At 70.2% G+C, this 115343-nt stretch carries 105 protein-coding genes, 7 tRNA genes and 1 pseudogene (1 of these 113 running past the window's edge); 27 read left to right on the forward strand and 86 right to left on the reverse strand.

Annotation, left to right across the window (positions count from 1 at the left end; translation table 11 throughout):
* Positions 1-171: 171 nt before the first annotated feature.
* The 24 genes from B7K22_RS00015 to B7K22_RS00130 all read right to left on the reverse strand — a co-directional run bounded on the left by B7K22_RS00015 (position 172) and on the right by B7K22_RS00130 (position 24807).
* Positions 172-573, reverse strand: a complete 402-nt coding sequence (locus B7K22_RS00015; protein WP_084037778.1) for a YrhK family protein — start codon at positions 571-573, stop codon at positions 172-174.
* Positions 573-1049, reverse strand: a complete 477-nt coding sequence (gene nusB / locus B7K22_RS00020) for a transcription antitermination factor NusB (RefSeq protein WP_084037779.1) — start codon at positions 1047-1049, stop codon at positions 573-575. The genes B7K22_RS00015 and nusB overlap by 1 nt, the downstream gene beginning before the upstream one ends.
* Positions 1049-1612: an elongation factor P gene (efp, locus tag B7K22_RS00025; RefSeq protein WP_084037780.1), complete on the reverse strand. Its 564-nt coding sequence runs from the start codon at positions 1610-1612 to the stop codon at positions 1049-1051. Before efp ends, nusB begins: the two co-directional genes overlap by 1 nt.
* Before the next feature lie 123 nt (positions 1613-1735).
* Positions 1736-2179, reverse strand: coding sequence for a type II 3-dehydroquinate dehydratase (locus tag B7K22_RS00030; RefSeq protein ID WP_200807336.1), 444 nt, complete (start codon positions 2177-2179; stop codon positions 1736-1738).
* A 5-nt stretch (positions 2180-2184) separates the two neighbouring features.
* On the reverse strand, positions 2185-3306 hold the full coding sequence (aroB, locus tag B7K22_RS00035; RefSeq protein WP_084037781.1) for a 3-dehydroquinate synthase: 1122 nt from the start codon (positions 3304-3306) through the stop codon (positions 2185-2187).
* The gene (locus tag B7K22_RS00040; RefSeq protein ID WP_084037782.1) at positions 3303-3827 is read right to left on the reverse strand and encodes a shikimate kinase; all 525 of its coding nucleotides are present in this window, start codon (positions 3825-3827) and stop codon (positions 3303-3305) included. Before B7K22_RS00040 ends, aroB begins: the two co-directional genes overlap by 4 nt.
* Positions 3827-5011: a chorismate synthase gene (gene aroC / locus B7K22_RS00045; RefSeq protein ID WP_084037783.1), complete on the reverse strand. Its 1185-nt coding sequence runs from the start codon at positions 5009-5011 to the stop codon at positions 3827-3829. Before aroC ends, B7K22_RS00040 begins: the two co-directional genes overlap by 1 nt.
* A gap of 88 nt (positions 5012-5099) precedes the next feature.
* Entirely contained in the window at positions 5100-5900 is an 801-nt protein-coding gene (locus tag B7K22_RS00050; protein ID WP_084037784.1) for a type II secretion system protein M, read from the reverse strand.
* A gap of 1 nt (position 5901) precedes the next feature.
* Positions 5902-6681, reverse strand: a complete 780-nt coding sequence (locus B7K22_RS00055) for a PilN domain-containing protein (protein ID WP_084037785.1) — start codon at positions 6679-6681, stop codon at positions 5902-5904.
* On the reverse strand, positions 6678-7730 hold the full coding sequence (gene pilM / locus B7K22_RS00060) for a type IV pilus assembly protein PilM (RefSeq protein WP_084037786.1): 1053 nt from the start codon (positions 7728-7730) through the stop codon (positions 6678-6680). The genes B7K22_RS00055 and pilM overlap by 4 nt, the downstream gene beginning before the upstream one ends.
* Positions 7731-7818: 88 nt before the next feature.
* Positions 7819-8631 carry an A24 family peptidase gene (locus B7K22_RS00065; RefSeq protein ID WP_084037787.1) on the reverse strand — a complete coding sequence of 271 codons (813 nt, stop codon included), beginning with the start codon at positions 8629-8631 and terminating at the stop codon, positions 7819-7821.
* Positions 8628-10238, reverse strand: a complete 1611-nt coding sequence (locus B7K22_RS00070) for a hypothetical protein (protein WP_234983238.1) — start codon at positions 10236-10238, stop codon at positions 8628-8630. Before B7K22_RS00070 ends, B7K22_RS00065 begins: the two co-directional genes overlap by 4 nt.
* A 5-nt stretch (positions 10239-10243) precedes the next feature.
* Positions 10244-10903 carry a hypothetical protein gene (locus B7K22_RS00075; protein ID WP_084037789.1) on the reverse strand — a complete coding sequence of 220 codons (660 nt, stop codon included), beginning with the start codon at positions 10901-10903 and terminating at the stop codon, positions 10244-10246.
* 14 nt (positions 10904-10917) lie between these two features.
* Positions 10918-12846, reverse strand: a complete 1929-nt coding sequence (locus tag B7K22_RS00080; RefSeq protein WP_084037790.1) for an Ig-like domain-containing protein — start codon at positions 12844-12846, stop codon at positions 10918-10920.
* Between the two features lie 169 nt (positions 12847-13015).
* Entirely contained in the window at positions 13016-13435 is a 420-nt protein-coding gene (locus B7K22_RS12430) for a prepilin-type N-terminal cleavage/methylation domain-containing protein (protein ID WP_084037791.1), read from the reverse strand.
* 202 nt (positions 13436-13637) lie between these two features.
* The gene (locus B7K22_RS00090) at positions 13638-14858 is read right to left on the reverse strand and encodes a type II secretion system F family protein (RefSeq protein WP_084037792.1); all 1221 of its coding nucleotides are present in this window, start codon (positions 14856-14858) and stop codon (positions 13638-13640) included.
* A gap of 3 nt (positions 14859-14861) precedes the next feature.
* On the reverse strand, positions 14862-16451 hold the full coding sequence (locus B7K22_RS00095; protein ID WP_304441535.1) for a type IV pilus twitching motility protein PilT: 1590 nt from the start codon (positions 16449-16451) through the stop codon (positions 14862-14864).
* A gap of 108 nt (positions 16452-16559) precedes the next feature.
* Positions 16560-18227 (reverse strand): GspE/PulE family protein, encoded by a 1668-nt coding sequence (locus B7K22_RS00100; protein ID WP_084037793.1) that lies wholly within the window; start codon positions 18225-18227, stop codon positions 16560-16562.
* A 99-nt stretch (positions 18228-18326) separates the two neighbouring features.
* A complete protein-coding gene (locus tag B7K22_RS00105) occupies positions 18327-19172 on the reverse strand; it encodes a shikimate dehydrogenase (RefSeq protein WP_144276170.1) in 846 nt (281 codons plus the stop codon).
* Positions 19173-19180: 8 nt separating this feature from the next.
* On the reverse strand, positions 19181-20332 hold the full coding sequence (gene mltG, locus B7K22_RS00110; protein ID WP_159448697.1) for an endolytic transglycosylase MltG: 1152 nt from the start codon (positions 20330-20332) through the stop codon (positions 19181-19183).
* Positions 20325-20780 (reverse strand): Holliday junction resolvase RuvX, encoded by a 456-nt coding sequence (ruvX, locus tag B7K22_RS00115; protein ID WP_234983239.1) that lies wholly within the window; start codon positions 20778-20780, stop codon positions 20325-20327. The genes mltG and ruvX overlap by 8 nt, the downstream gene beginning before the upstream one ends.
* A 39-nt stretch (positions 20781-20819) precedes the next feature.
* Complete coding sequence (gene alaS / locus B7K22_RS00120) at positions 20820-23486, reverse strand: alanine--tRNA ligase (protein WP_084037796.1); 2667 nt, start codon at positions 23484-23486, stop codon at positions 20820-20822.
* Between the two features lie 157 nt (positions 23487-23643).
* Positions 23644-24270, reverse strand: coding sequence for a 30S ribosomal protein S4 (rpsD, locus tag B7K22_RS00125; protein WP_084037797.1), 627 nt, complete (start codon positions 24268-24270; stop codon positions 23644-23646).
* A gap of 153 nt (positions 24271-24423) precedes the next feature.
* Positions 24424-24807, reverse strand: a complete 384-nt coding sequence (locus tag B7K22_RS00130; RefSeq protein WP_084037798.1) for a hypothetical protein — start codon at positions 24805-24807, stop codon at positions 24424-24426.
* A gap of 248 nt (positions 24808-25055) precedes the next feature.
* On the opposite strand from B7K22_RS00130, the gene B7K22_RS00135 reads away from it, so the two are divergent.
* Positions 25056-26741, forward strand: coding sequence for an HNH endonuclease signature motif containing protein (locus B7K22_RS00135; protein WP_084037799.1), 1686 nt, complete (start codon positions 25056-25058; stop codon positions 26739-26741).
* Positions 26742-26899: 158 nt separating this feature from the next.
* On the opposite strand, the gene B7K22_RS00140 is transcribed toward B7K22_RS00135, so the two are convergent.
* The 3 genes from B7K22_RS00140 to hisS form a co-directional block, all read right to left on the reverse strand.
* On the reverse strand, positions 26900-28228 hold the full coding sequence (locus tag B7K22_RS00140; protein WP_084037800.1) for a replication-associated recombination protein A: 1329 nt from the start codon (positions 28226-28228) through the stop codon (positions 26900-26902).
* A 125-nt stretch (positions 28229-28353) separates the two neighbouring features.
* Entirely contained in the window at positions 28354-30129 is a 1776-nt protein-coding gene (gene aspS, locus B7K22_RS00145) for an aspartate--tRNA ligase (protein WP_084037801.1), read from the reverse strand.
* 125 nt (positions 30130-30254) lie between these two features.
* Entirely contained in the window at positions 30255-31604 is a 1350-nt protein-coding gene (gene hisS / locus B7K22_RS00150) for a histidine--tRNA ligase (protein ID WP_084037802.1), read from the reverse strand.
* A 166-nt stretch (positions 31605-31770) separates the two neighbouring features.
* Between hisS and B7K22_RS00155 the strand changes: the two genes are divergently transcribed.
* Both B7K22_RS00155 and B7K22_RS00160 read left to right on the forward strand, forming a co-directional pair.
* Positions 31771-33132, forward strand: coding sequence for a DUF349 domain-containing protein (locus B7K22_RS00155; RefSeq protein WP_144276171.1), 1362 nt, complete (start codon positions 31771-31773; stop codon positions 33130-33132).
* A gap of 90 nt (positions 33133-33222) precedes the next feature.
* Positions 33223-33759, forward strand: coding sequence for a hypothetical protein (locus B7K22_RS00160; protein WP_084037804.1), 537 nt, complete (start codon positions 33223-33225; stop codon positions 33757-33759).
* 164 nt (positions 33760-33923) lie between these two features.
* On the opposite strand, the gene B7K22_RS00165 is transcribed toward B7K22_RS00160, so the two are convergent.
* From B7K22_RS00165 to B7K22_RS00255, 19 genes are all read right to left on the reverse strand, one after another.
* Positions 33924-36161, reverse strand: a complete 2238-nt coding sequence (locus tag B7K22_RS00165) for a bifunctional (p)ppGpp synthetase/guanosine-3',5'-bis(diphosphate) 3'-pyrophosphohydrolase (RefSeq protein WP_371327634.1) — start codon at positions 36159-36161, stop codon at positions 33924-33926.
* Between the two features lie 43 nt (positions 36162-36204).
* Complete coding sequence (gene secF / locus B7K22_RS00170) at positions 36205-37293, reverse strand: protein translocase subunit SecF (RefSeq protein ID WP_371327635.1); 1089 nt, start codon at positions 37291-37293, stop codon at positions 36205-36207.
* Positions 37290-39248 carry a protein translocase subunit SecD gene (secD, locus tag B7K22_RS00175; protein ID WP_159448698.1) on the reverse strand — a complete coding sequence of 653 codons (1959 nt, stop codon included), beginning with the start codon at positions 39246-39248 and terminating at the stop codon, positions 37290-37292. Before secD ends, secF begins: the two co-directional genes overlap by 4 nt.
* A gap of 78 nt (positions 39249-39326) precedes the next feature.
* Positions 39327-40409 carry a Holliday junction branch migration DNA helicase RuvB gene (ruvB, locus tag B7K22_RS00180; protein WP_084037807.1) on the reverse strand — a complete coding sequence of 361 codons (1083 nt, stop codon included), beginning with the start codon at positions 40407-40409 and terminating at the stop codon, positions 39327-39329.
* Entirely contained in the window at positions 40402-40992 is a 591-nt protein-coding gene (ruvA, locus tag B7K22_RS00185; RefSeq protein ID WP_084037808.1) for a Holliday junction branch migration protein RuvA, read from the reverse strand. The genes ruvB and ruvA overlap by 8 nt, the downstream gene beginning before the upstream one ends.
* A gap of 112 nt (positions 40993-41104) precedes the next feature.
* Positions 41105-41659, reverse strand: coding sequence for a crossover junction endodeoxyribonuclease RuvC (gene ruvC, locus B7K22_RS00190; RefSeq protein WP_084037809.1), 555 nt, complete (start codon positions 41657-41659; stop codon positions 41105-41107).
* Between the two features lie 13 nt (positions 41660-41672).
* A complete protein-coding gene (locus B7K22_RS00195; protein ID WP_084037810.1) occupies positions 41673-42431 on the reverse strand; it encodes a YebC/PmpR family DNA-binding transcriptional regulator in 759 nt (252 codons plus the stop codon).
* A gap of 75 nt (positions 42432-42506) precedes the next feature.
* On the reverse strand, positions 42507-42884 hold the full coding sequence (locus tag B7K22_RS00200; RefSeq protein ID WP_084037811.1) for a hypothetical protein: 378 nt from the start codon (positions 42882-42884) through the stop codon (positions 42507-42509).
* Positions 42881-43573, reverse strand: coding sequence for a hypothetical protein (locus B7K22_RS00205; protein ID WP_200807337.1), 693 nt, complete (start codon positions 43571-43573; stop codon positions 42881-42883). Before B7K22_RS00205 ends, B7K22_RS00200 begins: the two co-directional genes overlap by 4 nt.
* A 122-nt stretch (positions 43574-43695) precedes the next feature.
* A complete protein-coding gene (pdxT, locus tag B7K22_RS00210) occupies positions 43696-44280 on the reverse strand; it encodes a pyridoxal 5'-phosphate synthase glutaminase subunit PdxT (RefSeq protein ID WP_084037812.1) in 585 nt (194 codons plus the stop codon).
* Entirely contained in the window at positions 44277-44837 is a 561-nt protein-coding gene (locus tag B7K22_RS00215) for an NUDIX hydrolase (RefSeq protein ID WP_144276172.1), read from the reverse strand. Before B7K22_RS00215 ends, pdxT begins: the two co-directional genes overlap by 4 nt.
* The gene (gene pdxS / locus B7K22_RS00220) at positions 44827-45735 is read right to left on the reverse strand and encodes a pyridoxal 5'-phosphate synthase lyase subunit PdxS (protein ID WP_084037814.1); all 909 of its coding nucleotides are present in this window, start codon (positions 45733-45735) and stop codon (positions 44827-44829) included. Before pdxS ends, B7K22_RS00215 begins: the two co-directional genes overlap by 11 nt.
* Positions 45732-46883 (reverse strand): glycosyltransferase family 4 protein, encoded by a 1152-nt coding sequence (locus tag B7K22_RS00225; RefSeq protein WP_084037815.1) that lies wholly within the window; start codon positions 46881-46883, stop codon positions 45732-45734. Before B7K22_RS00225 ends, pdxS begins: the two co-directional genes overlap by 4 nt.
* Positions 46880-47809, reverse strand: a complete 930-nt coding sequence (locus tag B7K22_RS00230) for a phosphatidylinositol mannoside acyltransferase (RefSeq protein WP_084037816.1) — start codon at positions 47807-47809, stop codon at positions 46880-46882. The genes B7K22_RS00225 and B7K22_RS00230 overlap by 4 nt, the downstream gene beginning before the upstream one ends.
* Positions 47806-48606, reverse strand: a complete 801-nt coding sequence (gene pgsA, locus B7K22_RS00235; RefSeq protein ID WP_084037817.1) for a phosphatidylinositol phosphate synthase — start codon at positions 48604-48606, stop codon at positions 47806-47808. The genes B7K22_RS00230 and pgsA overlap by 4 nt, the downstream gene beginning before the upstream one ends.
* A complete protein-coding gene (locus B7K22_RS00240; RefSeq protein WP_084037818.1) occupies positions 48606-49157 on the reverse strand; it encodes an HIT domain-containing protein in 552 nt (183 codons plus the stop codon). Before B7K22_RS00240 ends, pgsA begins: the two co-directional genes overlap by 1 nt.
* Positions 49157-51148, reverse strand: coding sequence for a threonine--tRNA ligase (thrS, locus tag B7K22_RS00245; protein WP_084037819.1), 1992 nt, complete (start codon positions 51146-51148; stop codon positions 49157-49159). Before thrS ends, B7K22_RS00240 begins: the two co-directional genes overlap by 1 nt.
* Positions 51149-51234: 86 nt before the next feature.
* Entirely contained in the window at positions 51235-51453 is a 219-nt protein-coding gene (locus B7K22_RS00250) for a hypothetical protein (RefSeq protein ID WP_084037820.1), read from the reverse strand.
* Between the two features lie 198 nt (positions 51454-51651).
* Positions 51652-52851 (reverse strand): phosphotransferase, encoded by a 1200-nt coding sequence (locus tag B7K22_RS00255; protein ID WP_084037821.1) that lies wholly within the window; start codon positions 52849-52851, stop codon positions 51652-51654.
* A gap of 274 nt (positions 52852-53125) precedes the next feature.
* On the opposite strand from B7K22_RS00255, the gene B7K22_RS00260 reads away from it, so the two are divergent.
* Positions 53126-53788 (forward strand): ZIP family metal transporter, encoded by a 663-nt coding sequence (locus B7K22_RS00260; protein ID WP_234983240.1) that lies wholly within the window; start codon positions 53126-53128, stop codon positions 53786-53788.
* Positions 53789-53806: 18 nt separating this feature from the next.
* Here the strand turns inward: B7K22_RS00260 and B7K22_RS12385 are convergent, their stop codons facing one another.
* From B7K22_RS12385 to B7K22_RS00270, 3 genes and pseudogenes are all read right to left on the reverse strand, one after another.
* Positions 53807-54208: a TylF/MycF/NovP-related O-methyltransferase gene (locus B7K22_RS12385; RefSeq protein ID WP_144276173.1), complete on the reverse strand. Its 402-nt coding sequence runs from the start codon at positions 54206-54208 to the stop codon at positions 53807-53809.
* 35 nt (positions 54209-54243) lie between these two features.
* A pseudogene (locus B7K22_RS12445) lies at positions 54244-54561 on the reverse strand (TylF/MycF/NovP-related O-methyltransferase); the annotation flags it as partial.
* A gap of 70 nt (positions 54562-54631) precedes the next feature.
* Positions 54632-54703, reverse strand: a tRNA-Val gene (locus B7K22_RS00270).
* Between the two features lie 109 nt (positions 54704-54812).
* Here B7K22_RS00270 and B7K22_RS00275 point away from each other — a divergent pair.
* Together B7K22_RS00275 and B7K22_RS00280 are read left to right on the forward strand one after the other, a co-directional pair.
* Complete coding sequence (locus B7K22_RS00275) at positions 54813-56336, forward strand: HAMP domain-containing sensor histidine kinase (protein WP_084037824.1); 1524 nt, start codon at positions 54813-54815, stop codon at positions 56334-56336.
* Positions 56333-57013 carry a response regulator transcription factor gene (locus B7K22_RS00280; RefSeq protein ID WP_084037825.1) on the forward strand — a complete coding sequence of 227 codons (681 nt, stop codon included), beginning with the start codon at positions 56333-56335 and terminating at the stop codon, positions 57011-57013. Before B7K22_RS00275 ends, B7K22_RS00280 begins: the two co-directional genes overlap by 4 nt.
* A 22-nt stretch (positions 57014-57035) precedes the next feature.
* Here the strand turns inward: B7K22_RS00280 and B7K22_RS11755 are convergent, their stop codons facing one another.
* From B7K22_RS11755 to B7K22_RS00310, 5 genes are all read right to left on the reverse strand, one after another.
* Positions 57036-57533 (reverse strand): hypothetical protein, encoded by a 498-nt coding sequence (locus B7K22_RS11755; RefSeq protein WP_144276175.1) that lies wholly within the window; start codon positions 57531-57533, stop codon positions 57036-57038.
* A gap of 170 nt (positions 57534-57703) precedes the next feature.
* The gene (locus B7K22_RS11760) at positions 57704-58234 is read right to left on the reverse strand and encodes a hypothetical protein (protein WP_144276176.1); all 531 of its coding nucleotides are present in this window, start codon (positions 58232-58234) and stop codon (positions 57704-57706) included.
* Between the two features lie 178 nt (positions 58235-58412).
* A complete protein-coding gene (locus B7K22_RS00300; RefSeq protein ID WP_084037829.1) occupies positions 58413-58904 on the reverse strand; it encodes a hypothetical protein in 492 nt (163 codons plus the stop codon).
* Between the two features lie 107 nt (positions 58905-59011).
* Positions 59012-59878, reverse strand: a complete 867-nt coding sequence (locus tag B7K22_RS00305) for an aminotransferase class IV (RefSeq protein WP_084037830.1) — start codon at positions 59876-59878, stop codon at positions 59012-59014.
* A complete protein-coding gene (locus B7K22_RS00310; RefSeq protein WP_084037831.1) occupies positions 59875-60969 on the reverse strand; it encodes a chorismate-binding protein in 1095 nt (364 codons plus the stop codon). Before B7K22_RS00310 ends, B7K22_RS00305 begins: the two co-directional genes overlap by 4 nt.
* A 113-nt stretch (positions 60970-61082) precedes the next feature.
* On the opposite strand from B7K22_RS00310, the gene B7K22_RS00315 reads away from it, so the two are divergent.
* The 7 genes from B7K22_RS00315 (at position 61083) to B7K22_RS00345 (ending at position 62056) form a co-directional block, all read left to right on the forward strand.
* Positions 61083-61155: transfer RNA gene (locus tag B7K22_RS00315), tRNA-Gly, on the forward strand.
* 34 nt (positions 61156-61189) lie between these two features.
* Positions 61190-61260: transfer RNA gene (locus B7K22_RS00320), tRNA-Cys, on the forward strand.
* 1 nt (position 61261) lies between these two features.
* Positions 61262-61336 (forward strand) — tRNA-Val (locus tag B7K22_RS00325).
* A gap of 134 nt (positions 61337-61470) precedes the next feature.
* Positions 61471-61543: transfer RNA gene (locus tag B7K22_RS00330), tRNA-Gly, on the forward strand.
* Between the two features lie 33 nt (positions 61544-61576).
* Positions 61577-61647, forward strand: a tRNA-Cys gene (locus B7K22_RS00335).
* Between the two features lies 1 nt (position 61648).
* Positions 61649-61723, forward strand: a tRNA-Val gene (locus B7K22_RS00340).
* Positions 61724-61780: 57 nt separating this feature from the next.
* Entirely contained in the window at positions 61781-62056 is a 276-nt protein-coding gene (locus B7K22_RS00345) for a PLDc N-terminal domain-containing protein (protein WP_084037832.1), read from the forward strand.
* Here the strand turns inward: B7K22_RS00345 and B7K22_RS00350 are convergent.
* Positions 62053-62646: a DUF1684 domain-containing protein gene (locus B7K22_RS00350; protein ID WP_084037833.1), complete on the reverse strand. Its 594-nt coding sequence runs from the start codon at positions 62644-62646 to the stop codon at positions 62053-62055. The two genes, B7K22_RS00345 and B7K22_RS00350, sit on opposite strands and share 4 nt — an antisense overlap.
* A 109-nt stretch (positions 62647-62755) precedes the next feature.
* Here B7K22_RS00350 and treY point away from each other — a divergent pair, with 109 nt between their 5' ends.
* Complete coding sequence (gene treY, locus B7K22_RS00355; protein ID WP_084039596.1) at positions 62756-65269, forward strand: malto-oligosyltrehalose synthase; 2514 nt, start codon at positions 62756-62758, stop codon at positions 65267-65269.
* A complete protein-coding gene (treZ, locus tag B7K22_RS00360) occupies positions 65269-67011 on the forward strand; it encodes a malto-oligosyltrehalose trehalohydrolase (RefSeq protein WP_084037834.1) in 1743 nt (580 codons plus the stop codon). The genes treY and treZ overlap by 1 nt, the downstream gene beginning before the upstream one ends.
* A 150-nt stretch (positions 67012-67161) precedes the next feature.
* Here treZ and zapE read toward each other — a convergent pair whose 3' ends face one another.
* The 3 genes from zapE to gndA are packed head-to-tail and all read right to left on the reverse strand — an operon-like array spanning position 67162 to position 70866.
* Positions 67162-68157 carry a cell division protein ZapE gene (gene zapE, locus B7K22_RS00365; protein WP_084037835.1) on the reverse strand — a complete coding sequence of 332 codons (996 nt, stop codon included), beginning with the start codon at positions 68155-68157 and terminating at the stop codon, positions 67162-67164.
* Between the two features lie 22 nt (positions 68158-68179).
* Complete coding sequence (locus tag B7K22_RS00370; protein ID WP_084037836.1) at positions 68180-69394, reverse strand: carboxylate--amine ligase; 1215 nt, start codon at positions 69392-69394, stop codon at positions 68180-68182.
* A gap of 35 nt (positions 69395-69429) precedes the next feature.
* Positions 69430-70866: an NADP-dependent phosphogluconate dehydrogenase gene (gene gndA / locus B7K22_RS00375; protein WP_084037837.1), complete on the reverse strand. Its 1437-nt coding sequence runs from the start codon at positions 70864-70866 to the stop codon at positions 69430-69432.
* Positions 70867-70971: 105 nt separating this feature from the next.
* Between gndA and B7K22_RS00380 the strand changes: the two genes are divergently transcribed.
* Positions 70972-71532 (forward strand): DUF3000 domain-containing protein, encoded by a 561-nt coding sequence (locus B7K22_RS00380; RefSeq protein ID WP_084039597.1) that lies wholly within the window; start codon positions 70972-70974, stop codon positions 71530-71532.
* Positions 71529-72860, forward strand: coding sequence for an HRDC domain-containing protein (locus B7K22_RS00385; RefSeq protein WP_200807417.1), 1332 nt, complete (start codon positions 71529-71531; stop codon positions 72858-72860). Before B7K22_RS00380 ends, B7K22_RS00385 begins: the two co-directional genes overlap by 4 nt.
* 170 nt (positions 72861-73030) lie before the next feature.
* Here B7K22_RS00385 and dxs read toward each other — a convergent pair whose 3' ends face one another.
* From dxs to B7K22_RS12280, 4 genes are all read right to left on the reverse strand, one after another.
* Positions 73031-74887 (reverse strand): 1-deoxy-D-xylulose-5-phosphate synthase, encoded by a 1857-nt coding sequence (gene dxs, locus B7K22_RS00390; RefSeq protein ID WP_084037839.1) that lies wholly within the window; start codon positions 74885-74887, stop codon positions 73031-73033.
* A 90-nt stretch (positions 74888-74977) separates the two neighbouring features.
* Complete coding sequence (locus B7K22_RS00395) at positions 74978-77791, reverse strand: aconitate hydratase (RefSeq protein WP_084037840.1); 2814 nt, start codon at positions 77789-77791, stop codon at positions 74978-74980.
* A 112-nt stretch (positions 77792-77903) separates the two neighbouring features.
* Positions 77904-79103: a class I SAM-dependent RNA methyltransferase gene (locus tag B7K22_RS00400; RefSeq protein ID WP_084037841.1), complete on the reverse strand. Its 1200-nt coding sequence runs from the start codon at positions 79101-79103 to the stop codon at positions 77904-77906.
* Positions 79100-81001 (reverse strand): APC family permease, encoded by a 1902-nt coding sequence (locus tag B7K22_RS12280; protein WP_084037842.1) that lies wholly within the window; start codon positions 80999-81001, stop codon positions 79100-79102. The genes B7K22_RS00400 and B7K22_RS12280 overlap by 4 nt, the downstream gene beginning before the upstream one ends.
* A gap of 41 nt (positions 81002-81042) precedes the next feature.
* Between B7K22_RS12280 and B7K22_RS00410 the strand changes: the two genes are divergently transcribed.
* Positions 81043-81708 (forward strand): TrkA family potassium uptake protein, encoded by a 666-nt coding sequence (locus tag B7K22_RS00410; protein WP_234983241.1) that lies wholly within the window; start codon positions 81043-81045, stop codon positions 81706-81708.
* Positions 81705-82391 carry a TrkA family potassium uptake protein gene (locus tag B7K22_RS00415; protein ID WP_084037843.1) on the forward strand — a complete coding sequence of 229 codons (687 nt, stop codon included), beginning with the start codon at positions 81705-81707 and terminating at the stop codon, positions 82389-82391. The genes B7K22_RS00410 and B7K22_RS00415 overlap by 4 nt, the downstream gene beginning before the upstream one ends.
* Here B7K22_RS00415 and B7K22_RS00420 read toward each other — a convergent pair.
* The 5 genes from B7K22_RS00420 to B7K22_RS00440 form a co-directional block, all read right to left on the reverse strand.
* Positions 82309-83007: a DUF3159 domain-containing protein gene (locus B7K22_RS00420; RefSeq protein WP_084037844.1), complete on the reverse strand. Its 699-nt coding sequence runs from the start codon at positions 83005-83007 to the stop codon at positions 82309-82311. The two genes, B7K22_RS00415 and B7K22_RS00420, sit on opposite strands and share 83 nt — an antisense overlap.
* Positions 83008-83014: 7 nt before the next feature.
* Positions 83015-83290 (reverse strand): OB-fold nucleic acid binding domain-containing protein, encoded by a 276-nt coding sequence (locus B7K22_RS00425; RefSeq protein ID WP_084037845.1) that lies wholly within the window; start codon positions 83288-83290, stop codon positions 83015-83017.
* Positions 83287-83733 (reverse strand): dUTP diphosphatase, encoded by a 447-nt coding sequence (gene dut / locus B7K22_RS00430; RefSeq protein ID WP_234983242.1) that lies wholly within the window; start codon positions 83731-83733, stop codon positions 83287-83289. Before dut ends, B7K22_RS00425 begins: the two co-directional genes overlap by 4 nt.
* An 11-nt stretch (positions 83734-83744) precedes the next feature.
* On the reverse strand, positions 83745-84044 hold the full coding sequence (locus B7K22_RS00435) for a DUF4193 domain-containing protein (RefSeq protein WP_084037846.1): 300 nt from the start codon (positions 84042-84044) through the stop codon (positions 83745-83747).
* A gap of 108 nt (positions 84045-84152) precedes the next feature.
* The gene (locus B7K22_RS00440) at positions 84153-84977 is read right to left on the reverse strand and encodes an inositol monophosphatase family protein (RefSeq protein WP_084037847.1); all 825 of its coding nucleotides are present in this window, start codon (positions 84975-84977) and stop codon (positions 84153-84155) included.
* 120 nt (positions 84978-85097) lie between these two features.
* Here B7K22_RS00440 and sepH point away from each other — a divergent pair, with 120 nt between their 5' ends.
* Positions 85098-86141 carry a septation protein SepH gene (gene sepH, locus B7K22_RS00445; protein WP_084037848.1) on the forward strand — a complete coding sequence of 348 codons (1044 nt, stop codon included), beginning with the start codon at positions 85098-85100 and terminating at the stop codon, positions 86139-86141.
* Here the strand turns inward: sepH and B7K22_RS00450 are convergent.
* From B7K22_RS00450 to B7K22_RS00460, 3 genes are read right to left on the reverse strand one after another with little or no spacing between them, the layout of a single operon-like run.
* On the reverse strand, positions 86094-86717 hold the full coding sequence (locus B7K22_RS00450; protein ID WP_084037849.1) for an alpha/beta hydrolase: 624 nt from the start codon (positions 86715-86717) through the stop codon (positions 86094-86096). The genes sepH and B7K22_RS00450 overlap by 48 nt on opposite strands.
* Before the next feature lie 52 nt (positions 86718-86769).
* On the reverse strand, positions 86770-87936 hold the full coding sequence (locus B7K22_RS00455) for an alkaline phosphatase family protein (RefSeq protein ID WP_084037850.1): 1167 nt from the start codon (positions 87934-87936) through the stop codon (positions 86770-86772).
* Positions 87933-88496, reverse strand: coding sequence for a DUF5998 family protein (locus tag B7K22_RS00460; protein WP_084037851.1), 564 nt, complete (start codon positions 88494-88496; stop codon positions 87933-87935). The genes B7K22_RS00455 and B7K22_RS00460 overlap by 4 nt, the downstream gene beginning before the upstream one ends.
* Positions 88497-88624: 128 nt before the next feature.
* On the opposite strand from B7K22_RS00460, the gene B7K22_RS00465 reads away from it, so the two are divergent.
* On the forward strand, positions 88625-91069 hold the full coding sequence (locus B7K22_RS00465; protein ID WP_084037852.1) for a DNA topoisomerase (ATP-hydrolyzing) subunit A: 2445 nt from the start codon (positions 88625-88627) through the stop codon (positions 91067-91069).
* A 100-nt stretch (positions 91070-91169) separates the two neighbouring features.
* Here B7K22_RS00465 and B7K22_RS00470 read toward each other — a convergent pair whose 3' ends face one another.
* From B7K22_RS00470 to B7K22_RS00500, 7 genes are all read right to left on the reverse strand, one after another.
* Positions 91170-93845 (reverse strand): phosphoenolpyruvate carboxylase, encoded by a 2676-nt coding sequence (locus B7K22_RS00470; protein WP_371327636.1) that lies wholly within the window; start codon positions 93843-93845, stop codon positions 91170-91172.
* Between the two features lie 71 nt (positions 93846-93916).
* Positions 93917-95245, reverse strand: coding sequence for a threonine/serine exporter ThrE family protein (locus B7K22_RS00475; RefSeq protein ID WP_159448701.1), 1329 nt, complete (start codon positions 95243-95245; stop codon positions 93917-93919).
* Between the two features lie 58 nt (positions 95246-95303).
* Positions 95304-95687: a hypothetical protein gene (locus tag B7K22_RS00480; RefSeq protein WP_084037854.1), complete on the reverse strand. Its 384-nt coding sequence runs from the start codon at positions 95685-95687 to the stop codon at positions 95304-95306.
* 81 nt (positions 95688-95768) lie between these two features.
* Positions 95769-96437, reverse strand: coding sequence for a class F sortase (locus B7K22_RS00485; protein WP_084037855.1), 669 nt, complete (start codon positions 96435-96437; stop codon positions 95769-95771).
* Positions 96438-96533: 96 nt separating this feature from the next.
* A complete protein-coding gene (locus B7K22_RS00490; protein ID WP_084037856.1) occupies positions 96534-97295 on the reverse strand; it encodes a hypothetical protein in 762 nt (253 codons plus the stop codon).
* Between the two features lie 180 nt (positions 97296-97475).
* A complete protein-coding gene (locus tag B7K22_RS00495) occupies positions 97476-97910 on the reverse strand; it encodes a hypothetical protein (RefSeq protein ID WP_084037857.1) in 435 nt (144 codons plus the stop codon).
* A complete protein-coding gene (locus tag B7K22_RS00500) occupies positions 97907-100006 on the reverse strand; it encodes a type IIA DNA topoisomerase subunit B (protein ID WP_084037858.1) in 2100 nt (699 codons plus the stop codon). Before B7K22_RS00500 ends, B7K22_RS00495 begins: the two co-directional genes overlap by 4 nt.
* A 131-nt stretch (positions 100007-100137) precedes the next feature.
* Between B7K22_RS00500 and B7K22_RS00505 the strand changes: the two genes are divergently transcribed.
* The gene (locus B7K22_RS00505) at positions 100138-100968 is read left to right on the forward strand and encodes a tryptophan-rich sensory protein (RefSeq protein WP_084037859.1); all 831 of its coding nucleotides are present in this window, start codon (positions 100138-100140) and stop codon (positions 100966-100968) included.
* Here B7K22_RS00505 and B7K22_RS00510 read toward each other — a convergent pair whose 3' ends face one another.
* A complete protein-coding gene (locus tag B7K22_RS00510) occupies positions 100969-101463 on the reverse strand; it encodes a GNAT family N-acetyltransferase (protein ID WP_084037860.1) in 495 nt (164 codons plus the stop codon).
* Position 101464: 1 nt separating this feature from the next.
* A complete protein-coding gene (locus B7K22_RS00515) occupies positions 101465-101809 on the reverse strand; it encodes a hypothetical protein (RefSeq protein ID WP_084037861.1) in 345 nt (114 codons plus the stop codon).
* 87 nt (positions 101810-101896) lie between these two features.
* Between B7K22_RS00515 and B7K22_RS00520 the strand changes: the two genes are divergently transcribed.
* Positions 101897-102883, forward strand: a complete 987-nt coding sequence (locus B7K22_RS00520) for a DMT family transporter (RefSeq protein WP_084037862.1) — start codon at positions 101897-101899, stop codon at positions 102881-102883.
* An 85-nt stretch (positions 102884-102968) separates the two neighbouring features.
* Here B7K22_RS00520 and B7K22_RS00525 read toward each other — a convergent pair whose 3' ends face one another.
* Both B7K22_RS00525 and B7K22_RS11765 read right to left on the reverse strand, forming a co-directional pair.
* A complete protein-coding gene (locus B7K22_RS00525) occupies positions 102969-104285 on the reverse strand; it encodes an RNA polymerase sigma factor (RefSeq protein ID WP_084037863.1) in 1317 nt (438 codons plus the stop codon).
* 184 nt (positions 104286-104469) lie between these two features.
* Positions 104470-105510 carry a DUF4192 domain-containing protein gene (locus B7K22_RS11765; protein WP_159448702.1) on the reverse strand — a complete coding sequence of 347 codons (1041 nt, stop codon included), beginning with the start codon at positions 105508-105510 and terminating at the stop codon, positions 104470-104472.
* A gap of 252 nt (positions 105511-105762) precedes the next feature.
* On the opposite strand from B7K22_RS11765, the gene B7K22_RS11770 reads away from it, so the two are divergent.
* Complete coding sequence (locus tag B7K22_RS11770) at positions 105763-106839, forward strand: polyprenyl synthetase family protein (protein WP_159448703.1); 1077 nt, start codon at positions 105763-105765, stop codon at positions 106837-106839.
* Positions 106840-106848: 9 nt separating this feature from the next.
* Here B7K22_RS11770 and B7K22_RS00535 read toward each other — a convergent pair whose 3' ends face one another.
* Positions 106849-107199: an Rv2175c family DNA-binding protein gene (locus B7K22_RS00535; RefSeq protein WP_084037865.1), complete on the reverse strand. Its 351-nt coding sequence runs from the start codon at positions 107197-107199 to the stop codon at positions 106849-106851.
* 153 nt (positions 107200-107352) lie between these two features.
* Between B7K22_RS00535 and B7K22_RS12390 the strand changes: the two genes are divergently transcribed.
* Both B7K22_RS12390 and pknB read left to right on the forward strand, forming a co-directional pair.
* Complete coding sequence (locus tag B7K22_RS12390; protein WP_084037866.1) at positions 107353-108696, forward strand: lytic transglycosylase domain-containing protein; 1344 nt, start codon at positions 107353-107355, stop codon at positions 108694-108696.
* 60 nt (positions 108697-108756) lie between these two features.
* Complete coding sequence (gene pknB / locus B7K22_RS00545; protein WP_159448704.1) at positions 108757-110715, forward strand: Stk1 family PASTA domain-containing Ser/Thr kinase; 1959 nt, start codon at positions 108757-108759, stop codon at positions 110713-110715.
* 76 nt (positions 110716-110791) lie between these two features.
* Here pknB and B7K22_RS00550 read toward each other — a convergent pair whose 3' ends face one another.
* Genes B7K22_RS00550 through B7K22_RS00565 form a run of 4 tightly spaced genes read right to left on the reverse strand, consistent with a single transcriptional unit; the run spans position 110792 to position 115098 of the window.
* Positions 110792-112138: a class II 3-deoxy-7-phosphoheptulonate synthase gene (locus tag B7K22_RS00550; protein WP_084037868.1), complete on the reverse strand. Its 1347-nt coding sequence runs from the start codon at positions 112136-112138 to the stop codon at positions 110792-110794.
* A 3-nt stretch (positions 112139-112141) separates the two neighbouring features.
* A complete protein-coding gene (locus tag B7K22_RS00555) occupies positions 112142-113341 on the reverse strand; it encodes a pyrophosphate--fructose-6-phosphate 1-phosphotransferase (RefSeq protein WP_084037869.1) in 1200 nt (399 codons plus the stop codon).
* A gap of 55 nt (positions 113342-113396) precedes the next feature.
* Complete coding sequence (locus B7K22_RS00560) at positions 113397-114113, reverse strand: 1-acyl-sn-glycerol-3-phosphate acyltransferase (RefSeq protein WP_084037870.1); 717 nt, start codon at positions 114111-114113, stop codon at positions 113397-113399.
* A gap of 19 nt (positions 114114-114132) precedes the next feature.
* Complete coding sequence (locus B7K22_RS00565) at positions 114133-115098, reverse strand: ROK family glucokinase (RefSeq protein WP_084037871.1); 966 nt, start codon at positions 115096-115098, stop codon at positions 114133-114135.
* A gap of 46 nt (positions 115099-115144) precedes the next feature.
* Between B7K22_RS00565 and B7K22_RS00570 the strand changes: the two genes are divergently transcribed.
* Positions 115145-115343, forward strand: the beginning of a protein-coding gene (locus tag B7K22_RS00570) for a long-chain fatty acid--CoA ligase (RefSeq protein WP_234983243.1). Its footprint extends 1631 nt past the window's final position; the window shows 199 of its 1830 coding nt (coding positions 1-199); the start codon lies at positions 115145-115147; its stop codon lies off the right edge, out of view.

Genomic DNA, 115343 nt, shown 5'->3' on the forward strand with positions numbered 1-115343 from the left:
TCGCGCGGCCGCGAACGACTACTCACGCGCCAACCACTCCGGCACGAACCCCGCCACGCGCGCACCCATCCCAGCCGGCGCATCGGCCGTCACCCAGAACGGCACGCGCGTACTCACCACAGCAGTCGCATCGGCGGCGCGCGCCCCGCGCCCGCGAGCCACCCACAAGGGCTAGGAGTCCGCGTCGATGTCGGGTCGATACATGCGCGGGCGCGAGCGTGTGCGCAGACGGCGCATGGTGACACGGTGGGCGAGCTTGAGGAATGGCCGGATCAGCAGTTGCACGGATCCCACCAGGTACAGCACCAGTCCCAAGGTCTCCAGGTCCGTGAAGAAGTTCAGGATCGAACCCGCGACGAACCACAGTCCGATCCCGATGTCGTTGAGGATCCCGGCCGCCTCCCAGCGGCTCCACACGTCGACCTGCAGCCTTCCCAGCCGCAGGCTGAGGTCCCCGTGCGGTTCGGAGAACACTGCGTCGCTCTCGCCTGCCGCGACCGCGCGCTCGTCGCGCTGCTCACCCCCGCGGTCGTCACCCGCACCCGCGTGGTTCTGCTCGGGCGTCGACGACATCAGTCCTCCCGGGCGTCCTCCGCCTCGAGCGCGGCGGCCTCGTCGGCCGAGAAGGCAGGTTCGCCGCCCAGCGCCGGCGCCTCCCGCGCGATCCGCCCGAGCACGCCGTTGACGAACCGCGGCGAGTCGTCGGTGGACAGGTCGCGCGCGAGCTCGACGGCCTCGTCGATGGCGACGGCGACCGACACATCGGCGTTGAAGAGCAGCTCCCAGGCGCCGATGCGCAGGAGGTTCCGGTCGACCGCGGGCATGCGCTTCAGGGGCCAATCAGGCGAGGCGTCCGCGATCAGCGCATCCAGCTCACCCCACCGCGACACGACTCCGCGCACAACGTCCGCGGAGTAGTCAGGCAGCGGCGTCTCGCGCCCCGAGTCGACCAGCCGACGCTCCAGCACAGCAGACGCGTTCTCCCCGCGCTGCTCGGCCTCGAAGAGGACGTCGAGAGCGCGCTTGCGGGCCTTGGTGCGTGCGCCCACTAGTCGTTGACGCGGCCCAGGTAGTCGCCGGACTCGGTGTTGACCTTGACCTTGGTGCCCTGCTCGAGGAACAACGGCACCTGGATCTCCTTGCCGGTCTCGAGCGTGGCGGGCTTGGTGCCACCCGAGGAGCGGTCGCCCTGCAGGCCGGGCTCGGTGTAGGTGACCTCGAGGACCACGGAGGCGGGCAGCTCGAGGAAGATCGGGTTGCCGTTGTGAGAGCCGATGGTGGCGCTCTCGTTCTCGAGGAGGTAGTCCGTGGCGTTGCCCATGATCTCGGGGCTCACGGAGATCTGGTCGAAGGTGTCGGGGTCCATGAAGACGAATCCGGCGCCGTCGTTGTAGAGGTACTGCATCGAGCGGCGGTCGACGGTCTCGAAGTCCACCTTGGTGCCGGCATTGAAGGTCTTGTCGACGACCTTGCCCGACAGCACGTTCTTGAGCTTGGTGCGGACGAACGCGCCGCCCTTGCCGGGCTTGACGTGCTGGAACTCGATGACGGACCAGAGGTTGCCGTCGAGGTTGAGTACGGAGCCGTTCTTGATGTCGTTCGAGGTCGCCACGGGTGAAGTCCTTGTCAGTCAGAGAGTCAGCGTCAGTCCGCGCGCCGCGCGGAGGCCGTCGACAATTCTAGCGGACGGTGCCCGTCCGCTCAGTAGCGCCGATGCGCGGGCCGCCTGTCGCTCTCAGCTCGCCGTGGCGGCGATGGCCTCGAGGCCCAGGCGGTAGGAGTCGATGCCCAGCCCGGCGATGGTGCCGGTCGCGACGCCCGAGATGACGGACGTGTGGCGGAACTCCTCGCGCGCGTGCGGGTTGGTGAGGTGCACCTCGATGAGTCGGCGGCCAGCGGAGGTGACGAGCGCGCAGGCGTCGCGCAGCGCGTAGGAGTAGTGCGTGAAGGCCGCGGGGTTCAGCACGACGTCCCAGCCGTTGTCGACCGCCTCGTGCATCCAGGCGACCAGCTCGGCCTCATCGTCGCTCTGGCGCATGACGACCTCGAGGCCCAGGTCGCTCCCCCACTGCATGGCGTGCGCAGCGAGCTCATCGTACGACGTCGAACCGTACTTCTCGGGCTCGCGGGTGCCCAGGCGCGACAGGTTGGGACCGTTGGCGACGAGGACCGTTGACATGGCCGTCAGCCTAGCGCGACGGCGCCGCCCGGCTCGGGAGCCTTCGACACCGCGTCGTAGGCGCCCGTGAGCAGGGCGGGGTCTGGCCCCTCGAGCCTGACGGGGTTGCCGATGCCCTGGAGCACCACGAAGCGCAGCAGCGCGCCGCGGGTCTTCTTGTCGCGGCGCATCGCGGTGTGGAGCGCGTCCCATTTGTCGCTGCGGTAGGTCGTCGGCAGGCCCAGCGAGGTCAGCAGCTCTCGGTGCAGCGCCACGCCCGACTCGTCCAGCCGTCCCGCGAGGTGCGCGAGCTCGGCGGCGAACACCATGCCCACGGACACCGCGGCGCCGTGGCGCCACTGATAGCGCTCCGTGTACTCGATGGCATGCCCAAACGTGTGGCCGTAGTTCAGGATCTCCCGCAGGTGCGACTCCTTGAGGTCCTCCCCGACGACATCGGCCTTGACCTGCACCTTGCGGGCGATGAGCTCGGAGAGCACGGCCAAGGCGTCCTCGGTCAACGTCTCAGCACGGAGGGCCGATGCGTGCTCCCCTACCAGCTCGAGGATCCGCTGGTCCCGGATGAAGCCGCCCTTCACGACCTCGGCGAGGCCCGCGACGCGGTCGTTGGCGGGCAGGGTGCTGAGGAAGTCGAGGTCGCACCACACGGCGAGAGGCTCGTGGAACGCGCCCACGAGGTTTTTGCCCTCGCCGGTGTTGATGCCGGTCTTGCCGCCCACGGCGGCGTCCACCATCGCGAGCACGGTGGTCGGGAGGTGGATCACGCCCACCCCGCGCAGCCACGACGCGGCCACGAAGCCCGCCAGATCGGTGACCGCTCCCCCGCCCAGGCCGATCAACACGTCGGTGCGCGTGAACTCGGACTTGCCGAGCACCTGCCAGCAGAACGAGGCGACCTCGGCCGTCTTGCCGGCCTCCGCATCGGGCACCTCAGCCAGAACCGGCGTGCGGCCGGAAGCCTCGATGAGCGAGCGCAGGCGGTCGGCCTGCTCGCGCATCGGCGCCGAGTGGATCACCAGCACGCGCACCGCTGCCTCGGGGAGGGCGTCCACCGCGGCGGGCAGCAGCCCTGAGCCGATGGTCACGGTGTACGGCGCGGCGGTCCGCACCTCGACCTGCTTCGTCATCGTCGCGCCTCCAGCTCCTCGAGAGCCTCGGCCACCTGCTCGGGCGTGAGGTCGTCGGTCTTGACCGTCACCGTCGCGAGGGCCTCGTAGATGGGGCGCCGAGCGTCCATGAGCGCCTGCCACTGCTGGCGGGGATTGCCCACCAGCAGCGGTCGCGAGCGGTTGAAGCCCACTCGCGGTGCGGCCGCGGCGAGCGAGACGTCCAGGAAGGCCACGCACCCGCCGCCGTCGCTGTAGCTCCGCAGGGCACGCTGCGTGCCTTCGTCCAGGATCGAGCCGCCGCCGAGCGACAGGACACCGTCGTGCTCGGCCAGCGCGGTCGCGACCGCGGCCCGCTCGAGCGCACGGAAGGCGGACTCGCCATCGTCGATGAAGACGTCAGGGATCGACTTGCCCGCGCTCGCGGCGACGTCCTCGTCGGTGTCGCGCCACGCGGTCCTCCAGGACTCGGCGAGCCGCCGCCCGACCGAGGACTTGCCCGATCCAGGCGGGCCGATGAGGACGATGCGCGGGCCGGGCATCAGCGCAGGTGGTCCGGGATCGCGGCCTCGTAGGACGCGATGTTGCGCTTGACCTCGGCCACCGAGTCGCCGCCGAACTTCTCGAGCAGCGCATCGGCGAGCGTCAACGCGACCATGGCCTGGGCGACCACCGCTGCCGGAGCGACGGCGCACACGTCCGACCGCTGGTGGATGGCCTTCGCTGCCTCACCAGTCGAGGTGTCGATGGTGTCGAGCGCGCGCGGGACGGTGCTGATGGGCTTCATCGCGGCGGAGACGCGCAGGGGCTCGCCGTTGGTCATGCCGCCCTCGACGCCGCCCGCACGGTTGGTGCGGCGCGTGACGCCGCCGTCGACGTACTCGATCTCGTCGTGCGCCTGCGAGCCGCGCCTGCCCGCCGTGCGGAAGCCGTCGCCCAGCTCGACGCCCTTGATGGCCTGGATGCCCATGAGCGCGGCCGCGAGGCGTGCGTCCAGGCGGCGGTCGCCGTGGACGTGGCTGCCAAGACCCACCGGGAGGCCGTAGGCGACGACCTCGACCACGCCGCCCAGGGTGTCGCCGTCCTTCTGGCACTGGTCGATCTCGGCGATCATCGCCGCCGAGGTCTCCTGGTGGTAGCAGCGGATGGGGTCCTCGTCGAGGGCCGGGGTCGCGTCGGCGGGCGGCAGCGGCGCGTCGTCTGGCACCCGGATGGGGCCCACCTGAACGGTGTGCGAGACCAGGCGCACGCCCGCGGCCTGCTCGAGGAAGGCCTCGGCGACCGTCCCCAGCGCGACGCGGGCGGCCGTTTCCCGAGCCGATGCGCGCTCGAGCACGGGACGCGCATCGTCGAATCCGTACTTGGTCATGCCCACGAGGTCGGCGTGACCGGGGCGCGGCCGCGTGAGGGCGGCTGCGCGGGCGCCGGTGAGCTCGGACGGGTCCACGGGATCCGCGCTCATCACGGTCTCCCATTTGGGCCACTCGGTGTTGCCCACCTGGATGGCGACGGGCCCACCCTGGCTGACGCCATGCCGGACGCCGCCGAGCACCGTCACCTGGTCCTGCTCGAAGCTCATTCGAGCGCCGCGGCCATAGCCGAGCCGGCGGCGCGCCAGCGCGGCCTGGATCTCCCCGCTCGTGACCTCGACCCCTGCGGGCAGGCCTTCAAGGGTGCCGACGAGCGCCGGGCCGTGCGATTCTCCTGCGGTGAGCCATCTGAGCATGGGTGACATTGTTCCAGACCGGCCCTTCCTGCGGTGACACGCACGAGCGCCCCCGCGACGGGTGTCGCGGGGGCGCCGATGCGCTGGCTCAGTCGTCCTTGGGCGTCAGGGGGTTCTCCTCGGACCGTGGCAGCGGTGAGGGCTCCACTGAGGGCTCAGGAGAGGGCTCGGCGCCGGGCTCCGCGCCCGGGTCATCAGCCGCTTCCAGGGCGGCGATGTCCGACAGTACGAAGACCTGTCCTTCGAGCACCGCCACAGTCGGGTCATCGGTCGTGATCTCGGTGTCGTCACTCGTCGCGAGGTCCACCCCCGTCACGAGCAGGATGCGCTGCTCTCCAGTCTGGAGGGCATCGACCACCGAGAGCACGTCGCTGTAGCGACCCGCGAGTTCCATCGTGACGTTGATCGCGAAGAGACTCGGCCCTGCAGGCTCGGCCGGCGCGGCGGCTGCGGGAGTCGGCTCGGCTGCGGGCTGCTCGTCCGTGGCTCCTTCGGCGGGAGCCGGCGTGGCAGGCGCCTCGGGGACCGGCATCTCGACGGGCTCGGCCGTCTCGAACTCGAGGTTCGTCACGACCACGTCGTGCTCCTCGCTCACCTGCGCGATCAGCAGCTGAAGATCCGCGTAGCGCTGCGTCGTCGTGATCTGCTCCTGCAGCGCCGCGAGCTGTGCCTCGTACTCGGGCATGCGGGCGAACTCGGCTCGCAGATCTGCGACCTGCACGCGCGTCACGTCATTCTGCTGCTCCTGCGCCGCTGTCTCCTCGCGCGTCTCAGCGGCCGCGGCGAGGACCGGCGAGATCAGCAGGAACCATGCCGCGATCAGCAGCACGACGGCGACGAGAACGGTCGCCACGGTCCAGGTCTTGGCGGTGCCAACGGGTTGCTTCATGTCACTCACCGTCCTCAGTGTCAGCGGTCTCGCCTTCGGCTGCGTCCGTCACGTCAGCGGCCTGATCGGCGAACGTGCGGTGTGCGAGGGCATCGTCCGTGACCTGGATCGTCGCCGTCACGGTGTAGGCCGTCTCGCCCGTCTCGTCCTGGAGCTCCGCGCTCTGGATGTTCGCGTCCTCGAGACCGGGCACCGACTCGATCGCATCGATCCACTCCGAGGCAACCGGAAGGGTGGGGGACGTCGACTCGAAGGTCATGACCGCGACGCCGTCGCGGGTCAGCACATCCGCACCGTCGACCGGGTCCTCTCCTGCCCCGCTCACCTCGACCTCCACCGTGTCCATCGTGACGTCGTCCGGAAGGACCGCCGCGATCGCGTACACGTAGCTCTGCCAGTTGACCTCGGTCTCGAGGACGTAGGCCCTCGCCTCGGTGGTCTCATCGATGTCGTTGATCACCTGCACGACGGGCGCGTACTCGCGGCGCTCGGCCAGCAGCTGATCCGCGGTCGCGAGCGATTCGAGGTGCCTGATCTCCGCTTCGGCACGGACCAGGAAGGCGCCACCGAACGCGACCACGATGAGCACGAGGGTCGCAATGATTCCCCAGACCATGCGCCGCTGAGCTGCGGCGACCTCGCGGCGCTGGCCGACCTCGGGCGGCAGCAGGCTGACCTGAGGGAGCGCCGGCACCCCGAACTTGCCCCCCTTCGCCGGACTCATCGGCTGAGCGGGCGTCGCGCCCGGAGCCTGAATGTTGCTGTGCGCGACGGTTGTCATGCCGCCACCCCCATTCCCAGACCCATGGACATCGCCATGGTGGCCTCGCGGCCCTTGATGCCTTCGAGGCCTTGAATGCGCTTACTGATGGCCACACCCTCGAGCGGGTTGCCGAGCAGCGTCTGCGTGCGCGTCTCCGATGCGATCGCCTGACCGAGCCCGGGAACGGTGGAACCGCCTCCGGTCAGCACCACGTAGGCGACGGGCGCCTGCCGATTGTTCGACTGGTAGAAGCCGATGGAGTTGCGGATGCCCTCGACCAGATTGCGAGCCGCATCGTTGTACTGATCCGCCGAGATCTGGTTCTCGGGTGCGCTCGAGGCCTGGAGACCGCGGGTGATCACCTGGTGCTCGGCCTCAGCCTGCGAGACGGTCTTGGCGCGAGCGAGGATGTCAGCGAGACCCTGCGTGCCCACGGGCAGCGTGCGGACGAACCGGGGTGCGCCGTCGGTCGCCACGACGATGGTGGTGATGCGTGCGCCGATGTCGACCAGCGCGACGGTGCCGTGTCCGAGCTCGCCGCGCGCCATCGCCCTCAGCAGCGCGAACGCCGAGAGGTCGACGGACAGGGGCTTGAGGCCGGCCGCCTCGGCGGCATTCACGTTCGACATCACGGTCTCCCGAGCGGCCGCGACCACGAGCCCCTCGTACACGCTGCCGCTCGGACCCTCGAACTCCACGGTCGGGTAGAAGTCGAGCACTGCCTCGTCCACAGGGATTGGCAGCGAGTCCTCGACCTGGAACGGCAAGGACGAGCGGATGTCGGACATCGGCATCTTCGGCAGCTGCATGGTGCGCACGGTGACGCGCTGGTTGCCGATGCCGAGGATCACGTCCTTCGACGAGAATCCTCCTCTCGACCAGAGCGCCTTGATCGCCTGGGCGACCTCCGCCTGGTCGACGACCTCGCCGTCCTTGACGGCGCCGGCGGGGATGGGCACCTCCGCGTAGCGGACCAGCTCGGACCGTCCGCCCCCGGCCGTGACGACCTCCGCGGCTCGCAGCGCCTTCGCGCCGATGTCGAGCCCGATCGCTTGCTTCTTTGCCATGGCTACCGCCCCTCCTGAGAGCCGACCATCGTTGACACCGATGCTGGTGTGCTCATCGGCTTCCTCCATTCAGACCTTGACAGCTGCATCACGCCCACGTCCCCGTGTACGCGTCCCACACTGAGTCGCCGTACGCCACGCCCACCGCGGCACCCGCGATCATCCATGGGCCGAAGGGGATGCGTGTGCGCCGCCCCGACTTCGTGACCGCCATGATGATGATTCCTGCGAGCCCGCCGAGCAGGAAGGCAGAGAAGGCGCCGACCACGAGCGGACCCCACCCGAGCCAGCCCAGGGCGATGCCGATGACGCCGGCCAGCTTGACGTCCCCGAAGCCCATTCCACCGGGGTAGACGAGGGCGGCGACGAAGTAGAACGAGAACAGTGCGGCCCCGCCGATTACGGCACGCGCGAGGGGCCACCAGTCGCCCGAGAGCGCGCAGGCCACACCGAACAGCACGAGCAGCACGATGTAGGCGGGGAGGACCAGCACGTCAGGAAGGCGTTGCACGGACAGATCGATGCTCGTGAGCGCGACACCGAGGGCGGCGAGGTACGCGAACGCGACGAACTCGATGCCGAGCCCGAAGTGCCACAGCACGAGTACGAACAGCACGGACGTCGCGGCTTCGATGAGCGGATAGCGTGCGGAGATCGGCTCCCCGCAGTCTCGGCACTTCCCTCGCAGCAGCAGCCACGAGACCACGGGCACGTTGTCTCGCGCACGAACCGGGTGGCCGCACGCCGGGCACGCGCTGCGCGGGTGGGAGATCGATTCACCGCGCGGGACACGCCACGCGACCACGTTCAGGAAGGAGCCCACCACGAGCCCGAGGGCAGCGACCAGCGCGACGGTGAGCCACCAGAGGGCACCCGTCTGCTCGAGGTCGAGCTCGGTCATGGTGTCGCCGCCTCACGGCCGGTGGTCTCCTCGAAGCCGCTGAGCGCCGCCTCGACGGGATCAGCCGGCACATTCCACATCTGCGACTCGGAGTCGGAGCACGCCTCGACCACGACCGTGTTCCACAGCGGGTGGGACGTGGTGCGCGGCCCATCGGAGGACAGGCAGCGCCCGTTCGAGTCCACGAAGTGGTACGCGAGCGCGTCGTCGTCGTGGTACCCGTACCGCTTCCACGTGGTGGTGGTGCTCGTGCAGTTGATGTTGTTCGAGGGCGTCAGGAACCTGGGGAACCGCTCGTGCTTGTTGGCGTTCGTGCCCGTCTCGACCACGTGCGTGGTCGAGTCTGTGGTGATGAGGCAGTACGTGTTGCCGCCCGTGCGCACCGTGATCTGGGTGTTGACGTAGTCCTGGTCGTCCCCCGGCTCCGCGTAGTACCACTTGTGGTTCCAGTCGAACGTGTCGCCACCGCTCGGGTCCTGCTTGCACGGGTACGTGATGTTGTACGGCCTGTACAGATTCGCATCGGTCACGTCGAGGCAGCGCCCGAAGAGGCTCTGGTTCACGACCTGATCGGTCGCGTATGAGGCGTTGCCCTTGCCCACCGCCGCGTCCGGGCTCACGGACTTCCAGCCGGTGTTGCTGCCCACCGACACGTAGTCGCCATTGTCGACGTGGTTGTCCTGGTTGATGATGTAGGAGTCCACCGGGCTCGTGTTGGCGGAGTTCTGCCCTCGCCACGTGTGTGAACCGGTCCACGCGAAGCGCTGTCCGAGCGGGTCGTTCGATGCCGCTGTGCAGGGCTGGAGCGTCATGCGCGCCGGCGTGCCACCGGTGTGGCGGCCCGACAGGCACATGGGAACGGCTCCGTTCTCGTCCGTCGAGCTCAGGTGGATCATGTAGTCGTCTGCCCAGGTCCACGAGTTGAAGTCCGTGGGCTCGTCACAGGTGCCAGATGCGGCGCTGCGGTAACGGACGTTGGCGCCAGGCGCCGTCGACTCTGCCACCCAGCAGTACTGCGCACCGTCGTCGAAGATGCGACCGCCCGCGATCTTGCGAGTGGTGAGCTGGAAGGTGTAGTCGGCGCGAACGATGCGGTCCGCCTGATCCACGGTGACCGTGGCGTCGGGGTCGAAGCCCTCCGAGGTCAGGATCGCGTACCGCGGCACCTCGCGGAGACCCCCGGAAGCCCCGGCGATCGGGTAGCACGTGAGCTCGTTGTCGACGAGCCATTCGTCGGTCTGCCCCTCAGGGTCGGCCGCGTAGTACGCGACATCCACAACGAAGTTGGGGCCCGAGCCGTCACCCTCGACGCTGCCCGACACCGAACACGGCAGCTTGTGGATGTCGCCGATGCCTGTGTCCGTGCCGCCGCCGGTGTACGCGTTGCGGATCTGGAACGCGGCCGCGTCGAGTCCGGCCTGCGCCGCGGCGAGCGTCCTCACGTTCTTCTCCTGGAACAGTGTGGGACTCGTCTGGGTGAGCGTCACCCCGACGAGGATGATCGCGAGCGACGTGAGGATCAGCACGAGCATGAGGACGGACAGCATCGCGACGCCCTCGTCCTTCCCGTGCAGCCTCCGTCGGGCCGCGTTCAGGTGGTCAAGCATGCTCATCATGGCCTCTGCACTCCCCCGGCCAGGCACACCCGGTCTGCGCTGGCGTTCGTCTCGGAGTTGACCGACGTGTTGAGCGCGACGAAGGTGACGTCGAGCTGGCTCCCGCCGCCCTCGCGCGCCTCACCCATGCCCGCGTCGAGGTACACGTCAAGCCGCTGCTTGGTGTAGACCTTTCCGTCTGCGGTGGTTCCTGCGCTGTGGCGGATGAACGGCGCCTGCGCCGGGTCCGTCAGATCGTTTCGAAGGTTCGTCACCATGGTGGCCCAGCCGGTGACGGCATCCGGGTCCGCGGGGGGCCATGTGCGTCGCTGGAGTTCCATGGCGTCGGTCTCCAGGCGCCACTGAACGCACAGCTCCTCCGAGGTCGCGACCGTCGCCGGCACGAGGTACTCCACATAGACGTCGCCACCGGCGGTGCCGGGGGCGTTGATCTCGCTCGCGTAGCGCACCTCCTTGTCCAGGCGCTGGAACACGGTGCGGATGTCCGATGCGGAGTCGGAGGTCGCCTGCGCGCGAGCGGTGGTCTGGGACATGGAGACGACGGCGGCGAGGAACACCACCAGCACCGTCGTGAAGATCCCCATCGTCACCACGAGCTCGATCACCGAGAATCCCTCGTCGCCCTTGTCGCGCCACCGGCCCCGGAGCACGCTCATCCGCCGACTCGTCATCACGTCACCCTCACCGTCACGGTTCCCGGATCGTGCGAGCGCACCGATGGCGTGCCGGTGCTCTCAAGCCGATACGTGAACGTGCAGTTGCCGGTGCTCGTAGGCGCCGTGAACCGGACAGTCGTGTCATTGAGGCGCGCGACGGAGCCACAGGTAGGTGCGCCCAGGGCCACGACCCGCACATTCGTCGACGGAATGCCCTGGGACGCGAGGTTGATGTCCACAGTGCGGGTGCTCCACCAGTACGAGCGCTGCACCGAGATGCCGCTCCTGTTCGGGGCGAATGGTGCAACCGTGACGGTCAGCGTGCCAGGGTCACTGACAGTGCCACCGGGCGAGACGAGCTCGTACTCGAGCCGGTAGATGCCGACGTTGTTGTTGGTGGTCCGGAACTCGAGATCGTGGCCCAGGGCTGCGGGAACCGGGCTGCCGTCGATGCGCACGTGAGTGGACGATCCGCCGGTGACGCTGCGGATGCGGATGCGCACATCGTCCTCATTGCCCGTGAGCGTGCGCCAGTCGAGGTCGTGCCATGTCTGCGAGGAAGTTGCCGACAGGTCGAATTCCTCGTCCTCGACGATGAGCGCCGCCGCCTCGGTGATGATCGTGACCGTCGCCGGCTCCGCTGTGTTCGCGTACCGCGCGTTGTCAGCACCACCCGTGTTGTCATCGACCAGGTAGTACTGGAAGGTGGTCGTCTCGCCCACGCCGGCGGGGGCTTGGAATCGCACCGTGCCGTCAGGGTCCATGGTGACGCCCCGCGCGGCGAGCGCCGCGATGTCGGCGTTGCGCGCCGCGGTGATCTCGGGCGTGACCTCCTCCGTCTCGAAGTAGTCGACCGTGGGATCGAGGAACGGCACAATCGTCGTTTCACGGTCAGGCGAGAGGTTCGGCACTCCGGTGTCGTTGTCGAGCAGGAGATCGTTGAGTTCGGTCGTGGTGTTCGGCTCGACCGCGAGGTCATCGTCGACCGGTGACGGGAGGATGTGCACGAGCACCGTGGCCGGCACGGCCGAGATAAGGCCTGCAGCGTCACGCACGTGGTACGTGAAGCTCACCGTGCCGGAGACGTTGCCGGGCGGGTTGAAGTAGATGCCGTTGCTGGCCGAGCCCGTGCCGAGGGTGTAGGAGCCCACGTCGGGATTGGTGGTGTTGACGATGGGGCTTGAGGAGCCCACCTCGATCGCGTCGTTAGCGACGATGGCGTGGAAAGTAGTGGTGCCGCCCGCGAACACCGTGAACTCGTCGTCGTACGCGTATGGCAGCAGAGCCGTGTTCCAGATCGCGTCGGTGCTCGGGTCGATGAGAGTTGCCACGCGGTAGGACTCGGGACCGTCGCCCGTGTCCCAGCGCACGACAACGCGCACGCGGTACATCTCCGCGTCGTCACCGCTCGAGCGAGTGGCCGTACACGCTTGGCCGGTGGTAGGCGAGGTCTTGAGGCGGAAGCACACACCGATGAGCGTGTCGACCGTGTACTGCTGGTTGTCGACGGTGTGTGTGGTGCGGACCGGGACCCACTGGTCGGCTGCGGTGTGTCCCGGCGCGGGATCCCACGCCGCGGGAAAGCCCACGGGCTCGAGTGTCATGTCGGCCGTGTCCGACGGCTCCAGGGCCGTAGCCTCGTCCCACACGGCCCGCACGGCGGTCTGCGTGCGTCCTTGCAGGACGCCGCTCGTGCCCGTGTAGTCGCCGGCGGTGGCGGTGACGGAACGCGCGCGGTCGAGTGCCGTTCCCGCGAGGGATGCCGCGGCCTGCTGGCGCTGGAAGTCCGTCACGGAGCCGAGTCCGTTGACGAAGAGTCCTAGGGCCGCCATGGCGACGATGCCGAGGAGGAACAGGGCGACGACCATCTCGACGAGAGTGAAGCCGTCATCACCCGCGGGCGCGTCGGAGCGCGACACGTGGTGAGTGTCTGGCTGCTCCATGGTGAACGCTCCTCGGAGGACTGGGGTGGTGCCTGGCGATGCAGGTCTGCTGTCGGCGATCGCCACGCCGTGCGGTGAAACCGCTGCGGGTCGGTGGGAGAGGACCAGGGTCCTCTCCCACCGACCGTCGCGATGTCGGTTCGCTAGTCGAGCCGACTAGGTGCCTGGCTTAGCCCAGACCGCCGTCGGTGCTGTCGTAAACGATGCCGGCCTGTGCGTCGGCGCCGTCGGGGTTGGTGGCCGTCAGCGTGAATCCGCCGGCAACGGTCGCGTAGGCGATCGTCGTGTTGTCGTGCGAGACGGGAATCGGGTCGATGCCCACGATGGTCACGTCGCCGCCGACGCCTGCCTGCGTGACGTCAGCGTTCGCGGGGTAGGCCTGGTTGTCGACGAACGAGGTCTCGACGTTCGTCGCGATGTTGCGCAGGTCGGACTCGATGCCCGAGTCGATCGCACGCTCGCGCTGGTTGAGGAACACCGGGATCGCGATGGCCGCGAGGATGCCGATGATGATGATGACGACGAGGAGCTCGATCAGGGTGAAGCCCTGGTCCTTCTCCTTCATAGACTGCTGAATGCGAGCGATCATGCTCGTCCCCTCCAGTTTTCTCTTTCGATTGCAAATACCACGGCGTGGCATTCAGGTGCCGACCAGTGAAATCCCTCAGCTGGCCAGGGCGAACCCCATCTGGCACGATTTGTCGAGAGATTTCCGTTTCTCTCGATGACACTGTTCTAGTGCATCTGCCTGCGCTCACCTAGTGGCGTGTGACTATTTCCACTCATCTCGACTACTGAATCTGATCGTAGATCGAGAACATCGGCAAATACATCGTGATGACCATTCCGCCGACCACGATTCCGACGAACATGATCATGAGCGGCTCGATGAGGCTCGTCAGCTGCTCGGTGGTCGCTTCGACCTCCTGGTCGTAGAAGTCGGCGACCTTCTCGAGCATCGTGTCGAGCGCACCGGTATCCTCACCAACGGCCATCATCTGCGCGACCATCGGCGGGAAGACTGCGCTGCCGGCCATGTTCGACGTGATCGAGTGGCCCTTGCGCACGGCGTCCTGCAGATCCAGCGTCGCCTTCTCGACGACGACGTTGCCGCTCGCCTCACCCACGATGCTGAGAGCCTGCAGGATCGGCACGCCGGACTTGAGCATCGCGGCGAGGTTGCGCGAGAAGCGCGCGAGAGCGATCTTCTTGGCGAGGGGGCCGAAGACCGGCGCCTTGAGCTTGAGCGGATCCAGCTTTTCGCGAATAGAGCGATCGTTCTTGTGCCGGCTCCACCAGAACATGAAGATGCCGATCAGCACGATGATGGGGATGATGCCCACCTTGAGCAGGTCGGACAGCGTGATCATGATCTGCGTGGGGAGCGGGAGCTCCGCGCCCATCGACTCGAACATGCCAGCGAACACCGGGATGATGAACAGCAGCATGGCGGTGGCAGCGATGATCGCGATGACGAGCACGACGATGGGGTAGGACATCGCCGACTTCACCTTGGCGCGCAGCTTGACCTCATCCTCGAAGTTCTCAGCGAGCGCGACCAACGTGTCGTCGAGGAATCCTCCAACCTCACCGGCCTTGACCATGTTGATCATGAGCGGCGGGAACACCTTGGGGTGCTTGGCAAGTGCCGTTGACAGGGACCGGCCGACCTCGACGTCGTTGCGCACCTCGCCGAGGATCGACGCGAGAGCCTTGTTCTCGGTCTGATCGACCAGGATGATCAGCGCGCGCAGCAGCGACAGGCCCGAGTTGATCATGGTCGCGAGCTGGCGCGACATGACCGCGATGTCCTTGAGGCTGATCTTGTCGCTCAGGCCGGGGATCTTGATCTCGGCGTTGAGGCCCTTCGCCATGCCGTCCTCGACGGACAGCGGCGTGAGCCCCTTCGCGCGCAGCTGGGCGGCGACGGCCTGCGACGACGTGCCGTCGACCGTGTCCTTGATCTTCTTGCCGCTCGCGTCGACCGCGACGTAACTGAACGTGCTTGCCATGGCTTAGCCCTCTCGTCCGTGCCGACCGCACAGCCGGTTGAACTCTTCGTACGACTGGCACATCTCCACGGCGTCCTCGTACGCCACGACCGAGGACTTCACGAGATCCGCGAGGTGCTGGTCCATGGACTGCATGCCCAGGGCCGCTCCGGCCTGCAGGGCGGTGTAGATCTGGTGCGTCTTGCCCTCGCGGATGAGGTTCCTGATGGCCGGCGTCGCGACCATGACCTCGACCGCCACGGCACGGCCGCTGGTGTCCGAGCGCGGCAGCAGCGTCTGACACACGACCCCCTGGATCGCGGTCGCGAGCTGCACGCGCACCTGGCCCTGCTGCTCCGCCGGGAAGACGTCGATCACGCGGTCGATGGTCTGCGCGGCGTCCTGGGTGTGCAGCGTCGCGAAGACCAGGTGGCCCGTCTCGGCCGCGGTGAGCGCGACGGAGATGGTCTCGAGGTCACGCATCTCGCCGATGAGGATGATGTCGGGGTCCTGGCGCAGCACGTGCTTGAGCGCGCGCTGGAAGGACTTGGTGTCCGATCCCACCTCGCGCTGGTTGACGAGCGAGCGCTTGTGGCGGTGGAGGAACTCGATGGGGTCCTCGACGGTCATGATGTGTGCGCGGCGTGCACGGTTGGCGAGGTCGACAAGCGACGCCAGGGTGGTCGACTTGCCCGAGCCCGTGGGACCGGTGACGAGGACGAGGCCACGCGGCAGGGACGCGAAGTTGGCCACGACCTCGGGCACGCCGAGCGCCTCGAGCGGCTTGATCTCGTACGGGATGAGACGGAACGCCGCGCCCACCGACTCGCGCTGCTTGTACATGTTCACGCGGAAGCGGGCCTCGCCCACGAGCGCGTACGAGAAGTCGAGCTCGAGCTCCTCCTCGAACTTCTCTCGCTGCGCCTGCGTGAGGATCTGGTACAGCGCGCGCTGCAGGCCCTCCTTCTCGAGGCGAGGAAAGCCCTCGATCGGGCGGAGTCCACCGTCGACGCGGATCATGGGCGGCGCGCCCGTCGTCACGTGGAGGTCAGAGGCCTTCGCCTGCAGCATCGCGCGCAGCGCCATCGAGATGTCGAGGTCGCCCTCGTGCGCGTCCTGGCTCATGCCGATGCGCTTGTGCGCGGCGGGAGCCGCGGCACCGGCAGCCGTGGCGCCAGCTGCCGAAGAGGTCTGTGCCGGCGTCGCGCCTGCGACCGGCGAGGCGGCCTGCGGTGCGGCCGCCGGGCGGGCACCCGGCGCGAGAGGAGCGGCCTGCTGAGGCGCGCCGTACTGGGGTGCGAACTGCTGGGGAGCAGAGTGCTGCGCAGGCTGCGCCGGAGCGAAGTGACCCTGCGGAATCGGTGCGGCGGCCTGCTGTGCTGGTGCTGCCTGCTGCGGAACCGGCTGGGCAGCTGGCTGTGCCAGCGGCTGACGGACCGGCTGACCAGCTGCGGGCGCGCCTCCTGCGGGTCCCCCCGGACCAGGCTGAGCGGCACCGGGCTGCGCCACCGCGCCGGGCTGCGCGGCACGAGCCTGCGCGACGGACATCGCGGTCGTGCTCTGGAGGTGCGCGCCCTGCGGCGCGCCCATCGGCTCGGGCATGAAGCTGGTCATGAATCCTCCCCTGCGACGCGGACGGTCTCCCGCGCCGGCTGGTTGCTGCAGTCCCTATCGGCGCGAGCACGCTCGCGCTGAAGGCTGGTGGCGCCAGCGGCGCTCAGGTCACTTCGCCACACGGAAGAGCTCCTCCACCGACGTGGTGCCCTCGAGCACCTTCGCCCACCCATCCATGAGGAGGGTCTCCATGCCGTTGTCCTTCGCGGCGCGCGCGATCTCCGCGGAGGAGGCCCGGGCGACGGCGAGGCGCTCGATGTCCTCGTTCACCACCATGATCTCGTGGAGCGCGACACGGCCGCGGTAGCCGGTGTTCGAGCATCGCTGGCAGCCCTCGGGCCGGAACACGACGGGAGGCTCGGCGGACGAGTCCCACTCGATGCTCTCGGGGATCTCCTCACGCGTCAGCTGATGCTCGACGGCGCAGTGGGAGCACAGGCGGCGTGCGAGGCGCTGCGCGACTACGGCGTCGATCGCCGATCCGACGAGGAACGGCTCGATGTCCATCTCGATGAGTCGCGTGAGCGCGGACGGCGCGTCGTTGGTGTGCAGCGTCGACAGCACGAGGTGACCGGTGAGCGCCGCCTCGATGGCGATCTGCGCGGTCTCGTGGTCGCGGATCTCTCCGAGCAGCACCACGTCGGGGTCGGCACGGAGGATCGACCTCAGCGCGGCCGCGAAGGTGAGGCCGGCCTTGACGTTCACCTGCACCTGATTGATGCCGGGGATGCGGTACTCGACCGGGTCCTCGACGGTGATGACGTTGATCTCCGGCCGCGTGATCTGGTTGAGCGTCGCGTACAGCGTGGTCGACTTTCCGGAGCCGGTGGGCCCCGTGACCAGGATCATCCCGTACGGCTTGGTGAAGGTCTGGGAGTACGCCTCGTAGTTCTTCTCGCGAATGCCCAGGTCCTCGAGCGCGAGCGTCGCGGTCGAGTTGTCGAGGATACGCATCACGACCTTCTCGCCCCACACCGTGGGCAGCGTCGCGACGCGAAGGTCGATCTTGCGGCCCTGGTGGTTGACGGACAGACGACCGTCCTGCGGCTTGCGACGCTCGGCGATGTCGATGTCCGCCATGATCTTGAGTCGGCTCGTGACGCCGTTCGCGATCGCCTTGGGCGCATGCTGCATCTCGTGGAGCACGCCGTCGATGCGGTAGCGGACGCGCAGCTCCTTCTCGCCCGGCTCGATGTGGATGTCGGATGCGCGGTCCTGGATCGCCTGCGAGATGAGCAGGTTGACGAACCGGACGATCGGAGCATCGTCCTCCCCCACGGCGCCCTGGAGGGCGTCCTCGTCCACCGACACCTCGGTCTCGGACAGCTCCTCCTGGAGGTGGCCCAGCTCGGCATCGGAGCGGCAGTAGCGGTCGATCGCGCTCAGCACGTCGTCGTGGGTGGCGACCACCGGCACGACCTGCAGTCCGGTGATGGTGCGGAAGTCGTCGACCGCGACCACGTTCCCAGGGTTGGACATCGCCACCCGGATCGCGCCGTCGCCCAGGCCGATGGGCAGGGCGTTGTGCCGGCGGCACACCGCACCCGGGACGAGCGCCACCGCTGCGCGGTCGACGGGGTACTCGGCGAGCTCCACGAACTCCATGCCCACCTGGGAGGCGAGCGCGCGAACCAGCTGGCCCTCAGTGATGAGGCCGCGCTCGACGAGCGTGCGTCCCAGCGACGCGCCGCTCTCCGTCTGCTCGTCGATGGCGTCCATGAGCTGCTCTTCCGTCAGCACGCCATCTTCCAGCAGGATCGAACCCAGCTGCTTCACAACTTCCCCTCAACGCCATCGTGAACAAACCTGCCCAAATGGGCCTGACGGGGAACCTAGCAGTCATCTGAGAGAACTCACAGATAGGTGTGACTCACTTCACTGGGACGTCAGCGCGGTGTCCAGGACGTCGATGGGGACGGGCCTGCCCGTCATGAGTCGCACCTGCTCCGCGGCCTGATGCAGGAGCATGCGAGTACCAGGCACGAAGGTGCCGCCGGCCTCGCGCCATGCGGCGCCCAGAGGCGTCACCAGCGGGTCATACACGGCGTCGAGGAGCGCAGCCTCAGAAGTGACAGACCCGACCAAACCGGACGCGACCTCCGCACCGGCACGCGCAGGGACCGTCGAGACGACCGCCTGCGCATCGGCCATCATCGCGGGCGCCTCGTCGAACGACACGAACCGCGGCTCGATGCCCATCTTGGTCGCGGCGCGCAGCAGCCCGCCGGCCCGCCCGCGGTTGCGGACCGCCACGATGGGTCGCGTCACGCCGATGCGCCCGAGCGCCGCGAGGGCCGAGGTCGCCGTCGCTCCCCCGCCCAGCACGACCCCTCGTGTGGCGCGCGTCACACCGCCCTCGGCGAGCGCGGCGACCACGCCGTGGACGTCCGTGTTGGCGCCCACGAGCTGGAGGTGGTCGGTGACGGGCTGGACCACGATGGTGTTGATCGCGCCCACCAGCTTGGCCATGGGCTCGACGAAGTCCACCAGCGGCAGCGCTGTCACCTTGAGCGGCATGGTGAGCGAGAGCCCGGCCCACGAGGGATCGAGCTCGCGGACGAAGTCGGGCAGACCCGCTTCGTCCACGTCATAGGCCTGGTAGTCCCAGTCCAGCCCCAGGTGCGCGTACGCGGCCCGGTGGAGCGACGGCGACAGCGAGTGGGCGATGGGGTGGCCGAGCACGCCGGCCCGGCGCGAGCCCGTTCCTTCGACAGCGCTCACGCTGGAGCTCAGTCCGTGGCCTCTTCGGACTCCTCGGCCTGCGCCGCCTTCTCGCGCGCCCACTCCTGACCGATCGCGACGTTCCCCAGGTGCTCGTCGTACGTCTCCGCGTACAGCGTCTCTCCCGTGTCGGTGTTGACAGTCACGAAGAACAGGTAGTCGTGTTCGGCTGGCGACACGGCCGCCTTGATCGACGCCTCGCCGGGCGCGGCGATCGGCCCCGGCGGCAGGCCCGCGTACATGTACGTGTTGTACGGGCTGTCGATGGCGCGCTCCTCGTCCGACGTGTACACGCCTTCGGACGGGCTGATGTACTTCACCGTCGAGTCCATCTCGAGCTTCATGTCGATGTCGAGGCGGTTCTGGATGACGCCGGACACCATGGGGCGGTCGTCAGGGAGCCTCGCCTCGCGCTCGATGATCGACGCGATGGTGAGGATCTCCTGGCGGTCGCCCTCGGGGACGTCGTTGCGGTCGAGCACCGTGATGGTGGTCTCGACCATCTGCGCGAGGATGTCGGCCGGCTGCACGTCGGGGTTGAAGGTGTAGGTCGAGGGGAACAGCCAACCCTCGAGGTTGCCGTCGGCCTCCTCGGGGAGTCCCAGCGCGTCCGTGTTGGCCGCGACGGCCTCGACGTCCTCGAGCGTGGCGTTGGTGAGGTTGGCGATGGCCTGCAGGGTGGAGTCGACGGTCCGGCCCTCGATGATCGTGAGCGACAGCTCGTTGCGGCTCGCGGGATCGAGAAGCGCCTGCAGCGCGTACTCGGCCTTCATCTCGCGCTGCATGTAGTAGTAGCCGGGCGTGATGGAGGCGGCCTCGGGGTTGCTGCGGGCCTCGGCGATGAACGCGTCCGTGGAGGCGACAACGCCGGCGTCGTAGAGCGTCTGCGCGATGTCGGCGCCGGTGTCGCCCTGTTCGACGACCACCGTGATGAGGCCCTGGCCGGCACCCTCGTAGTCGGCCGCGACATCGGACTCGGGCGCCTCGAAGGACTGCACGAAGTTGTAGGCGATCGAACCGCCGATGGCCAGCAGCACCAGGGCGACCGATGCCGCGACCAGCGTCCAGCGCCGGCGCGTCGCACGACGCTTCTGTCGCTGCAGGCGACGCATGTCGAGCGACGTCGTCGTCGTCACCTCGGCCTCGAAAAGGTCAGTCATCATTCCCCTTGGGATCCGGCTCGTAGGTCACCCTATCGAGGTTCCCCTGTCGTTCAATGTCCAATGCGCTCTCCAGGATGACCACGGCTGCAGCCTGGTCGATGACCTGTCGCTGCTGCTTGGCCTTCCGCCCTGCCTGCCGCATGGCATGCTGCGCGGATGCGGTCGAGAATCGCTCGTCGACCAAACGAACAACCGCGTCGCATCGTTCCGACAGCTCCGCGGCGAAACGATGCGCCATCGCGGCGCTGTCGCCATCCTTCCCGGACAGTTTACGCGGCAGGCCCACGTAGATGCGGGAGGCGGCGCGTTCGGCGGCGATCTCCGCCACCGTGGCCACGTCTCCCTCGCCGCGCTGCACGGTCGTGACGGGGAAGGCCATCAGCCCGTCCGGGTCGGACGCCGCGACGCCGATGCGTACCGTGCCCACATCGACGCCCAGGCGCACTCCCCTGTCCAAGCCGTCTCCCTCGATCCTGCGCGACCCCTACGCCGAGGCGACGGCGTCGCGGACGGCGACCAGCGCATCGGCGATGCGCGCGGCGTCTTGACCGCCGCCCTGCGCGAGGTCGGGCTTGCCGCCGCCACCGCCGCCCAGCACGGCCGATGCCGCCTTGACGAGGTCGCCGGCACGCAGGCCCTTGTCGCGCGCCGGCTGATTGGTCGCGATCACGATCTGCGGGCGGCCACCCACTGCAGCCGCTGCGGCCACGACGACGGGGCCGCTGTCACCCAGGCGAGAGCGGACATCGGTCACGAGGGTGCGCAGGTCGTCGCCATCGGACGCGTTGACGGACTCGTGCGCCACGAGGCGCACGCCGTTCACCTCCGAAGCGGTCTGGACGAGCTGACCCGCGACCTGCTGCATGGCCTGCTGACGGTAGGACGCGAGCTGCTTCTCGGTCTCGCTGAGGCGAGACAGCAGCGCGCCGATGCGGTCGCTGAGCTCGTCGGGACGCGCCTTGAGCGTGGTCGTGAGCTCGCTGACGATCGCGCGCTCGGCCGCGAGCGACTGGAACGCGTCCGCGCCCACAAGCGCCTCGATGCGGCGAGCGCCCGAGCCCACGGAGCCCTCAGAGGTGACCGACAGCAGGCCGATCTGACCAGAGTTGCCCACGTGCGTGCCGGCGCACAGCTCGCGCGAGAACGGCCCGCCGATCTCCACGACGCGCACGCGGTCGCCGTACTTCTCGCCGAACAGCGCCATCGCGCCCAGGTCGCGCGCCTCGTCGAGGCTCATCACCTGCGTGCTGACGGGCAGCTCCTCGCGGATCGCGCGGTTCGCGATGCCCTCGATCTCCTGGCGAGCAGTGAGCGAGATGCCCTGGCGCCACGCGAAGTCCAGGCGCATGTAGCCGGGCTTGTTGAACGATCCGGCCTGCGTGGCGTCGTCGCCCAGCACCTCGTGCAGTGCCGAGTGGATGAGGTGGGTCGCGGAGTGGGCCTTGCTGGCGAGGCGGCGGTTCACGGCGTCGACCTCGGCGCTCACCTGGTCGCCCGCGGCGACCTCGCCCTCCTCGACCGTGACGGTGTGCACGATGACGTCCGCGACGGGGCGCTGCACGTCGATGACGTTCAGCGTCGCGTTGCCGGAGCGGATCTCGCCGGTGTCCGCATCCTGGCCGCCGGACTCTGGGTAGAACGGCGTCTCAGCGAGGATCACCTCGACGGTCTCGCCCGCGCGCGCGACAGGCACGCTGACGCCATCCTTGATGACCGCCGCAACGGTGGTGGCGACGGACAGCTCGTCGTAGCCGCGGAACGCCGTCGGGGTCCGCTCGCCCACCGCGTGGTAGACGCTGACGTCCGCGTGGCCGCCCTTCTTGGCCTTCGCATCGGCGCGGGCGCGCTCCTTCTGCTCCGTCATGAGAGCCCGGAAGCCCGCCTCGTCGACGGTGACGCCCTGCTCCGCCGCCATCTCGAGCGTCAGGTCGATGGGGAAGCCGGACTCGTCGTGGAGGCGGAACGCGGTCTCACCCGTGATCGCCTTCTTACCCTCGGCCTTGGTCTGGGCGACAGCGGCGTCGAGGATGGTCGTGCCCTTGGTGAGCGTGCGGCGGAACGCGTCCTCCTCCGCTCCCGCGATGCCCTGGACCTTGGCGATGGTCTCGCCCAGCTCAGGGTAGGACGCCTTCATCGCCTCATAGGAGGTGCCGATCAGGGTGGGCAGGCTCGGGTCCTCGACGCCCAGCAGGCGCATCGAGCGCACCGTGCGGCGCAGGAGGCGGCGCAGAACGTAGCCGCGACCCTCGTTGCCGGGCACGATCCCGTCGTGCATGAGCATCATCGCGCTGCGCACGTGGTCCGCGACCACGCGCATGCGGACGTCATCACCCTCGTCCGCCTTGTACTGCCGGCCGGAGAGCTCCTGCGCCTTGGCGATGACGGGGAACACCTCGTCGATCTCGTACATGTTGCCCACGCCCTGCTTGAGGTACGCGATGCGTTCGAGGCCGGCGCCGGTGTCGATGGCCTTCTGGTCCAGCTCCTTGATGAGCGGGTAGTCCTTGCCGGAGCCAGGGCCTCGCAGGAACTGGTCGAAGACGAGGTTCCAGATCTCAAGGTAGCGGTCGCCGCCAGGGTCAACGGTGCCGCCCACTGCCTCGGGGCCGAACTCGGGACCGCGGTCGTAGTGCCACTCCGCGCAGGGTCCGGCGGGACCGGGCTGGCCGGTGTCCCAGAAGTTCTCCTCGCGGGTCAGCTTGACGATGTGCTCTGCGGGGACGCCGATGTTGCGCAGCGCCGAGTGCGCCTCCTCGTCCTCGATCCACGTGGTCACCCACAGGCGCTCGGGGTCGAGGCCGTACTTGCCCTCGTCCTCCGACCCCGTCAGGAGGTCCCACGCGAAGTCGATCGCGCCCTCCTTGAAGTAGTCGCCAAAGGAGAAGTTGCCCAGCATCTGGAAGAACGTGCCGTGACGAGTGGTCTTGCCGACCTCCTCGATGTCCTTGGTGCGAATGCACTTCTGAACGCTCGCGATGCGCGGGTGGGGCGAGTCCTCCGTGCCGATGATGTACGGGATGAACGGCACCATGCCAGCGACCGTGAACAGCAGGCTCGGGTCGGGCGACACCAGGGATGCGCTGGGCTGGATGTGGTGATCCTTCGACGCGAAGTAGTCGATCCAGCGCTGTCGGATGTCAGCGGTGCGCATCCTGTCCTCCAAGGGAAATGGGCATGTCATGCCAAGTCTGCCAGCGCATCGGCGCTGCGTGGCGGCCGGCGAAGCCGAGCCTCAAGTATGACAAAGCCGCTGGGTCCGGCGTGGCCGGGACCCAGCGGCTTCGTATGTCTGTGGAGTACCTGCTCGCCTAGCGGGCGTAGTACTCGACGACCAGCTGGACGTCGCAGGTCACGGGGACCTCGGCGCGCTTGGGGCGACGGACCAGGGTGGTCGTCAGCTTCTCGAGCTTGACGTCCAGGTAGTCCGGAACCTCGGGGAGCACGTCGCGGTGCGCACCGGCGGCGGCGGCCATGTAGGGCTCCATGGTGACGGCCTTGGGCTTGACCTGGATGGTCTGGCCCGGCTTCACGCGGAACGAGGGGCGGTCGACGATCTGACCGTCCACGAGGATGTGGCGGTGCAGCACGGCCTGGCGCGCCTGCAGGATGGTGCGGGCGAAGCCCGAGCGCAGGACGAGAGCGTCGAGGCGCATCTCAAGCAGCTCGACGAACGCCTCACCGGTCAGGCCGGACTCCTTGCGGGCCTCGGCGAACACGCGGGTCATCTGCTTCTCGCGCAGACCGTACTGTGCGCGAAGACGCTGCTTCTCGCGCAGACGGACGGCGTAGTCGCTCTCCTTGCGGCGGGCCGTACGACCGTGCTCGCCGGGCGGGTAGGGACGCTTCTCGAAGTGCTTGACGGCCTTGGGCGTCAGGGCGAGGCCCAGGGCGCGCGACAGCCGCACCTGGCGGCGTGCCTTCTGAACTGAAGTCAATGTGTTTCCTTATGCCTGTACTCAAGGCGCGCCTCAGCGTGCCTGAATTCTTGAGATGTCGCGGCGACAGCAGCCAACCGTCCGCGAGGGCTGAACTATGTTACCAGGCCCACGCCGCTGCGTCTGTAGCGCTCTTGCGGCTGCAGCGCCGCTCTATTGCTGCACCGCCACCACGAGCGCGCATGCCGTCAGGATGACCAGGACAGGCGTCATGGTGAGGCGCTCCGGCCGAGAGCGGCTCATGGCGTTGGGAATGATGTTCAGGGCGAGGAGCGCGACGAGGACCCAGATGGCGACGGTCTCGAAGCCCTCTCCCAGCAGGTCCGTCAGGCCTGCGGCGTCGAGCACGATGACGGCCATGCACGCGTAGACCAGGATGGTCAGGGCCGACGCGACCCTCAGCTTCGCCGGCAGCGCGCCATCGTGCTGGCCTCCGAAGGCGAACCGGCCGAGGGGAGCGCCTGCCGCGAGGGCAGCTTGGAGAGCCGCGAGGGCGGTCAGGACGACGACGAAGGTGACGGCCGCTGCTGGAGCCACGGCGCCTCCCCTCTCTTTCGCCACGAACGCTCTCGCACACACTATCGGTCGCGCGTCGGGAGCGAGGGCAGTGGTGGCGCTCGACGTGCCGGCCGCTGTCATCCCTGGTCTCCGGGGCGTTCGAGCGATGTCAGACCTTGGTGGTGTGATGTTCTCATGGACAGGTCGCGCGGTGGTGGAGCCCGGTGGTGGGGGCCGATGCGGGTGTGCGCGGGGTGCGTGTCAGTGGTTGGTGGTGGGGTGGGGTCATGACGTTCTCGGACGCGGAGTGGGTGCAGCTGCACGAGCTGCTGAGTTCCGCTGCGGGTGAGGACATCTCTGGTCTGTCGAAGGCGGAGCTGCTTGAGGCGTTGGAGCATGTGGGCAGGGTGTCGCGGACGGTGGGGGCGTTGGAGGCGCGGTTCGCGGGCGAGGTGGCTCGGCGCACGGCCGATGACCTGCCCGGTGGGGGGCTCGCGCGCATCGAGGGTCATGGGGATGCGCCGGCGATGTTCTCGAAGGTTCAAGGCGGGTCCGTTCCCCGTGCGAAGCGGTCGGTGGAGGCCGGGGATGCGTTCACGCCCATCGAGGACGACAGCCCGGTGCCCGATGAGAGCCAGGAGCCTGCGCTGATCCCCGCCCCTGACGGCGGCCCGTCTGCGCCGGCTCGCAAGCGCACGCGTGCGAAGTATCCGCTCGTGGCCGGGGCGCAGCTGGTCGGCGACATCTCGGTGGAGGCCGCCGCCGCGATCGTGAACGGACTGAATGCTGTGGCTGGACGGGTATCGGCACAGGTGCTGGCCGAGCTTGAGACACGACTGGTGAACAAGGCGCGCACGCTCGACGTGAACGGCGTCAAGCGGGCGGTGGCGCGGGCGGTCGCGAGGATCGACCTCGACGAGCACGAGCGCCAAGAGAAGGCCGCACACGACAAGCGGTATCTGTGGTGGAAGCAGGACCACTCAGGCAAAGTGGTGATTCACGGTGAGCTCGACGCGGTCACGGCTGCGCCGATCTTGACGGTGCTGGAGCAGATGACGACCCTGCAGGTCCGTCAGCAGGCGCGGCCCGCCAAGCCACGCGCCATCGATCCCGTCACGGGTGCGATCACCGAGCCGTGCGGCTGCCAGGTGTCGCACATCTCGCACGACTGCGCCGGACCGGGTGCATGCCTGAGCGGTCACCGTGACGGCTGCACCGGTGAGGCTCTCGAGCGGCGCACGATCGGGCAGATCCGCGCCGACGTGCTGCACGACCTGGCCCGCCACATCCTGGGTTGCACCAAGCGTGGCGAGTCGGGGGTGCGGACCACCGTGATCGTGCGGATGACCCTGGAGAGCCTGCTGCGCGGCCAGGGACTAGCGTCCATCGACGGGATCACCACACCGGTGTCGGCGCGTCAGGCACGCCGCCTGGCAGGGGATGCCGGCTTCATCCCCGAGGTGCTTGCCGGTGACGGCACCGTGATGGACTTCGGGCGCACCAGACGCCTGTTCACTGCCAGCCAGCGGACCGCGATGATCGGCCGCGATGGTGGCTGCGCGAAATGCCACGCCCCTCCCGAGTACTGCGAAGCCCACCACATCGAGTTCTGGGAACGCGGCGGGATGACCGACCTCGCCAACGGCGTGATGCTGTGCACGAGATGTCATCACGATGTGCACAACCTCGGCTGGCAGATCGACGTGCACGGCAACCGTGTGTCCTTCGTGCCACCACCACACATCGATCCGAGCCGCACACCGCAGCCCGGCGGCAACGCAGTGTTCGACATCGACATGACCGCCCTCCACTCCCTCGACACCCAGCCGCCACCGGAGATCACCGCCGAAGACGAAGCGCTCGTGCGCCAATGGATCCGCGACGACCACGCACGACACGACCCCTACAACCCCTACGACCCACCCCCACCAGCAACAACCGCGGACCACCTGCTCGTCGCCCTCGAGGGATGAACGCTGGGCCCACTCGGTCATCGTCCAGCGAGCACCATGAGCCAGCACCCCGCACTCGGGTGTCAGCACCCGGCACCGGCGCCCGGCACCCGGCTTTCGGCGACAGCGTGACCACGCCACCACTCACAGCCAACCCGGCCCGCGCATCGGCGCCCAGCTCAGGACGTGCGGCCCAGCATCGCCCTGATGCGCGTCATGCGCTCGGTGACGGTGCGCTCGAAGCCGAACTCCGTGGGCGTGTAGTAACGGCTTCCCTGCAGAGCCTCCGGAAGGTACTCCTGCGAGGCGACGCCACCGGGCGCGTCGTGGGAGTAGCGATAGCCCTCTCCGTGTCCGATGCGCTCGGCGCCCGAGTAGTGCGCATCCCGGAGGTGGACGGGCACCACGCCCGCCTTGCCTTTGCGCACGTCCGCAATGGCTGCGTCGATCGCGACGTAGGAGCGGTTCGACTTGGGAGCGGTCGCCAGATACGTGGTCGCCTGCGCGAGCGGGATGCGTCCCTCCGGCATGCCGATGAAGCTCACGGCATCGGCCGCCGCCTGCGCGATCACCAGTCCCTGCGGGTCCGCCATGCCGATGTCCTCGCTCGCGAGGATCACGAGCCTGCGCGCGATGAACCTCGGGTCCTCCCCCGCCACCACCATCCGTGCCAGGTAGTGCAGGGCGGCGTCCACGTCGGACCCACGAACCGACTTGATGAACGCGCTGATGACGTCGTAGTGCTGGTCGCCCGACTTGTCGTACGCCACGAGCGCCGCGTCCATGGTCCGCTCGGTGAGCTCGGCAGTGATCTCTCCGCCAGCTCCGGCGGCATCCGCGACCGCCTCGAGCAGGGTGAGCGCCTTGCGGGCGTCCGCACCGGCCACGCGCAGGATGTGCGACCGCGCGTCCGGCGCGAGCGCCACCTCGCCGTCGAGGCCACGCGGGTCCGCCACCGCCCGATCGATGAGCGCTCCGAGGTCCTCAGACGCCAGCGGCTGCAGCGTGAGCAGCAGCGACCGCGACAGCAGCGGTCCCACCACGGAGAAGCTCGGATTCTCCGTCGTGGCGCCGATGAGCGTCACCCACCGGTTCTCGACCGCAGGCAGCAGCGCATCCTGCTGGGTGCGCGTGAAGCGATGGATCTCGTCGACGAACAGCACCGTCTCGCGCTCCCCGGTCGCGATGCGCCGGCGCGAGTCGTCGATGACCGCGCGAACGTCCTTGATGCCTGCGGTGACCGCCGAGAGCTCGACGAACCGGCGCGCCCCCGCGACGAGGTACGCCAGTGTGGTCTTGCCGGTGCCGGGCGGTCCCCACAGGATCACCGACGTTGCGGGCGCGTCCTCACCGACGAGCCGCCGCAGCGGCGACCCCTCCGTCAGCAGATGCGCCTGACCGACGACCTCGTCGAGCTCGCGCGGGCGCATGCGCACCGCGAGCGGGGCGTTCGGACCCGGCTCGGGCACGCCGGTGCCGGTGCGCTCGGTCGACTCGAACAGGTCCATGCCAGCCACTCTAGGCCGCTGCACCGACGGTGACCGCCCCTGCCCAGCCCGCCAGCGCATCGGCCGCGCTCGAGCAGCTCAGGCGCGGCGCAGCGTCCGTCGCGTGCCCTGACCGGTGCGTCGCGTCAGGCGTCGACCGTCTCCGCGTCCTCCTCTTCAGGCGTGAAGTCCACGCCCGCCTCGGCGCGCTGCTCGGCAGTGATGGGTGCGGGCGCAGCCGTGAGGGGGTCGTACCCGCCGCCGGACTTGGGGAACGCGATGACGTCGCGGATCGAGTCCGCGCGAGCCAGCAGCGCGACGATCCGATCCCAGCCGAAAGCGATGCCACCATGCGGCGGGGCGCCGAACGAGAACGCCTCCAGCAGGAAGCCGAACTTCTCCTGCGCCTCCTCCTCGCCGATGCCCATCACCTTGAAGACGCGCTCCTGCACGTCCTGACGGTGGATACGAATCGAGCCGCCGCCGATCTCGTTGCCGTTGCACACGATGTCGTAGGCGTACGCGAGCGCCTCGCCGGGCACGTGCTCGAAGGTGTCGAGGTACTCAGGCTTGGGGCTCGTGAACGCGTGATGCACGGCGGTCCAGGCGCCGGAGCCCACCGCGACATCGTCGTCGTCGGTGTCCACAGGCTTGAACAGCGGAGCGTCCACGACCCAGACGAACTCGAACCGGTCCTCGTCGATCAGTCCCACGCGCCGGCCGATCTCGAGGCGCGCGGCACCCAGCAGGGCGCGCGACGCGTCGGGCTTGCCGGCCGCGAAGAACACGCAGTCGCCAGGCGCCGCACCCACGGCCTCGGCCAGCCCTGCGCGCTCGGCGTCGGAGAGGTTCTTCGCGACCGGTCCGGCGAGCTCGCCGTCCTCCTGGACCAGCACGTAGGCGAGGCCGCGCGCACCGCGCTGCTTGGCCCAGTCCTGCCACGCGTCGAGCGTACGGCGCGGCTGGTCCGCGCCGCCGGGCATGACCACGGCGCCCACGTAGTCCGACTGGAAAACGCGGAACGGCGTGTCCTTGAAGTACTCCGTGAGCTCCGTCAGCTCGAGCCCGAACCGCAGGTCGGGCTTGTCAGAGCCGAACCTGGCCATCGCATCGGCGTACGTGATGCGCGGGATCGGGGTGGACACCTCGTAGCCGATGAGGCTCCAGAGCTCGCGCACGATCTCCTCGCCCAGGGCGATCACGTCGTCCTGGTCCACGAAGCTCATCTCGATGTCGAGCTGGGTGAACTCCGGCTGACGGTCGGCCCGGAAGTCCTCGTCGCGGTAGCAGCGGGCAATCTGGTAGTACCGCTCCATGCCGGCCACCATGAGCAGCTGCTTGAACAGCTGGGGCGACTGCGGCAGCGCGTACCACGAGCCCGGCGCCAGACGCGCTGGCACGAGGAAGTCGCGCGCCCCCTCAGGGGTCGAGCGCGTCAGCGTGGGCGTCTCGATCTCGAGGAACTCGTGACGGTCGAGCACGCGGCGCGCTGCCTGGTTGGCCTGGGAGCGCAGCACGATGTTCGCGCGCGGCTGCGGGCGGCGCAGGTCGATGTAGCGGTGCTTGAGGCGAGCCTCCTCGCCCACGGTCACGTGCTCGTCGACCGGCATCGGCAGGGGCGCGGACTCGTTGAGGATCGTCACGTCGGAGACGACGACCTCGATCTCGCCTGACGGCAGGTTGGGGTTGGACGATCCCTCGGGGCGCTCGCGCACCTCTCCCGTCACCTGGATGACGTACTCGTTCCGCAGGCTGTGGGCGACCTCCTCGCGGATCACGACCTGGGCGTAGCCGGAGGCGTCGCGCAGATCGATGAAGGCGACGCCGCCGTGATCGCGGCGTCGGCCGACCCAGCCTGCGAGGGTGACGGTGGTGCCGGCGTCGGCGGCGCGGAGGTTTCCTGCGAGGTGGGTGCGGAGCACGGTCGAGCCTTTCTGGGGCGCGCTAGACGGGCGCGCCGGATAGGGGTGTCGGGGTCAAGTCTAGCCGCGGGCCACTCCCCCGAAGGATGGCCACTGGCACGGCCGAGGGGCGCTGAGGACGTGCCTCAGTCGGCAGGGACGATGCGCGGGCTGAGGTCCTCTGCGGGCGGCTCCCAGGTGGCTGCGTCGGCTGGGACCTGGTCGCCCGAGCGGATGTCCTTGACCTCGTCGGAGGCGCCCTCTGAGCCGGGGAACCACACGAAGGGGATGCCGCGCCTGTCGGCGTGCTGGATCTGCTTGCCGAACTTCGCCGCCGTCGGAGCGACCTCCGTCGCGATGCCGCGACCGCGCAGCGCGTCCGCGATCGCCGTGGACGCAGCACGGGTCTCCTCATCCGTGACGGCCACGAGCACCGCCGTGGGCACCGCACGCGTCGCCTCCACCAGCCCGGCGCCCAGCATCCTGCTCACGAGCCGGCTCACGCCGATCGACATCCCGACCCCGGGGAACCCGCCGCCAGCGACGAGCGAGTCGTAGCGACCGCCCGAGCAGATGGAGCCCAGGTCCTCGTGTCCATCGAGGAACGTCTCGTAGACCGACCCGGTGTAGTAGTCGAGGCCGCGCGCGATCCGCAGGTCGGCGATGGCCGTGCCGGGGACCGCCGCGTTGACGCCCTGGACCAAGGCGACCAGCTGCGCGAGACCCTCGCGCAGCTGCGCCTCCGCGTCTGCGACGTCGGCAACGGTGGTGGTGGTCGCCCACAGGTCCTCGACCGCATTCACGAACGAGGCATCGGGCGCGCTGATGCGCGCGAGCTCGAGGATCGCGTCCGCGGCCGTCTCCGGCACCTGCTGCTCGACGAGCTCGGCGCGCACGCCGTCGGGGCCGATCTTGTCCAGCTTGTCGACGCTGCGCAGGGCACCGGCGATGTCGTCGATGCCGACGCCCCGATAGAAGCCCTCCACGAGCCGGCGGTTGTTGACCCGCATGGTCACGCCGGGCAGCGGCAGCGCCGCCAGCGCACGAGCCATGACCACGGCGACCTCGACGTCGAGGTGGGCGGGCAGGCTCTGCCGACCCACCACGTCGATGTCCGCCTGATAGAACTCGCGATAGCGGCCCTCCTGGGGGCGCTCCCCGCGCCACACCTTCTGAATCTGGAAGCGCTTGAACGGGAAGGCGAGCTCGTTCTGGAACTCCTCGACGTACCGCGCGAACGGCACGGTGAGGTCGAAGTGGAGGCCCAAGCGCGCATCGGCGTCGCCGTCGGCATTGAGCCGCGTGAGGGTGTAGATCTCCTTGGCCGCCTCCGACTTGCCGGCGAGGCGCTCGACGGTCTCGACCGCTCGCGTCTCGATCTCGGCGAAGCCGTGGAGCGTGAAGACCTCCTTCAGCGCATCGATGACGGCGGACTCGACCACGCGCTGCGCGGGGGTCCACTCGGGGTAGCCGGACAGGGGTCGGACGCGTGCCATGCGGCCATTGTTCCATCAGCGCTGGCAGGGCCGATGCAGTGCCGGTCACCCGCCGGGCTCGGTCGCTGAGTATTGTGGGGGGCGTTGCCCATGCCGGACCCTTGGAGGCCAGCCCTGGCGGGACGCCCCGGCATCGTCCCCCCGCCGTGAACGAGGTGCGCTCGAAATGTCCACTCCCCAGCCCAAGCCGATCCCGAAGCCTGCCCCTCCCAAGGGAGCGAGCCCCGCGGTCATCGCGGCGCATGCCACTCACCCCGTGAAGGTCCCGATCGCGGCCGATGTCTCCGAGGACGAGCTCAAGGCGGCAGCGCAGTTCGGCGCGGTCGCCGACGACACGGTGACCGTGACGGACGGCGACGCGACCCACGAGGTGGGACCGGCGACCGGAGACGATCCGCTCGCGCCCTACGTGAAGGCCTACTTCGAGCTGCGCGCGTCCGTCGAGCGCTTCCGTGCGCGCCTGGAGTCAGCGGAGCTGTCGCCCAAGGACATCGACGAGTCGCTCGCTTCGCTCACCGCTTCACTGTCCGAGCCCAAGGTGGTCGGCGACCTGCCGGCACTGCGCGAGCGCTTCGAGAAGGTCAGCGCCGAGGCGACCGAGGTGCGCGAGCGCATCCAGGAGGAGCGCCGTGCCGCCCGTGCAGAGGCGCTCGCCAAGCGCGAGGCCATCGTGACCAGCGCCGAGGAGATCGCCGCTCGCGACGAGTCCCAGGTGCACTGGAAGAACGACACGGCCACGCTGCGTGCGCTGCTCGACGACTGGAAGGAGGCGCAGCGTTCCCTCGCGCGCATCCCCAAGGAGCAGGAGAAGGCGCTGTGGAAGCGATTCACCACGGCCCGCTCCAGCTTCGAGAAGGCGCGCAAGCATCACTTCAGCGAGCTGGACAAGTCCAACGCCGGCGTCGCCACCCGCAAGGAGCAGCTCGTCGCGCAGGCCGAGAGGCTCGCCGAGACCACCGACTGGGATCGCGGCGCGCGAGGCTTCCGCGACCTCATGAACGAGTGGAAGAGCGCCGGTCGGGGCCGTCGCAGCGTCGACGACGCGCTGTGGAAGCGGTTCCAGACGGCGCAGGACTCGTTCTTCGAGGCTCGGCGGTCAGCGTCTGACGCGGAGGATGCGGCGCTCGCGGAGAACGTCGCTCCCAAGGAGGCCGCCGTGGTGGAGGCCGAGGCGCTGCTGCCGATCACGGATCTCAGTGCGGCCAAGCAGGCGCTGCGCGCCGCCCAGGACCGGTTCGAGGCGGCTGGCCGCGTGCCCCGCGGCGATGTCGCGCGCCTCAACAAGCGCATGAGCGCCGTGGAGCAGGCCGTGCGCGACGCCGAGGACAAGGAGTGGACCTCTCGCAACCCCGAGCTCGAGGCGCGGGCCACGGGCGCCGCTGCCCAGCTCCAGTCCGCCATCGCTGAGCTCGAGGACGACCTGGCCGCGGCCAAGTCCTCGGGCGACAAGCGCAAGGTCAAGGAGGCCGAGGAGGCGCTCAAGGCTCGGCGTTCGTGGCTCGAGCAGATCCAGGGCGTCGTCTCCTAGGAGGCATCCACAGCCCCACGGCCCGGCCTGCTGTCCACAGCGGCCGGGCCGCTTCGCGCACGGCGCGGTGTCGCGCGGCAGGCTGGTGCGATGCTGTTCGTCACCCCGCGCCAGGTGGGCCGGATCGAGTACGGGCGGATGGTCCGTGACGGCATCATCCGCACCCTGATCCCCGGCCATGCGCTGCCTGCCGGCATCCCCGACTCTCCCCCGCTGCGGCGCACGATGCTCGGCGCGCTGGTCCCTGCCGGAGCTCAGGTCACCGGTCTCGCCGCAGCGTGGGCCCATGGGTGCGGGGACCTTCCCACGGTCGTGCACGTGCGGACCGACCCGCGGCGCCGCGTGCGCTCGATGTCGTTCCCGCTGCCGCTCGAGCAGCACGGCGTGGGCATCGCTGCCACGGGCGACGGCTTCCCCGGCGCCATCGCGCCTCTTGAGGTGGCCCTCGTCGACGCGATGCGGTGGTCCCCTGAGGCCGCGACCGCATGCGTGCGCTCGTCCCTGCGCTCAGGAGCGGTCCTGCGCGAGCGCATCGACGCCCGCGTCGCGGAGGTGACCCGGGCACGTGCGTCCCCCGAACTCGAGGGCGCGTGGGCAGAGGCCACACGGGCACTCGATGCCGCATGAGAACCATCGGAGATGCCGCCGCTGGCGGTGTCGGCGCGACGGTCCTGGTACGGCGGTGGTGGCGCGACGGTCCTGGTGCAACGGGGCCAGTGCGACGGGGCTAGTGCGACGGGGCTCGTGCGACGGTGCTGGTGCGGCGGTGCTGGCGCGACGGAGGCGCCGCGTCAGTCTCGCTTGCCGCCCGTCACGCGGCGAGCGTCGTAGACGCCGTCGATGCGGCGGACGGCCGAGATGACGGCGCCCAGGTGGGACGGATCGGCCATCTCGAACGTGAAGGTGTTGAGCGCCACCCGGTCCTGGCTGGTCGACACGTTCGCGCCCAGGATGTTGACGTGATAGTCGGACAGCGCCTTGACCACGTCGCTGAGGAGCCGGTTGCGGTCGAGCGCCTCGACCTCGATCTGCACCAGGAACGCCGCGTTGGACTGTCCCGTCCACTGGACGTCGATGAACCGCTCCTGCTGGTCCGCGAGAGAGGCCATGTTCTGGCAGTCAGCGCGGTGGACGCTCACGCCGTTGCCGCGCGTGACGAATCCACGGATCGGATCACCGGGAACGGGAGTGCAGCACTTCGCGAGCTTCACCACCACATCCGAGAGCCCGTGGACCGAGATGCCGGGGTCGCCGCGCCGTGCGCGCGAGGCCGTGGTGCCGGGGCGCGTGATCTCGGTGACGTCCTCGTCGGCGCCCTCGGTGCCGCCGACAGCCTCCACCATCTTCGCGACGACGTCGCCGGCCTGCTCCTTGTGCTCGCCGATCGCCGCGTACAGGGTGTCGACGTCCTCGTAGTGCATCTCCTTGGCGAGCGCGAGCAGCGTCGACTTCGACATCAGGCGCTGCATGGGCAGGTGCTGGCGGCGTATGGCGCGAGCCAGCATGTCGCGGCCGGTCTCGATGGACTCCTCGCGGCGCTCACGCGTGAACCACTGGCGGATCTTGTTGCGCGCGCGGGTGGACTGGACGAAGTCGAGCCAGTCGCGCTTGGGGTGAGCGTTCTGGTCGGAGGTGGTGAGCACCTCCACGGTGTCCCCGTTGTCGAGGGTCGAGTCGAGCGGCACCAGGCGCCCGTTCACCTTCGCCCCGATGGTCTTGTGCCCCACCTCGGTGTGGACCGCGTAGGCGAAGTCGACGGGCGTCGCGCCCTGCGGAAGCGCGAGCAGGCGCCCGCGCGGCGTGAACACGTACACCTCGGCTCTCGAGATCTCGCCGCGCAGCGAGTCGAGGAACTCGGAGGGGTCGGCCGTCTCCTGCTGCCAGTCGGCGATCTGTCGCAGCCAGCCCATCTCGCTCTGGCCGCCGCCCGCTCCGCCGCGGTCCTTGTAGCGCCAGTGGGCGGCCAGGCCGTACTCGGCTCGCCGGTGCATCTCGTGGGTGCGGATCTGCAGCTCGACGGGCTTGCCGCGTGGCCCGATCACGGTGGTGTGGAGCGACTGGTAGAGGTTGAACTTGGGCATCGCGATGTAGTCCTTGAACCGGCCCGGCACCGGCTGGAACTTGGCGTGCATCGCGCCCAGCACCGCGTAGCAGTCCCTGACGCTGTCGACCAGGATCCTGATGCCCACCAGGTCGTAGATGTCGCTGAGGTCGCGCCCGCGCACGATCATCTTCTGGTACACCGAGTAGTAGTGCTTGGGCCGGCCCGTGATGACCCCGCGGATCTTGATGGTCTTGAGCTCGCGGTCGATCTCGGTGGTGATCTCCGCCAGCACCCGCTCGCGCTCGGGAGCACGCTCCGCGACCACGTCCACGATCTCCTGATAGATCTTCGGGTAGAGGGTCTTGAAAGACAGGTCCTCGAGCTCCCACTTGATCGCGTTCAGGCCCATGCGGTGCGCGAGCGGCGCATAGATCTCGAGCGTCTCCTGCGCCTTCCGGCGCGCGCTCTCCGGGGAGACGTGCTTCCAGGTCCGAGCATTGTGGAGGCGGTCAGCGAGCTTGAGCACGAGCACCCTGATGTCCTTGGCCATCGCCACGACCATCTTGCGCACCGTCTCGGCCTGAGCCGCGTCGCCGTAGCTGACCTTGTCGAGCTTGGTCACGCCGTCGACGAACGCCGCGACCTCGTCTCCGAACTCCTCGCGCAGCTGTGACAGCGGGTACTCGGTGTCCTCGACCACGTCATGCAGCAGCGCCGCGGCGATGACGGTGTCCGGCAGCCCCATGTCGGCGATGATCTGCGCCACCGCGATCGGATGGATGATGTAGGGCTCGCCGCTCTTGCGCTGCTGGCCCTCATGCGCCCTGTCGGCGACCTTGTACGCCTGCTCGATCAGCCCGGTCTTGGCGCGCGGGTACATGCGCCGATAGGTGTCGAGAACACCGTCGATCGCGGTCGGCTCCCGCGTGGGCCGGCGCAGGAAGGCGAGCGGCCCGGAAGGCGCTGACGAGCGCGTCTCGGTCACTCAGGCCCTCCTTCCCACAGGGTGAGGACCAGTCTACTGGCGCTCAGCCACGTCCCTTGCGCTTGGGCTGCGCGCCCACGCCCAGGTGCCCGCCCGGCTGCAGCGCCCCCACCCGCACGGAGCCGTCCTGACGCGTCACGACGTCCGCCTCACCGGACTCGCGCAGCGCCAGCACCTTGGCCGTGTGCTCCTGGATCGCCTTCTCCGATCCGCGCAGCGTCACCTCGAGGGGAGTCGCCACGAACACCGAGGAGAACGTTCCCACGGCCATGCCGACGAAGAGGGCGAGAGCGATGTCCTTGAGGGTGCCAGCACCGAGCACGAACGACCCGATGAACAGGATCGAGGCGACCGGCAGCAGCGCGACCACGGAGGTGTTGATGGAGCGCACCAGGGTCTGGTTGATCGCGAGATTGGCCAGCTCGGCATAGGTGTAGCGGTGCTGCGACTGCAGGTTCGCGGTGTTCTCGCGCACCTTATCGAACACCACGACGGTGTCGTAGAGCGAGTAGCCCAGGATGGTGAGGAAGCCGATCACCGTCGCCGGCGTCACCTCGAATCCCGACAGCGCGTAGATGCCGGCCGTGAAGAGGAGGTCATGCAGCAGTGCGACGATCGCCGCGGCTGCCATGCGCCACGCGCGGAAGTACAGCGCGATGACGCCGAACACCAGCAGCAGGAAGATCACCAGGCCCTGCAGCGCCGCCTGGCCGACCGAGGCGCCCCACGTCGGGCCGATCTGGTCGAAGCTGATGGTGTCCTCGGGCACGTCGTACGCCTCGGCGAGAGCGGACGTCAGGGCGATCTGGTCGTCCTGGTCGAGCACGCCCAGCTGAACGCGGATGTCGTCCTCACCCAGCACCGAGATGCGCGGCTCCTGGCCGGGATCGATCTCGGCGACGGCCTCCTCCGCCGGCGCTGCGTCCGGGTTGGCCACGTCCGGCACCACGTACTGCGTGCCGCCCGTGAAGTCGATTCCCAGCGTCAGGCCCTTGAACAGGAGCAGCGCGACCGAGATCGCCATGAGCACGCCCGAGATCGTGAACCAGCGGCGACGCTGGGCGACGATCGGGTAGGTCTTCTCACCGGAGTGGAGCTTGTTGCCCCAGGTGCCGAGGTTGCCGGCCATCATGCGCCGCCCTTCGTCTCGTTGGCCGGGGCGTCGACCGCATCGGCGCCTTCCGGCTCGGCGGCCTCATTGACGGCGGACACGTCAGTCGCGCTGGGCGCACCCGCGGCCGCACGTCGCTGCGCGGCCTTGCGCTCCGCGAGCGTCAGGCCATCGTCGCCGCCCGTCGCGGCGCCGCTGCGCGCGGGAGCGCCGGTGCGGACGCGACCGCGGCCCTTGTAGATCGCCTCACGGCCCAGCTGGCGCGGGTCGAGGCCCGACCACTTGTGTCCCTCGCCGAAGAACCGGGTGCGGGCCAGCAGCACCATGACCGGGTGCGTGAAGAGCATCACGACCACCACGTCGATCACGGTGGTGAGACCCAACGTGAACGCGAATCCGCGCACGCCGCCGACGGCGAGCACGTACAGGGTGACGGCCGCGAGCAGGGAGACCGCATCGGAGATGAGGATCGTCCGGCGCGCACGCTTCCATGCGTGGTCGACGGCCGACTTGAGCGACCGTCCCTCGCGCAGCTCGTCCCTGATGCGCTCGAAGTACACGATGAACGAGTCCGCGGTGATGCCGATCGCGACGATCAGGCCCGCAATGCCGGCGAGCGACAGGCGGTAGCCCAGTCCCCAGGACAGCAGCGAGATGATGGCGAACGTGAGGCCACCGGCGATCAGCAGGGACGCGATCGTCACGAAGCCCAGCGCGCGGTACTGCACGAGCGAGTACAGCGCGACGAGGATAAGGCCGATCGCGCCGGCGATCAGGCCCTTCTCGAGCTGGTCCTCTCCCAGGGTGGACGAGATCTGCTGGTTGGACTGCACCTCGAGGCTGAGCGGGAGGGCGCCGAACTTCAGCTGGTTCGCGAGCTGCTCCGCCTGCTCCTGCGTGAAGCTGCCGGAGATGGATGCCTCGCCGTTGGTGATGCGCGACTGCACGACGGGGTGCGAGATGACCACGCCGTCGAGGACGATCGCGAACTGGCTGCGCGGCTCCTCGAGGTCGACCAGGCGGCTCGTCACCTCGGAGAACTTCGCTGCGCCCTCGCTGTTGAACTGCAGGCGCACCTCGTAGCCTCCGGTGAAGGACCCGGTCTGGCTCATCTCCGGTCCGCTCGACGCGGTCTCGAGGTCGTCGCCGGTGATCTCCACCGGGCCCATCGCGAGCTTCGCCAGGTCGCTCGAGGAGCATGCGACGTAGCCGGCGTCGGGGTCGCCCATCGAGCGACCGCCGTAGTTCTCGGGGGCGAGGCAGTCGAGCGCCTCGTAGTCGGCCATGACCTGGGGCGTGAGCCACGCGAACGAGGAGTTGTCCTCGGGCGTCTCAGCGGGCACGTCGGAGGCGGCAGGCTCGGGCGTCGCCGTGGCCTCGGGAACGCCGGCGTCCAGAAGGACGGGGCTGGGGCTCGCGCTCGGCTCGGCATCCGCCTCGCCCACGACGTGCGCGACCTCGGAGGCGCTGGGCGTCGGCTCGGGCGTGGCCGCGGCCGAAGCGCTGGCTGAGGGGGACGCGGACGGCGACGGGGTGGGGCTCGCGCCCGGCTCGGTCACCGTCTCGTCGGTGGTGGTCGGCGACGGGTCGCCGACGAGCAGCACGGGACGGAACTGGAGCTGTGCGGCCTGGGCCACGAGGTCGACCGTCGACTGGGAGGGATTGCCAGGGAGCGAGACGACGATGTTGTTGCCCTGCGTCGCGATCTCCGCCTCGGCCACGCCGGACGCGTCGACGCGCTGGCGGATGACGGAGACGGCCTGGTCGAGATCCGACTCGTCGATCTCCTGCGTCGCTCCCTCGTCGAGCACCGGCGTCAGGATGATCTGCCGCCCGCCGGCGAGGTCGAGCGCCAGACCAGGCGTCCAGCTTGTCTTTCCGGTGAGCACGCCGACGGCCAACAGGGCGTAGAGCGCGACGAGGATGGCAGCGAGCCAGATGAGCGACGTGCGTGCGCCCTTGGTGACTTTCGACACAGAAATCCCTTAGCTGTTCTTGGTGCTCGACCGAGCCCACGTGATTCTAGGGCGCATTGCCGCTGAGGTCGAACCGCGTCAGTCGAACAGGCGTCGCGTCGCCGTGACCGCATCCGCGTCCGCCGGCGGTGTGAGCCCCAGATGAAGCCACCCGTCGACCGTGGCGATCCGGCCTCGCGGGCTGCGGCTCATGAGGCCCTCACGCACGAGGAACGGCTCGGCGACCGTCTCCACGGTCTCCTGCTCCTCGCCCACGGACACGGCGAGCGTCGAGAGCCCGACAGGCCCCCCGCCGAACCGCGAGCACAGCGCTCCGAGCACGGCCCGGTCCAGCCGGTCGAGTCCGCGCTCGTCGACCTCGTACACCTCGAGTGCGGCCTGCGCGGCGCGCAGGTCGCCGCGTCCGTCGCCGTGCACCTGCGCCCAGTCCCTGACGCGGCGCAGCAGCCGGTTCGCGATGCGCGGCGTGCCTCGGGAGCGGCCGGCGATCTCCGCGGCCGCGTCGCCAGCGACCGTCAGACCGAGCTTGCTCGCGGAGCGCTCGATGATGGCACGCAGCTCGTCCGTCTCGTAGAAGTCGAGATGCGCCGTGAAGCCAAAGCGATCGCGCAGCGGCGCGGGCAGCAGGCCAGCGCGGGTGGTCGCGCCGACGACGGTGAACGGCGGCAGCGTGAGCGGGATCGACGTCGCGCCCGGCCCCTTGCCGACCACGACATCGACGCGGAAGTCCTCCATCGCGAGGTACAGCATCTCCTCCGCTGGGCGGGCGAGCCGATGGATCTCGTCGAGGAAGAGCACGTCGCCCTCGTCGAGCGAGCTGAGGATGGCGGCCAGGTCTCCCGCGTGCTGGATCGCGGGGCCCGAGGTGACGCGCAGCGTCGCGCCCATCTCGGCGGCCACGATCATCGCGAGGGTGGTCTTGCCGAGCCCCGGCGGGCCGGACAGCAGGACGTGGTCGGCCACCGCGCCGCGACCGGCGGCCGCCTTGAGCACCAGATCGAGCTGCTCGCGCACCACGCGCTGTCCCACGAACTCCTGCAGCGAGGCGGGCCTCAGCGCGGCCTCGGCCGACCGCTCGATCGCATCCGCATCCGCGTCGACCAGGCGCTGGTCGAGCGCCTCGTGGTCGATGTCGCTGCCGTGCGCAGGCGAGTCAGGCACGGGTGCCTCCCATCGATTGCAGCGCCGCCTTCAGGGTGACGGGCACGTCCTTGTCGGCGATGGGCTCGGGCGCGACCGCCGCGACCGCTCCCGCCGCCGCCTTGGCGTTCCAGCCGAGGCCCACGAGCGCCTCCTCCACCTGGGCACGCGCATCGGCCATGCCGGCCGGCGCGCCGGTCTCGGGCAACGACAGCGTGCCGCCCAGCTCGAGCAGGAGCCGCGCGGCGACCTTGGCACCGATTCCCGGCACCTTCTCGAGCGCCTTGCGGTCGCCGTCGGCGACGGCGCGCGAGAGCGCGTCCGGCGAGTGCACGGACAGCATCGCCAGCGCGAGCCGCGGGCCCACGCCCTGCACCGACTGCAGCGCCTCGAAGGCGTCGCGCTCGGACTCGGCCAGGAAGCCGAACAGCGTGAGCGACTCCTCGCGAACCACGAGCGTGGTGTGCAGCCGCACATCCTGGCGCACCCGCAGCTCGGCGAGGGTGCCAGGCGTCGACTGGACGAGCATCCCCACGCCTCCGACCTCGACGACGGTCGACGTGCCGCGCACCGACAGCACCGTGCCGGTCAGCTGTGCGATCACGATCGGCTCCCTCCAGGACCTCAGGTCCTTCGAACATGTGTACGAACACCGTAAGGGATGCGAGTCCGCGCGGGAGCGCCGACACGCGTGCTGTGGGGAGCGGAGCCGACCGTCACCCGCGGCGGCGCGCCGCACGCTCGGCCTCGGCCCAGCGCCGCTGCGCCGAGGTGCTGGCGCCCGAGCCCACGGGCGCCGCTCCCCCGCGCCAGGCATGGGCGATGGCGATGGCGAGGGCGTCCGCGGCGTCGGCCGGGCGCGGCGGCTCGGCCACACCGAGGATGCGCGCGACCATGAACCCCACCTGCGCCTTCGCCGCCCGTCCGTCGCCCGTGACAGCGGCCTTCACCTCGGAGGGAGTGTAGAGCGCGACCGGCAGGCCCCGGCGCTCGGCGGCGAGCATCACCACGCCAGAGATCTGCGCCGTGCCCATGACCGTGCGCACGTTGTGCTGGGCGAACACGCGCTCCAAGGCGACGCACTCGGGGCGGTGGGCGTCGAGGACGCGCTCGAGCGCATCGGCCAGCCGAGCGATGCGCGCCGGAGTCGGGTCGGTCGCCGCCGATGTGGCCGCCTCCACGTGCACGAGGGTCGCCCTGCGCGCGCCCGCGGCATCGATGACGCCGAGCCCGCACCGCGTCAGGCCGGGGTCGACGCCCAGGATGCGCATGCGGGCCGTCCTGTCACTCGGCCGAGGCGGCCTCGAGCACCTCGTCCGACGCGTCCATGTTGGCGAACACGTTCTGCACGTCGTCGCAGTCCTCGAGGGCGTCGATCAGGCGCAGCATCTTGCGCGCGCCGTCGACGTCGAGGTCAACTCTCATGGAGGGGACCCACGCCGCCTCGGCCGAGTCGTAGTCGATCCCGGCGTCCTGCAGCGCCGTGCGCACGGCGACCACGTCGGTGGCCTCCGAGGTGATCTCGAACACCTCGCCCGCGTCCTCGATCTCCTCCGCGCCAGCCTCGAGGGTTGCCTCCATGAGGTCGTCCTCGGTCGCGCCGGACTCCTTCGACACCACCACCTGTCCCTTGCGGGAGAACAGGTACGCGACCGAGCCAGGGTCAGCGAGAGTGCCGTTGTTGCGGGTCAGCGCGGTGCGCACCTCCATCGCCGCACGGTTGCGGTTGTCGGTGAGGCACTCGATCAGCATCGCCACGCCGTTGGGGCCGTAGCCCTCGTACATGATGGTCTCGTACTGCGCGCCGCCGGCGTCCTCGCCCGAGCCGCGCTTGACGGCGCGGTCGATGTTGTCGTTCGGGACCGAGGACTTCTTGGCCTTCTGGATCGCGTCGAAGAGCGTCGGGTTGCCGGCGGGGTCACCGCCGCCCGTGCGCGCGGCCACCTCGATGTTCTTGATCAGCTTCGCGAAGAGCTTGCCGCGCTTGGCGTCGATGACCGCCTTCTTATGCTTGGTGGTGGCCCACTTGGAGTGACCGGACACGTGTGCTCCCTCTTCGACAGACGACTGAGACTGCCGACCAGTCTACTCAGCGCGCCGTGGGCCTCTGCGCCCGCGTCATGCGATCGCCAGAACGATCGCCCAGCGTCCCAGCGCGCCCAGCGCACCCGCCCACAGCAGGCTCGCCAGCGTGCCGATGATGAAGCGCTCGGACGCCTCCGACCGGGCCGCAGGATCCGTGTCCCTCAGCTCGGGATAGCGACCGAGTCCCTTGATCGCGACCACCACGGCGACGCCCTCGGGCATCCCCAGCAGCACGCTGCCGGTCACGATCAGGCGCTCGAGCACGCCCACCCACATGCCGCCCCTGAGCAGCCCCGGGGTGGGGGCGGCGGGCTCGATCCTGCGCAGCACCCACGCGACCAGCGGGGCGCCGAGCGCGGCGGACAGCGCCAGGCTCGCGGCGCCCCCGAGCACGACGACGGCGGCGGTCACGAGAGTCGGTTCCCCTCGTAGACGGACCGCGCGGGGGCGGGCTGCGTGGGGACGGCCAGAGAGGGGGCGTGCTGTGCCGGCCGGCCTCCTTGAGCGGCCGTCAGGAGCCGCGCGGCGAGCGGGCGCGCCGCCTTCTCCTCGTCCAGCATCGCGACCGAGGCTCGCTGGCTCACCGCCTGAGGCGAGATCCCCAGCGCCTCGGCGGTGGCGCGCCGCGATGCTCCCGTCACCAGTGCGTCGGCGACCTGCCAGCCGGCCTCGGAGCGGCGGCGGACCACGGCGCCGAGCAGCTGCAGCAGCGCCGTGGCCTCGCCGGCCGCTGCCGCATCGGCGCCCGCCACCACCAGCGGCACCGGCTCGGTCCTGCCTCGAGCCCTCTCGACGGCATCGCGGGCGTGGAGGAAGACGGGACCGAAGCTCGCGCGGGACGTCGACCTCAGCGGAAGCTGCACGTCGCCGGCTCCCAGCCCGACGGACCAGTCGCCCTCGCGCATGAGGCGCAGCGCGAGGTCGACGGCCGCGTCGGCCTCGGTGAGCAGCACCTGGACCTCGTCGCCCACCGTGCGCTCGAGCGGCAGCGCGATGGCCGTCGACCAGCGCGCGCTCCACGGCGCGAGCGCCTCGACGAGCTCATCGACGCGCTCGCCCGTGCCCGTGCTGTCGCGCTGATCGGCGGTGAGGACGAACATAGAGCAAGGCTAGAGCCTTGAACGCCCACATTCAAGGCCTGGCGCTTGATAGGTGCCCAGAGACGGGCCTCGACTCGCGGCGCTCGAGGGCCGCAGCGCGGGCGAGGTCGCCGTCACCGCTCTCAAATGAGGTCGAGCAGCCGCTGGTGCACGCGCGGCTCGTCGGAGATCTCGGGATGGAAGGCCGTCGCGAGGCGGGATCCGAACTGGACGGCCACCGCGTGAGTGGCGCCGTCAGCGTCGACCGCGGTGGCGAGCACCTCCACGCCTTCGCCATACGACTCGACCCACGGCGCGCGGATGAAGGTCGCGCTCATGGGCGACCCGTCCGGCAGCCAGGTGAGCGACGCCTCGGCCGAGTCCACCTGGCGACCGAAGGCATTGCGCCGCACCGTCATGGGGATGGCCCCGAGCGTCTGCTGCCCCTCGATCCCGTCGATCAGGTCGGTGGCGAGCAGGATCATGCCGGCGCACGAGCCGAGCACCGGCAACCCGGACTCGACGCGGTCGATGAGCGGCTGGCGCAGGTCGAAGGCCCGCAACAGCTTGTCGATGGTGGTCGACTCCCCACCCGGCAGGATGATCGCGTCGACCTCGTCGAGCTCGCGCGGTCGGCGCACCAGGGTCGCCGTCGCGCCCAGCCGGGTCACCGCGGCCGCATGCTCCCGCACGTCGCCCTGCAGCGCCAGCACTCCCACCGTGGTCACTCGTTCACCTCTCCCAGGTCGATCGTCACTCCGTCCCACCGCAGCAGCGGCTCCCACGGCCCCCGCAGCTCCGCGGGGAACACCTCGATCTCCGCGGCGGCCAGCTCAGGCTGCGTGAGCCACGCCACCTCGTCGATGGTCTCCTCCTCGGTCGTCGTCCATCGAAGCTCCTGCCGGCGCTCCGCACGGTCGATCTGCAGCACGAACAGCACCTCGTGCTGGACGTACGGGCGGCTCATGAAGTCGAACAGCGCCGTCCGCTCCCACACCGGCCCGATCAGGTCGCCGGGCGCGCACACCAGCCCGGTCTCCTCCTCGAGCTCTCGAGCCGCGGCGTCCCGCGGGCTCTCCCCTGCCTCGACGCCGCCGCCAGGGGTGAACCACCACGAGCGCTCGGCCTGGTGCGGGTCGTGGCCGCGCAGCAGCAGCATGCGCCCCTCGCCGTCGATCACGAGCACGCGCGCGCCCTCACGCTGGACCGCGGTCGGCGTGACGGCGGACGCGCCGGTGCCCTGCGCATCGGCCCTCACCGGATCGGGGGTCGGACTACCAGCCACGCTCGGCGAGACGGTGCGGCTCAGGGACGTCGTCGACGTTGATGCCGACCATGGCCTCGCCGAGGCCACGAGAGACCTCGGCGATGACGCTCGGGTCGTCGTAGAACGTCGTCGCCTTGACGATCGCCTTGGCTCGCGACGCCGGGTCGCCCGACTTGAAGATGCCGGAGCCGACGAACACGCCCTCGGCGCCCAGCTGCATCATCATCGCGGCGTCTGCCGGGGTCGCGATTCCCCCGGCCGTGAAGGTCACGACGGGCAGCTTGCCGGTCTCGGCGACCTCCTGCACCAGGGGCAGCGGCGCCTGCAGCTCCTTGGCGGCGACGTACAGCTCGTCCTTGGGCAGCGAGGTGAGGCGCGCGATCTCGGTGCGGAGCGTGCGCATGTGGGTGGTCGCGTTCGACACGTCGCCGGTACCGGCCTCGCCCTTCGAGCGGATCATGGCCGCTCCCTCGGAGATGCGGCGCAGGGCCTCGCCCAGGTTGGTCGCCCCGCACACGAAGGGCACGGTGAAGCTCCACTTGTCGATGTGGTGGGTGTAGTCGGCGGGCGTCAGCACCTCGGACTCGTCGATGTAGTCGACGCCCAGAGACTGGAGGACCTGCGCCTCGACGAAGTGGCCGATGCGCGCCTTCGCCATCACAGGGATCGAGACGGCATCGATGATGCCGGACACCAGGTCGGGGTCCGACATGCGGGCGACGCCTCCCTGAGCGCGGATGTCCGCCGGGACGCGCTCGAGCGCCATGACGGCGACCGCGCCCGCATCCTCCGCGATCTTCGCCTGCTCAGGCGTGACCACGTCCATGATCACGCCACCCTTGAGCATCTCGGCCATGCCGCGCTTGACCAGGTCGGTGCCGACCTTCGGGGTGGTGCTCTCGGTGGTGTCGCTCATGCGTGGGTGTCCTTCGTCGGGTGGGGGTGGAACTCTGCGTCCAGTCTAATCGCGTCTCGATAGGTCTCCTCGATGCGCGGGGCGACCTGGCGCCAGTCGAAGGTGCCAGCGCGGCGCTGGCCGCGGGCCGCAAGGTCGCGCCGGGCTCGAGGATCGTCGATCAGGGCGTTCACGCGAGCCGCGAGCTCCACGGAGTCCCCCACGGTGTGCAGCGCGACGCACATCTCGCCGTCGGAGTCGGTCGCGACGTCGCGGAAGGCCGTGAGACCGCTCGCGACCACCGCGGCGCCAGAGGCCATCGCCTCGACGAGCACGATCCCGAAGCTCTCGCCGCCCAGGTTGGGGGCGCAGTACACGTCGACGGAGCTCATGAAGCGGGCCTTCATGCCCTCGTCGAGCTCCCCCACCACCTCGGCGCCTGCGCGGGCCGCCTTCGCCGCGACCCGGTCCGAGAAGCGGCCCGCCACCAGGAACCGGGCCCGCGGGTGGCGGCGCCTGACGTACGGGATCGCGCCCAGGAACTCGTCGAGCCCCTTGCGCGGCTCGTCCATGCGGCCCAGGATCCCGATGGTCGGCGCGTGCTTGGTGCCGCGCCACTCCCCCACGGGCTCGGCGTCGACGAATGCTGTCGTGTCCACGCCGTTGGGGATGATGTGGGTGGCCGCCACCCGCAGGTGCTGCTTGATGGTTCGGTCGGCCGAGGGCGAGACGGCGATACGCGCGTCGAGCTCCTCATAGCCGGGCTTGATGAAGGGCTTCGCGTTGCGCATGATCCGCGAGTGCTCGTTCGACGTGTGGAAGGTCGCCACGGTGGGGCCCAGGCGCGCCCACATCGCGATCACCGACAGTGACATGGTCCCCGGCTCGTGCAGATGGACCACGTCGAAGTGGCCGTCGCGCAGCCACGCGCGCACCCGCATGGCCGCGACGAAGCCGAACTTGATGCGCGCGATCGAACCGTTGTAGCGCACGGGGATCGAGCGCCCGGCCGTGGTGACGTAGGCCGGCACCTCGGTCCCGGGCGCCGCCGGGGCGAGCACCGACACCTCGTGGCCGCGTGATTGCAGGGCCTCCGCCAGGTCCATGACGTGGAGCTGGACCCCGCCCGGCCGGTCGAGGGAGTAGGGACAGACGATGCCGACCCTCATGAGGTGTCACCCGAGGGGGTCCTCGCCTGCTCCTCCGCCCAGCCGAAGCGCTGCAGCATGTGCCAGTCCTCGGGATGGCCTGAGATCTGCTCCGCCATCCACGTTGCCCACGCCTGGCTCAGGCGCAGGACCCGCTCGTCGCGATCGTCGCCCGCGGCGCCGGGATCGATCGCCTCGCCGAAGTGCAGCACGACGCCCCACGGCGAGCCGGCCGCGCGCCTGCGCGCTCCGCTGAGCCGCTCGTAATAGGTGTGGACGGGCACGAGGGGCGCGTCGGCGGCGAGGGCGAGAGCAGCAGGACCGGGCGCGACCTTGACTCGATGGCCCCACATCTCCACCTCGACGCCCGAGCCGGACAGGTCGCGGTCGGACAGCAGGCAGATGAGAGCTCGCTCGCGCTTGGCGATGCGGATCAGCTCCCTGAACGTCGAGCCGCCCTCGTGGCCGAGGACGCGGATCCCGACGCCCTCGCGCATCGCGACGAACTGCTCGTACATCTCGCGTGGCTCGAGCACCTCCGCAACGGCGGTCACAGGGATGATCCGCGGCGACGCATACGCTCCCACGAGGTCCCAGTTGCCGCTGTGGGACAGCACGGCCACCACGCCAGTGCGGCTCGTCTCGAGCAGCTCCCGCACCGGCTCGTAGCCCTCCATGCGCACCCTCGCGCCCACCTGATCGGCGGTGAACCGGTCAAGCGTGAGCGCCTCGGCGTAGTAGCGAGACACGGACTGGAGGGATCGCTTGGTGAGATCGCGCAGCTCCTGCCCCTCGAGCCCGGTGACGCGGTGCAGGTTGTCCTCGAGCCGCACCACAGCCCTGCCCCGCCGTCGCCACGCGATCGAGGCGCCGGCGGATGCGAGCGCGCGCACGGTGCCGACGGGAAGCATGCGCGATGCACGCCAGGCGGTGAGCAGAGCGTTCATCGCGCCGCCGCATCGTCCTCATCTGCCCGATCCGCCGGGGTACCGGCGGCCTCGCCTCCAGCCCGGACCTGAGCGTCTGAGCCGGCCCGCGCATCGGCCCCGCCCACGACGGGGATCTCCGCGGTGCCCGGTCGCGACTCAGGGTGGTGCTCGAAGTCCTCGGCGTCGCGATGGTGGTCGGTGGTCAGGTCGAAGTCCTTGCGGTTCTCGCGCACCACGACGAGCGTGCGCTGCACCGCGGTGAAGGCCGCGGCCGCCGCGAGCAGGTAGAGCACCACGGTCAGCACCCACAGGGGCAGGCCGAGCCCCACGAGGCCCGTTGCGGTCAGCCCGATCACCAGCCGGTCGGAGCGCTCGGCGATGCCGCCCTTGGCGTCGATGCCGAGCGACTCGGCCTTGGCCCTCGCGTAAGGCACGAACGAGCCGAAGGCGAGGCACAGCAGCGCGGCGAGAGACGTGCTCGGCGAGTCCTCGCGGAAGGTCCACACGAGCGCGCCGAAGATCGCCGCGTCCGCGACCCGGTCCAACGTGGAGTCGAGGTACGCGCCCAGGCGGGAGGTCTTCCCCGACAGTCGCGCCATGGTGCCGTCGAGCATGTCGGTGACGACGAAGAACGTGATCACCATGACGCCCCAGAACAGCATGATGCCGCCCTGCGGGAAGAAGATGCATGCGCCCAGCACCACGCCGATGGTCCCGACGATCGTCACGGCGTTGGGGTGGACGCCCAGGCGCAGGAGGCCCTTCGCCGGCGCCGCCCACAGCCTGCCCATGAACGGACGCAGCCAGCCGAGCATCAGCCCACCTCATCCCATGCGCGCGCGAGCTTCGCCCATGTGTCGTCGAGCAGCTCGGGCAGCGCCTTCGTGCGGCCGATGATCGGCATGAAGTTCGAGTCCCCCATCCACCGCGGCACCACGTGCTGGTGCAGGTGCTCGGAGATGCCCGCCCCGCCGATCGCACCCTGGTTCATCCCGACGTTGAAGCCCTGCGTGCCGGACACGCTCGACAGCACCCGCATGGCGTGCTGGGTGAGCACGCCCATCTCGTCGCGCTCGACGTCCGTCGCGTCCGTGTACCAGCCGATGTGCCGGTACGGGCACACCATCAGGTGCCCCGGGTTGTAGGGGTAGAGGTTGAGCACCACGTAGCAGGCCTCGCCGCGGTGCACGACGAGCGCGTCGCGGTCGGGCATGTCGAGCTTGGCGCACAGCGGGCAGTCGTGCGTGCCCTCATACGTCGAGCGGCTCTTGCCCTGCTCGATGTACGCCATCCGGTGGGGCGTCCACAGGCGCTCGAAGCCGTCGGGCGCGCCGCCCATCGGGCCGCTGTCGAAGGTCTCCGGCATCACACCTGCGCCTTGCTCCGCACCGCCTCGACGATACGCGCGACCGCCGCATCGACCGGCACGGCATTGTCCTGGGATCCGTCGCGGAAGCGGAAGGACACGGCGCCCGCCTCCGCGTCCTCGCCGCCGGCGATCAGCACGAACGGGATCTTCTCCTTCGAGGCGGTGCGGATCTTCTTGGGGAAGCGCTCGTCCGAGGTGTCGACCTCGACGCGGATGCCGTGCTGCCTGAGGCGCGCGGCGACGTCCTCGAGGTAGCCGTCGAACGCCTCCGCGACGGGGATCGCGCGCACCTGCACCGGCGCGAGCCACACCGGGAAGGCCCCCGCGTAGTGCTCCGTGAGGATGGCGAAGAACCGCTCGATCGAGCCGAACAGCGCGCGGTGGATCATCACCGGCCGTTGGCGCGAGCCGTCGGATGCGGTGTACTCGAGCTCGAAGCGCTCGGGCAGATTGAAGTCGAGCTGGATGGTCGACATCTGCCAGGTGCGACCGATCGCGTCGCGCGTCTGCACCGAGATCTTGGGCCCGTAGAAGGCGGCCCCGCCCGGATCGGGCACGAGCTCGAGCCCCGACGCCTCGGCGACCTCGCGCAGCGTCTCGGTCGCCTCCTCCCAGATCTCGTCCGAGCCCACCGACTTGTCGGGGTTGCGGGTCGACAGCTCAAGGTAGAAGTCCTCGAGGCCGTAGTCCTTCAGCAGTCCGAGCACGAACTCGAGCGTCCGGGTGAGCTCGTCCTTCATCTGCTCGCGAGTGCAGTAGATGTGCGCGTCGTCCTGCGTGAAACCGCGCGCGCGGGTCATGCCGTGCACCACGCCGGACTTCTCGTAGCGGTACACCGTCCCGAACTCGAACAGCCGCAGCGGCAGCTCCCGGTAGGACCGCCCACGCGAGTCGAACACCAGGTTGTGCATCGGGCAGTTCATGGGCTTGAGGTAGTAGTCCTGGCCCTGCTTGGTGACGTTGCCCTCAGCGTCGCGCTCCTCGTCGAGATGCATGGGCGGATACATGCCGTCGCGGTACCAGTCGAGGTGCCCGGAGACCTCGAACAGCTGACCCTTAGTCGCGTGGGGGGTGTAGACGAACTCGTAGCCCTCCTCGACGTGGCGGCGGCGCGAGTACTCCTCCATCTCCATGCGGATGATGCCGCCCTTGGGGTGGAACACCGCGAGTCCTGAGCCGATCTCGTCGGGGAAGGAGAACAGGTCGAGCTCGGATCCCAGCTTGCGGTGGTCGCGGCGCTCGGCCTCGGCCAGCCGCTCCTTGTAGTCGACCAGGTCCTCCTTCGAGGCCCACGCCGTGCCGTACACGCGCTGGAGCTGGGGGTTCTTCTCCGAGCCCTTCCAGTACGCCGCGGCGGACCGCATGAGCGACCAGCCGTTGGCGATCACTCGCGTGGTCGGCACGTGGGGCCCGCGGCACAGGTCCTTCCAGGCGACCTCGCCCCCGCGGCGCACGTTGTCGTAGATGGTGATGTCGCCGTCGCCGATCTCGACGGACGCACCCTCGGCGCCCGCCGCGTCCTGACTCAGCAGCTCGCACTTGTACGGCTCGTGGCCCAGCTCGGCCAGCGCCTCCTCGCGAGTGACCTCGCGGCGCTGGAAGGCCTGACCCTCCTTCACGATGCGCTGCATCGTCTTCTCGAGCTGCTTGAGGTCGTCCGGTGTGAAGGGCTCCGCGACGTCGAAGTCGTAGTAGAAGCCGTTCTCGATGGGCGGTCCCACGCCCAGCCTGGCGTCGGGGTTCAGCTGCTGCACGGCCTGCGCGAGCACGTGCGCGGTCGAGTGACGCAGCACCATGAGCCCGTCCGGCTCCTGCGCGGTCACGGCCTCGACGGTCGCTCCGTCGGGCAGGACCCGGTCGAGATCCCACAGCGCGCCGTCCACGCGCATCACCAGCACCTCGCGGCGCTCGCGGTAGAGCTCGGTGCCCGTCGTCGTCGACTCGACCTGTCGCTGGTCTCCGTCGACGGTCAGGTTGATGCTGGGCACCGGTGGTCTCCTTGCGTAGCGCGTGGGGCGCGCGGGGCGCGCGCATGTCACCCGACGATGCTACCGACCGTGCACGTGGTGCGGCGTCACCTGAACCCGTCGGCCTCCCGCTGCTCGTCCTGGTCGGCTCGCTCCGTGGCCTCGTCCTCCACCCAGCTGGTCGCTATCGGAACCTCGGGGTCCACTCCCTCGGGAACGACATGGTCGTCATCCTCCTGCACGGCATCCTCGTCGGCCGCGCCGTCGTCGACGGGGTCGTCGGGCAGTGCGTGCTCGGGGTCCTCGGGAACGTAGGGATCGGGCATGGCGGCTCTCCTCTCGTCGGTGCTGTCGGTCGGGACAACGGCGCACGGCTGCCGACGCTTCCCCGTGGGCAGCGCCGAGCGTGCGAGTGGGGACGACGGCCGCTCGTCCCGTCGAGCTGCCGGGAGCCGATGCACGGGCGGAGAAGTCGAGAGGCGCGGGGCGCGGGCAGCGGTGGCTGAGACGCGGCGACGCGTGAATCAGGCGAGCAGGCGGCGCTCGCACACCGCCTCGGCCACGTCGAGCCACGCGCGCCCGTGCGCGGGGTCGTCTGTGCCGGCGGCGAGCGAGAGCACGTTGGCCGCGACTCGCGCGCGCAGCTCGCGCTCGTCGTGGCGCTGCGCGAACGCCGCATAGATGCGTGCGGCCTCGCGCGGGACATGCGTGTACCCGGTCGCGTCGAGCTCGGGAAGGACCAGTAGGTGAGCAACCATGCAGGCGCAGTCGTCGATCGCCCGGCCGGGGCCGAGGGTGTCGAGGTCGATCAGCGCCACCACCTTGGTCGGGTCGCTCGCGCTGTCGAGGTACACGTTCGCGGGATGGAGGTCGCCATGAGTGGGAACCGGCAGCGAGGAAGGCACGCTCGCGAGCACCGCCTCGATCTGCGAGCACAGCGCGGTGACGCGCGTGGCGTCGAGACCCTCATCGATCGCCATGGCCGCGTACTCCGCCGCACGGTCCGCGACGGCGGGCCGCGCCGTGAGCGCGACGGCGTCGTGCGGAAGGTTGTCCATCGCCTCGATCAGCATCGAGGGATCGATGGTGGCCGCGTCGGAGCCGTCGGGCCGGTGCAGCGCACGAGTCATCGGCACGCCGTCCGCCTCCTGAACGACCACGATCCCGTCGCCGGCGTCCACGGCGAGCGGAGCGAGCTCCACGAGTCGGTGCCTCCTCAGCATCGCCTCGGCGCGGTCGGGCCTGACCACCTTGACGTACCAGGTGCGCCTGCCGTCCTCTGAGGTGGTCTGCGCGCGCAGGACGGCCCGCCGCATGGGCCGCAGCACCAGCATGTCCAGCGAGTCGATGGAGATGTCGCGGCCCGTGGCCTCCGCCAGACGGGGAGCGAGCTCGTCGGGCACCGACGCAGCCGCGAGGCCGGGCAGATACGGGTCAGCCGGGTGACGCCAGACGTACACCTCGCCCACCTCGGACGACAGCCGCACGGCCTTGCAGGCGGCCCGCTGCTCGTCGGTCAACCGCACGGTGCTGGCGACCAGGTAGATCCGCTCTCCGTCAGCGACCACGTCGTAGCCTGCCGACGTCTCCGCTCCCGGGCGCGCGTTGACGGCGTCGAGCGACCAGCTGTCGAGCTGCGTGTGCGTGGTCGCCAGCGCCGCCGTGAGGATCCCCTCGGCCTCAGCGCCCGTCAGCATCGTTGCCGCAGCGTGCTCGCCTCCCATGGGGACATCACACCACGTAGAGCGCCGATGCGCCGGCAAGGCCACTGGCACGTCGCCGGTGTCACGGTTCGCGGGATGCGCAGCTCTCGAGGCAGGCACGCTCGAGTGGCGGAGGCGCTGAGGTGTTGCCACGATGTGATCAGGCGTGGCGAGTCGCTGCGGTGGCCCGCTGCGCGGGAGCGCCTCGCGCAGGTCGCGCGTCACGCCGGGGTTCGAGCGCCAAGGGGGCGATGAGATGGGCGGGTTCCTGGAGGCTGTCGGGGTAGGCGTTCTGGTGCAGTCGTCGTTGCTGCTCGCCGGCGTGATCGTGTGCTGGGTGAGCTTCTCGCGGAGATTCGTCGGCCTTGCTGCAGGCTTCGGCGCAGGAGCGCTCGTGGCCGCCGTGGCCTTCGACCTCATCCCGGAGGCGGACACGCTCGGCACGTGGGAGCTCACGCTCGGCATGGCCGCTGGCGTCGCGATCTTCCTCCTGGGCGACCGGCTGGTGTCGCGCCGCTTCGCCAAGCGCGGTGACGGCGAGGCGATGGGCATCGTGGTGGGATCCGTCGTCGACGGCGTCCCCGAGTCCGTCATCCTCGGCATCCAGATCGCCACCGGCAACCCCCTCGGGGCTGCGTTCGTCGCCGCCGTATGGGTCTCCAACATCCCTCAGGCGATCGCGCCATCGGCCGACCTCGCGGCGTCAGGGTGGTCGGCAGGGCGCCTCGCTCGCCTGTGGAGCCTGGTGGTTCTCGCCTGCGGCGCCGCGGCCGGGATCGGCTACCTCGTGACCGAGTGGACCGGCGCGGCGACCGGCGCCTGGATGGCGGCCATCGCCGCCGGCGGCCTGCTCGCGATGCTCACGGACTCGCTGATCCCGTTCGCCTACGAGCGCGCCAAGGACCTCGCCGGCGTCGCGACCGTGCTGGGGTTCTGCCTCGCGCTCGGAGGCTCCTGAGCACAGGGCGACGAGCTGTTACCTGGTACGACGCAGTGACAGGTTCTCGTCCAGGTGGCGCCGCTCGAACTCCGGATGCGCGGCCATGAAGGCGTCCGTGGCCGTGCGTGCGCCTTCGTACGTGAGGTAGTCGTCGACCACGATCACGCCGCCCGGGCTCACGAGCGGCGCCACCGCTTCGAGGCAGTACGCGACAGGGTCGTGCCAGTCGCAGTCGATGTGCACGAGCGCGAGCGGCCCCACGCCGTCAGCGACCATCGGCCAGGTCTCGTCGAACAGGCCGCGGTGAAGGGAGACCTGGCCATCGCGGGGGTCCACCCCGTGGTCGGCCAGCGCGCCTTGAACGGCTTCCAGCAGATCGTTCCTGTACCCGTAATACTGGTCACCCCGAATGCCGCGGCTGCGCCCGCTCTCGATGATCGCGAAGCGCTCCCTGGCCTGCTCACCGTCGTCGGCGCCGGAGCCGGAATGAGGCCGAACACGTCGAAGCCGTGCAGCCGTCTGTCGGGCGCGCCCACGGCGAGCGCGACCGTCACGCCCCCGAGCGCCACGCCGAACTCGGCGATCGCGCCAGGCACCCGCGCGCCTTGCACCTCCTGAAGCGCCTGCTCGAGACGGCGCAGCTTGACCGGCGAGAGGTACGTGAGGCGCTCGCGGATCACCGCGCGCGCGATGGGACTCAAGCGCGCGAAGGCCGCGACCTGACGGGGAGCTTCGATCGCCCGGCGCGCGATGGCCACTGGCGAGGATCCGGGGCTCATGAATCCCGACATTAGCGGGCCACCCCGCGTCGGGAACGGAGAAGGCCCCGGGACCGATGGTCCGGGGGCCTTCTCGCTCGGGTGGGCGATACTGGGATCGAACCAGTGACCTCTTCCGTGTGAAGGAAGCGCGCTACCACTACGCCAATCGCCCTGAGCGGTGTCCATAGTAGCGCCTTCCTGGCCTTCCGCGTGACCACGGTCTCCCCGCCGATGAGAGAAGTCTCATCCCCCGGCGCCATGCCCGATGGAACACTGATCCCATGACCGAGGCGCCCGACAAGCAGGAGCGACGGCGCCGTCGGCCGCACTCTCCTCAGGTGCGCACAGCGATTCTCACCGCCGTCATCGTCCTCACCGGTCTCGCTCTCGTGGTCTCCGGATGGGTCGCGGCGCAGCTGCAGACCCTGCGCGTCGCCGATCGCGTCGATGACGACCTGCGCGCCTCCGCCGAGGAGTTCAGGGTGCTTGCGACCGTCGGCATTGATCCGGACACGGGACAGCCGTTCACGTCCCCGGAGGACCTCGTGCGCACGGCGATGGAGCGCATCATCCCTGCACGGAACGAGGGCGTGCTCGGATTCGTGGGCGGCGAGATCCGCTACACGTCGCGCGGCGCGGAGCTCGCGCTCGAGGATGATCCGCAGCTCATCGCGCGGCTCGAGCCCTACGTGACGGCTGACGAGTCGGAGCTGGTGACGATCACCACGGATCGGACCACCTATCGAGTCGCGACCGTCCCCGTCCGCACGGCACCGGACGGCTCCTTGGCCGAGGGGCCCGACGACGCCTCGCCCAGCTTCGACTCCGTCGCGGCGCTCGTGCTGGCCTACGACCTCGACGCCGAGCTCGAGGAGTTCAATGAGGTATTCATCATCTATGCGGGCGTCGGCGCAGCGGCGCTCCTCGTCGTCGCGCTCGTGGGATGGGCCGTATCCGGACGCCTGCTGCGCCCGGTCAGGGTGCTCGCGGACACCGCCCGGCGCATCGGCCGCGAGGACCTCAGCGAACGCATCCCGGTTGCGGGCAGCGACGACCTCGCCCGCATGACCGAGTCGGTCAACGAGATGCTCGACCGCATCGAGGCTGCCTTCGACTCCCAGTCGCGACTGGTCGGTGATGTCAGCCATGAGCTGCGCACCCCGCTCACGATCGTGCGCGGCCATCTGGAGGTCATGGATGTCGACGACCCTGCCGATGCGCGCGAGGTACGAGCGCTCGTGCTCGACGAGGTGGCCCGCATGAACCGCGTGGTCGCCGACCTGTCGACCCTGGCAGCGGCCGAGCGGCCCGACTTCGTCCGTGCCGAGCAGCTCGACCTCGGCGACCTGACCGACGAGGTGTTCGACAAGGCCGTGGCGCTCGGCCCCCGCACGTGGCATGTCGAGTCACGCGCCGAGGGGACGATCGAAGGCGACCGCGAGCGGCTCACTCAGGCGTGGCTGCAGCTGCTCGCCAACGCCGTCAAGTTCTCCGACGACGGTTCGCGCATCGCGATCGGGTCGAGCATCGAGCATGGGCGGGCGCTCCTGTGGGTCACCGATGAGGGCCCTGGAGTGCCGGAGCCGGACCGCGCCAGGATCTTCGAGCGGTTTCAGCGCGCCGGCGACCGCTCGCCGCACGGCTCAGGCCTGGGACTCACCATCGTGCGGAGCATCGCGCACGCACACGAAGGCGACGTCTCCGTCGACTCGACCGTCGGCGAGGGCTCGACCTTCACCATCGACGTCCCCGCCGCCGACGCCTTCGATGGCGACCGCACACCGACCCCGCAGGAGGACCAGTGACCCAGATCCTGATCATCGAGGACGAGGAGCGCATCGCGTCCTTCGTGTCGAAGGGACTCGAGGCGGCCGGGTACGCGACGCTCACCGCGGGCACCGCGAGGGAGGGATTCGACGCGGCGATCGTCGCCGAGCCCGATCTGGTGATCCTTGACCTGGGACTGCCGGACGAGGACGGGATGCAGCTGCTCGAGCGCCTGCGCGGATCGGGCGTCACCGTGCCGGTCATCATCCTGACCGCCCGCCGCTCGCTGGACGACACCGTGGCGGGGCTCGAGGGCGGTGCCGACGACTACATGGCGAAGCCGTTCGGCTTCGATGAGCTGCTCGCACGCGTCCGGCTGCGCCTCCGGACCGACGAGGCGGGCACGTCGACGGTCATCGAGATCGGGCCGTTGTCCCTCGACCTGCACGGGCACCGCATGCTCGTCGACGGCAAGGAGGTCGATCTGTCGGCACGAGAGTTCGCGCTCGCAGAGACGCTCATGCGCCACCCCCGTCAGGCACTCACGCGGGAACAGCTCCTCTCCCAGGTGTGGGGCTACGACTTCGACCCCGGCTCCAACGTGGTCGACGTCTATGTGCGCTACTTGCGCGCGAAGATCGGCGCGGCCCGGATCCAGACAGTGCGAGGAGTCGGCTACCGACTGGTGCCGGAGGCGTCAGGGAACGACGCGTAGGCCGGCCCGAGAGCCGGCGTGGTCAGTCAGCCGACGCGCTTGATGGGGCGCTCGCGGCGCTCGCCGCACTAGCGGGGGTCGCGGGGCTCAATGGGCTCGCGGGAGTGGCCGGGCTGGCCGGTGATGCCGGCGCGGGTGCGGACGCGACCGATGGCGCGCTTGCTGCGGGCGCGCGTTGCGTGCTTGGTGCCGACGGCGCGGATGCGGCAGACGCCGGAGTCAGCGGCGAGACCACGCTGACGCGCGGCTGCACCGCGGAGTCGGCGCTCGAGACCGCGGGTGCGCTCACCGCGGTGACGGTGCTCACGACGCTGACAGCCGTGACGGGAGTCACGACCGCGACGCCAGGACTCAACTGGATGGAGGCGGGTTCGCCCACCACGCCCTCAAGGTCGGAATCGATCTCGATTCCCGGACCGAGGTCCGCACGCGCCTCGCCTACGGTGGAGAATGCCACCGCCGCACCGATCCCGACGATGCCGAGCGCTCCCGTCACGGTCCACCATCCCTGGCGTTCCATGTCGCACTCCTCCCACTCACGTTGCCTGGTGATTCCATCCTCGGTGCGCTCGATGAGAGAACGAGGAGACTCACATGAGAAGCGCACTCCGTGAGCCAGGACTCGCCACGAGCATCAGCGGCCGCTCCATCCCTGGGACGGAACGGCCGCATGCCGGGCCTTGAGGGGTGTCAGTCCGCAGACCGCGCTGAGGGTGCAGAAGCGGGCGTCTTGGCGCTGGCCGGAGTCTTGGGGCTGACCGGGGACTTGGGCGTCACCGGGGACTTGGGCGTCACCGGGGACTTGGGCGTCACCGGGGACTTGGGCGTCACCGGCGACTGCGCCGAATAGACCGGGGTCGTGGGCTTCGAGGTCTTCGCCGGGGTCGCCGCCTTGGACTCGGTGGACTCCCGGGGCGTCGCGTTCTCCGTCGCCGACTTCGCGGGGGCCGCTGCCGACTGCACCGACCGCACGGTCCGAACGGAGACCACGGTCTTCGCGCTGACGGGCGTGACTGCGGTGACCACGGTCGACGGGGTGAAGGTCGAGCTCACCTTCACGATCGCGTCCTGCGTCGCGGCGGGCGTGGTCGCCCGGTCCAGCTCGACCCCCGGTCCGGTGTTGCGGTTCGTGGAGGCGCCGGTGTCGGCGAGCGCCACGGTGCCGCCGATCGCGATGATGCCGAGTGCGCCCGTCACGGTCCACATGGTGCGCCTGTTCATCTTCCTGTTCCATCCTCTGTCTCGATGTGTGTCGGGGGACTGAGAACCACTCTCCTCCCGCTTGGTGAGGCCCTGAGGAGACCGAGGTGAGAGTCCTCTCATCATCGAGGCACGACGGCTCGTCAGACCCTTGTGGCCGCCCCGCCCTCAAGCGGAACGGCCACGACGTCGATGGCGGTCAGTCAGAGGAACCAGCGGAGGGCGCGGAGCCTGCGGACCCGGCCGATGCGGCGGAACGCGGGCTGGCAGGGCTGACGGGGCTCTGCGGGCTCACGGGCGACTGAGCGCTGACGGGGCTCTTGGCGCTCACCGGTGACGGAGCACTCACCGGCGACTGCGCGGACGCTGGGCTCTGTGGGCTCACCGGCGACTGAGGCGTCACCGGTGATGCCGGCGACGTCGGCGATGCTGGCGACTGCGGCGAGACCGTGGATGCCACGCTCGGTGGCGTGGTCGGACTGGGCGTGCTGGCAGCGGTCACCGCGGTGGACGGGCTCAACGTCGAGCTGACGTTGACGACGGCTCCGCCGGAGGTCGTGCCGCGGTCGAGCTCGACCGCAGGACCCACGACGGGGTCGTCGCCCCTGCCCCCGTCTGCGATGGCGACGGTGCCGCCGATCGCGATGATGCCGAGTCCGCCGGTGACGGTCCAGATGGTGCGCTTGTTCATGATTCCCTCTCCCTTGTCGGCACCCGATCTGGGCACCTGGGAACCACGGTGGTCGGCGGGCGTGAGGCGCCGAGGAGAGAGCCGTGAGAGTGCTCTCATCACTCGGGTCAGCGTCGGCTGGGGACCGCCGGGTCGGGATTGCGCTCGGCAGCGAGCTCGTAAGCGGCGCTCACCTTGCGCAGCAGCGGCCCGGCGGCGATGTCCTCGCCGTCGAGGCTGGAGACGTGCTGAACACCTCGGGTCGAAGACGTGACGGCGAGGTGCGCCTCGCCGGCGAGCACCTCGTCGAGCACGCTCATCGCCAGCTCCCCCGGCGCCGCGACCCTCATGGGCAGCGCGGCTCGCACGCCCCACTCGAGGGCGAGGCCTCGCGTGATGCCCGCCAGGCATCCGGAGGCCAGCGGCGGAGTCACCACCTCGCCGCCGCGCTCGACGAACACGTTGGTGGCCGTGCCCTCGCACAGGTTGCCGAAGGTGTTGGCGATGATCGCCTCGTCCGCGCCCTTCGACCGGGCGTACTCGACCATCACCACATTCTCGGCGTACGAGGTGGTCTTGACGCCGGCCAGCGCCGAGCGCTCGTTCCGCTTCCATGGCGCGCGCACAGCGCGGCACGTGTGCGGCCTCGGCGCATCGACGCCCGTGACGATGAGGGTAGGAGCGCCGTCGCCGCGCGCGGAGCCCATGGGACCCGCACCGGATGTCACCGTCACGCGCAGGCGCGTGACGACTCCCGCACCCATGACGGCCGCGATCGCCTCCCGCACGGCCGCGCCGTCGGGCATCCCCAGGCCCATGCGGTCCGCGGAGTACGCCAGCCGCGCGAGGTGCCTGCTCAGCGCGAACGGGACACCGTCGCGGACCGCGAGGGTCTCGAAGACGCCGTCCCCGACGGTGAAGCCGTGATCCGTCGCCGCGACGACCGGTTCCCCGGGCTCCCGCAGCGTCCCCCCAGCCCAGACGATCGGATTCATGCCTGCATCCTTTCAGTGGATGCCAGGGCGATCAACCGGTTGGCCTTGAGTTCTGTCTCCTCCCATTCCGCCGCCGCGTCAGACCCCCAGGTGATGCCAGCGCCCGTGCCGAAGTGCAGGATGCCCGCCGTCCACCAGAAGGTCCGGATGCCCACCGCGAGCTCGGCCCTGCGGCGGTCGGCGTCCACCCATCCGATGGCCCCGCAGTACGGCCCGCGCGGCGCGTTCTCCTCGCGCGCGATGATGCGCAGCGCCGCGGACTTGGGCGCGCCCGACACGGAGCCGGGCGGGAACGTGCCGGACAGCAGGCCCGGCCACATCTGGGAGGTCCACCGGTGCGATGGCGCGAGCGTCACGCTCACCGTCGACTGCAGATGGGTGAGGCCAGGGAGCTCGTGCTCGCCCAGGAGCTCCGGCACCGCGATGGAGCCTGGCTCGGCCACGTGGGCGAGGTCGTTGCGCACCAGGTCGGTGATCATGACGTTCTCGGCGACGTCCTTGTCCAGCATCGCGGCGCCAGGGGCGGCGGTGCCCTTGATCGGACTCGAGCGGACGGCGTCGTCGTCGATGGCCAGATAGAGCTCGGGGGACGCCGACACGATCCAGGTCGCGGGCGCTGACGCGCTGCCGGCCCCTGCGGGAATCACGATGCGCGATGCGTACCGAGCCGGATTGCCCACGGCCAGCCGTTCGCTCAACGCGACGGCGTCGGGAGCCGTCGCTCCTGCTCTCAGCGGAGCGCTCAGCACTCGGCAGAGATTGACCTGGTAGACCTCTCCCTCCCGGATGTCCGCGCGAATCGCCTCCACGCCAGTCATGTACGCGTCACGCGACATCGACGACGACCATGCCGACGGCGCTGGGCCGAACCACGGGCGACCGCTCCTGGCAGGCGACCGGGACGAACGGTCGACGTCTGCCATGCGCCACGCATCGACCCGACCGTCGAAGCCGCCCACCACCACCCAGAAGCCGTCGTGGGCCAGACGGTGACCGTCACGGATGGCGTCGATGTGCTCGACCACTCCGCTCGCGCGGACCCCGCGGAACTCGGCGCTGCCGACGCCGTCCGGCCGGCTCTGTGCTGCCATGGCTCCACGGTAGTGGGCGCTGAGCAGGAGCCCGCGCGGCCCGTCCTCCCCGTTTTGTGTCCCCGCGACGAATGGGCTAGAGTTCCTATCTCGTCAGGGCAACGCCCCGACACGCGGACGTGGCTCAGTTGGTAGAGCATCACCTTGCCAAGGTGAGGGTCGCGGGTTCGAGTCCCGTCGTCCGCTCGTAGGTTCCTTGCCAACCTCAGTTGGCGACCACGGTGGGTTGGCCGAGAGGCGAGGCAGCGGCCTGCAAAGCCGTATACACGGGTTCGAATCCCGTACCCACCTCGGGCGATTGGCGCAGCGGTAGCGCGCTTCCCTGACACGGAAGAGGTCACTGGTTCGATCCCAGTATCGCCCACCACGCAGGCCAGGCCGTCCCGGATCCCCGGGGCGGCCTGAGTCATATCCGGGCCACTGCTGTGCCGTGTCGGTGCTCGGTGCGGGCCCGCGCATCGGCTATCCTCGTCTACGGCCCGATGCGCGTGCACGGGCCATGCGGACGTGGCTCAGTTGGTAGAGCATCACCTTGCCAAGGTGAGGGTCGCGGGTTCGAGTCCCGTCGTCCGCTCGGAGCGCCGAGGCCCTCGGGCCGAGGCACTGCGGTGGAGTGGCCGAGAGGCGAGGCAGCGGCCTGCAAAGCCGTCCACACGGGTTCGAATCCCGTCTCCACCTCGGGCGATTGGCGCAGCGGTAGCGCGCTTCCCTGACACGGAAGAGGTCACTGGTTCGATCCCAGTATCGCCCACCACGGCAGAGCCGCCCCGACAGGGGCGGCTCGCGTGCCGCCCGCCACTATCCTCGGGGCATGCGCATGGAGCCCAGTCCCCTCGTCCCGGTCACCTACGACGCCTTGTGGGGCTTCCTCGCTCTCGGCCTCGTGGTGATCACCGTCGCGGCGGTGATCTCGCAGCTGCGTCACTCCTCGGTGCTGTCGGGGCGCGTGCTCGCAGTGTGGCTCGTCATCACCGTTGTGTTCCCGCCGCTCGGAGGCATCGTGTGGTTCGTGGCCGGCCGTCCGCCCGCCCATCGGGATCGGGCGAGGGCCGCCGCCGATGGCGAGCGCCCGCAGCTCGACGACTAGTCGAGCGCGACGTACCGCTCCCCTGCCTCGACCGCGACGGCGAGCGTGTTGCCGGGCCCTGGCAGCGGGCACACCCAGTCGCTCGAGTACGCGCACGAGGGCTGGAACGCGAAGTTGAGGTCGATCACCAGCGCATCCCTGTCACCGCCCAGGTCGGCGCCCTTCACCGTGTCGAGCACGTAGCGCCCGCCGCCGTAGGTGCTCTGCGACGCATCACGCAGGGGGAGGAAGACCCCGCCGCCGTAGGAGTCGAGCCACCACACGTCGAGAGCTCCGAGGCCCGGCAGGTCGATGCGGCCGATGCGCTCGAAGGGCACGACGCCGTCGGTGGGCGTGGGAACCTCGCGACGTTCGCTCTCCGCGGGCTCGACCGCGACCTCGAAGCGGTATGCGGGGTCATAGGGGGCGACGTCTGCCGTGAAGCCGTGGCGATGCTGCGGCGGCACGGGCGAGGCAGGGTGCCGGGCCAGCAGGCGGTCGCGCCCGGCCACCCAGTGACCGTGCGCACGCTCCGGCCGCTCCTCGGCTCTCACCTCGGCGTAGAGAGTCGCCACGCGTGCCCGCCAGTCTCGTACGTCCCAGGAGTCCATGGCCGTGCAACCTCGGCAGCGGCGGGGAGATTCCGGCCAGCACGAGACATGACCGTCACCTCCATCTGCGAGGATGAGTGCAACGTCATCGATGGAGGTACCGCTCGACATGTCTGAGGCCACTCATGAACGCGCGCGCAGGTACGGACACGCAGCCGATGCTGTGGTGCCGGTCTCGACGTACCGCCTCCAGCTGAGCGCCGACTTCACGTTCGCCGACGCCGCGGCGAGGCTGGACTACTTCGAGGCCTTGGGCGTGACGCACCTCTACCTGTCGCCCATCCTGGAGGCGGCGCCGGGATCCACGCACTTCTACGACGTCGTCGACCACTCCCGGATCGCCGCGTCGATCGGCGGCATCGAGCAGCTGCGCGACCTCTCCTGGCAGGCAGGCGAGCGCGGCATCGGCCTCATCGCGGACGTGGTGCCCAACCACATGGCCGTGCCCACGCCGGCGTACCACAACCGCGCGCTGTGGTCCGTCCTCGCGGAGGGCATCGAGTCGGATCACGCCCACTGGTTCGACGTCGACTGGTCGGGGGGCGATCCGGTGCTGATGCCCGTGCTCGGACAGCGCATCGGCACTGTGCTCGCCTCCGGCGAGCTCACCCTCGACTCGATGGTGATCCCGGGGTTCGAGGAGCGCGGAGAGGTTCCCGTGCTGCGCTACTACGAGCACGTGTTCCCCGTTCGCGCCGGCACCGAGAACCTGCCGCTCGCGGACCTCGTCGACGAGCAGCACTACCGGCTCGCGTACTGGCGCGTCGCGAACGAGGAGCTCAACTACCGCCGCTTCTTCGACGTGGGTTCGCTCGTCGCCGTACGCGTCGAGGACGAGGACGTCTTCGAGTCGACCCACCGCGTGATCGTCGACCTCATCAAGGACGGGACCCTCCAGGGACTGCGCATCGACCACCCGGACGGTCTCGCGGACCCCGCCGGTTACCTCGCTCGGCTCGCGGACGCGACTGACGGCGCGTGGATCGTGGTCGAGAAGATCCTCGAAGGCGACGAGATCCTGCCGAAGTCGTGGCGCACCGCCGGGACCACGGGCTACGACGCGTCGTGGCGGGTGGGCGCCCTCCTGCGCGACCCCGCCGGCTCGTCTCCCCTGGCGGCCACGCTGCACCGAGTCGCAGGCGACGCCATGGGCACCCTGCCCGACCTGATCGCGGAGGCCAAGCGCGAGATCGTCAAGGACTCGCTGTCGAGCGAGGTCCATCGCCTCGCGACCATCGCGCACGAGATCTGCCACTCGGACGTGCGCCTGCGCGACCACACGTGGCGCGCGCTCTACGACTGCCTCCGGACCCTCCTGGTGGCGTTCGAGCGGTACCGCGCCTACGTGGTCTCGGGGACGCCGCCCAAGCAGCCGTCGCTCGAGGCCATCGACCACGCCGTCGAGCGCGCGCTCGCGGTGCTCGACGACGAGCGACACGAGACCCTCGAGGTGGTGGTCGACCTGCTCAAGGGCGCCGAGGTCGGCTCCGCCGGGCGCACAGGAGATGCGAACCGGCGGGAGCTCATCACGCGCTTCCAGCAGGCGTGCGGTGCGGTGATGGCCAAGGGCGTCGAGGACACCGCGTACTACCGCTGGACGCACCTGCTGCCGCTGTGCGAGGTCGGCTCCCCTGCTGGCCGCTTCGCCCTTCCCCCAGCCGCCTTCCACGCCTGGGCGGTCGAGCAGCAGCAGTCCTTCCCGCATGCGATGACCTGTCTGACGACGCACGACACCAAGCGATCGGAGGACGTTCGAGCACGCCTGTCCGTGCTGTCGGAGGCCTCCGAGGAATGGGACGCCCTGGTGACGCGCCTTCAGGACGCCTCGGCCCGCATCCGGCCGGCGCTGCTCGACGGCCGCACCGAGAACCTGTGGTGGCAGACGTTGGTGGGCACCTCCGACGAGCACGGCGTCATGGAGTGGGACCGGCTGGAGGGCTACCTCATCAAGGCCATGCGCGAGGCGAAGACGGCCACGACCTGGACGAGCGTCGACGCCGACTATGAGTCCGCCGTCCTGTGGTTCGCGCAGTCGACCCATGCGGACCCGACGGTCCGTGAGATCGTGAACGAGTGGCATGAGGCGACAGCGGACGGAGTGCGCGCGAGCATCCTGTCCATGAAGCTCGTGCAGCTCACGATCCCCGGCATTCCGGACGTCTACCAGGGCACCGAGCTCGTCTCGCCCTCCTTGGTCGACCCCGACAACCGCCGCGCCGTCGACTTCGACGCGCGGGAGCGGAGCCTGCGGCGACTCGCGTCTGGTGCGCGCCCACGCACTCTCGACGACGAGAAGCTGCTCGTCACTGCGAGAGCGCTCGCCGCCCGTCGCGACCATCCCGAGGCCTTCACGGGCCCCGGGAGCGGCTATCACCCCCTGCCGTCGAGCTCAGGCCACGCGGTCGTGTTCGCTCGCTCGGTGGACGAGCAGCCTCAGGTCATCACGGTCGCCACGCGGCTCGGACTCGACCTTGAGCGGCTGGGTGGGTGGCGCGACCACACGGTGACGCTCCCGAGCGGCCGGTGGGCCGATGCGCTCACGGGCCGCGTGCATGAGGGCGGCACGGTCGAGCTCGCCGCGCTGCTGTCGGCACTGCCCGTCGCGCTGCTGGTGGCTGCCTGATGCGCGCGTCCGTCTGGGCCCCGGACGCCGATGCGGTGGTCGCGGTCATCGGTGCGCCCGACGCTGACAGGACTCGCGCGGACCTGGAGCGCGCGGACGATGGCTGGTGGACCGGTCCCGAGCTGGCACCGGGCACCGACTATGCCTTCGAGGTCGACGGCGAGGGGCCGTGGCCCGATCCGCGCTCCGCGCAGCAGCCGCACGGCGTCCACGGGCCGTCGCGGGTGTTCGACGCAGGCGTGCACCGATGGGGCGACGGCGAGTGGGCCGGCATCGACGCGCTCGGCGCCGTCTTCTACGAGCTCCACGTCGGCACCTTCACTCCCACGGGCACCCTCGACGCGGCGATCGTGCAGCTTCCGGACCTCAAGGCCACCGGCGTCGACATCGTCGAGCTCATGCCGATCGCCCCGTTCCCTGGCCGCCATGGCTGGGGGTACGACGGCGTCTCCCTCATGGGGGTGCACGAGGCCTACGGTGGCCCGGCTGCGCTGCAGAGATTCGTCGATGCCGCGCACCAGGCGGGACTGGGCGTCTGCCTCGACGTGGTCTACAACCATCTGGGTCCGGACGGCAACTACCTCTCGAAGTTCGGTCCCTACTTCACCGACGCCCACGACACGCCATGGGGCTGGGCCGTCAACGTCGACCAGCCAGGCTCCGACGGCATGCGGCGGCTCATCTGCGACAGCGCCCTGCGCTGGTTCAGCGACTTCCACGTGGACTGCCTGCGGCTAGACGCCGTGCACGAGATCCGGGACGACAGCGAGCGCCACATCCTCGCCCAGCTGTCCGATGAGGCGGCTGCGCTGTCGCAGCGCCTCGGCCGGCCCCTCGGGCTGGTCGCGGAGTCCGACCTCAACGATGTCCGCATGGTCACGCCTACCTCGGAGGGCGGCCTGGGCATGACCGCGCAGTGGAACGACGACGTCCACCATGCGCTCCACGCCTACCTGACCGGCGAGCGCCACGGCTACTACGTGGACTTCGGCTCGATCGAGGCGCTCGACAAGGTCTACCGCAGCGTGTTCTGGCACGACGGCACGCACTCGCCGTTCCGCGGGAGCGCCTGGGGCGCACCGGTGTCACCCGAGGTCGACCGCCGCCGGTTCGTGGTCTGCGCCTCTAACCACGACCAGGTGGGCAACCGCGCCATCGGCGACCGGCCCGCATCGTCCCTGTCCCCCGGCGCCCAGGCGGCGTCGTTGGCGCTGATCCTGCTGTCCCCCTTCACGCCCATGCTGTTCATGGGCGAGGAGTACGGGGAGACCAGGCCTTTCATGTTCTTCACGGATCACGATCAGCCGCTCGGCACCGCGGTGTCCGAGGGGCGCATGAGCGAGTTCGCGGGCCACGGCTGGGAGCAGCTCTACGGCGGCGAGGTGCAGGTGCCCGACCCGCAGGATCGCACCACCTTCCTGCGTTCCAAGCTGGGCTCCGGAGTGGGCGCCTCCACCGCTCATCATGACGCCATTCGGTCGTGGGTCGCGGACCTCATGGCGCTGCGTCCCCTGGTGTCGGCTCGCGACGCATGGGAGCGGCACCCCGCCGGCGTCTCCGAGCGCGGCCAGCGCATGCTCACCATGCACGGACCCCTCGAGGTCCACGCCAACCTGTCAGAGACCGCTCATGTGGTCTCCGGAGAGCTGGTCGCCTCGTTCGGGCCGGTGAAGCGCTCCGAGGCCGGGCTCACGGTGGAACCGGGAGGCGTCGCCGTCACGAAGTCTCACGAGGACGCGTAGGCGGGACGCGGTGGCCGAACGCCGGATCGATGTACGACCGCACGACCGCGCAGGAGGCGTCGAACAGATCCGCGCGCGAGTATGGGTACCCGCCGTCGACCTGCCTGCCGGAGCCGATCCCGAGCACCCTCGCATCGCGCAGGCGCGCCGCTACCGGTGCTCGGGCTCCCCGGCGACCATCGACAGCATGCGGCTGAGCGCCCGGTAGTACTTCTTGCGGTACCCGCCGCGCAGCATCTCCGCAGAGAAGATGTCCCCGAGCGAGTGGCCCGACGCGATCACCCGAACGTCTCGGTCGTAGAGCCTGTCGACGAGCGAGACCACGCGCAGCGCCTGCGCCTGGTCAGCGAGCGGCCGCACGCCGCGCAGCCCGAGCACGGCGAGGCCATCGACGTAGGCGCCGTAGCGGCTCGGATGCACGTGGGTGAGGTCCTCCATCAGAGCCGCCCAGTCCTCGCACGCGGACCCGTCACCGGAGCACGCGTCCAGCACCTGGGAGACGGTCGCCGGCGGCGGGAACCGCAGGTCGCCCCGGCCGCGATAGTCCGGTCCGTCGATGGTGATCACCTCGAACACGCTGGACAGCGCCTGGATCTCGCGCTTGAAGTCGTCCGCCGCGAAGCGGCCCTGGCCCAGCGAGCCCGGAAGCGTGTTGGACGTCGCCGCCAGTGCCACCCCAGCATCGGCGAGCTCGCGCATGAGCCTCGCCATGAGAACCGTGTCGCCAGGGTCGTCGAGCTCGAACTCGTCGATGCACACGAGCGCGTACTCCTGGAGCGCGCCCCTGGTGGCCTGAAAGCCCATCGCGCCCACCAGCTGGGTGTACTCGACGAAGGTGCCGAACACAGCGCGCTCGCCCACCTCGTGCGCGAGAGACGCCAGCAGGTGCGTCTTGCCGACGCCGAACCCCCCGTCGAGGTAGATTCCGCGGCCCCCGCTGGGACGCCTCAGCATTCCCAGTCCCCTGCGCGCCACGCCCTTCGCGAAGGACCGAACCTCGCTGACGGCGGCCTCCTGACTCGGGAAGTCAGGGTCGGGGATGTACGAGTCGAACGTCGCGTCCGCGAAGTGCGGCGGCACCGTGAGCGCGGCGATGAGCGCCGCGGGCTCGACGTGGGGGCGCCGTCCGACGAGGTGCGCAGTCATCCGTCCGTGGCCCGCCTGCCGCTCAATGCCCCGTCGCCGTGGGCTCGGGGTAGAACTCCCGGTACTTGCGCCGGTGGTTCCAGGTCATCGCGGCGATGGTCAGCTGGCGCGCGAGGGAGCCGTCCGCTGGGTTGTGCAGCGGGCGCGCGATGCCGCGGCGCGCGGCCGCCCGGACCCGCGCCCGCAGGTCGGCGTCGGGCAGATAGCGGACGAGCAGCCCGAGGGGCACCACGGAGTAGAGGACCTCCGTGGTCGCGCGAACGGGAGCGATCGGCGTCCCGTCGAGGTCGGCGGCGACGTGGTCAGCGGGGTTCGCGCCAGCCGCCGTCACGTACCAGTTGTTGCGGCCGATGCGCGGGTTGACCTCGAAGAACACGTGCTCACCCGTGCGGGGGTCGCGCTTGAAGTCGGCGTTGGCGAATCCCCGGTAGTCCACGCGCTCGAGATAGCGCGCCATCGCGTCCATCGCGTCCGTGTAGGGCTCCGTGAGGATGGCGGCCGGCACCCCGAGCGTGCCAGGGGTGTGCTCCTCGAGCAGGACGCGCCCGGTGCATAGCAGCGTCACCTCGCCGCGCGCGTTGCGATACGCGGTGAGCGAGCGCATCTGGGTCTCGTCGCCGGGGATGAACTCCTGGAGCAGGTACGTGCCCGCATAGCCGCTCGCCGCGACGCGCCCCAGCAGGTCCTCGACCTCGCCACGCGTGGTGAGGTGCGCGACCTTGAGCTTGCCGGGGTACGACACGCGGTGGTGCTCGGCGGAGGAGTCGGCCTTGCCGATCACCGGGAACACCAGCGAGTCCAGGTCCGCGCTGGACTGCGGCACGCCGCCCTCGAAGGTGACGGCGACCGTGCGCGGCACCGGAATCCCCAGCGCCTCGCAGTCCGCCTGGAACGCGGTCTTCGAGGAGACGCGAGCGAACGCCTCCGGCGAGCACATCGGGATCTCGTAGTGCTCGGAGAGCTCGCCCCTGCGCGCGATGATCGTCTCGACGTACCAGTCGGCGTTCGACAGCAGTACCAGGCGCTCATCGGACCGCTCGCGCCCCAGCTCGATGAGCGAGGCGACGAGCGCGTCGGGATCCTCCACGTCCGCGATCCTGACGTCCGCGATGCGGGTGTCGGCGAACGCGCGCGTCTGCAGGCGCGACACCACCACGCCCCGCACGCCGGACCAGTCGTGGAACGCCCTCAGGAGAGCGTAGGCGCCGATGTCGCCGCCGACCACGACCGGGACCATCGAGACCTCCTGCTTCGACGTCGCGCCCGGGCGGGTCAGGCCTCGACCTCGCTGCGGTCGCCCGACCACAGCGTGTGGAACGTGCCCTCGGCGTCGACGCGCTTGTAGGTGTGGGCGCCGAAGAAGTCCCGCTGACCCTGGATGACGGCGGCGGGCAGGCGCTCGGCGCGCAGCGAGTCGTAGTACGAGAGCGAGGAGCCGAAGGCGGGCACCGGCACGCCGGCGAGCGCGGCCTGGGACACGACCCGCCGCCATGCGGAGACGCCGTTGGCGACGGCTCCCTGGAAGTACTCGTCGACCAGCAGGGTCGCGAGCTCCGGGTTGCGGTCGTACGCCTCGGTGATGCGGTCCAGGAAGCGCGCGCGGATGATGCAGCCCTCGCGCCAGATCTTGGCCATGTCGCCACGATCGATGTCCCAGCCGAACTCCTCCGAGGCGGCCTGGATCTGGTCGAAGCCCTGCGCGTACGCGACCACCTTGGACGCGTACAGCGCGAGCCGCACGTCCTCGATGAATCCGCGCTTGTCGCGAATGTGGAACTCGCCGGCGTTCGCCGCGAGGACGCCCCGAGCCGCCTCGCGCTGGGCGGTCTGCGAGGAGATGGCGCGAGCGAACGTCGCCTCGGCGATGCCCGTGACCGGGACGCCGAGGTCGAGCGCCGACTGCACGGTCCAGCGCCCGGTCCCCTTCTGTCCGGCCTGGTCGACGATGACGTCGACGAGCGCCTTGCCCGTGCGCGGGTCCTGGTGGCGCAGCACCTCGGCCGTGATCTCGATGAGGAAGGACTCGAGGTCCCCTTCGTTCCACTCCGCGAAGATCTCGCCGATCTGCGCGGGCGTCAGGTTCAGCCCGGCGCGAAGCAGGTCGTATGCCTCGCCGATCAGCTGCATGTCGGCGTACTCGATGCCGTTGTGGACCATCTTGACGAAGTGCCCGGCGCCGTCGGGCCCCACGTGCACGCAGCACGGGGTGCCGTCCTCGGCCTTGGCGGCGATCTTCTCGAGGATGGGTCCGAGCGTCACGTACGACTCCGCGGGACCGCCGGGCATGATCGACGGGCCCAGCAGTGCGCCCTCCTCCCCTCCCGACACGCCCGATCCGACGAAGTGCAGTCCCTGCTCCCGCAGCGCTGCCTCGCGACGGCGGGTGTCGGCGTAGTGGGCGTTGCCGGCGTCCACGATGATGTCGCCCTCGTCCAGCAGCGGCACCAGCGCGTCGATGACGGCATCGGTGGGCCCTCCCGCCTGCACCATGACGACCACCTGGCGCGGCTTCTCCAGCGAGGCGACGAAGTCCTCGAGGGACTCGGAGCCGATGAAGGTTCCCTCCTCGCCGTGCTCCTCGATCAGCGAGTGCATCTTCTGGGGCGAGCGGTTGTGCACCGCCACCGTGAACCCGTTGCGGGCGAAGTTGCGGGCCAGGTTGCGGCCCATCACCGCAAGTCCGGTCACACCGATCTGAGCAAGCGCCATTGTCGCGTCCTTACCTGAGGGGGGTCTGGGTACGCCGACCAGCCTAGTGGGAAGCGACCGCGTGGCGAACCGGGCCGCCCGCGCGGCCCCGCCTAGGCTCGTCGCATGGCCCTCGACCCAGCGCAGGCGCCGCCTCGTTTCCTCGAGGCGCTGCAGTCGCTGGGGCGCGCGCGCACCCGTCCGGATGTCACCCTTGTCGAGACCCCTGCGCCGGCGCGCATCGCGCCCTTCGCCGCGGCCATCGACGGCGAGGTGAGGTCGCCGGGAGCGGAGGCGAGCGGACGGTTCGTGCTGCTGCACGACCCTGCGGGACAGGATGCTTGGGAAGGCGAGTTCAGGATCGTGACATTGGTGAAGGCACAGCTCGAGCAGGAGGTCGCCTCCGATGATCTGTGGGCGGACGTGGCATGGTCGTGGCTGACCGACTCCCTCGCGGACGTCCCGCACAAGGCGCGCGCCGGCACCATCACGCGGACCGTGTCGCGCTCGTACGGCGAGATCGCTGAGCGTCCCGAGGATGTCAGAGTCGAGGTGCGCGCATCATGGACGCCGCTCGACGAGGATCTCGAGCCCCACATCGGCGCCTGGACCCAGCTGATGGCCTCCTGCGCTGGCGTCCCTCCCCTGCCGGAAGGCGTGACCTTGATCCGAGGCGGTGGCCAGTGACCGAGTCGCCATCGCACGACGCGCGCACCCCCGCGACGGCGCCGAGCGCGGCGACGCCCGATGACGTCGCCGACGAGCCATCGACCCCCACGCCCCTGCGCGAGCCCGCTGGCGGGGTCCCGGAGGTCATCACGACGGCGGCCGAGCTCACCGCCATGGCGGAGCGGTTCGCGGCAGGGACAGGTCCCATCGCCGCGGACGCCGAGCGCGCGTCCGGCTTTCGCTACGGCCAGGCGACCTATCTCGCGCAGTTCAAGCGGGCCGGGGCGGGCATCGCGCTGATCGACACCGATGCCCTGCCGGACCTGTCGATGCTGAACGACGCGTTCGGGGACGCCGAGTGGGTGTTCCACGCCGCGAGCCAGGACCTGCCCGGCATGCGCGACCTGGGTCTGGCCCCGGCGACGGTGTTCGACACGGAGCTCGCCGCACGACTGCTCGGCTGGCCCAAGGTGGGCTTGGCCGCGGTGGTCGAGCGCGAGCTCGGGTTCGCCTTGGCCAAGGAGCACTCGGCACAGGACTGGTCGACCCGGCCGCTGCCGCACTCGTGGCTGGTCTACGCGGCGCTCGACGTCGAGGTGCTGCTCGAGCTCCGCGATGGGCTGCACGCCCACCTCGCGGCGGCGGGCAAGCTCGAGTGGGCGTCGCAGGAGTTCGAGGCCGTCCGCACGGCGCCGCCACCTGAGCCCAGGGTGGACCCTTGGCGCCGTACGTCGGGTTCTCATCAGGTGCGCGATCAGCGCGGGCTCGCGATCGTGAGGTCGCTGTGGGAGGCGCGCGACAAGGAGGCCCAGCGGCGCGACACGTCGCCTGGGCGAGTGCTGCGCGACGCCGCCATCGTCGCCGCGGCGCACGCGAAGCCTGCGACCTTCGATGCGCTGCTCGAGGTGCGGGAGTGGCAGTCCAAGGGCACCCGCCGTCGGGCGCGCTTCTGGTATTCGGCGATCGAGTCAGCCATGGCGCTTCCCGACCGCGAGCTCCCTCCCAAGCGCGGTCCGCGCGGCGATGGCCCGCCGCAGCCTCGTGTCTGGAAGGACAAGCGGCCGGAGGCCGCCGCGCGGCTCGTGGAGGCGCGCGATGTGATCGCCGTGCTCGGCGAACGTCACGACGTGCCGGCCGAGAACCTGCTGCAGCCCGACGCGCTGCGGCGCTGCTGCTGGGAGTACCGCAGCGGCGGCGAGTCCTGGATCCGGACGTTCCTGGCAGGCAGGGGCGCCCGGCCATGGCAGATCGACCTCATCGCGCCCGCCCTCGCAGATGCCTTCGAGCGCGCGGCGGCGGCCGCCCCTGAGGCGAGCGGCGGGCAGGCGACGACCGACCAAGGCTGAGCCCGCGCATCGGCCCTGTGAAAGCCGTCCTGGTGGTCGATTCTGGTGCGCCCAACCGCCGTAGCCGAGCGAGTTGGGCCCGATTCGCGCACCTCAGCGCTTGAGCGAGCGAGTGGGGCCCAACTCGCTCGTCTCAGGGGCGCAGGTGAACGAGAATCGACCGCCAGCGGTCAGTCGAGGGCGGCCAGGGCGTCGTCGGCGATGGCCGACGACTCGAGGCCCACGCGCTCGATGATCTGAGCGCGCGACGCGTGGTCCAGGAACTCGCGCGGGACGCCACGGTGCAGCCACTTGGCGTCGTTCCCGGCGAGCCGCGCGTAGGACGCCCACTCTTCCCCGAGCCCGGCATCGGTGAGCCCATCCTCGACCGTGACCACGAGCTCGGCGCCGTCGATCGCCTCGAGCAGCCCGGACGGCACGGGGTGCACCCATGTCGCCGTCGCCGCGACCACATCGATGCCCTGCGCCGCGATCTTCTCCGCCGTGTCGATGGCAGTCGCCGCCATCGATCCGAGGCCGAACACCGCGACCCGGGGAGCGCCGCCGTGCCGCGCGAGGACGTCGATGTCCTCGAACGTCTCCAGCGCCGGGAGGTCAACGCCCACGGACCCCTTGGGGTAGCGGACGACGGTGGGGGCGTCGTCGACGTCGATCGCCTCGCGGAACGCGCGTCGCATGGTGCTCGCGTCGCGCGGGGCCGCGAGCCGGAGACCGGGCACGTGGCGCAGCAGCGCCATGTCCCACATGCCGTTGTGGCTGGGTCCGTCGTCGCCGGTGATGCCCGCTCGGTCGAGCATGAACGTCACGCCCGCGCGGTGCAGTGCCACGTCGAGCAGGAGCTGGTCGAAGGCACGGTTGAGGAACGTCGCGTAGACGGCGATCACCGGGTGATAGCCGGCGTAGGCCAGCCCGGCTGCGCTGGTGACAGCGTGCTGCTCGGCGATCCCGACGTCGATCACGCGGTCGGGGAACTCGTCGGCGAGCGGCTGCAGTCCCACGGGTGCGAGCATCGCCGCCGTCATTCCGATCACGTCCTCGCGCTCGTGCGCGACGGCGAGGATCTCCTCGGCGAAGACCTTGGTCCAGCCAAAGCGGCTCGGCTCGACAGGCAGCCCGGTCTCCGGGTGGATCTTGCCCACGGCATGGAACCTGTCGGCCACGTCCTCCTCGGCCGGCGTGTACCCGCGCCCCTTCTCGGTGAGCACGTGGACGATCACGGGGGCTCCGAAGTCGCGGGCGTGGCGCAGCGCGGCCTCGACCTGTTCGAGGTCGTGACCGTCGATCGGCCCCACGTACTTGAGGCCGAGATCCTCGAACATGCCCTGCTCGGCGATCAGCCCCTTGAGGGCCCGCTTGCCGTGCATGACGGAGCGGTAGGTGAAGCTGCGCCACGGTCCCCGATCCTGGAACGTCCGCTTGCCCCAGCCGAGGAACTGCTCGTATCGCGGATCCGTGCGGATGCCGTCGAGGCGCCGCGCGAGCCCGCCGATGGTGGGCGCGTAGGAGCGGCCATTGTCATTGACGACGATCACGACGCGGTCCTGCGTCGCTGCGAGCGAGTTGAGCGCCTCCCACGCCATGCCCCCGGTGAGCGCGCCGTCGCCGATGACCGCCACGGTGGTGCGATCGTCCTCGCCCTTGAGGGTGCGCCCGCGGCCGATGCCGGCGGCCCACGACACGGCCGTGGACGCGTGCGAGTTCTCGACCACGTCGTGCTCCGACTCGGAGCGCTGCGGGTAGCCGGCGATGCCGCCTCGCTTGCGCAGCTCCGAGAAGTCCCGCCTGCCGGTCAGCAGCTTGTGCACGTAGGACTGGTGTCCGGTGTCGAACACCAGCGTGTCGTGCGGCGAGTCGAACACGCGGTGCAGACCGATGGTGAGCTCGACCACGCCCAGGTTCGGACCCAGATGGCCTCCCGTGCGCGACACCGAGGTGACCAGGTAGTCGCGGATCTCCTGCGCGAGAGCGGACAGCTCGCTGGCCGTCAGCCCGCGCAGGTCCTGCGGCGACTCGATGCGCTCCAGCACGGAACCTCCTTGGTCAGTCGATCAGCCCACTGTACGTGCAGGCGGCGCGCCGCCTCCACGACGCGTGTGCCCGCCTCGCCGCCGACCGCGTCAGGCGACCAGCGATCGCAGCACGTACTGCAGGATGCCGCCGTTGCGGAAGTAGTCCGCCTCGCCGGGGGTGTCGATGCGCACCACGGCGTCGAACTCGACCACGGAGCCGTCCGCCTTGGTGGCCTTCACGGGCAGCGTGCGCGGGTGCTCGCCGTCGCTGAAGGCCGCGACGCCGACGATGTCGTACGTCTCGGTTCCGTCCAGCCCGAGCGACGCCGCGGACTCGCCGGCCGGGAACTGCAGCGGCAGCACGCCCATGCCGATCAGGTTCGAGCGGTGGATGCGCTCGAAGCTCTCGGTGATGACGGCGCGCACGCCGAGCAGGCTGGTGCCCTTCGCGGCCCAGTCGCGCGACGAGCCGGAGCCGTACTCCTTGCCCGCGAGCACGACCAGAGGCGTGCCCGCAGCGGCGTAGTCCTGCGCGGCGTCGTAGATCGAGTCCTGCTCGCCGGTCACGAAGTTGTGCGTGAAGCCGCCCTCGACGCCGTCGAGCAGCAGGTTCTTGAGTCGGATGTTCGCGAACGTCCCGCGGATCATCACCTCGTGGTTGCCGCGCCGCGAGCCGTAGGAGTTGAAGTCGCGGCGCTCGACGCCGTTGTCCGCGAGGTAGCGGCCGGCGGGGCTGTCGGGCTTGATGGCGCCTGCAGGCGAGATGTGGTCGGTGGTGACAGAGTCGCCCAGGAGCGCGAGGACGCGCGCGCCGGCGATGTCCGCGACGGGCGCCGGCTGCATCTCCATGCCCTCGAAGTACGGGGGCTTGCGGACGTAGGTGGAGTCGTCGGCCCACTCGAAGGTGTTGCCGTCTGGGGTCGGCAGGCCCCGCCAGCGCTCGTCGCCCGCGAAGACGTCTGCGTAGTCCTTGGCGAACATCTCGGCGTCGATCGAGGACTGCACCACGGACTCGACCTCGGTCGCGTCGGGCCAGATGTCGGCGAGGAACACGTCGTTCCCCTCGGCGTCCTGGCCCAGGGCGTCGGCCTCGAAGTCGAAGTCCATCGTGCCGGCGAGCGCGTAGGCGATGACCAACGGCGGCGATGCGAGGTAGTTCATCTTCACGTCGGGGTTGATGCGGCCCTCGAAGTTCCGGTTGCCCGACAGCACCGAGACCACCGCGAGATCGTGCTCGTTGACCGTGTCGGAGACCTCCTGCGGCAGCGGGCCCGAGTTGCCGATGCACGTCGCGCAGCCGTACCCCACGAGGTGGAAGCCCAGGCCCTCGAGGTCCGGCCACAGCCCGGCCTTCTCGTAGTAGTCGGTCACGACCTGCGAGCCCGGCGCCATGGACGTCTTGACCCAGGGCTTGACCTGGAGGCCCTTGGCACGGGCGTTGCGCGCCAGCAGCGCCGCGGCGAGCATGACGGACGGGTTCGAGGTGTTGGTGCACGAGGTGATCGAGGCGATCACCACGGCGCCATGGTCGAGCTCCGTCTCGGTCCCGTCGGCCATCGTGAGCGGCACCTTCTTGGTGGGCCGTCGCGTCGCGACGGTCGTGGGGGCCGATGCGGGCTCGGGGGCGTCGTCGGCGTGCGCCTCCGCGGCGATGGGGTCGGACGCGGGGAACGTCTCCTCGACGGACTCGTCCAGTCCGTGGAGCTCGTGGTCGTCGTGGTTCGCGTAGTCGAGGATCGAGCGGCCGAATGACTGCTTGGCCTCCGTCAGCTCGATGCGGTCCTGCGGACGCTTGGGACCCGCGATGGACGGCACCACGGTGGACAGGTCGAGCTCGAGATACTCGGAGAAGGTGGGCTCGACGTAGCCGTCCGCGGACGGGTCGTGCCACATGCCCTGCTCTTTCATGTACGCCTCGACCAGCGCGACCTGCTCCTCGGAGCGGCCCGTCAGGCGCAGGTAGTCGATCGTCACGCCGTCGATCGGGAAGATCGCCGCCGTGGAGCCGAACTCGGGGCTCATGTTGCCGATGGTCGCGCGGTTGGCGAGCGGCACCGCGCCCACGCCCTCGCCGTAGAACTCGACGAACTTGCCGACCACGCCGTGCTGGCGCAGCATCTGGGTGATCGTGAGCACCACGTCAGTCGCGGTCGCGCCGGCGGGGATCGATCCGGTGAGCTTGAACCCCACGACCTTGGGGATGAGCATCGACACGGGCTGGCCGAGCATCGCGGCCTCGGCCTCGATGCCTCCCACGCCCCAGCCGAGCACTCCCAGGCCGTTGATCATCGTGGTGTGCGAGTCGGTTCCCACGCACGAGTCAGGGTAGGCCTGCACCACGTCGCCGGCGTCGCGCATCATCACGCCGCGCGCGAGGTGCTCGAGGTTGACCTGGTGGACGATGCCCGTGCCTGGCGGCACGACCTTGAAGTTGTCGAACGCGGTCTGGCCCCAGCGCAGGAACTGGTAGCGCTCGCGATTGCGCTCGTACTCGAGGTCCGTGTTGCGGCGCAGCGCGTCGTGGGTGCCGAAGACATCGATCTGCACCGAGTGGTCGATGACCATCTCCGCTGGTGCGAGCGGGTTGATCGACGCGGGGTCCCCACCCAGGCTGACCACGGCCTCGCGCATGGTCGCGAGGTCCACCACGCACGGCACGCCGGTGAAGTCCTGCATGACCACGCGCGCTGGGGTGAACTGGATCTCGGTGTCGGGCTCGGCCTGAGGATCCCAGTCGGCGAGCGCCTTGACATGCTCGGCGGTGATGTTCGCGCCGTCCTCGGTGCGCAGGAGCGCCTCGGCGAGGACCTTGAGCGAGTAGGGCAGCCTCTCGAGTCCCGCCACCGCGTCGAGGCGGTAGATCTCGTACTCGCGTCCGGCGACGTCCAGCGTCGCCTTGGCACCCAGGGTGTTCTCGCTCATGCACTCTCCTCCGTAGCAGTCCACCCGCCAGTCTAACGGCCCTCGCGCAGGCAAAGTCTCGGCCCCGAGCGTCAAGGACGGGCAAAGTTGTCGGCGATGCGCCGGCGGCCTTTCACCGACGTTCGAAGGTCGCCACGGTCTCGACGTGATGCGTCATGGGGAAGAGGTCGAACGCCTGCGCCTCGACGAGGTCATAGCCGAGGCCGGCCAGGATGCCGGTGTCGCGCGCGAGGGCGACCGGGTCACAAGCCACGTACACCAGACGCTGCGCGCCCACCGGCTCGAGCGCCTCGAGAGTGCGTTGCCCGGCGCCGGAGCGCGGAGGATCGAGCACGACGGCGTCACGCGTGCCGACCTCGGTGGTGAGCGCGCGCCGCACGTCGCCGTGGACGATGCGGGCCGACGGCGAGGCGTGCACGTTGCGCCGAGCGGCTGCCGCGCCGCGCCGGTCGGCCTCGACGGCGATCACGTCGCGACCGCCGTCGGCCAGCGCCACGGTGAAGAGCCCCGCTCCCGAGTAGAGGTCCGCGACCGATGTCGCGTCACCCACGCGCGCCAGCACCTCGCGCACCAGGATCTCGGGCGCGGCTCTGTGCACCTGCCAGAACGCGCCCGCATCGAGCTTGTACGCCCATCGCCTGCCATCCACCTCGACGGACTCGCGCACGTTCCTGGGCGCATTCGCGCGCCTGTCGGGCCTGCCGCCGCGCAGCGGGACGTCGTCCACGAGGACGCGCAGCGGCGAGTCTGAGGGCTGCACGACCGTCACGCGAGCTCCGGCCGGGAAGCGCGCGCCGAGCAGGGCACGCTCGACCTCGTCGACCGCGAGCGGCATCCGCGCGAGCGGCGCCAGGTCCTCCGAGCGATGCCGGTGCATGGATGCGCGGCCCTCGGCGTCCGCGGTGGCCGTGACTCGGGTGCGGTACCTCAGCCCGCCGCGCTCGTCGTCGCCCTCCACAGCGTGCACGTCGCCCGGGTAGTCGCGGCCGGCGAAGCGCTCGAAGGCCTCGCGCAGGACGGCGAGCTTCCAGGAGCGCTGGGCCGGCAGGGCGACATGAGCGAGCTCTCCCCCTCCCACGCCTCCTGGACCGGCCTCGCTCCATGCGGACTCCACCCTGTCATCGGATCTCTCGAGGACGGCGACCGCGTCCGCCCTCCAGAAGCGCGCATCGGCGCCCCCCTCGGTGACCTCGGCCTCGACCACCTCGCCGGGCAGCGCATGACGCACGAAGACGGCGCGTCCCTCATGCCGCGCGATGCAGTGACCGCCGTGGGCGGGAGCACCCACCTCGAGCGTCAGCCGCTCGGTCACGGCAGCTGCTCGTCGGGCGTGGGCGGAGCCTCCTCCGCGGCACGGCGGTCGCGCACGGACTCGAGGTGCCACGGCACGGCCGACACCACCACGGAGTCCAGCTCGAGCAGCTGCGCGCGCAGCCGCTTGGTCGCCTTGTTGTGCAGCGCGCGCTCCCACCATCTGCCGACGATGTACTCGGGGACGTAGACGACGACCACGTCGCGCGGGCTGGCGCGATGGATCGACCGGACGTAGTCCATGACGGGCGCGATCAGGTCGCGGTAGGGCGAGTCCACGATCACGAGCGGAACGCCGGCGTCGATCGCGCCCCACCGCTCCTGGAGCTCGCGCGCCGCGGCGGCGTCCATGCGCACGCCGAGCGCCTTGAGGGACGAGTGACGAGCGGCCTTGGCGTACGCGAGCGCCCGCATGGCGGGGCGGTGCAGCTGCGCGACCAGGACGACGCCGTGCGTGGCGCTCGGCAGCGCGACGGTCAGATCCTTCGTGGTCAGCGTCACGTCGGACCGCACGGCCGCGTAGTGGCGGTTGATCGCGTGCATCATCGTGACCAGCAGGGCGATCAACGCGATCGCGACCCACGCGCCGTTGATGAAGTTGAACACGGCGACCACGATCAGGACGGCCGCCGCGACCCCCGCCGCGGTCCCATGCAGCACCCGTTCGCCCGCCAGGGCGCGACGCTCGCGGCCGACCGTCGCCAGCTGCAGCCGGTCGCTGCACCTGCGCACCATCGCGACCTGGCTCAGGACGATCGCCGTGAACGCGCCCACCACGTACATGTGGACCAGCTGCTCGACGTTGGCGCTCGTCGCGGCCACCATCACCGCGGAGGGCAGCGCGATCGCGAGGATTCCGCCGCGCACGACGAGGCGGTCGTTCTTCATCGACAGCTGCCGCGGCAGGTATGCATCCTTCGCGAGCGACGAGGCGAGGATGGAGAACCGCCTGAACACCGCGTTCGCGGCGGCCCACAGGATCGCGACGGCCGACAGCGCGACGAACCACAGCACGAACGGACGGCGGAAGACCTCCTGCGCGGTCTGCAGCAGGATGGGGCCGTCGGCCCAACCGGTGATGCGGTAGAGCCACGCCAGCATCGCGACGGCCAGGAAGCCGGCGGCGGATGCCACCACCGCGATCAGGAGCGTGCGGCCCGCGCGCCTGCCGCGAGGCTCGGCGTGATGGGGCGCCGCCGAGGCGAGGTGCTCGATGCCGGTGACCATCACCGCTCCCGAGGCGATCGCGCCTGCGTACGCGAGGATCACGGTCCACGTCGTGGGCGCGTTCGCGGCGATGGGCGACGCCGTGTCGGCGCCGTGGCGGGCCACGCCGAACACGAACATCAGCGCGAGCACCACCAGGAACCCGAACCACACGGTGAGGACCACACGGACCCGGTCGCGGATCACTCGCAGCGCCACGAGGGTCATGACGCCGATGAGGCCCACGGCGATGAGCGGCGCCCACGGACGCGCGACCGGCACCAGGTAGACGAAGATCTGCGTGACCGCGGCGACGGACACGGCCACCGTGAACAGGTAGTCGATGAGCAGCGATGCGCCCGTCACGACGCCCCAGCGGCGCCCCAGCAGGTCGCGCACGGTTCCGTAGTCGCCCAAGCCGTCCGGCCGCGCCCTGACGTTCGCGCGGTACGCGAAGCCGAGCAGCAGCATGATGAGGACGACGCCGACGGCCATGTACGGGATCGCACCCTGCTGGGCGCCGCGGCGCAGCGCGTCGACCACGGCGTCGGGCGCGTAGGCGACGGCGGACAGCATGCCGGCGCCGAAGACGGGCAGCGCGAGTCGGGTCCGGAGCGTGACCGGGGTCAGGGCGTCCGTGGCGATCGGCTGACCGAACAGCAGCCGCCGCAGACCCAGCAGAATACGTCGCACGTCGCACCATCCTAGGCCGGGCGGGTATAGCGTGGGGTCTCGTGCATATCGTGATCATGGGCTGCGGCCGCACCGGTGCCGCGCTCGCATCCGAGTTCGAGTCACGCGGCCACTCGGTCGCGATCATCGACCAGCTGGGCGACGCCTTCCGCCGGCTGCCATCCGACTTCCAGGGTCAGCGCATCACCGGCGTGGGCTTCGATCGCGACACGCTGGTGTCGGCGGGGGTCGAGGACGCCTACGCCTTCGCGGCGGTCTCCTCGGGCGACAACTCCAACATCCTCGCGGCCCGCGTGGTCCGCGAGACGTACGGCGTGGAGAACGTGGTCGCCCGCATCTCCGACCCCGGCCGCGCACAGGTCTATGACCGCCTCGGCATCCGCACCGTCGCGCCCGTGCCGTGGACGAGCGCGCAGATCGTCTCCCATCTCCTGCCTGGCGGGACGGACGCGAAGTTCACGGACGTCACCGTCGGTGTCGCGCTGCGGTCGTTCGCGTACAGCGACGGGTGGCTCGGCCGCAGCATCGCGGAGCTCGAGGCAGCGACCGGGACGCGCGTCGCGTACCTGCAGCGCTTCTCGGCCGCGGTACTTCCCACGACCGACACGGTGCTGCAGCCGGGCGACGGTCTTCACGTGATCATGGAGGTGGACGCCTTGGACCGCGTCACACGCGTGCTCTCCCGGCCCCCGGCGGTGCGCTCATGAAGGTGCTCATCGCCGGAGCCGGATCCGTGGGGCGGTCGATCGCTCGCGACCTGCTCGAGCACGGCCACGAGGTGGTCCTCATGGACAACAACCCCACGGGCATGCGTATCGCGCAGGTGGCCGAGGCCGACTGGATGCTCGCGGACGCCTGCGAGCTCACTGCGCTCAGCGAGGCTCGCACGGAGAGCATGGACGTCGTGGTCGCCGCCACCGGCGACGACAAGGTCAACCTCGTGGTGTCCTTTCTCGCCAAGACCGAGTTCGGCGTGCCCCGCACCGTCGCGCGTGTCAACAATCCCCGCAACGAGTGGATGTACGACTCTCAATGGGGCGTGGACGTCGCCGTGTCGACACCGCGGATCATGACCGCGATGGTCGAGGAGGCCGTCGCCGTAGGCGACCTGGTGAAGGTGTTCACCTTCCACCAGTCGGGCGCGTCGATCGTCGAGGTGACGCTGCCGGCCGATGCTCCGGTGGTCGGTGCGACCGTCCGCGAGATCGAGTGGCCCGCGGAGATCGTGCTGTCATGCATCGTGCGCGGAGACCGCACGATCGCGCCCAGCCCAGCGGACACGCTCGAGGCTCACGATGAGCTTCTGTTCATCGTGTCGGCTGAGGCGGATCCTGAGGAGCTGAGCGCGGTGCTGCGCTCTTCACGATCAGCCACACCAGCCACAGAGTGAGCGCGAACAGCGGGACGCCCATGACGAGCCTCGCGGTGCCAAGCGCCGCGACGGCGTCCGCGAGGTAGAGCGGCACCTGGACGGCCAGCCGCAGCGCGAACATGGCCGCGAGCAGGCCGGTCGCCCACTGCATCGCCCTCAGCTCGCGCGGGCGCTCTCGCCACGCGGTGCCCTCACCGCGCAGGAGTCCCGCCGCGATCCCGACCACGGGCCAGCGCACCGCCATCGAGATGAGGAGGCCCAGCAGGTAGGCGGCATTGAGCCACAGGCCCCCCACGTAGTAGTCCCCTGGCTCGCCGGTGCGCCACGCCCAGACCGCGCCGATCGCCACGCCCACCGCGCCAGACAGCGCCTGCTGGATCGGAGAGCGCTGCAGCAGCCGCACGACGACGAGGATCACCATCGTGACCACGGCGGCGATGACGGGGACGCGCATCGAGCCGTCGATGAGGTACGCGGCGACGAAGACGACACCCGGCGCCGCCGCCTCGGCAAGGCCGCGCCACCCGCCGATCGCGTCGGCGAAGGAGAACTGCTCGGCGTCGAGCGCCTTGGCGAGCCTGCTGTCGGTCGCCTTCGGCGACGGTGGTGCCTCGTGGGGGTCGGGCTCTGTCACGCCAAGCTCACCGCAGCTCGAAGCGCGGGTTGAAGACCCGCAGGGTCGGCTCCGCGGCGCACACGCGTCCCTCGACGCTCACGCGTGCGCCCGGCTCGATGCCCGCGATCGATCGGCGGCCGAGGAAGACGGCATCGATGCGTCCGGTGCCGTCGTCGATGCGCGCCGTCAGCTGCGGCGCGGCGTCCCGGGGCTCGACTGTGATCGACACGATCCGCCCCTCGACGGTCGCGATCTCGCGAACGCTCACGTCGCTGATGCTGGTGACGGCGGGAGCGGTCACGGTGTGTTCCCCGTGGAGCCGAAGCCGCCCTCGCCACGGTGCGAGCCTGGGAGCGCGTCGACGTGGATGAAGGACGCACGCTCGACGCGCTGGAACACCAGCTGCGCGATGCGATCACCTCGCGACAGCCGGACGCTGTTGCGCGCGTCGGTGTTGAGCAGCGTCACGGAGATCTCGCCGCGATAGCCGGCGTCGACGGTGCCAGGGGCGTTGACGATCGTGATGCCATGCTTGGCGGCGAGGCCCGACCTGGGGTGGACGAGCGCGACGTAGCCGTCCGGCAGCGCGACCCGCAGGCCCGTGGGGACGGTGACCCGCTCCCCTGGTGCGATCTCGACGTCGATGCGGGTCGTGATGTCCGCGCCCGCGTCGCCGGGATGCGAGTAGGACGGCAGCGGCACGTCCGCCTCGGTCGTGCTGACGAGCACGTCGATGTCGATCACGGGGGCGCCCGTCAGGCCGCGCACTCCGAGCAGATGGGCTGGTCCTTCTCGAAGGACGCGAGCTGGCTGCGGTGGTGCACCAGGAAGCAGGACATGCAGGTGAACTCATCCTGCTGGGCTGGAAGGACGCGGACTGACAGCTCTTCGCCGGACAGGTCGGCGCCGGGCAGCTCGAAGCCCTCGGCCGCCTCAGTCTCGTCCTCGTCGACCACACCCGAAGTCTTGTCGTTGCGGCGAGCCTTCAGCTCCTCGATGGAGTCTGCGGAGATCTCGTCGTCCGTCTTGCGGGGTGCGTCGTAATCGGTCGCCATGTGGCAGTGGTCCCTTCGCCGTACGTGTGTGTGTAATGAATGCGCATCGTCTTAGTTTTGTTCCCCCGAGCGCACGCATTGTGCCCCAAAAAGTGCGTGAGCGCGACTCTATGGCGACGGCCGGTCCCACGTGCGGTCCGCACCCGCGGACACGAGGGCGTCGCGAAGCGGTTCCCATGCGTGAGGCATCGCAGCGATCAGCAGCCGCTCGTCGCCGGGCCCCCCGTCGATGCCCGCGACTCGCACGCCAGCCTCCTGGGCGATGAGGGCGGCCGCCGCGAAGTCCCACGAGTGCAGTCCGTGCTCGTAGTAGGCGTCTAGGCTGCCCGCCGCGACCAGGCACAGGTCGACCGCCGCCGCTCCCAGTCTGCGGATGTCACGCACCTGACCCAGCATCGCCGCGACGATCTGCCCTTGACGCTCGCGTCGCTCCGCGACGTACTGGAAGCCCGTGCCGAGGAGCGTCTGCGAGAGCGGCGGGGCGTCCCGGCGGCGCAGCGGCTGACCGTCGCGCCACGCCCCGCGACCGCGCGCCGCCGACCACAGCGTGCCGGTGCCGTCTGCGACCGCGCCCGCCTGAGCAGTCCACGCCGCCGGGGTGGCCGGGCCGGTCACGGCCGCCACGGAGACGGCGAAGTGCGGAAGCCCGTAGAGGTAGTTCACCGTGCCATCGATCGGGTCGAGGACCCACGTGACGCCCGTGGCGCCGGGCTTGGCGCGACCCTCCTCGCCCAAGACCGCATCATCGGGCCGCAGCTGCTCGAGGCGAGCGCGCAGATGGGCCTCTGCCGCAAGGTCCATCTGGGTGACGATGTCGATATCGCTCGACTTCGTGGCGCTCACCGTCGCCGCGGCCCTGCCGTCGAGGATCAGGCGGGAGGTCTCGGTCGCGAGGGTGCGTGCGATCGCCAGCAGGTCATCCGTTCCGTCCATGGCCCCATCCTCCCCCCACCTGGCGCGCCTCTCGGCGTCGTCGACGCGTGCACCCGGCTGAGGTCCGGCGCGCCGAGCCGCTGCCGCGCGCAGGGACCTGTGGCGTGGCACTCTGGGGCCATGACTCGAGTGTCCTTGGTGCGAGCGGCTGACGACGGCGAGCACCTGATCCTGGCCACCGCGGACGGCGACGAGTTCGAGCTCGAGCTCACCGACGACCTGCGCCGCACCGTGGCCCTCACCCGACCGCGCGCCTCCGATGACGACGGCGACTCCGCCGCATCGTCGCTGTCGCCGCGAGAGATCCAACAGCGCATCCGTGCCGGGCTGAACGCCCAGGAGCTGGCGGAGCTCACCGGCGAGCCGGTGGAGGCTTTGGAACGCTACGAGGCTCCCGTGCTCGCTGAGCGCGCGTACATCGCCGAGCTCGCGAGAGGCACCCGCATCGGGCGCGAGTCCGGCGCCCCGGTGCTGGCCGACCTGGTGACCGACCGGCTCGCGAGTCGCGGCGTCGACCCGGAGACGGTGGTGTGGGACGCGTGGCGCGAGCAGGATCAGCCGTGGAGCGTCGCGGCCGACTACCGCGTCGACGGTCGTGGTGTGCGAGCGCTGTGGGCCTTCGATCACACGGCACGCGCCGTCACTGCGCAGGACGACGAGTCGCGGTGGCTCACCGAGACGGAGCTGCTCGACGTGCCGATCCCCAAGCGCCACCTCAGCGCGGTGCGCTCCGTCGAGGACGATGCACCGCTCGATCAGTCGCGGCCGCTCATGCCGGCAGCCGTCGACGCCGCCGACGAGCCTCCTGTCGAGCCGTCGGCCACCGAGCTGCTGCTGGAGGATCTGCAGGAGCGCCGGGGGCTGCGCGAGGACATCGACGATGCCGCGATCGACGACGATGACGAGGACACCTTCGAGGGATTCGGTCCCGCGAACCGTGCACGCGAGGCCGAGGTGGGCTTCTCGCCGCGCCCGAGCGGCACGTCCATGCCTCACCCTGCCGGCTCGGCCCGCCGGCCGCAGGCGGAGGCGGGGCCGAAGGCACCGACGGAGGCAGAGCCCTCGAGCCGCGACGAGAAGGCCGAGCCCAAGGCTCCCGCCCGCCGGGGCCGTGCGTCAGTCCCGAGCTGGGATGAGATCGTCTTCGGCGCCAAGAACGACTGACGGGCTCGCCGCCGCAGCGAGCCTGTCGAGCTCGAGCAGCCCCACCTCCCACGCGCCCAAGCCGGAGTCCGCGTTGAGATGCCCGCGGCTGCCGGCGTCCACGAGGCGCGCCCCCAGTGCCTGGGCGACACGCTCTGCGTGCGCGAACGTGCCGTAGGGATCGTCGCGGCTCGCGACGACCGCGACGGGGACGCCCGCCGCCTGTGTCGGAACGTGGACGAATCCACGGATCGCCTCGGGCGCATCGGCCCTCTCCGTGTCAGGCGGAGCCACGAGCAGCGCCGCCATCGCGCGCTGGGGCCGCCGCGCCATCCACGCCGCGGCGGCGATGGTGCCCAGGCTGTGCGCGACCAGCACGGGTCGGTCGCCGCTGAGGTCGACGCCACGGTCGACGGCGTGGATCCAGTCCTCGAGCTCTGGTGCATCGACGCTCGCCGGCGCGAACGTGGTCGCGCGTGGATGCGCCTGCTGCCACAGCGTCTGCCAGTGCGACGGACCCGACCCGCCGAGCCCCGGCACGATGACGAGCCTGCGCGCGAGCGTCGTGGGGCCGAATGGCGCACTCATCCTGGTCATGCATCGATACTACGGTCGAGGTTCGCGCACGCCAGCTGCGCCTTCCGCGCCGCTAGGGCCCAGCGACGAGCAGCGGCACATCGAGCTCCTCGGGCGTCAACGACCCATGCATGCCGACCAGTCGCAAGGACTGCTCGGACTGGGTGCGCGAGTCGACGACGGTCGCGCGGCCCGCCATGGCCACGACGACGTCGCCGATGCGCGGGGCGAGTGCCGGATCGATGTCGCCGAACAGCCGTGCCGCTCGGGCCTCCTCGCGCGTCCAGACGGCGGCGTGGCCATCCAGCCGATCGCGCCAGCGTGACGCGACCTCAGCGGGCTCGGCACCGGGAACGAGGTGAACGTGGATGGCACGCGGCTCGCCCGCGATGATGGCGACGTCCTGACGCAGCACCTGGTCCTCCGCGACGTCCCAGCGCTGCGCCCCCGGGACGTCCACCATGCCGTGGTCCGCCGTCACCACCATCACTGCTGAGGAAGGGAGCGAGCGAGACAGCCGGCTCAGCTCACGGTCGGCGTCCTCGAGCGCGGCCACCCACTCCTGCGAACCCCAGCCGTGCTTGTGGCCGGCCGCGTCGATCTCGCCCCAGTAGCAGTACGACACGCCCGGCCGAGCCGCCGCGGCGACCGCGACGTCGATCCGGTCGGCCAGGCGCTCCGCCCCGATGAACTGCCCGCCGCGCAGCACCGCCTGTGTGAGGCCGGAGCCAGCGAACCGGCGCTTGCCCAGGGTCGTGACCTGGAAGCCGCCAGCGGCCGCCGCCTCGAGCAGCGATGGCACCGGCTGCCAGGACTCGGCCGGCTCCGCGCCCTCCCAGGAGACGAGGTTCGCCAGCCCGCCCGTCGCCGGATTGAGCGCGGTGTAGCCCGTCATCCCCGTGCGCCCGGCCGGCTGACCGGTGCCGAACAAAGCGAGCGAGGCAGCGGTCGTGGTCGGGTAGCCGGCGGTGATGACGCCCTGCTCGGCGGCGCGCAGGAAGGGCGCGTGCCCACGCCGCGCCTCCAGGTTGTGGTGACCCAGGCCATCGAGGAGCACGACCACCACGTGGCGTGCGCGCGGGATGCCGAGCCGCGCACGATCCTCCTCCGCTCGGCGCCCGCGCACCACATGCGCGCCGCCCACGGCCGCGATCGCGGCGGGCAGCACGGCTCCGAGCTCGCGCCCTCCGTAGTCGGGCAGGCGCAGGCCGAGCTGCGCCAGGTCAGGTGCCTGCGTCACCCACGCGGCCCGATGGAGCGCTGCAGCGTCGACGCGAAGTCGCTCAGCGCGCGCACCGTCTGAGCGCCATCGGCGATCGCGCTCACTCGCACCAGGGTGTCGTCCCCGGTGATGCCGCCGCTGTAGCCGTGGTCAGCGTCGCAGCTCTCGTCGCCGCAGGTGGCGGGCTCCAGCTCGATCCGCGAGTGCACGCCCCAACCCACCGCGAGCACGAGCTCGCTGGGGGTGTCGCCGTCGCTGAACTTCTCGGGCTCGTGCACCACGTGCGTCATCGCGAGGTTGGAGATCGACGCCAGCAGCGCGGTCTCGACCGTCGCGGATGCTTCATGCGCTCCCTCGACGTGGCCAGACCCATCGTCCATGTGCACGCGGATGAGCCGCGTCTCGGTGACCACCAGCACCGTCATGTGGCGGCGCACCTCGCGATCGTCGAAGGTCGTCTCCGCGTGGACGAAGTGGGCGCGAACGGACTCGTCGCCGATCGCGGTGCGCAGCACGGAGCTCGCGAGCGCTGGGTAGTATCCGGCGACGGCGACGGCCTGGTCGAGCGTGTGAGACATGGCGACTATTCTTCCACTTCGCGGGCGGCGTCTCCACCTGCTCCGCGTGGGCTACGGTGGCGCGACCCGCACCGGGAGACAATGGCCCGCAGCAATCGCACCACCGCAGCAGCACAGCGAGGAGAGACATGGCCGCCACGCCAGAGGCGCAGATCGTGGACATCGACGTCAGCGCCGAGATGGAGGCCTCGTTCCTCGAGTACGCCTACTCGGTCATCTACTCCCGGGCGCTTCCGGATGCGCGCGATGGCCTCAAGCCGGTGCAGCGTCGCATCATCTACTCGATGGGCGAGATGGGGCTGCGGCCCGATCGGGCCCACGTCAAGTCCTCGCGCGTGGTGGGCGAGGTGATGGGCAAGCTGCACCCCCACGGCGATGGAGCGATCTACGACGCGCTCGTGCGCATGGCGCAGCCATTCTCGCTGCGGCTGCCGCTCGTGGATGGTCACGGCAACTTCGGCTCGCTCGATGACGGGCCCGCCGCCTCAAGATACACCGAGGCGCGGCTCGCGCCCGGCGCCCTCGCCATGCTCGCGGACCTGGGCGAGGACGTGGTCGACACCGTCCCCAACTACGACAACAAGCTCACCCAGCCCGAGGTGCTCCCTGCCGCCATCCCGAACCTGCTGGTCAACGGCGCATCCGGCATCGCGGTGGGCATGGCGACCAACATGGCGCCCCACAACCTGGTCGAGGTGGTCTCCGCCGCACGCCATCTGCTCGCGAACCCAAAGGCGGACCTCGAGGAGCTCATGCGGTTCGTGCCGGGGCCGGACCTCCCTGGCGGCGGCAAGATCGTGGGGCTCGAGGGGGTGCGCGAGGCATACGAGACCGGCCGCGGCAGGTTCGTGACGCGAGCCACCTCCAGGATCGAGAAGGTCACGCCGCGCCGCCAGGGCATCGTCGTCACGGAGCTCCCCTACCTCGTGGGCCCCGAACGCGTGATCGAGAAGATCAAGGACGGCGTCTCGCGCAAGAAGCTCGAGGGGATCACTGCCGTCACCGATCTCACCGATCGCAAGCACGGGCTGCGCCTCGTGATCGAGATCAAGAACGGCTACAACCCCGAGGCCGTCCTGGAGCGCCTGTACCGGGCGACGCCCCTCGAGGAGTCCTTCTCGATGAACAACGTCGCGCTCGTCGGCGGCGAGCCGCGCACGCTGGGTCTCAAGGAGATGCTGCGGGTCTGGATCGACCACCGGATCGATGTCGTGCGGCGCCGCAGCCAGCACCGCCTCACGGCGCGCAAGGACAGGCTCCACCTGGTCGACGGTCTGCTGATCGCCATCCTCGACATCGACGATGTGATCCAGATCATCCGCTCCTCGGAGGACGCGGGCGAGGCGCGGGCGCGCCTGCAGACGGCATTCGACCTGTCCGAGATCCAGGCCGACTACATCCTCGAGCTGCGCCTGCGCCGCCTGACCAGGTTCTCGCGCCTCGAGCTCGAGAACGAGAAGGCGCAGCTGCTCGCGGAGATCGCCGAGCTCGAGGAGATCCTCGGCTCGGAGTCGGTGCTGCGCGACGTCGTGGGCCGCGAGATGGACGCGGTCGCCGCCGAGCATGGCACGCCCCGGCGCACCATCCTGCTCGCCGAGGCGGGGGCCGTCTCCTCCGCGGCGAGCGCACCCGGGGCGGCTCGCTCCGGCGCCGCCGCGCCGTCGCTCGAGGTCGAGGACTCGCCGTGCTACGCCCTGCTGTCGGTGACCGGACTCGTCGCTCGCACGGCGGACGATGGCGAGCTCGTACGAGAGGGGCGGCGCAGCTCGCATGACGTGCTGCGCTCGGTGGTCGCGGCGTCCGCGCGCGCAGACGTGGGCGTGCTGACCAGTGCCGGGCGCGTCCTGCGGCTGTCGCTGCTCGAGGTGCCGGCGCTCGCGCCCACGAGCGAGCCTCCGTCGCTCGGCGGCGGCAGCCCCATCGGCGAGCTGGTCATGCTCGACAAGGGGGAGGATGCCGTCGCCCTCGTGCCGCTGGACGGCGAGGACCCGCTCGCGATCGGCACCGCGCACGGCGTGGTCAAGCGCGTCAAGCCCGAGCCTGCGCCCAGCAGGGACGCCTGGGACGTCATCGCGCTCAAGGAGGGCGACCGCGTCATCGGCGCCGCCCCGGCGCCGGATGGGGCCGAGCTCGTGTTCGTCTCCGACCAGGCGGCGCTGCTGCACTTCGAGGCGACCCAGTCGTCGGCGCGACCGCAAGGGCGCACAGGCGGCGGGATCGCCGGCATCAAGCTTCCCGATGGCGTGCTCGCGGTGTTCTTCGGCGTGGTGGGCGCGGCGGCCGATGCGGTGGTCGTCACCATCGCGGGCTCGTCGAGCGCTCTCGCCGGCACGGTGCCGGGCTCAGCCAAGGTGACGCCCTTCGCCGAGTACCCGTCGAAGGGCAGGGCCACCGGTGGCGTGCGGGCGCACCGATTCCTCAAGGGCGAGGATGCGTTGATGCTCGCCTGGGTGGGCGCAGCGCCCGCGCGTGCGGTGTCCGCCGCTGGCCAGGCAGTCGAGCTCCCGACCGAGCACGGGCGGCGCGACGGCTCCGGGACGGCGCTCGCCGCCCCCGTTGGCGGCATCGGCTGATCCCCGCGCCCCAGAGGCGGCGCAGCGGTCGTATCGACGCCAACGGCCCGCCTTGGACTCGCAGGAGCGGAGGGCGGGCCGTCGCGTGGAGCGGTCGGGGTCAGCCGGTGTTCTGCAGGCCGGCGGAGACTCCTGACACCGTGAGCAGCAGCACATGGCGGAGCTGGTCGACGGCGGCATCGTCTGCGCCGCGACGCAGCGCCGCGAGACTGCGCACCTGGATGAGGGACAGCGCGTCGACGTATGGCGACCGCAGCTGCACGGCGCGGCCCAGCACCCGACGCCGCTCGAGGGGCCAGGCCGAGCCCGTCACCTTGAGCACCCACTCACGCGTGAGGCGCATCTCATCGAGCACCATCTGCGCGAGGTCGTCGCGGTCGCCCAGCGCGAGGTAGCGCTCGGCGATGTGCTCGTCGGACTTCGCGAGCGACATCTCGATGTTGTCGAGCAGCGTGGTGAACAGGGGCCACTCGCGATAGGCGCGCTGGAGCTCGTCGAGGTCGCCCGCCTGCGCCAGGGCCGTGCCCAGTCCGAACCAGCCGGCGAGGTTGATGCGCGCCTGGCTCCAGGCGAACACCCATGGGATCGCGCGCAGGTCGTCAAGCGAGTTCACCGACAGGCCACGCTTGGCGGGACGCGAGCCGATGTTCAGCAGGCCCACCTCCTCGAGAGGCGTCACCTGAGCGAACCACTGCGGGAAGCCATCTGCCTTCACCAGCTCGTGGAAGCGCGCCCGGCTGGTGGCGTCGAGGCGAGAGGCGAGCTCGGCGAAGGCTCGCGTGGCCTCAGCGTTGCGCTTCTCGACGCTCGGCGACGCCTGCAGGAGCGTGGCGGCCGCGACCTCCTCGATGTGTCGCTCGGCGATGACGGGGTCGCCGTACCGCGCCAGGATGACCTCGCCCTGCTCGGTGAGCTTGAACCGGCCGTCGACCGAGCCCGGGGGCTGCGCGAGGACAGCGCGGTTGGCGGGACCACCGCCGCGACCGAGCGCGCCGCCGCGGCCGTGGAACAGCGTGAGCGTGAGCTCGTTGCGCTCTGCCCAGCGGGCGATGCGCTCCTGCGCAGAGTGCAGCGCGAGGGTCGCGGCCACCGGTCCCACATCCTTGGACGAGTCCGAGTAGCCGAGCATCACCTCGATGCGGCGGTCGGTCTCGGCCAGGCGCCGCTGCACCGCGGGGAACGCGAGCGCGGCCTCGAGGATCTCGACCGAGTTCTCGAGGTCGTCGAACGTCTCGAACAGCGGGATCGCGTCGATCACCGGCGCGTCGGCGCCGTCGCCGAAGGCGTGCTCGGCGAGCTGGTAGACGGCCTCCAGGTGCTCGGGCGCCTGCGTGAAGGACACGATGTAGCGGCGGGCCGCCTTGATGCCGTACCGCTGCTGCACGGCGCCGATGGCACGGAAGGTGTCGAGCACCTCCCGCGTGCGCGGCTCGAGCGAGCCGTGGACGCCGTTCGCGGCGATGTCCTCGAGCGCCGCAGCATGCACCTGTGAGTGCTGACGAACCTCGAGCTCCGCGAGGTGGAAGCCGAACGTCTGCACCTGCCACAGGAGGCGCTGGAGCGAGCCGTACGCGACACGCGGAGCGCCGGCCGCGACGAGCGATGCCTGCACCGTCACAAGGTCGGCCTCGAGCTCGTCGGGCGATCCGTACTGCAGATCCGCGTTGCGCTCCTGCGTCGCCGCAAGACGAGCGGCGATGACGAGCAGCGCCGCGCGGTGGGTCTCCCCCGGCGCGTCCGCATCGGCAGCCGCGCTCAGGCCGGTGTCCCGTTGAGCCTGGCGCTGGCGCAGTGCGAGCAGCTCCTCGGATGGCGGCGTCGAGCCGTCATGCAGGCTCAGCCTGTCCGCGACATCGCGCGCGGAGGCCTCGAGGGCGCGCACGGCGTGCTCGGACGCGAGTGCCGCCGCCGCACGTGTCACGTCAGCGGTCACGTTCGGGTTGCCGTCCCTGTCTCCGCCGATCCACGAGCCCAGGCTCACGAACGGACGTGCGAGCGGCTCGCGGCGGCCCGCGTCCGGACCCGCGAGGAAGTCGTCGAGGCGGTGGTAGACACGGGGGAACGTCTCGAACATGGTCGCATCGAACACCTCCAGCGCGGCGGCGACCTCGTCCAGGACCTGGGGCTTGGAGGCACGGATGAGGCTGGTGCGCCACAGCGCGTCGATCTGCGCGAGCAGCGCGCGGTCGGACTCCGCCTGAGTGGTGCCGCCCAGCTGCGAGTGGTCACGCTCGGTGAGGAGGTCGGAGATGCGTCGGACGGCACCCGACACTGCGGGCCGTCTGGCCTCAGTCGGGTGCGCGGTGAGCACGGGCCTGAACTCGAGTGCCTGGACGCGGCGCAGGGCCTCGTCCTCGCCCACCTCGGATGCGAGCTGCTGCACGGCCTTCGACAACGAGTCGTCCTCGGTGAGGGACTGCGCCTGGCGCTGTCGCAGCACGCGCACGCGGTGGTGCTCCTCGGCGAGGTTGGCGAGGTGGAAGTAGCAGGTGAAGGCCCGCGCCACCTGCTCGGCACGCTCGAGCGAGAAGCTCTCGACGAGCTCCATGGCCTGGTCGAGCGCGGCCGGGCCCTCGGCGTCGCGAGCCTCGTGCGCACGGATCGCAAGCTCACGCAGCTTCTCGACGTCCGCGAGGAGTCCTTCTCCTGAGGACTCGGCGATCACCTGTCCCAGCAGTCCACCCAACAGGCGGACGTCGTCGCGAAGGGGGTCGGGTACGGCGTGTCGAGCGAGGTCGCGCTCCGCCGGGGCTTCGGGCGTGGGGTTCTCAGTCACGCGTCCGAGCGTACTGGCACACCCCCCGAGACTCCTAAAGCAGCAGCCGAATCGGAGTAAAGGGCGGGCCATCACCGAGTCGCGGTGGATGCCCACTCCCGGTCAGTGAGCAGCTTGGCGACGACGAGGCCGACCATGATCGCGAGGACCACGAGCGTCACCTCGAGCACCCCGGCCGTGGCTGCGGTGTACTGACCGGCGTTGAGGCTCACGAGCGCCTCGTGCGCGGCGACGCCGGGGATCATGACCAGCACGGCGGGCACGGACAGCGTGATCACGGGGAAACGTCCGCGACCGGCCGCGCCGGCCGCGAGGACCCCGACGACGAGGCAGGCGACCGCCGTCGCTGCCTGCACGGGCGCATCGCGGTCGACGGCGAGCAGACGGCCGGTGTTCGCTATCGCGCCGATGCCGGCTGCGATGGCCGCCATGCGCCACGGGCTGTTGAACATCAGCGCGAAGCCCAGCACGCCGATGCCGCTCGCCGCAGCCCAGACGACGACCTGCACGAGGCTTGACACGTCGGCATCGGGCCGGCTCGCGGTCGACAGCGGTTCGATGAGCGCGAACAGCCAGACGCTCACCCCAGCCGCCATGGTGATCATCGTCCCGAATGCGATGCGCTGGATGCCTGCCTGCAGATCCATCTTGGCCATGTCGAGCGCCCCGGTGATGAGCGCGAATCCCGGCAGCAGGTACAGCACCGATGAGATGTAGCCCGCCGCATGGGTCTCGACCTGGTCGACGCCGAGACCGATGCCAGCGATGGCGAGCACGTACAGGCCCGTCGACACGGCGGCCGCAGCCATGGTGGTGCCGAAGGCGTTGAAGTGCCGGTGCGCCAGGGCGCGCCGCGTCCACTGCCCGAGCGCGGCGGCGATGAAGACGGCTGCCACCTCCCAGGCATGGGCATGGTTGAGGACGGCGAAGGCGGCGCAGGCGAAGCCCGCGAACGCCGAGTTCGCGACGCCCGGGTAGAGCGGTCCCCTGCCCTCGATGGCGTCGAGCGCGCGGTTGACCTCCTCCGGCGTCGTGCGAGCGGGCAAGGTCCGACGCATGCGATCGAGTCCCGCCAACCGGTCCGCGTTGACCGCGAACGAGGTGTTCTCCGCCACCTCCGTACGGAAGATCCGCCCACGGTGCGATGTCGCCGCGATGTCGGTCATCGACACGTGGTTCGCGTGGTGATCAACCCCGAGCGCGGCGGCCACCGCTCGCATCGCCTGGCGCACGCGGTAGCTCGCAGTCCCGGCCGCGAGCATGAGCTGCCCCGTGCGGATGACGACGCGAGACTGCTCGATCAGCGAGACCGGCTCGAGGCTTTCCTCCATCTCGAATGCCGCGCGCACGCGCTCGTCGCCGTCCTGGGATTCGTCGTCGGGGTCGTCGATGTCGCTCACGCGCCCATCCTCACGCATGTCGGCGTCCACGCGTGCGGGCGCGCGCCGCGCGGACGCGTCACGCCTGCGCGGCGAGGCTCGCGAGGCGCGCCTCGATGACGGCCTGCCACTGTCGTGCGCGCCGCCTGGCCTCCATGACCACGCCTGCCGCCAGTCCCGTGCCGATCGCCGCCCCTGCGGCGATCGATCGCCGGCCCAGCAGCCCGGACGCGACCGTCGTGGCGACGCCCATGATCACCGAGCCACCGATCGCGAAGTACGAGCGCGCGTAGGCGGACATCTCCGCCAGGGCCGCAGCGTCCTCGCACCTGAGAATCTGATCGACATCGTCCGGGGTGATCGGACGCGGCCCGAGGGCGCTCGCCCCCATGTTCGGCAGTCCGGCGTCGCGTGAGGGATAGCTGGGTCCCCCCCACACCTGCGCCGCTCGTGTCGAGCCCATCGTCGCCTCCTCGATTCCGTCCCCGTCGTGGGCGCTGTCGTTCGCGGAACGCTCACGCTCCCCGCAGGCATTCCGGACCCGTCATGCCCCGACGGCTCGCGCGAAGACCACGATGTTGTCGTCGAAGTGCCCAGTCGAGGAGTCGAACTCGCCTCCGCAGGTGATCAGCCGCAGCTCCGGCCCCTCGGTGTTCGCGTACACGTCGACCGTCGGGAACTCGTCCTTCGGATGCTGCTCCATGCGGGTGACCTCGTACGTGACAATCGCGCCATCGTCCTGCTCGACCGTGATGCTGTCACCCTCCGCGAGCTCGGTGAGACGGTAGAACACCGATGGGTCACCGTTCCAGCTGACATGCCCGGCGATGACGGCTGGGCCCACCGCGCCCGGTCGGGGACCACCCTTGAACCAGCCCGCGAGGTCGGTGTCGACCGGGGTCGCCAGGGAGCCGTCGTCGAGCAGACCCAGCTGCTCGAGCTCGGTGTCCACGCCGATCGCAGGGACCTCCAGCCGCACCGGCAGGGCCTGCGGGCCGGGCTCGACGTCGATCTGGCTGGTCAGCGGGTCCGCCGTCGGCGACTCGTCGGCCGCCACGGTGGGCGTGCCGTCGTCCTCGGCTCCAGGCGGGGTAGTGGACGCTGCGCTCGCCAGCGGAGCGGGCGTCGCGACGCGCACCCCCTCGACGGCCAGGACGGCGAGCACCGCCGCAAGCGCGACAAGCGCGAGCCCCGCGATCATTCGTCGGTTCATCGTGATCGTGTCCTTCCTGAGGTCCCGGCCCCCTGCATGAGGCCGCCCGGGCCCGCGACCAGTCGCGAGCCCGGGCGGGTGTGATGCGGGACGTGCCTACTGCTCGACGCGGCGGCGGCTGGCGACGGCGAGGCCGATGCCAGCGGCGGCGGTCACGGCAGCAGCCGAGCCGAGGACGACGGCACCAGTGGTGTCGGACGTCGCATCGCCTGTCTGCACGCCGCCGATGGGCGCGACGGACTGCGAGGCGCCGAACGCGCCACAGGTGGCGGGGATGGTGGCCTCGAGCGGCAGGGACTCGTCGAGCGACGAGACCGCGTCACCGTCGTAGGTGCCCGAGTCATCGAGGTCGATGCCGTGCTGGACGAGGTGCAGGTTGGACAGCGAATCCGCCGTCTCCTGTGACACCTCAAAGGTGCGGCTGTACTCGAGGTTGCCCTCATCGTCCGCGACCGGGAAGCGGTCGACGGCAAGGGCGGAGTCTCCCGACGTGTCGCCCTCGGTGGTGAGCGACACCATGACGCCTCCGTACATGACCGCGGCCTCCATCGTGCTCAGCAGCCCGTCGCCGTCCTCGTCGAGCTCCTCGACGTCACCCGGGGTCGGGCACGTGAAGTTCGCGTCGGCAGCGCCGTGGAGGTGCTGCGCATGCGGGGCGCCCGGCGCGAAGCCGGTGCCGGAGATCTCGACGCGCACCGTGGTGCCGTCGACGGTCACCATCGCTGTGGACTCGGCGCCCGAGCCGTTCAGCTCGTCGAGCGTCGCGTTGTAGCCCTCAGCCGCGGCGGCGCCTCCCGCTCCCAGGCCGACGATGGTCGCCGCACCGGCCGCGGCGAGAGTGGATCGCAGAATCTTCATGATGCTTCCTTCCGTCGAGGGGCGACAACCTGCCGTCCCTTCCCGGAAAGCCCGCGTGAACGCCCCTTTCGACGCATCTGCAAGGTCTCTCCACCCGCCGGTTCGGCCGGAGGATGCGGGTGGATTGGTCGACCGCCGCTCCTGCGCCGCTCGGCGCGCTCAGACGTGAGCCGAGGAGCCTCAGGCCTGGAAGCCCACGTACTGTCGCCACTCATAGGAGCGCCGCAGGCGTTCCTTGTGGACGGCGGCCGACCATCGATCGAACGCCAGCGCGAGGATGGCGCCCACGATGAACCCGACCGCCGGCGCACCCCAGCCCTCGTCGGCAGCGCCGGCGACGGCCCCGAGAGCGGCCACCGAGAAGCCGACGAGCGCCCCGATCAGCACAGCGAGGGTCGCGAGCGGACGCCCGGTGCGCTCGAGCACCCACAGGTGCCGGCGCAGCTCCTCGATGCGCCCCGACTCCTCGAGCTCGGCCTCGAGCACGGTGCACCGCCGAGCGAGGCCCACGATGGAGCCGTCGACGATCACGCGATCGTCACGCGTGCGTGCACGGCGGCGGTCATGGAAGCCGTGCGGATGGACGCCGCAGGTGAGCCCCTGCGTGGCGCTCACGCGTCGATCCTGCTCATGTCGAGCTTCTCCGCGCCGGCGACGATGAAGTCGCGGCGAGGGGCGACCTCGTTGCCCATCAGCAGCTCGAACACCCGCTCGGCCGCCTCCGCGTGCTCAGCGGTGATGCGGCGCAGGGTGCGGTGCTCGGGGTCCATGGTGGTCTCCGCGAGCTGGTCAGCGTCCATCTCGCCCAGGCCCTTGTAGCGCTGGATGTCCTCGTTGTACTTCCGGCCCGAGCGCTTGAGCTCGCGGAGCGTGTCCGTGAGCTCCTTCTCGGAGTACGTGTAGATGTACTCCTTCTCGCGGCGCGGCGAGCCCTTGACCTCCACCCTGTGCAGCGGCGGCACCGCGGCGTAGACCCGACCCGCGTCCACCATGGGCCGCATGTAGCGGAAGAACAGCGTCAGCAGCAGCGTGCGGATGTGGGCGCCATCGACGTCGGCGTCCGTCATCAGGATGATCTTCCCGTAGCGCGCCTGCTCAAGGTCGAACGTGCGTCCCGAGCCCGCCCCGATGACCTGGATGATCGACGCGCACTCGGCATTGTGGAGCATGTCCGTCACGGACGCCTTCTGGACGTTGAGGATCTTGCCGCGGATGGGCAGCAGCGCCTGGAAGTCGGAACGGCGCGCGAGCTTCGCGGTGCCGAGAGCCGAGTCCCCTTCGACGATGAACAGCTCCGACTGCTCGATGTCGGTGGAGCGACAGTCGGCGAGCTTCGCAGGCAGGGAGGAGGTCTCGAGCGCGTTCTTGCGCCGCGAGATCTCCTTCTGCTTGCGCGCGGCCACCCGTGCGCGCATCTCGGCGACGATCTTCTCCATCACAGTGGTCGCCTGGGTCTTCGCATCCCGCTTGGGCGAGCTCAGGATCGCGCCGAGCTCAGTCTCGACGACCTTCGCGACGATCGACCGCACCGGCGTGGTGCCCAGCACCTCCTTGGTCTGGCCCTCGAACTGGGGCTCAGGGATCCGCACGGTCACGACGGCCGTGAGGCCGGCCATGATGTCGTCCTTCTCGATGCGCTCCGCGCCGTCCTTGCCGGTGAGCTTCAGGCGCCGCGCGTTGGTCTCGATCACCTTGCGGACGACCTTGGTCAGGCCAGCGTCGAAGCCCGCCTGGTGGGTGCCGCCCTTGGGAGTCGAGATGATGTTCACGAACGAGCGCACGTTCGTGTCGTATCCGTTGCCCCATCGCAGTGCGACGTCGACCACGCATTCGCGCTCGACCTCCTCCGACACGAGGGTGCCGTCGTTCTTCAGGACCGGCACCGTCTCGCGGTACGTGCCCGTGCCCTTCAGCTCCCAGGTGTCGGTGATGGGCGCGTCGACGCCGATGAAGTCGACGAAGTCGCGCGGGCCGCCGTCGAATCGGAACGACTCCTCCGAGGGCTCGAGGGGGTTGCGCTCATCGCGCACGGTGAGCGTGAGCCCCGGGACCAGGAAGGCAGTCTGGCGTGCACGGGTCAGCAGGTCCTCGAACGTGAAGCGCGCAGACGTGTTGAAGATCTGCCGGTCCGCCCAGTACCGAATGCGGGTGCCCGTGCGCGCCTTCGCCACCTTGCCGACCACGTCCAACGAGGACCCGGTCACGAAGGGCGTGAACTCCGAGTCCAGGCTCGGACCGGAGGCTGGATCGCCCCAGCGACCGGGCTCCCCCCTCCTGAAGGCCATGTGATGCGTCTGGCCCCCTCGGTCGACGTGCACGTCGAGCCGCTCGCTCAGCGCGTTCACCACGGACGCGCCCACGCCGTGCAGGCCGCCGGAGGCCGCGTAGGAGCCGCCGCCGAACTTGCCGCCCGCATGCAGCTTGGTCATCACGACCTCGACGCCCGTGAGTCCCGTCTTGGGCTCGACGTCGACAGGGATGCCGCGGCCATGGTCGCGCACCTCGACCGAATCGTCGGGATGCAGGATGATCTCGATCGTGTCGCCGTGGCCTCCCAGCGCCTCGTCCACCGAGTTGTCGATGACCTCCCACAGGCAGTGCATGAGGCCACGAGAGTCCGTGGTGCCGATGTACATGCCGGGTCGCTTGCGCACGGCTTCTAGCCCCTCAAGGACGGACAGGTGTCGTGCGGAGTAATCGGATGCAGCCACGGCGACAAGGATAGGCGCGGCGGCGGACGCGGCCGAGCATCCCGCGCCGCGCGAACGCGGCACGGTGGAACAGCGCTGCCACGCACGGTGTTGGCAACGGCGAGACCGCAACCGTGCCAGGGAGGCCACCGATGTCCACCACCACGACCGCTGACGCCACGACTGCCGACCGCACTCGACAGGTGGTCGTCCTGCTCGGCGCGATCCTCGCCATCGCCGGGGCTGCGTGGGGCTCGGGCGCCTTCGGCGGCACACCCATCGCGGAGGCAGCCGACGGCGCGCTCGCCGCCGACGCGACCCTTCTCGCTCCGGCGTCGGGAGCCTTCGGCATCTGGTCGGTGATCTACCTCGGGCTCGCGGCGTTCGCAGTGGTCCAGGCCCTCCCCTCGCGCGCTGCCGATCCGCGCATGCGCGCCGTCGCCTGGCCGCTGCTCGTCTCCATGGTGCTCAACGCCGTGTGGATCGCCACCGTCCAAGCCGAGCTGCTCTGGCTGTCGGTGATCGTGATCGCCGTGCTCGTGGCGACCTTGGCGAGGGTCGTCGTGACCCTGATCGCGCATCGGCCCTCCCGCGTCGCCGACGCGATCGTGACCGACATCACGACGGGGCTCTACCTGGGATGGGCATCCGTGGCGACGGCCGCGAACGTCACGGCGTGGGGCGCCGATGCGCTCGGCGCCTCGCCCGACGACGGCACCTGGGTCGCGGCGGCGGTGCTGGTCGTCGTGGCGGTCATCGCGGCGGCCTTCGCGCGGGCCGCGCGTACGGCGCCGTGGGTCGCGATCCCCGCCGGCCTCGCGATGGCGTGGGGCCTCGGCTGGATCGCGTACGGGCGCGCGGAAGGCGATCCCCATGACCTCGTGGTGATGTGGGCGGCTGGCATCGCGGCCTGCGTCGCGTTCGCCGCGCCGTTCCTCATGCGGGACCTGACACGTCCGCGATCCGGTGACTCGCGCGACTGACTAGAGGCCCTCTCCCTCCGGCCAGGGGACGTCGTCGCGCCCCCGGACGGTCATCATCGCGATGTTGTCGCCCTTGACCCAGAACCCCAGCTCCTCGTAGAGGTGGCGGCCCATGGGTGTCGCGTGCAGCTCGACCACTTCGATCCCACGCTCGTCGGTCTCGTGGAGGAGCGCGTCCATCACCAGTCGCGCATAGCCCTTGCGCTGGTGCTGCGGCGCTGTCGACACCCACTGGATGTATCCCATGTGATGCGCCTGAGCGCCGGGCTTGGGCAGGCGCGGAGCGATGTTGACCAGGCCGCAGCACGCGAGCCCTCCCTCGGGCGCGTCGATGACCATCCCGATGAGATCCTTGCCCAGCCGGTCGCGCACGGTCTGCGTCGCATCGACTGCCCACGTGGGCGTGGGCTTCGCGCCGACCGCCTTGTACATGAGGGCGCCCAGGTGCACGATCTCCGCCGCGTCCGTCGACGTGGCGACCCTGACCGAGGTCATATCAGCGCCAGATCACCGCGACAGCAATATTGACGATGGTGAGCAGGCCCGCGAGCAGCCAGAAGAGCTGCGGCCGCTCTCGCTTCGCTCCCACCTCGGCGACGCCAACGACAGCGATCGCGACGACGAGCTTCACCGCGATCTTCACGTGGTCGGGCTCGTAGTCGTCCGAAGCGAAGGCAAGTCCCGCCAAGGCAAGTCCCGTGACGATCTGTGCACGCGCTCCCCACACCATCGCCGTGGTGATCCGCCTGGCTTCCGATCGCAGCTGGTCGAGCCACGGCCCGAGAATCGCTGCAAGTCCGACGAAGTGCAGGATCAACAGGGTGTATCGCAGGGCATCCACGCGTGGTCTCCTTGGAGGCTCGAGTGCTCCGATGCTACCGCGAGCCCAGCCAGGGGCCTGTGCATGACGCCCCTGTAGCGTGACGGCGTGAGCGAAACGCCGACCCGCCGCCGACTCCCCGCGCTGGGCGCTCTCTACGTGCTGACCGGCGCCTTCCTGTTCGGCCTCAACGGGTCGATGTCGAAGGTCGTCATGGAGGCCGGCATCACGCCGGAGCAGCTCACCCTGTTCAGAGTGCTGGGCACCGCTGTCATCTCCGGCTTCGTGCTGCTGCTCACCGACCGGTCACAGCTCCGCATCTCGCGTCGTGAGCTGGCGTGGTTCGCTGCGCTCGGCGTTGGCGGCCTTGCCCTGGTGCAGTGGCTGTACTCGGTCGCGATCTCGCTGCTGCCGGTCGGCATCGCGCTGCTGTTCGAGTACACGGCGGTGATCCTCATCGCGCTCACCGCGAAGTTCGTGCTCAAGGAGAACGTCCACCCGCGGCTGTGGTGGGCGATCGGCGCGGTGCTCGCTGGCCTGGCCGTGGTGGCGCAGGTGTGGGACTCGGAGCTCTCCGCGCTGGGAGTGCTCGCGGCGCTGGCCGCCGCGGTCGCGTATGCGTTCTACTTCCTCGGCGGCGAGCGGTCCGTGCGCGGCCGGCCACCGATGGCGGTCGCCTTCTGGGCATCCGCCTTCGCGAGCATGTTCTGGCTGGTGCTGTCGCGGTGGTGGACCATCCCAGCTGGCACCTTGGCCGAGGATGTCTCGTTCGGCGGCGCGCTCGACCACGTGCACGCGCCCATGTGGGTGCCGCTCGCGCTCATCGTCACCTTCGGCGGCTTCGCACCCTTCACGCTGATCTTCATGTCGCTGCGCCACATCTCCGCCACGGCGTCGGGGATCCTCGCATCGTCCGAGGTGCTGTTCGCGTTCGTCGTCGCGTGGATCTGGCTGGGCGAGACCCTCACCGCGGTCCAGCTCGCCGGATCCGCTGTGGTCCTGGCGGCGATCATCGTCGCTCAGACCGCGCGTGCACGCCCGGCGATCGCGGAGCCAGAGGCCTTCGCCGCCGGCGTCCCTCCCGAGGCGCCGTAGCAGCGCGGCTCCGGCACGCGTCGGGCTGGACAGCCGAGAGGCGCCGTCCCTGCACAGGGATGGCGCCTCTCGAACGGGCTCGGGGTCAGTCCAGATAGTCCCGCAGCACCTGCGACCGCGACGGGTGGCGGAGCTTGGACATGGTCTTGGACTCGATCTGCCTGATGCGCTCGCGAGTCACGCCGAACACGCGGCCGATCTCGTCGAGAGTCTTGGGCTGGCCGTCGGTGAGGCCGAAGCGCATGCCGACAACGCCGGCCTCGCGCTCGGACAGCGTGTCCATGACCTTGGTGAGCTCCTCCTGCAACAGGGTGAAGCCCACGGCGTCCGCCGGCACGACAGCCTCGGAGTCCTCGATCAGGTCGCCGAACTCGCTGTCGCCGTCCTCGCCCAACGGCGTGTGCAGCGAGATGGGCTCACGGCCGTACTTCTGGACCTCGACCACCTTCTCAGGGGTCATGTCGAGCTCGGCTGCGAGCTCCTCTGGCGTGGGCTCGCGACCGAGGTCCTGGAGCATCTGGCGCTGGACGCGGGCGAGCTTGTTGATGACCTCGACCATGTGCACCGGGATGCGGATGGTGCGGGCCTGGTCGGCCATGGCGCGGGTGATGGCCTGACGGATCCACCACGTCGCGTAGGTCGAGAACTTGTAGCCCTTGGTGTAGTCGAACTTCTCGACCGCGCGGATCAGGCCGAGGTTGCCCTCCTGGATGAGGTCGAGGAACAGCATGCCGCGGCCCGTGTAGCGCTTGGCGAGCGACACCACGAGGCGTAGGTTCGCCTCGAGGAGGTGGTTCTTCGCGTGACGCCCGTCGTTCGCGATCCAGTCGAGCTCGCGGCGCAGCTCTGGCTTGAGCTTCTCCCCGCTCGAGAGCTTCTCCTCCGCGAAGAGTCCGGCCTCGATGCGCTTGGCGAGGTCGACCTCCTGCTCGGCGTTGAGGAGCGCGACCTTGCCGATCTGCTTGAGGTAGTCCTTGACCGGGTCGGCGGTGGCGCCGGCGGTCATCACCTGCTGCACGGGGGCGTCGTCATCCGCCGCCGCGAGCACGAACCCCGACTTCTCGTCGTCCTCGTCCTCCTCGGCAGCCGCGGGGGCGTCCTTCTCCTCGTCCTCCTCGACCTGCTCGGCATCGACCGACTCGAGCTTCGCGGCAGCGCTCTTCTTCGCGGGACCCTTGCGCGCGGGGGTGCGGCGCTTGGGCGCGGCGGCGGTCTCCTCGACCTCGACCTCGTCGGTGGCGGCACTCGCCTTCGTCGCGGCGGTCTTCTTGGCGGGACTCTTGCGGGAAGAGCTGGACGCGGCTTTGGTAGTCGTGGCCTTCTCCTTACAGATCGACCGTCGAGGAGACGGCTGCGGGATGGGGGACTCGGTCGGGCATGCATGCGCGCACCCCACCGTCACGGATGGCGGATCGTTGCGCGTTCAGCGTCGCGCCGCAACGGCGCTCGGGGAGACTGGGGGGCATGCGATACCTCTCAGCTGACGTCGGGAGCATGGGAGGCTCCTTCCGCCTCGCGCAAATCCATTCAAGTATAACGAAGATCACCCACGGAGTGTTCCGGCGTGACAGCGCGAGCTGCGAGGCTCACCATCGCGCCCACGCCGGGCGCAGGTCAGCCTCGCACATCTGCGCGACCAGCTGCGCGAGCGAGTAGTCGGGGTCGCACGACAGCGCTCGCGAGGTCGCGGACAGCGCCCCATCGAGCGACCCGGCCCACCACAGCAGGACGGCCTCGAGCGCGTGCACGCCGGCACGATCGCGCCTGCGCGAGACCCGCGCCACCGAGCCGCACCACTCCAGCGCCTCCTGCACCTGAGCGCGCCGCGGTGGCGGGTGGCTCGCGTCATGAAGTGCGCCGTCGAGCACTCGCGCGACCTCCTCGCTCGCGCGCCCAGCGAGAGTGTCCTCGATCTCGCGCTGGCCACCTCGAAGCCACGCGACCATCAGGGCATCTCGAACGCGCACGTCTCGCAGCGACACCGCTGCTCGGCCGAGATCCAGCACCGTCGCGTCGGGGCGGGCCGACTCACGCACCTTGACCAGGGCGGCGGCGCGCCAGCCCGGCGTGTCCGCCTCCCGACGGCGCCACCAGCGATCGCCGGCGCCGCTCGCGCGACGGCGCTCGGCAGCGGCCTCCTCGAGGCCAGCGGGGCTGCCGGAGAGCTCGAGGCGCTCCCCTGGCGCGCCGTTGGCCCTGCGGGAATGCGCGGACGTCGGCGGCAGCGCACGCCCCCGAGCCGGACAGCACGCCTCGTCCCCGCACCCAGGGGACCAGTACCTCTCGCCATCGCACACCCACAGATCCACGTCGATGCTGCAGGCGGTCAGCGCCTGCGCGAGCTGCGTAGCCGCCTCGCACCCCGCGCCGCCGGAGGGCTTCGACGTGAAGCTCACCAGGATCGCGCGAGCGACGCGACTCCTGCTCGCCTCGGTCGCCACGGCCCGCGCCACCTCGCCGTCGAGGTCGCGCAGCACCAGGTCAGTCCTGTCGATGCGCGCGAGCACCTCGATGGCGCCCGTCTTCGCCACCCCCGCGAGGATCACCTCCTCGTGGGGGACGTACCCGAGCATGCGAGGAATCGCGGCGATGAGCTCGCCGGGGCCGTGGATCAGTCGAGTCTGCATGGTCTCCACGCTGGTGGCGACCATGACCCTGCCGCTCGGCCACGCCGCGGTTCTGTTGAGGGCGCCGCCCACGTTCGCGCCTGGGGACGGCGCTCCCCGGGGGGATCCTCTGACGATGCGAGGTGGCGCGCACGGCATCGACACGCCGCTGCAGCGCCGCGCGCTCTGCATGCTCTGCCCGGGCGGCTCATCCCAGCACGAGCACGTGCGGCCGGACCAGTCGCCGACTCGCGCGCACATAGGGTGGACGACGTGACCCACGACTTCACCGCCTGGCGCAGGAGCATCGACGCCAGCATCGAGGCCACCCTCGCGCTCAGTGTCGCGGCGACCGCACCTGCCGGGCCGGGGGTGCGCGAGATCACCGATCCGCTGCTGGCCACCGCGGCAGGTGGCAAGCGCGTGCGCGCCCTCCTGCTTCTGGCCTCCCACCTGGCGTACGGAGGCAGCGACGACGAGGCGGCTCTCGCCGTCGCGACGTCGCTCGAGCTCTTCCAGACGGCGGCTCTGGTCCACGACGACGTGCTCGACAGGTCCGAGTCGCGTCGAGGGCGGCCCGCGGCACACCGCGTGATCGCGCACGTGCACGCGCGCGGGGCGTGGCACGGTGACGCCGCCGCCTTCGGCGAGGCTGGTGCGATCCTGGCAGGCGACCTCGCTCTGATGGCGTGCCAACGCGCGCTCGGCTCGGCCGTCGCACGCCTCGACAGCACGCGCGCAGCAGCGGTGCAGGGCCTCTTCTGCGACATGGCCGACCTTGTCACCGCCGGCCAGTATGCGGACATGCGGGCGGCCGCCCAGCCATTGGACGCGTTCGCGGGGCAGGCCGAGGAGATCGCGGCCGTCATGCGTTCGAAGACCGCCTCCTACACCGGAGAGTTCCCGCTGGCGCTGGGCGCGGCCATCGCGGGCGCCCCCGGTGCCTCCGTCGAGGAGAGCCGACGCGCCGGGAGGGACCTCGGCATCGCCTTCCAGCTCCGCGACGACCTCCTCGGGCTCATGGGCTCTCCTGACGTCACCGGCAAGCCGGCTGGAGACGACGTGCGCGAGGGCAAGCGCACGGCAGTCCTGTGGCGGGCGTGGACGCAGGCCGATCGCGGCGGACGCGAGGCGATCGGTTCCGTGCTCGGCAATCGCGACGCGACCGAGGCGCAGGTCGCTGAGGTCATCCGCGCGGTGCGGGCCACCGATGCCGAGAGCTGGTGCGAGGCGCAGATCGCGCAGCATGCGGACCGCGCCCGCGAGACGCTGGCTGCAGCCGGGATGAGCGGGGACGGTCTCTCCCGGGTTCTCGACCTCGTCGCGCGCGCGGTCTCCCGGACGAGCTGATCTCCGCGCTCAGAACAACGTCTGCGCCGCGCGCCTGACCGGCGCGCGCCGCCCCTCCCGCAACGCGACCAAGGGCTCGACGCCCAACTCGTCGTTGTGGCTGAGAAGCCACTCGGCGCTCTCCGCGTCCGTCAGCCCCGCGTCCGAGAGCATGGTGATGGTGCCGGGCAGCGTCGCGAGCACTCTGGCGCCTCCCTCCCGCTGCTCGATGAATCCCGCTGGCAGGTGCCAGGCATCGCTCGGCCCACGCCGCACGGCGATGACCTGGCGCAGTCGGATCATCTCCCGCACGTCGGACGCGGTGACGCCCAGCGCATCGGCGAAGTCGGGCACATTCAGCCACTCGTTCCACTCGCTCACGTCACCAGCCTACAAAGCGGCGACCCGCCGAGGGCCCGCCGCCGACGCGCGGCAGGGTGACGGGCGCCCTTGCGCGGCCCTCGCGGGCGGGGTTACAGTCACATGTGTCACACCTGTCACATGAGACACTTCTGTCTCAGCGAGGAGATCAGCATGGGACGTCGAACCGCTGCAGCGCGTGCGCTGCGCACCGCCGCGCTCGCCACCGCCGCCGCCCTGTCGGCGACCACGCTCGCCACGCTTCCCGCAGCGGCCGACGAGCGGCACCGCGTCCAGCCAGGTGACACGGTCAGTGCTCTGGCACACCGCTACGACTCCTCGGTTGCCGCGATCTCGCGGGCCAACAACCTCAACTCCCGAGCGGTCATCCTGATCGGGCAATCCCTCGTCATCCCGACAGGCGCGTCCGCAGCGGCGCCGACGTCCGCGCGCTCCGGCTCGCACACGGTGGTGCCAGGCGACACGATCTCGGGGCTCGCCGTCACGTACGGCACGACCGTCTCCGCCATCGTCTCCGCCAACCGGATCTCCAACGCATCGCTGATCCACATCGGCGACACGCTGTCGATCCCCGGCGCCGGGAGGTCGTCAGGCTCGACGGCGGCGCAGTCCGTCGACACGTCGGCCTCGGGCACCTACATCGTCGCCGCGGGCGACACGGTGTGGGATCTTGCCCGCCGTCACGGCGTCTCCGTGTCCTCGATCACCTCGGCGAACGACCTCGGCCGGAGCGCAGTCATTCGTGTGGGTCAACGGCTACGCATCCCTGGCGCCAGCGCCGCAGGCTCCGCCAAGGCGACCTCAGGCGCGAAGCTCGCCACCGACGCCAACCTCGGCGACTTCGGCGGCGCCACGCAGTCGTACACGGTGACGGCGGGCGACACTCTCGCCGCCATCGCGAACCGATTCGGCGTATCGACCACCGCCATCGTGTCCGCGAACGGGATCAAGAACCCATCGCTCATCCGCGTGGGCCAGACGCTCACCGTCCCGGGCGGCGTCCCGAGCGGGCTCGTCGGGGACACGTTCGCGGGTCGCACCTACGCCGCCGGCGTCGTGGGTGCAGCCAACCAGAACAAGGCGACCCTCAACGCAACGGACGTCCCCTCTCGCGATCAGATGCAGGCCATGATCGTCGCGACCGCCAAGGACTATGGCGTCGACCCCGCGCTCGCGCAGGCGGTCGCGTACCAGGAGTCCGGCTTCAACATGCGAGCAGTCTCCCCCGCCAACGCCGTCGGCGCGATGCAGGTGATCCCCTCCACGGGCGCGTGGGTCTCGGACCTCGTGGGACGCGACCTCAACCTGCTCGACCCCCGGGACAATGTGACCGCAGGAGTCGCGCTGCTCCGGCACCTGCAGCGCGATGGCCGCGCCCTGGAGACCGCGATCGCGGGCTATTACCAGGGTGAAGCCGGCGTCAGGAAGTACGGGATGCACGCTGACACCCGCCAGTACGTCGCGTCGGTCCTGGCGCTGATGAGCCGCTTCGACTGACCGTGACTGGCCCGGCGCGCGTCGCCTGATTCGCATCGCGGGGCGCATAGAATGCTCACTGTGTCCGACACGATGACCGACCCGCTGATCGGCCGTCTCATCGACGGCCGCTACGAGGTGCGCGAGCGCATCGCGGCGGGCGGCATGGCGACCGTCTACGTCGCGCACGATCAGCGACTCGAGCGCGACATCGCGCTCAAGGTGATGCATCCACACCTGGCAGCCGACGCCTCGACGGCCGACTTCGTCGCCCGCTTCCAGCGCGAGGCGAAGGCCGCCGCGCGGCTCACCCACCCCGGCATGGTGCGGGTGTACGACCAGGGTGTCGACGGGTCGGTGTCCTATCTGACCATGGAGTACGTCGAGGGCGAGAACCTGCGCCAGCGGCTCGCGCAGGAGCACACCATGGCGGTGGGCGAGGCGCTCACGATCGCTGAGTCGGTGCTCGATGCTCTCGCGGCCGCTCACCGCAAGGGCCTGGTCCACCGCGACGTCAAGCCTGAGAACGTGCTCCTGGACGACACGGAGCAGCCCAAGCTCGCCGACTTCGGCCTGGCGCGTGCCGTCACCGAGGTCACGAGCACCTCGACCGGGATGCTGCTGGGCACGGTCGCGTACCTCGCACCCGAGCTCGTCGCCGATGGTGACGCAGACGCCCGCGCAGACGTGTACTCCTGCGGCATCCTGCTGTACGAGATGGTGACCGGGCGTCAGCCCTTCACGGCCGAGACCGCACTGGGCGTGGCGTCTCGCCACGTACACGAGGACGTCCCGCCTCCCTCGGCGATGGTGCCGTGGCTGCCGGCAGAGCTCGACGACCTGGTGGCCTCGCTCACCGCTCGCGACCCGGCACTTCGGCCAGCCGACGCGAGCGTCGCTCTCGCGGCGATCCGTCAGACCCGCGCGCTCATCGACGACCCGACGCTGGACCGCAGGGCGGATCCTCCCAGCGGTGCGGTGCCCGTCGCAGAGGACGCCGGCGCCACGACAGTGCTGTCAGAGGCGCCGTCAGGATCGACCGTCGCGCTCCCCATCGGCCTGGGTGGAGACGCGCGTGCCGTGGACGTTCTCGACGCAGAGATCCTGGACGACGATCCGGAGGCGATCGAGCCCGAGACGCCGAACCATCGCGCCGGCTGGTGGTTGGGCGCGACCCTCGCGACGCTGCTCGTCCTGGGAGGCCTGGGCTTCTGGTGGTACCACTCGGTGGGCCCAGGCGCCTTCACCACCGTGCCCGACGTGCAGACCGAGCCAGAGGCGGCCGCTGCGGAGACGCTCACGGCACTCGGCTTCGAGGTCGAACGGAGCTACGAGAACCACGACGACATCGCCGAGGGCCTCGTGATCGGCACTGAGCCCGCTGCTCAGTCGCGGGCGCCAGATGGCGCCGTCATCGAGCTCATCGTCTCCGAGGGAGCCCGCGAGGAGACCATCCCCGACGTCGTCGGGCTCTCCGAGGAGGATGCCCGCGAGGCGCTGGGGAGCGTGGGTGAGACGGGCTTCCCCGTCGGGGACGCGATCCTCGAGTACTCGGACACCGTGCCCCAGGGCGAGGTGATGTCGGTCTCCCCTGCGGAGGGAGAGCTCGTGCGCCACGACACCGAGGTCACGCTCGAGGTCTCCAACGGCCCTGAGCCCATCGAGATCCCCGATCTCATCGGCATGACCGAGGAGGCCGCCATGGCCGCCCTCACCGAGTTCGCGATCACGCCAGAGGTCGAGTACGGCCGCACGGACGAGGTCGACGAGGGCGAGGTCTATGCCCAGACTCCCGAGGGCGGCTCCGAGGGGCTGCGCACGCAGGACATGACCATCACCGTGTCCGAGGGACTGCCGCTCGTGGACGTGCCGGACGTCCGTGGCCGTAGCTTCGAGAACGCCCGCGCCGAGCTCGAGGCGCTCGGCTTGACGGTCTCCGGGGACGACAACCCCTGGAACTTCTCGACAGTGGTCTTCAACATGGAGCCCGCACCCAACACTGAGGTCGAGCCGGGCAGCAACGTCTACCTCGAGTACTGACCCGGTTCTCGATAGACCGTGGGGAGGGCCGATGCGCGGGTCTCCCGCGCATCGGCCCTCCCCGGCGTCGTGTGGCTCAGCCCTGGCTGAGGAGCTCGGACACCTTGAAGGCCATCTCGAGCGACTGCTGGTGGTTCAGGCGCGGGTCGACCTTGGTCTCGTAGCGCCGCGCGAGGCCTTCGTCGTCGATCTCCTCGGTGCCGCCCAGGCACTCCGTGACGTCGTCGCCCGTGAGCTCGACGAGAAGGCCGCCGGGAACGGTTCCCGCCGCCGCGTGGACCTCGAAGAAGCCTGCGACCTCATCGAGGATGGTCTCGAAGCGTCGGGTCTTGTACCCCGACTCCGACGTGAAGGTGTTCCCGTGCATCGGGTCCGACAGCCACGTCACGACCACCCCTTCGTCCCGCACGGCCTCCACCAGCGGCGGAAGGTTGTCGCGGACCTTGTCGGCGCCCTGGCGCACCACGAAGGTGAGGCGGCCGGGGATGTTGTCGGGATTGAGGCGCGCCGCGAGGGCGAGCGCCTCCGACGGCTGGGCCGTGGGGCCGAGCTTCACGCCGATGGGGTTGTGGATCCTCGACATGTACTCGACATGTGCACCGTCGAGCTGACGTGTGCGCTCGCCGATCCATACGAAGTGCGCGCTCGTGTCGTAGGCCAGCCCCGACCGCGAGTCGATGCGCGTGAGCGCCCGCTCGTAGTCGAGCAGCAGCGCCTCGTGGCTCGAGAACAGGTCGACGGTCTTGAGGGCGTCGAAGTCGCCGCCGGCCGCCGCCATGAAGCGGACGGCGCGATCGATCTGGGCGGCCATCTGCTCGTACTTCGCGTACGCCGGGTTCGCGGCGAAGCCCTTGTTCCACGAGTGCACGCTGCGCAGATCGGCGAAGCCACCGTGCGTGAACGCGCGGATCAGGTTCAGCGTCGAGGCGGACACGTGGTACGCCTCGAGCATGCGCTCGGGATCCGGGATGCGCGCCTCAGGCGTGAACGCCGAGCCGTTGATGATGTCGCCGCGGTACGCGGGAAGCGTCACGCCATCACGAGTCTCGGTGTCGGACGACCGCGGCTTCGCGTACTGCCCCGCCATGCGGCCGATCTTCACCACCGGCGTGGACGCGCCGTACGTGAGGATAACGGACATCTGCAGGATGGTCTTGATCTTGTTGCGGATGCGGTCGGCGGTCGCCTCTTCGAAGGTCTCCGCGCAGTCTCCGCCCTGGAGCACGAAGGCCTCCCCACGTCCAGCGGCCGCAAGGTGCTCGCGGAGCACGTCCGCCTCGCCGGCGAACACCAGCGGCGGCACCTTGGCGAGACGGTCCGTGACCGACGCGAGCGCCTCCGCATCCGGCCATGCGGGCTGCTGGAGCGCCGTGCGGGCACGGTAGGAATCGACTCCAGCGGACTGGAGCGTCGTCTCAGTCATCGCTCACCCCTGGCCGATCTCGCTAAGGGTGCGGGTGTACCACGGCGTGGTGACGTCGAACGGCTTGTGGCCCGCGATGCGCGGGAACTCGATCGACTTGAGGCGACCGCCGTCCTCCTCGTCGTGCCCGATCACGCCGGCCTCGCCCTTGAAGGCGCACTCGACGGCGTAGTCGGTCATCGACTTGATGAGGCGCAGGTCCTGGGCGTTCGCCTTGGCGGAGCGCGAGAAGTAGCCCGACTTCTGGACCATCACCTTCTCGGCGCCGATGCGCTCCGCGAACTGCTTCGCGAACCACTGACCGGGGTTGATGTCGTCGAGCCGCACATGTCCGAACGGGTCGCGAGCGACCTCGCCGCCCGAGGCCTCGATCTCCTGGACGATCTCCGGCACTCCGGCGCCCTCCGACAGGAAGATGTTGACGTTGCCCACCTCGTCCATCACCGCCTTGAGGCGCGTGGCCTCGGCGTCGAGGTCGATCGACTGCTCGGGCACGTAGAGGCCGTGGATGTCCCAGCGCTCCTTCGACAGGCCGATCTCGGGCAGCCACTCCTGGGTGTCGAGCCACTGGCGGTACTTGAGGGCCGATGCGGCGGTGAGCCAACCGCAGGCGCGTCCCATCACCTCGTGGACGATCAGCATGCGGGGGCCGGACCGGTGCTCGCCGATGACGTTCTGCGCGAACACGCTCGCCTGCTCGGCGGCGCTCCACGCGCCCAGGCTCTGCTTGATCGGCACCACGTCGTTGTCGATGGTCTTGGGCAGGCCCACGACCGTGAGGTCGTAGTCGTTGTCCTTGAGGAACGCGGCGAGGTCCGCGGCGGTGGTGTTCGTGTCGTCGCCGCCGATGGTGTGGAGGACGTCGACACCGTCAGCCTTCAGCTGGTTCGCGGCGACCTCGAGTGGGTTCTGGCCCTCCTGAACGAGACCGCGCTTGACGCAGTCGGCGGTGTTCGTCAGCTTGACGCGGGAGTTGCCGATGGGCGATCCACCGAACTCGTGCAGAAGGCCGGCCTTCTCACGCACCTCGTCCGTCACCGTCACATACTTGCCCTGCAGCAGTCCCCAGTAGCCGTGCTGGTACGCGATGATCTCCACCTCAGGCGCGATCTCGGTGTAGCGGCCGATGAGACCGCCCACGGCGGAGGACAGGCACGGGGCGAAACCGCCTGCGGTGAGCAGGGCGACACGGCGGACCGACATGGTGAACCTTTCGTGGTGGAGGTATGACCCGCCCATCATAGGGCGGCGTCAGAGGTCATTCTGCGGGGCTCGGGCGGCTCGGACCGCCGCGCTCCAGCTCCCGCTTGTACTGAGCCGAGTCGCGATCGACGTACTCCTGGCCCGACAGCTCCTGGATCGCGGACATGACGGAATCTGTCACCTCACGCAGCGCGTCGCGATCGTCCTGGCGACCCGCGTATGCGTCCAGCCTGACCGCAGGGCCGATGCGCACCCCGATGTCGGTGCGCTTGGGCACGGTCTTGCCGATGGGCTGCGCGACATCCGTGCCGATCATCGCGACCGGGATGATGGGCACCCCGGCCTCGATGGCCATCCGTGCGAGCCCTGTCTTCCCTCGGTACAGCCGTCCGTCAGGGCTGCGCGTGCCCTCGGGGTAGATGCCCAGGAGCTCACCGGACTGCAGGACCTGCAGCCCTGTGCGCAGCGCCGCCTCCGACGCACGGCCGCCGCCGCGGTGAACCGGGATCGTGCCCACGCCCTCCATGAAGGAGCGGGTGGCGTAGCCCTTGATGCCCTTGGCGGTGAAGTACTCGGACTTCCCCAGGAACACGACCTTGCGCTTGATCACCAGCGGGAGGAAGAAGGAGTCGGACACCGCCAGGTGGTTCGACGCGAGAATCGCACCGCCGGTGGCAGGCACGTTGTCCTCGCCCTCCACCCACGGGCGGTAGTAGCCCTTGAGCGGGGGGCCGATCAGCACGTGCTTGAACAACGTGTAGTAGGCGCTCATGCCGCTCTTCCCACCTCCCTCAGGCCTGACTCAGCGACGCCTCGCGCGCGAGGGCGGCGGCGCCGACGATCCCTGCATCGTTCCCCATCGCGGCGGCGACGATCGGCGCGACCGGCCGATGCCCCAGCGCGGGAAGGTTCTCCCGGTAGGCCTCGCGCGCTGGGCCCAGGAGGAGCTCCCCGGCGCCGATCACGCCGCCGCCCACGACGAACGACTCGGGGTCGAGCACCGCGGCAAGCGACGCCGAGCCCGCACCGATCCATTCGCCGAGCTCGGCGAGCAGCTCGATGCCGAGCTCATCGCCGTCCTCGGCGGCATCGGTCACATGGGGCCCGACGATCGCGGCAGGGTCTCCACCGGCACGAGCGATGAGCCCCGCGGCCCGCACCGGACGCTCTGCCGCGGCGCGACGCGCCTCGCGTACGAGAGCCGATCCAGAGGCGTACTGCTCCCAGCAGCCCCGGTGCCCGCAGCCGCACGGATGACCGCCGGGCTTGACGCGCACGTGCCCGAGCTCCGCGGCGAAGCCGTACGCCCCCCTCACCAGCTGACCCTCGGAGATGATGGCCGCGCCCAGCCCGGTGCCGATGGTGAGCATGACCATGTCGCGAACCTCGCGGCCGGCTCCGAAGCGGAACTCGCCCCACCCCGCGGCGTTGGCGTCGTTCTCGACGACGACCTCGACGTCGTCGCGGTCGATGAGCGCCTCGACCTTCGCAGCGAGGTCGTACTCCCGCCATGCGATGTTCGGGGCGAACAGCACGCGCCGACGGTCGGAGGACACGAACCCGGCCGCCGCGACGCCGATGTGGTGGAACTCGTGACGCTGGGCGAGCTCGGCCACGGCGTCGGCGATCGCCTCGTCGATGCTCGCCGCGTGCTCGGGCTGCGTCTTCCGTCTGACCTTCTCGACGATGGCGCCGTCCGCATCGACCACGCCGACGGCGATCTTGGTGCCGCCGATGTCGACGCCGATTGCATGCATGAAACGGTTCTCCCAGGGTCGTTGGTGGCTCACCCAAGAGAGTATCGTGAGCGTCACCGTCCTGACTGCCAACGGAGACACCATGGGAACGCCCGGCATCGACTATCCGCCCAGCATCATCGCGCTCGTCAGCGAGGCCTGGTCCACTCATGCGGACAGAGTCGTGATGCGGTACCCGGATGCCGACGACGAGTGGGTCGACGTGACGGGGGCGCAGGCGCAGCAGCATGTCAATGACGTTGCCA

It is taken from the genome of Demequina sp. NBRC 110053 (assembly GCF_002090095.1).
In the GTDB taxonomy this organism is placed as follows: Bacteria; Actinomycetota; Actinomycetes; order Actinomycetales; family Demequinaceae; genus Demequina.

Coding starts and splice junctions, on each gene's coding strand:
- B7K22_RS00095 (WP_304441535.1), bottom strand. CDS start 16,451: ATGACCAGCTTCATGCCCGAGCCGATGGGCGCGCCGCAGGGCGCGCAC.
- zapE (WP_084037835.1), bottom strand. CDS start 68,157: ATGACTGCGCACCTCGTCGGACGGCGCCCCCACGTCGAGCCCGCGGCG.
- alaS (WP_084037796.1), bottom strand. CDS start 23,486: ATGCGCACCGCTGACATCCGACAGCGCTGGATCGACTACTTCGCGTCG.
- pdxS (WP_084037814.1), bottom strand. CDS start 45,735: ATGAGCGACACCACCGAGAGCACCACCCCGAAGGTCGGCACCGACCTG.
- B7K22_RS00135 (WP_084037799.1), top strand. CDS start 25,056: ATGACGTTCTCGGACGCGGAGTGGGTGCAGCTGCACGAGCTGCTGAGT.
- B7K22_RS00300 (WP_084037829.1), bottom strand. CDS start 58,904: ATGAACAAGCGCACCATCTGGACCGTCACCGGCGGACTCGGCATCATC.
- B7K22_RS00055 (WP_084037785.1), bottom strand. CDS start 6,681: ATGACAACCGTCGCGCACAGCAACATTCAGGCTCCGGGCGCGACGCCC.
- B7K22_RS00550 (WP_084037868.1), bottom strand. CDS start 112,138: ATGACTGAGACGACGCTCCAGTCCGCTGGAGTCGATTCCTACCGTGCC.
- secF (WP_371327635.1), bottom strand. CDS start 37,293: ATGATGGCCGGCAACCTCGGCACCTGGGGCAACAAGCTCCACTCCGGT.
- B7K22_RS00480 (WP_084037854.1), bottom strand. CDS start 95,687: ATGGGCTCGACACGAGCGGCGCAGGTGTGGGGGGGACCCAGCTATCCC.
- B7K22_RS00440 (WP_084037847.1), bottom strand. CDS start 84,977: ATGGACGGAACGGATGACCTGCTGGCGATCGCACGCACCCTCGCGACC.
- B7K22_RS00080 (WP_084037790.1), bottom strand. CDS start 12,846: ATGGAGCAGCCAGACACTCACCACGTGTCGCGCTCCGACGCGCCCGCG.
- B7K22_RS11765 (WP_159448702.1), bottom strand. CDS start 105,510: ATGCAGACTCGACTGATCCACGGCCCCGGCGAGCTCATCGCCGCGATT.
- B7K22_RS00140 (WP_084037800.1), bottom strand. CDS start 28,228: ATGGACCTGTTCGAGTCGACCGAGCGCACCGGCACCGGCGTGCCCGAG.
- B7K22_RS00485 (WP_084037855.1), bottom strand. CDS start 96,437: ATGAACCGACGAATGATCGCGGGGCTCGCGCTTGTCGCGCTTGCGGCG.
- mltG (WP_159448697.1), bottom strand. CDS start 20,332: ATGACTGACCTTTTCGAGGCCGAGGTGACGACGACGACGTCGCTCGAC.
- hisS (WP_084037802.1), bottom strand. CDS start 31,604: ATGGCACGCGTCCGACCCCTGTCCGGCTACCCCGAGTGGACCCCCGCG.
- B7K22_RS00560 (WP_084037870.1), bottom strand. CDS start 114,113: ATGAGCGCCTACTACACGTTGTTCAAGCACGTGCTGATCGGCCCCCCG.
- pgsA (WP_084037817.1), bottom strand. CDS start 48,606: ATGCTCGGCTGGCTGCGTCCGTTCATGGGCAGGCTGTGGGCGGCGCCG.
- B7K22_RS00310 (WP_084037831.1), bottom strand. CDS start 60,969: ATGGCAGCACAGAGCCGGCCGGACGGCGTCGGCAGCGCCGAGTTCCGC.
- B7K22_RS00415 (WP_084037843.1), top strand. CDS start 81,705: ATGAAGGTGCTCATCGCCGGAGCCGGATCCGTGGGGCGGTCGATCGCT.
- treZ (WP_084037834.1), top strand. CDS start 65,269: ATGCGCGCGTCCGTCTGGGCCCCGGACGCCGATGCGGTGGTCGCGGTC.
- B7K22_RS00435 (WP_084037846.1), bottom strand. CDS start 84,044: ATGGCGACCGATTACGACGCACCCCGCAAGACGGACGACGAGATCTCC.
- B7K22_RS00225 (WP_084037815.1), bottom strand. CDS start 46,883: ATGAGGGTCGGCATCGTCTGTCCCTACTCCCTCGACCGGCCGGGCGGG.
- B7K22_RS00465 (WP_084037852.1), top strand. CDS start 88,625: ATGGCCGCCACGCCAGAGGCGCAGATCGTGGACATCGACGTCAGCGCC.
- B7K22_RS00030 (WP_200807336.1), bottom strand. CDS start 2,179: ATGTCAACGGTCCTCGTCGCCAACGGTCCCAACCTGTCGCGCCTGGGC.
- B7K22_RS00230 (WP_084037816.1), bottom strand. CDS start 47,809: ATGAACGCTCTGCTCACCGCCTGGCGTGCATCGCGCATGCTTCCCGTC.
- B7K22_RS00050 (WP_084037784.1), bottom strand. CDS start 5,900: ATGAAGCAACCCGTTGGCACCGCCAAGACCTGGACCGTGGCGACCGTT.
- B7K22_RS12390 (WP_084037866.1), top strand. CDS start 107,353: ATGGGACGTCGAACCGCTGCAGCGCGTGCGCTGCGCACCGCCGCGCTC.
- B7K22_RS00505 (WP_084037859.1), top strand. CDS start 100,138: ATGTCCACCACCACGACCGCTGACGCCACGACTGCCGACCGCACTCGA.
- gndA (WP_084037837.1), bottom strand. CDS start 70,866: ATGGCGCTTGCTCAGATCGGTGTGACCGGACTTGCGGTGATGGGCCGC.
- B7K22_RS00255 (WP_084037821.1), bottom strand. CDS start 52,851: ATGGGAGGCGAGCACGCTGCGGCAACGATGCTGACGGGCGCTGAGGCC.
- B7K22_RS00160 (WP_084037804.1), top strand. CDS start 33,223: ATGCTGTTCGTCACCCCGCGCCAGGTGGGCCGGATCGAGTACGGGCGG.
- B7K22_RS00205 (WP_200807337.1), bottom strand. CDS start 43,573: ATGTTCGTCCTCACCGCCGATCAGCGCGACAGCACGGGCACGGGCGAG.
- B7K22_RS00345 (WP_084037832.1), top strand. CDS start 61,781: ATGCGCATGGAGCCCAGTCCCCTCGTCCCGGTCACCTACGACGCCTTG.
- B7K22_RS00305 (WP_084037830.1), bottom strand. CDS start 59,878: ATGAATCCGATCGTCTGGGCTGGGGGGACGCTGCGGGAGCCCGGGGAA.
- treY (WP_084039596.1), top strand. CDS start 62,756: ATGTCTGAGGCCACTCATGAACGCGCGCGCAGGTACGGACACGCAGCC.
- B7K22_RS00015 (WP_084037778.1), bottom strand. CDS start 573: ATGTCGTCGACGCCCGAGCAGAACCACGCGGGTGCGGGTGACGACCGC.
- aroB (WP_084037781.1), bottom strand. CDS start 3,306: ATGACGAAGCAGGTCGAGGTGCGGACCGCCGCGCCGTACACCGTGACC.
- ruvC (WP_084037809.1), bottom strand. CDS start 41,659: ATGCGCATCCTGGGCGTCGACCCCGGCCTGACGCGGTGCGGGCTCGGC.
- B7K22_RS00065 (WP_084037787.1), bottom strand. CDS start 8,631: ATGACCGAGCTCGACCTCGAGCAGACGGGTGCCCTCTGGTGGCTCACC.
- B7K22_RS00395 (WP_084037840.1), bottom strand. CDS start 77,791: ATGAGCGAGAACACCCTGGGTGCCAAGGCGACGCTGGACGTCGCCGGA.
- B7K22_RS00565 (WP_084037871.1), bottom strand. CDS start 115,098: ATGCATGCAATCGGCGTCGACATCGGCGGCACCAAGATCGCCGTCGGC.
- B7K22_RS00380 (WP_084039597.1), top strand. CDS start 70,972: ATGGCCCTCGACCCAGCGCAGGCGCCGCCTCGTTTCCTCGAGGCGCTG.
- B7K22_RS00460 (WP_084037851.1), bottom strand. CDS start 88,496: ATGTCTCACACGCTCGACCAGGCCGTCGCCGTCGCCGGATACTACCCA.
- B7K22_RS12430 (WP_084037791.1), bottom strand. CDS start 13,435: ATGATCGCTCGCATTCAGCAGTCTATGAAGGAGAAGGACCAGGGCTTC.
- B7K22_RS00155 (WP_144276171.1), top strand. CDS start 31,771: ATGTCCACTCCCCAGCCCAAGCCGATCCCGAAGCCTGCCCCTCCCAAG.
- B7K22_RS00555 (WP_084037869.1), bottom strand. CDS start 113,341: ATGTCGGTCCGCCGTGTCGCCCTGCTCACCGCAGGCGGTTTCGCCCCG.
- B7K22_RS00090 (WP_084037792.1), bottom strand. CDS start 14,858: ATGGCAAGCACGTTCAGTTACGTCGCGGTCGACGCGAGCGGCAAGAAG.
- B7K22_RS00350 (WP_084037833.1), bottom strand. CDS start 62,646: ATGGACTCCTGGGACGTACGAGACTGGCGGGCACGCGTGGCGACTCTC.
- pilM (WP_084037786.1), bottom strand. CDS start 7,730: ATGGCAAAGAAGCAAGCGATCGGGCTCGACATCGGCGCGAAGGCGCTG.
- B7K22_RS00250 (WP_084037820.1), bottom strand. CDS start 51,453: ATGCCCGATCCCTACGTTCCCGAGGACCCCGAGCACGCACTGCCCGAC.
- B7K22_RS00075 (WP_084037789.1), bottom strand. CDS start 10,903: ATGAGCGTGCTCCGGGGCCGGTGGCGCGACAAGGGCGACGAGGGATTC.
- B7K22_RS00370 (WP_084037836.1), bottom strand. CDS start 69,394: ATGGTCCCGGTCGTGGTCGGCGGCGACATCGGCGCCTACGCTCTCCTG.
- B7K22_RS00490 (WP_084037856.1), bottom strand. CDS start 97,295: ATGAAGATTCTGCGATCCACTCTCGCCGCGGCCGGTGCGGCGACCATC.
- B7K22_RS11760 (WP_144276176.1), bottom strand. CDS start 58,234: ATGAACAGGCGCACCATGTGGACCGTGACGGGCGCACTCGGCATCATC.
- B7K22_RS00240 (WP_084037818.1), bottom strand. CDS start 49,157: ATGCCGGAGACCTTCGACAGCGGCCCGATGGGCGGCGCGCCCGACGGC.
- B7K22_RS00450 (WP_084037849.1), bottom strand. CDS start 86,717: ATGACCAGGATGAGTGCGCCATTCGGCCCCACGACGCTCGCGCGCAGG.
- B7K22_RS00510 (WP_084037860.1), bottom strand. CDS start 101,463: ATGACCTCGGTCAGGGTCGCCACGTCGACGGACGCGGCGGAGATCGTG.
- sepH (WP_084037848.1), top strand. CDS start 85,098: ATGACTCGAGTGTCCTTGGTGCGAGCGGCTGACGACGGCGAGCACCTG.
- B7K22_RS00040 (WP_084037782.1), bottom strand. CDS start 3,827: ATGCCCGGCCCGCGCATCGTCCTCATCGGCCCGCCTGGATCGGGCAAG.
- B7K22_RS00070 (WP_234983238.1), bottom strand. CDS start 10,238: ATGCTTGACCACCTGAACGCGGCCCGACGGAGGCTGCACGGGAAGGAC.
- B7K22_RS11755 (WP_144276175.1), bottom strand. CDS start 57,533: ATGGAACGCCAGGGATGGTGGACCGTGACGGGAGCGCTCGGCATCGTC.
- aroC (WP_084037783.1), bottom strand. CDS start 5,011: ATGCTCAGATGGCTCACCGCAGGAGAATCGCACGGCCCGGCGCTCGTC.
- B7K22_RS00275 (WP_084037824.1), top strand. CDS start 54,813: ATGACCGAGGCGCCCGACAAGCAGGAGCGACGGCGCCGTCGGCCGCAC.